Consider the following 114902-nt stretch of genomic DNA (forward strand, 5'->3'; position numbering starts at 1 on the left):
CGACCTCACGGCCGTGGTTCAGAAAGCCCTTCGGGTCAGCCATTGATCGCCGCCTCCATCATCTTCTCGTGCGTCTCGGACTCGGAGAGACCGGCTCGCTCGGCGGCGTCCTTGGCGGCGAGCACTGCCTTGTACGTGCTGGGGATGATCTTGCTGAAGCGGTCCACGGCCACGGACCACTCCGCGAGGAGCTTCTCGGCGACGGTCGAGCCGGTCTCCTCGGCGTGGCGGCGCACCACGTCGTGCAGCCACTGCTTGTCGGTGTCGTCGAGGGCCTCGATGGCGTCCACGTTGCCGACGTTGACGTTGTCGCGGTCGAGGTCGATGACGTACGCGATGCCACCGGACATGCCGGCCGCGAAGTTGCGCCCCGTCTCGCCCAGGATCACCGCGTGGCCGCCAGTCATGTACTCGCAGCCGTGGTCGCCCACGCCCTCGGACACGACCGTCGCGCCGGAGTTGCGCACGCAGAACCGCTCACCCGTGCGACCGCGCAGGAACATCTCGCCGCCGGTCGCGCCGTACGCGATGGTGTTGCCCGCGATCGTCGAGTACTCGGCGAGGTGGTCGGCGCCCCGGTCGGGACGGACGATCACCCGGCCGCCGGAGAGGCCCTTGCCGACGTAGTCGTTGGCGTCGCCCTCCAGGCGCAGGGTCACACCGCGCGGCAGGAAGGCGCCGAACGACTGGCCCGCCGAGCCCGTGAAGGTGATGTCGATCGTGTCGTCGGGCAGACCGGCCCCGCCGAACTTCTTCGTCACCTCGTGGCCGAGCATCGTGCCGACCGTGCGGTTGATGTTGCGGACCTTGACCTGGGCGCGCACCGGCTGGGCGTCCTTCGCGTCGGAAGCGGCCAGCGCGTCCGCCGCGAGCTTGATCAGCTCGTTGTCGAGCGCCTTCTCCAGGCCGTGGTCCTGCTCGATCAGCTGGTGGCGCACCGCGCCCTCGGGCAGCTCGGGCACGTGGAACAGCGGCTCCAGGTCCAGGCCCTGCGCCTTCCAGTGGTTCACCGCGCGGGTCACGTCGAGCGCCTCGGCGTGGCCGACGGCCTCCTCGATGGAGCGGAAGCCCAGCTCGGCGAGGATCTCGCGGACCTCTTCGGCGATGTACCGGAAGAAGTTCACGACGTACTCGGCCTTGCCGGTGTAGCGCTCGCGCAGGGTCGGGTTCTGCGTGGCGATGCCGACCGGGCAGGTGTCCAGGTGGCAGACGCGCATCATGACGCAGCCGGAGACGACGAGCGGCGCGGTCGCGAAACCGAACTCCTCGGCGCCGAGCAGTGCGGCGATGACGACGTCACGGCCGGTCTTCAGCTGGCCGTCGGTCTGCACGACGATGCGGTCGCGCAGGCCGTTGAGCAGCAGCGTCTGCTGGGTCTCGGCGAGACCGAGCTCCCAGGGGCCGCCCGCGTGCTTCAGCGAGGTCAGCGGGGAGGCGCCCGTACCGCCGTCGTGGCCGGAGATGAGCACCACGTCCGCGTGCGCCTTCGACACACCGGCCGCGACCGTGCCGACGCCGACCTCGGAGACCAGCTTCACGTGGATGCGGGCCTGCGGGTTGGCGTTCTTGAGGTCGTGGATCAGCTGGGCCAGGTCCTCGATGGAGTAGATGTCGTGGTGCGGCGGCGGGGAGATGAGGCCCACGCCCGGCGTCGAGTGCCGGGTCTTCGCCACCCACGGGTACACCTTGTGGCCGGGCAGCTGGCCGCCCTCGCCGGGCTTGGCGCCCTGGGCCATCTTGATCTGGATGTCGTCCGCGTTGACGAGGTACTCGCTCGTCACACCGAAGCGGCCGGACGCCACCTGCTTGATCGACGAACGGCGTGCCGGGTCGTACAGGCGCTCCGGGTCCTCGCCGCCCTCACCGGTGTTGGACTTGCCGCCCAGCTGGTTCATGGCGATGGCCAGCGTCTCGTGCGCCTCGCGCGAGATCGACCCGTACGACATGGCGCCGGTCGAGAAGCGCTTGACGATCTCGGAGGCCGGCTCGACCTCGTCGATGGAGATCGGCTGCCGGTCGGACTTGAACCCGAACAGGCCGCGCAGCGTCATCAGACGCTCGGACTGCTCGTTCACGCGCTCGGTGTACTTCTTGAAGATGTCGTAGCGGCCCGCGCGCGTGGAGTGCTGGAGGCGGAAGACCGTCTCCGGGTCGAACAGGTGCGGCTCGCCCTCGCGGCGCCACTGGTACTCGCCACCTATGTCCAGCGCGCGGTGCGCCGGGGCGATGCCGGAGGCCGGGTAGGCCTTGGCGTGGCGGGCGGCGACCTCCTTGGCGACGACGTCGATGCCGACACCGCCGATCTTGGTGGTCGTGCCGTTGAAGTACTTCTCCACGAAGGCGTCGTCGAGACCGACGGCCTCGAAGACCTGGGCACCGCGGTAGGAGGCCACGGTGGAGATGCCCATCTTGGACATGACCTTCAGGACGCCCTTGCCGAGCGCGTAGATCAGGTTGCGGATGGCCTGCTCGGGCTCGATGTCCGACAGGAACGTCCCCGCGCGGACGAGGTCCTCGACGGACTCCATCGCCAGGTACGGGTTCACTGCCGCGGCGCCGTAGCCGATGAGCAGGGCGACGTGGTGGACCTCGCGGACGTCACCGGCCTCGACCAGCAGGCCCACGTGGGTGCGCTGCTTGGTGCGGATGAGGTGGTGGTGGACGGCCGCGGTGAGCAGCAGCGACGGGATCGGGGCGTGCTCGGCGTCCGAGTGGCGGTCCGAGAGGACGATCAGGCGGGCACCGTTGTCGATGGCGGCGTCGGCCTCGGCGCAGATCTCCTCGATGCGCGCGGCGAGGGCGTCGCCGCCGCCGGAGACCCGGTACAGGCCGGAGAGGGTCGCGGCCTTCATCCCGGGCATGTCGCCGTCGGCGTTGATGTGGATGAGCTTGGCCAGCTCGTCGTTGTCGATCACCGGGAAGGGCAGGGTGACCGAACGGCAGGACGCGGCCGTGGGCTCCAGCAGGTTGCCCTGCGGGCCCAGCGAGGAGCGCAAGCTGGTGACGAGCTCCTCGCGGATGGCGTCCAGCGGCGGGTTGGTGACCTGCGCGAACAGCTGGGTGAAGTAGTCGAAGAGCAGCCGGGGGCGCTCGGACAGCGCGGCGATCGGCGAGTCCGTGCCCATGGAGCCGATGGGCTCGGCGCCGGCCTTGGCCATCGGCGCGAGGAGGACGCGCAGCTCCTCCTCGGTGTACCCGAAGGTCTGCTGGCGGCGGGTGACCGAGGCGTGGGTGTGCACGATGTGCTCGCGCTCGGGCAGGTCGGACAGCTCGATCTCGCCGGCCTCCAGCCACTCCGCGTACGGGTGCTCGGCGGCGAGCTCGGCCTTGATCTCGTCGTCCTCGATGATGCGGTGCTCGACGGTGTCGACGAGGAACATGCGGCCCGGCTGGAGGCGGCCCTTGCGGACGACCTTGGACGGGTCGATGTCGAGGACGCCGACCTCGGAGCCGAGGACGACGAGGCCGTCGTCGGTGACCCAGTAGCGGCCGGGGCGCAGACCGTTGCGGTCCAGCACGGCGCCGACCTGGGAGCCGTCGGTGAAGGTGACGCAGGCGGGGCCGTCCCAGGGCTCCATCATCGTGGAGTGGTACTGGTAGAAGGCGCGCCGGGCCGGGTCCATGGAGTCGTGGTTCTCCCACGCCTCCGGGATCATCATCAGCACGGAGTGCGGGAGCGAGCGGCCGCCGAGGTGGAGCAGTTCCAGGACCTCGTCGAAGGTCGCCGAGTCGGACGCGTCCGGCGTACAGATCGGGAAGATCCGCTCCAGCTTCTCCTGCGGGCCGAACAGGTCGGAGACCAGCTGGGACTCGCGGGCGCGCATCCAGTTGCGGTTGCCCATGACCGTGTTGATCTCGCCGTTGTGCGCGACGAAGCGGTACGGGTGGGCGAGCGGCCAGCTCGGGAAGGTGTTCGTGGAGAACCGGGAGTGCACGAGCGCGATCGCGGAGGCGAACCGGCGGTCGGACAGGTCCGGGAAGAAGGGTTCCAGCTGGCCGGTGGTCAGCATGCCCTTGTAGACGATGGTCCGCGCGGACAGCGACGGGAAGTACACGCCGGCCTCGCGCTCGGCGCGCTTGCGCAGCACGAAGGCCTTGCGGTCGAGGTCGATGCCCTTGCTCGCGCTGTCGGTCACGAAGACCTGACGGAAGGCGGGCATGGTCGAGCGGGCGGTGGCGCCCAGGAGCTCGGGGGCGACCGGCACCTCGCGCCAGCCGAGGACGGTCAGGCCCTCCTCGGCGGCGATGGTGTCGATGCGCGAGACGGCGTCCTGGGTCCCGTCCTCCGGGAGGAAGGCGATACCGACCGCGTACGCGCCGGCCTCGGGCAGCTCGAATCCGGCCACCTCGCGGAAGAAGGCGTCGGGGACCTGGGAGAGGATTCCGGCACCGTCGCCGGAGTCGGGCTCGGAGCCGGTGGCACCGCGGTGCTCCAGGTTCCGCAGGACCGTGAGGGCCTGTTCGACCAGGGTGTGGGACGCCTCGCCGGTGAGGGTCGCGACGAAGCCGACGCCGCACGCGTCACGCTCGTTGCGGGGGTCGTACATACCCTGCGCAGCAGGGCGAGCATCCATGAAGGACCAGTTCTGGCCATTCGCGGAATGCTGGGACGGCTGGCGCGGCGTACGCATCGGCTCTCCCGTCGTCGTCAGTGGCATATAGCAGGTGCCGAGGGACGACGCTGGCCCTCTGCGCAAAATTTCGTGCAGATTACATGATGGAGCACTTCTCGGGAACCGAGATAGTTCGTTCCGACATGCGGACGCCGCTGGCACGCGGCGCGGGTACCGCGCGCGGCGGCGAAGTCAGGGGGAGCCGGACGGACAGATCATTGTCCGCCGACCCGGGATGCGCAGGGGGCGAGGTCGCCCACCACGGGTGCGGAGCGGGCGTCGTTGCCCGCGGCGCTTACGGCTCATGCCCAGCGGTTAAGCATTCGAAACCGCGTAGTAACGATTACTTATGCGGTCCCTCGCATAGGTAGTCGCATACGGGCAGCCGACACATCATAGGGCCGCACCGAACAAACTGCCCAGGGCGTACGTCACACCCGCCGCGGCACCCCCGAGCGCGAGCTGCCGCAGCCCGCTGAACCACCAGGTCCGCGCCGTCACCCTGGCCACGACCGCACCGCATGCGAAGAGTCCGGCGAGCGCCAGCACGACGGCGGGCCACAGGGCCGTGGCGCCGAGCAGGTAGGGCAGCACGGGCAGCAGCGCACCCAGGGCGAAGGAGCCGAAGGACGAGACGGCGGCGACGGCCGGCGAGGGCAGGTCGCCGGGATCGATGCCCAGCTCCTCCCGGGCGTGGATCTCCAGGGCCCGCTCGGGATCGCGCGACAGCTGACCGGCGACCCGCCGGGCGAGCTCGGGCTCGACGCCGCGGCTGACGTAGAGCGCGGCAAGCTCCCGCTCCTCGTCCTCCGGGTGCTTCCTCAGCTCCCGCCGCTCGACATCGAGTTCGGCCTCGACGAGTTCGCGCTGCGAGGCGACGGAGGTGTACTCGCCCGCGGCCATGGAGAAGGCCCCCGCGGCGAGCCCCGCGAGCCCGGTGAGGACGATCGCCTGCGGACCGGCGGACCCGCCCGCGACACCGGTCAGGAGTGCCAGGTTGGACACGAGCCCGTCCATCGCCCCGAAGACGGCCGGACGCAGCCAGCCACCGTTCACGTCACGGTGCGTGTGGTTGTCCCGGTGCGCTGCGTGCAGCGTCGCTTCGGTCTCGATGATGGCCACGGTTCGGGTCCCCCTCGGGTGGTGCCGACTTACCTCAACACATCGAACGTACGCGCGGAAAATCGCTCCTGCCAGCAAGGAAGGCCGTACTTACCCGCACCATCCCACCATGCGACCCGGTGGTTTCGAACCGTCAGGCACCCCCGTCCGCTCATTCGTACAGGGTTCCGCACAGATGTCGACCGGGTGATTGGCGGGGATTCCGGAAGCCGGTGGGGCGCGCGGTGTCAAAGATCCGAAGAGCAGATCAACTACTCGCAGCTGAGCGGCGCCGGGGAAGCCCGGGCGCGTTCCCGCGTCGTTCGGTGCGCGCTCCCGGCGTGCCGGACGAGGGTCCTCGTGGCGGAGCTACGTGCGCCTTGGCCGGCAAGGCGCCGGGGCCCACGCCCGATCGGCACGCAGCCGCTTCGGGTGCGGGGGCGCGCACCGGACGGCGCCGGGACGTGCCCGATCACTTCGCCGGGGTCGCTCCGGCCCTCAGAGAGGCATCGTATGGCCGCCATCGCCTGCACTCCCCCGATCCCGGCGCCCGGGGACGCCGCCGACCTGCGCGAGCGGGCGCGCGGTGCGCTGCTCGGACTCGCCGTCGGGGACGCGCTGGGCGCACCCGCCGAGAACATGAAGCCGTCGGAGATCCGCGCGCGCTGGGGCCGGATCACGGGGTACGTGTCCGAGCACCCCTGCGGCACGGACGACACCGAGTACGCGATCTTCTCCGGGTTGCTGCTGGCCCGGCACGGGTCGGCACTCACGGTCGCGCACGTGGAGTCGGCCTGGCACCAGTGGATCGCCGACCGTGACGAGGGCCCGTTCCGAGGCGCGGGCTTCAGCGAGCGCGGCACGCTGGAGAACCTGCGCCGGGGCCTCGCGGCACCGATCTCGGCCCAGCACCGGCACGCCTGGAGCGACGGCCTGGCCATAAGGGCCGCGCCGTTCGGCGTCTTCGCGGCGGGCCGCCCGGCGGAAGCGGCCCGGCTGGTGGCCATCGACGGTTCGGTGAGCCACGACGGCGAGGGCATCTACGGCGGCCAGGCGGTCGCGGCGGGCGTGGCGGCCGCGATGGGGGGCGCCCCGACGATCGCCGTGGTCGCCTCGGCCCTGGCGGTCGTCCCCGACGACTCCTGGACCGCCCGGTCCCTGCGCCGGGCGGTCGCGGCCGCCCATCTCGGTGAACGCGCGGTCCGCTCGGCCGTGGTGATCGGCGGTTACCCCTGGACGGACCTGGCACCGGAGGCCGTCGCCCTGGCCTTCGGCGCGTACGCGGCGGCCGACGGCGACTTCACCGGTGCGGTGCTCACGGCCGTCAACATGGGCCGCGACGCCGACACGACGGCGGCCGTCGCGGGCGCCCTGGCCGGCGCCACCCGGGGCGCCTCGGCGATCCCCACGGCCTGGGCCGCGGCCATCGGCCCGGCCCGGGGCAGCTGCCTGCCCTCGATGGAGGGCCACCACGTCCTCGACGTCGCGGAGTTGCTGACCCCGGACGAGTCCCCCAAGTGGGCACCCGGCCTGGTGCCGGGGCTGGCGCCCGGTCTGGTGCCGGGGCCGGCGCCCGACGACGGCCCGGACCGGGACGCGTACGTACTGGCCGGGGACGAGAAGGAGGTACGTCCGTGACCGCACGTGAATCCCTCCTCGGACCCGCGGCCGCCGACGACGGGAACTTCCCACAGGGGCCACCCGCACCCGGCAACGAAAGCAGTACCGGTGGTGCGGGTGGGAACAACAACCCGGCCGAGGGCGAAGCCGAGGCCGGAACAACCCCGCACGCCCCGACACGCACCCGGATCGAGGGCCTCCTCCTGGGCCTGGCCGCGGGCGACGCCGCCGGCTGGCCGGCCGCACGGCACCGCGCCGCCCGTATGCCGGAGTGGACACGACGCCTCACCCGCGAACTGGACACCTTCGCCGAGCAGAACGCGACGACCACCCTGCCCGTACCCATCGCGCTCAACCAGCCCCCGGAGCCGCTCACGCTCGGCCCCTCCGACGACGCGGAGTGGGCGGTGTTCGCCGCGGAGGCCGTCCTGCGGGCCGGCGACTGCGGCGCCCTGGGCGACCTCAGCCGGGCGCGCCGGATGCGCGCGGCGATCGACCTGTCCTGGAACGCCGTCGCCAGCGAGGTCGCGGCCGCCGCCGAGCGGGCACCCGAGGTCGAGTCGGCCGTCCTGCCGCTGCGCGCCCGCATCTCCGTACGGGCGGGGCTCGGCAACCTCGCCGCCGGCCTGCGCCCGCCCGCCACGGGCCACGACAACCCGCACTACTTCGACGACGCCGCGTGCGTACGGGCCTGTGTGCTCGCCATCGCCCACACCGGCGACCCCCGACTCGCCGCCGAACTGGCCGAGTTCGACGCGCGCTACACCCAGGACGGCGACGGCGTGCACGGCGCCCGCGCCATGGGAGCCGCGCTGGCGCTCGCACTCGACGGCGCGAACGTGGACGCCTGTGTCGCGGCGGCGGTCGCCGAGCTCCCCGAGGAGACGGAGATCGGCCGCAACGCCCGGCACGCGCTGCGCCTGGCCCAGGACCACGCGGGCGAGGGAACCTTCGCTCTCGTCCCACTCCTTGAGCATCAGATCGTCGACCACGTCTACAGCTACGGCATCGCGGCCGCCGAGACCGTCCCCGTCGCCCTCGCGCTCGCCACCGCCGCCCGCGGCAGGATCGCCGAAGCCGTGCCCGCCGCGGCCTGCCTGTCCCGGGTCGCCGACTCCGCCCCCGCGCTCGTCGGCGCCCTGACCGGCGCGCTCGGCGGCGCCGCCACCGTCCCGGCCACCTGGCGGGACGCCTGCCGCACCCTTTCCGGCTGTGCGCTGCCCCGCCTCACCGGTACGGATCTCGTACACCTCGCCGAACTCCTCGCAGCCACGGAACTGGCCACCCCAGGTGAATGATTCGGACATGAACCGCACTTCAGGAACAACACGCACTCAGGACACTCCGGATGAACGGGAAGGGGGCCCGGCCTTGGACGAGCGCGTCACCGGCGCTCTGGTCGGCGCGGCCGTGGGCGACGCCCTCGGCGGCCCGGTCGAGGGCTACTCCCCCGAGCAGATCGCCGAACGCCACGGCGGCCGCGTGCACGGCGTCGTCGGCCCCTGGAACGGCGACGCGTGGCGCACCGCCCGGCCCATCGCCCCGTACCACAAGGGCGACGGGCACGTCACCGACGACACCCTCATGACCCACGCGCTGGTCCGCGTGTACGCCACGGTCCGCGACCACCTCGACGCGTACTCCGTCGCCGAGCACCTGGTCCCCGACCTGATGACGACCCCGCGCTGGATCCCGGAGCTGGAGGCGGACGCCCTCCCCCTCCAGCGGATCTTCCTCGCCGAGAAGTGGCTGGTGGCCCGCCTCCACTACGGCCATGTGGACCCGCGTGAGGCCGGCGTCGGCAACATCGTCAACTGCGGGGCGGCGATGTACATGGCGCCGGTCGGCCTGGTCAACGCGGCCGACCCGCGGGGCGCGTACGCCGAGGCGCTCGACGTGGCGGGCGCCCACCAGTCGTCGTACGGCAGGGAGGCGGCCGGGGTGTTCGCGGCGGCCGTCGCGGCGGCGTGCGCGCCGGGCGCGACCCCGGACTCGGTGGTCGCGGCCTGTCTGTCCCTGGCCAAGGACGGCACCCGCGCCGCGATCGAGGCGGTCTGCGAAGTGGCCTCCCGCCACACGGACTTCGAGTCGGCGCTCCGGCCGCTGCGTGAGGCGGTCGCGCCGTACGACACCGTCGGCCCCGACTACCGTTCCCCCTCGCTGGGTGCCCGCCGCCCCTCCCGGCTGCACGCCATCGAGGAACTCCCCGTCGCGCTGGGCATGCTGGTGGTGGCGCGCGGCGACTACCGGCACGCCGTGCTCGGCTCGGTGAACTACGGCCGCGACTGCGACTCCATCGCCACGATGTCCGGCGCCCTCGCGGGCGCGCTCGGCTCTCAGGTCCCCTCCGACTGGGCGAAGCAGGTCGCCGAGGCCAGCCGCCTCGACCTGCACGCCCCGGCGGCGGTCCTCGTGGAGGTGGCGCGCGAGGTCTTCGAACGGGACGTACGCCGCCGGAGGGCGCACGAGGAGGCCTTCACGACCCTGGCTCCGGCGGCCGGCCAGTGACCCCCGTGGCGGTGACCGCCCTGCGCCTGACCTGGGTGCAGCCAGAGGACCTCCTCGGTCACGAACTGCGTCAGGCCGCGCAGGACGGCCGCGAGCCGTCGGCGATCGCCGCGCGCTGGATCGCGGCGGGCGGCCCGCCGGCCCCGGACCGCGCGGGCGCGTCACCGGAGCCCGTGTCGCCGTACCTGCGGCTGCTCGCCGAGGACCTGCTGGACGAACTGGCCGATCTGCCCAGCGGGTTGCGGGACGCGGAGCCCACCGAGCTCGACGGCATCCGGGCCCTGTGCCCCGAGTGGCCGGCCGCCGGGGACCTCGACGTCCCGGTCGGCCACGCTGCCCGTCTGGAGGCCGCGTGGCTCGGCAGGGCGGCGGGCTGTCTCCTCGGCAAACCCGTGGAGAAACTCCCGCTGCACGCCATCCGCCGGCTCGCCCGGTGCACGGGCAACTGGCCGCTGAGCACCTGGTTCACCGCGCGCGGCGTGCCCGCCGACCTCGCCGCCGCCCACCCCTTCAACCGCCGCTCGGCCGCCACCTCGCTGGCCGAGAACATCGACGGCATGCCCGAGGACGACGACCTCAACTACCCGCTGCTGGGCCTGCTGTTGCTCGGGCGCCACGGTCCCGGCTTCACCACCGCCGACGTGGCCCGGCTCTGGCTCGACGAACTCCCCGCGGGCCGCACGTTCACCGCCGAACGCGTCGCCTACCGCAACCTCCTCACCGGCATCGAGCCCCCGCGCACGGCCCGCCACCGCAACCCGTTCCGCGAGTGGATCGGTGCGCTGATCCGCGCCGACGTCCACGGCTGGACGCATCCGGGCGACCCCGCGGCCGCGGCCGAACAGGCCCACCGGGACGCGGTCCTCACCCACACCGCGAACGGCGTGTACGCGGCCATGTTCGCCGCCGCCACCCTCGCCGAGGCCGCCACCGGCGCCCACGACGTCCACCACTGCCTGCGCACCGGGCTGCGGGTCGTCCCACCCGGCTCCCGCCTCGCCACGGCGGTCCGGCAGGCGATCCAACTGGCGCGGCAGCACGAGGACTTCGACGTGGTCGTGGACGCGCTCCACACCGCCCACGCCGACTACCACTGGGTCCACGCCGTCCCCAACACCGCGCTGCTGGCCGCCGCCCTCACCCACGCCGACGGCGACTTCACAGGCTCCGTCTGCCGTGCGGTGTCGGGCGGGTGGGACACCGACTCGAACGGCGCGACGGCCGGCAGCGTCGCGGGACTCCTCGCAGGCTCACCCGCCGCCCTGCCCGAACGCTGGACCCTCCCCCTCAAGAACCGGCTCGCCACCTCGGTGGCCGACTTCAACGGCATCGGCTTCGACGCCCTCGCCCAGCTCACCCTCCGGGAGACGACACCTCGATGCACGACGTGAACGCGACGCCCGCGCCGCTGTCCGGCCTGCGCGTCCTCGACCTCGCGACCCTGTTCGCCGGCCCGCTCGCCGCCACGATGCTCGGCGACTTCGGCGCCGAGGTCATCAAGGTCGAGCACCCGCGCAAACCGGACCCGTCCCGGGGCCACGGCCCCGCGAAGGACGGCGTGGGCCTGTGGTGGAAGCTCCTCGGCCGCAACAAGCGCACGATGACCCTGGACCTGTCCACCCCGGGCGGCCGGACGACCCTGCTGCGGCTCGCCGCCACCGCCGACGTGATCATCGAGAACTTCCGCCCGGGGACCCTGGAGAAATGGGGCCTGGGCTGGTCCGACCTCTCCGCCGCGAACCCCCGCCTGGTCCTCGCCCGGGTCACCGGCTTCGGCCAGTACGGCCCGTACGCGCGCCGCCCCGGCTTCGGCACCCTCGCGGAGGCGATGAGCGGCTTCGCCGCGATCACCGGCGAACCGGACGCCCCGCCGACGCTCCCGCCGTTCGGCCTGGCCGATTCCATCGCGGGCCTGACGACGGCGTACGCGGTGATGACGGCCCTCGCCGCTCGGGAGCGGACGGGCGAGGGCCAGGTCGTCGACATGGCGATCATCGAGCCGATCCTCACGGTGCTGGGCCCGCAGCCCCTCTGGTACGACCAGCTGGGCCACGTCCAGCCACGCACGGGCAACCGCACGCAGAACAACGCGCCCCGCAACACCTACCGCACGGCGGACGGCCGCTGGGTCGCCGTCTCGACGTCGGCCCAGTCCGTGGCGGAGCGGGTGATGCGGCTGGTGGGCCGCCCCGAACTGACCACCGAGCCCTGGTTCACGACGGGTGCCGGCCGGGCCCGCCACGCGGACGTCCTGGACTCCGCCGTGCAGGCATGGGTCTCCCGCCGCACCCGGGAGGAGGTCATCGCGGCCTTCGAGAAGGCGGAGGCGGCGGTGGCCCCCATCCAGGACGTACGGGACGTGATGCGGGACCCCCAGTACGAGGCGCTCGGCACCCTCACGACCGTCGACGACCCCGAGCTGGGCCCCCTCCGCATGCAGAACGTCCTCTTCCGCCTCTCCTCCACACCCGGCGCGATCCGCTGGGCCGGCCGGCCGCACGGCGCGGACACGGAGGCCGTCCTGACCGAGCTCGGCCTGACGGAAACGGAGCTGGCCGAGCTGCGCGCGGAGGGCGCCCTGTGACTCCCGCTCCTCGTGTGTTTCCCGTATCGGCGGAGGCCTTCCCCCTGACCTGGCTGTACGCCCCCGGGGACCGCCCGGAGGTGGTGGCGAAGGCACTTGTCTCCGGCGCGGACGTGGTCCTCGTCGACCTGGAGGACGCGGTGGCCCCCGACCGCAAGGAGTACGCGCGCGCGGCCACCGCCGAACTGCTCTCCGAGCCTCCGCCGGTCCCGGTGCACGTCCGGGTGAACGCCCTGAGCACCCCGACGGCGGCCGCTGACCTCACCGTCCTCGCGCCACTCGCCGGCCTCTCGGGCCTGCGCCTGCCCAAGGTGACGTCCCCCGCGGAGGTCGTCCGGGTGGCGGAGGAGGCCTCGCCCGCCGGAGGCGGAGCGGTCCCGCTGTACGCCCTCCTCGAAACCGCCCTGGGCGTGGAACAGGCCTACGCCGTCGCCACCGCCCATCCGGCGCTCAAGGGCATCGCCCTGGGCGAGGCGGACCTCCGGGCCGATCTCGGTGTGGGGGCCGACGCAGCCCTGGACTGGCCCCGTTCGCGGGTCGTCCTGGCCGCCCGTGCCGCGTCCCTCCCGCCTCCCGCCCAGTCGATCCACCCGGACACCAGGGATCTGGACGGCCTGGCCCGCTCCTGCGCCCACGGCCGCGCCCTCGGCTTCCTCGGGCGCGCCGCCATCCACCCCCGCCAGCTTCCCGTCATCGAACGGGCGTACCTTCCGACGGCGGAGGAGGTGGAGTCGGCGGTGGAGATCCTGGAGGCCGCCGCCAAGGCCTCCGGCGCCCAGGCCCTCCCCAACGGCTGCTTCATCGACCCCGCGATCGTGGCCACCGCCCAGCGCACGCTGTCGCTGGCCCACAGAACCGTGTAGGGGCAACGGTGCCTTCCCCGCCTCCGCCGCCCCTACCCGTTCCCGTCCCCTGGGGGCTGCGCCCCCGGACGGGCTGAACTTTCAGCCCCTTGGGGGAGTTTGAGGAGCGGGGGTCCGGGGGCCGGCCCCCGGAACCGGGGTCCGGGGCGGAGCCCCGAGCGGGGCCGAAGGGGCGGAGCCCCTGGGGACGGGACGGGTAGGGGCGGCGGGGGCGAGAAAAACATGAAGAGGGCGCCACGCCCACAGACGCCGCGCCCCCTCGAACCGTACCGCCGGGATCAGCCCTTCTTCGCCGACTCCGCCTCGGTCTCCTTCTCGGACTCGCTCTTCCCGGGTTCGCCGGCTTCGGCCTTCGCGGACTCCTCGCCGGACTCACCGGACTCGCCGGACTCACCGGACTCACCGGACTCGCCGGAAGGCTTCTCAGCCTCCGCCGCGTCACCGGCACCGTCACCGTCGGAACCGTCGGAGACCCCCGGCTCCACGATCTCCTCCCGCCCCGGCCGCTTCCGAGCCGAGAGGACGATGTACAGCACCGCGAGCAGGAAGACGAACATCGCGGTCCAGTTGTTGAGCCGCAGACCGAGAATGTGGTGGGCGTCATCGACGCGCATGTACTCGATCCAGAAGCGCCCGACGCAGTACGCCGCGACGTACAGCGCGAACGCTCGCCCGTGCCCCAGTTTGAAGCGCCGGTCGGCCCAGATGACCAGCAGCGCGACGCCGATGCACCACAGGGACTCGTACAGGAAGGTCGGGTGGTACGTGCCCGGCACCCGGCCGTCCGTCGAGGACGTGATCTTCAGGGCCCAGGGAAGGTCCGTGGGCCGCCCGTACAGCTCCTGGTTGAACCAGTTGCCCCAGCGCCCGATCGCCTGCGCGAACGCGATGCCGGGCGCGACGGCGTCGGCGTACGCGGGCAGCGGGATCCCGCGCCGACGGCAGCCGATCCACGCACCCACCGCTCCGAGCGCGATGGCGCCCCAGATGCCGAGACCGCCCTCCCACACCTTGAAGGCGTCCACCCAGTCACGGCCCTCGCTGAAGTACAGCTCGTAGTCCGTGATCACGTGGTACAGCCGCCCGCCGACGAGGCCGAACGGCACGGCCCAGACCGCGATGTCGGCCACCGTGCCGGCCCGCCCGCCGCGGGCGATCCAGCGTTTGTTGCCGAGCCAGACGGCCACGAAGACGCCGATGATGATGCAGAACGCGTAGCCGCGCAGCGGCACGGGGCCCAGGTACAGCACACCGCGCGACGGGCTCGGAATGAAGGCAAGCTCAACAAGGTCCATGGCAGGGTCGACGCTACCCTGCCGGACACGCACTGCGGCAACCCGCCCGGCTACGGCTCCATAACGCCACTGCCGTCACCCACCACCATCGCCGTCCCCCGCGGCGGACGGGCCTCACCCGCCGCTCTTCGCCTCCACCATCTGCTTCAGCTTCGCCGGAGTCATCGACCGGTCCTGGTAGATGTTCCTGCCGTCGAGGAGCACGGTCGGGGTGCCTGAGAAGCGGCCCTTCTGGAAGGCCTCGTTCGACTTCACGACCCAGCTGTTGTGCGTGCCGTCCGCGACACACCGGCGGAAGGCGGGCGTGTCCAGCCCGTCGACCTTCTTCGCCAGCTCGACCAGCCTGTCGTCCTCGGCGAAGGCGTCGTCCGTCTCGGGAGGCTGGTTCTGGTACAGCACGTCGTGGTACTTGGGGAATCTGCCCGTGTCCTGCGCGCACGCCGCGGCGTTGGCGGCCTTCCGTGAGCCGCTGCCGCCCATGTTCCCGTCGATCAGCGTCGCCAGGCGGTACTCGACCTTGAGCTTTCCGGCGTCCGTGAGCTCGTGGATCGTGGAGCGGTAGGCGTCCTCGAAGGACTTGCACGCCGGGCAGCGGAAGTCCTCCCACACGGTGAGGGTCGACTTCGCGCTGTCCTTGCCGACGGGGATCACCAGCCCGTCCTTGCCCTGCGCTCCCGAGGGCCCCACGACCGGGCCCGAGGCGTCCTGCCCGTCCTTGCCGGCGTTCGCGGCGACGACGCCGATCACCGCCGCCAGGCCCAGGACGCCCACCACGGAGGCGCCCACCACCAGTGCGCGGCGCCGCTTCTCCGCGGTCCTGTGCTTCTGTCGCTCCGCCGCCAGCTTCTCCCGGGCGGTGCGCTTTCCCTCACGGTTCTTCTCGCTCACGTCCGGCAGAACGAACCGGGGAGGCGTCGAGCGCCTCCCCGGCCCCAGGTCCACTCGTTCGAGTGAGCGGTTTGTCCGTTACTCGCCGCGCACACCCCGGGCGAGCTCGCCCGCCAGCGTCCGTACGGCTTCCAGGCCGGCGGCCTCGTCCGGCGCGTCCAGCATCCGCTTCACGAAGGCCGAGCCGACGATCACGCCGTCGGCGAAGCCGGCGACCTCGGCGGCCTGCGCCGCGTTGGAGACACCGAGCCCGACGCAGACGGGCAGCTCGGTGGTGGCCTTGGTGCGCTGGACCAGGTCCTGCGCCTGCGCGCCCACGGACTCACGCGTCCCGGTGACGCCCATCAGCGAGGCCGCGTAGACGAAGCCGGAGCCCGCCGCGGTGATCTCGGCGAGCCGGGCGTCCTTGCTGCTGGGCGCGACCACGAAGACCGTGGCGAGCCCGTGCTTCTCGGCGTGCTCCCTCCACAGGGCCGACTCCTGGACGGGGAGGTCGGGCAGGATGCACCCGGCCCCTCCGGCCTCCGCGAGCTCCGAGGTGAAGCGCTCCACGCCGTACCGGTCGATGGGGTTCCAGTACGTCATCACCAGCACCGGCTTGCCGGTCGCCTCGTACGCCTCGCGCACCGTGCGCATGACATCGGCGATCTTGACGCCGCCGCGCAGGGCGATGTCGTCGGCGGTCTGGATGACGGGCCCGTCGAGGACCGGGTCGCTGTGCGGCAGCCCGACCTCCACGACGTCGGCGCCGCCGTCGAAGACGGCCTTGATCGCGGCGATCCCGCCGTCGACGGTCGGGAACCCGGCCGGGAGGTACGCGATGAGGGCGGACCGTCCCTCGGCCCTGGCGGCCGCCAGGGTGTCACTCAACAGCTGGACGTTGCCGCTCACTTGGCGTCCCCCTCGATCTCGGCGGCGTCGCCGTCGGCGTCCGCGGCCACGGTGGCGTCGGTGTCGTACAGCCCGAAGTACCGGGCGGCCGTGTCCATGTCCTTGTCGCCGCGGCCGGACAGGTTGACGACGATCAGTCCGTCCCCGCCCAGCTCCCGGCCGACCTCCAGGGCGCCGGCGAGCGCGTGGGCGCTCTCGATGGCCGGGATGATCCCCTCGGTGCGCGACAGCAGGCGCAGCGCCTGCATCGCGGCGTCGTCGGTGACCGCTCGGTACTCGCCGCGGCCACTGTCCTTGAGGTAGGAGTGCTCCGGCCCGATGCCCGGGTAGTCGAGCCCCGCCGAGATGGAGTACGGCTCGGTGATCTGCCCTTCCTCGTCCTGCAGGACGTAGGACCGTGACCCGTGCAGGATGCCGGGTTCCCCCGCGGTCAGGGTCGCCGCGTGCTCGCCGGTCTCGACGCCGTGCCCGGCGGGCTCGCACCCGATGAGGCGTACGGAGGTGTCGGGGATGAAGGCGTGGAAGAGCCCGATGGCGTTGGAGCCGCCGCCCACGCAGGCGATGGCGGCGTCGGGGAGGCGACCGGCACGCTCCAGCAGCTGGCGCCGCGCCTCCACGCCGATGACCCGGTGGAAGTCACGCACCATGGCGGGGAAGGGGTGCGGCCCGGCGACGGTGCCGAACAGGTAGTGGGTGTGGTCGACGTTGGCGACCCAGTCCCGGAAGGCCTCGTTGATGGCGTCCTTGAGCGTCCTGCTGCCGGACTTCACGGCGATGACCTCGGCGCCGAGCATGCGCATGCGGGCCACGTTGAGGGCCTGGCGCTGGGTGTCGATCTCACCCATGTAGATGGTGCACTCGAGCCCGAACAGGGCACAGGCGGTCGCCGTCGCGACGCCGTGCTGTCCGGCACCGGTTTCGGCGATGACGCGGGTCTTGCCCATGCGCCTGGTGAGCAGGGCCTGGCCCAGCACGTTGTTGATCTTGTGGGAGCCGGTGTGGTTGAGGTCTTCCCGCTTCAGGAAGACACGGGCGCCCCCGGCGTGCTCGGCGAACCGCGGCACCTCGGTGAGCGCGCTCGGCCGCCCGGTGTAGTTCACGAGCAGGTCGTCGAGTTCGCGGGCGAACTCGGGGTCGTGCTTGGCCTTGTCGTACTCCACGGCGACCTCGTCCACGGCGGCGACCAGCGCCTCCGGGATGAACTTGCCGCCGAACGCGCCGAAGTAGCCCTCGGCGCTCGGAATCCGACCCTCGGGGTCGGGAATGAAGAACTCGCTGGACATGCGGTTACCTCGCTGGGGCCTGAGCCCCGGTTACAGGTCGGACATGGTCACGGTATCCACGTACGCACACGCTCCGTCGAGACCTCACCCTGGATCAGGACCGCCGGACTCGGGCCACGGGCCGGGCCCGGGCGGGGGTGACGGAGTGGGGGGGTGCGCCGGGGTTTTCCTCGCCCCCGCCGCCCCTACCCGTCCCATCCCTGGGGGCCACGCCCCCAGCCCCCGCCGCCCGCCTGGGGCAGCGCCCCGCCGACTGACACGAGCCCCACCTCGAACGCAGGTCCGGCCGTCAGGCACGAGCCCCCGCCTCGGACAGGGCCCCTGCCGACGGACACGGGCCCCGCCTCGAACAGGACCCCGCCACCGGACACGAGTCCCGCCTCGAACACGGGTCCGGCCGTCAGGCACGTGCCCCGCCTCGGACAAGAGCTCCTCGGACAGGGTCCCTGCCGGCGGACACGAGGCACGCTCGGTGTGAATCCGGCTCGGAGTCCGTCCGGTCGCGGTCGCGGACCGCGGGCCTCGTTCCGGCCGTCGCGGACGAGCCCGTCGCAACGGCGAGAAGGCCGACGACGTGGACCTACCGTGCCGAACCGGTCGGACCTGCCCGACTCCCGGGTCGGAGCCGCGACTCGGTGACGCCGGTCAGCCGCGCAGCGGCCTCACAGGGTGATGGTGCGTACGTGCCCGGGCCATCGCATGCCGTTGACCTGGCCGGGTTCGTCGCCGATGACGTAGCGGACCCGGCGGCCGTGGACGCGGCGCGCGGGGGCCCGGCAGCCGCGCGGCCGGCAGCCGCGGGCCAGGCGGGCGTAGGGGTCGGCCGGCCGCGCGCAGGCCAGGGCGACGGCGACGGTCGAGCGAAGGCTCGTCCCGTGTCGTCGGGCCGGCGCGCGGTGGGCGGTCATCGTGGGTGTCAGCCCCTGCCCTGCCGCAGCGCGGGGTGCGCGCCGGCGGCCACGAGGTCCGACACGGCCGTCTTCGGATCGCGGCCGGTCACCAGGGACTCGCCCACGAGCACGGCGTCGGCGCCCGCGTTGGCGTACGCGATGAGGTCGTGCGGGCCACGGACACCGGACTCGGCGATCTTGACGATCCCGTCCGGGATCTCCGGGGCGACCCGCTCGAACGTGGAGCGGTCGACCTGCAGGGTCTTCAGGTTGCGCGCGTTGACGCCGATCACCTTCGCGCCCGCGTCCACCGCCCGCTCGACCTCGTCCTCGTCGTGTACCTCGACGAGCGGCGTCAGCCCGATGGACACGGCACGCTCGATGAGGGACTCCAGGGCGGGCTGGTCGAGGGCCGCGACGATCAGCAGGGCCAGGTCGGCGCCGTACGCCCGTGCCTCCCACAGCTGGTACGAGGTGACGATGAAGTCCTTGCGCAGGACGGGGATGTCGACACGGGCCCGGACCGCCTCCAGGTCCGCCAGCGAGCCGCCGAAGCGGCGCTGCTCGGTGAGGACCGAGATGACCGCCGCGCCACCCGCCTCGTAGTCGGCGGCCAGGCCAGCCGGGTCGGCGATCGCGGCCAGCGCGCCCTTGGACGGGCTGGAGCGCTTGACCTCACAGATCACCTTCACGCCGTCACCGCCCAGCGCGGCCACGCCGTCCTTGGGCGCCGGAGCCTTCACCACGCGCTCCTTGAGCTCGTCGAGGCTGACGCGCGCCTGCCGCTCCGCGAGGTCGGCACGGACTCCGTCGATGATCTCGTCGAGCACACTCACGCGAGCGGCCCCCTTCCTGACGGTGGACGGTTGAAGCAGTTCGAGCAGTTCAAGCTGTTCGGGGTCACTGCGATGGTATCCGCAGGAGGGCGCAGGCCCCGCATCCGGTTGACGCGGGTCCCACTACCTGGACATTCGCCAAGTGATCAAGGATGCAGCCAGCCACCGAACGGCAGGTTCCGGACAACGGTGAACACCAGGACCAACGCACCCAGGGACCACATCGCCACCGGCGGCAGCTCGATCCGCGTCGGCCGCCCGCGCACCGCGCGAACCACCCAGACGACCCATCCCACCGCGAACGCCAGAAAGATCAGCACGGCCACCGCGTTGTCGGTGAGGGCCGTCCCCAGGTCCCCGCGCACGAACGCGTGGGCGGCGCGCAGTCCGCCGCAGCCCGGGCAGTACAGGCCGGTGAGGCGCAGCAGCGGACAGACCGGGTAGTGCCCGGGCTCGTTGGGGTCCACCGCTCCGACGTACGCGAAGGCACCGGCGACGGCCCCGAGGACCGAGACGGGCAGCGCCACACGCCCCAGCACGGAATCCGCGCCCGTGGGGGCACCGCTCGACGGGGTCACCCCGCGGCTCTCTGCGTTCACACCACGATTCTGCCCGGTGCGGCGGCCCGGCGTGCGGGAGGGGCGGATCCGGCGCCGCTGCCACCGGGTCCGCCCCTCCCGGAGCCTGACGAAACGCGCCGTTCGGGCCGTACGGGCTCAGCTCTCGGCGCTGACCGTCGCGGGCGCGGGCTCGGCTTTGGCGACGGGCTGCGTCGTGTTCGTCTTCCTCGGCTGGCCCAGACCCATGGAGCGCATGATGCCGCCGACGACACCGCCGAGGCACGCGAGCACCATGCCGGCCCAGAAGCCCAGCGGGTTGGCCATCACCATGAAGGCGCCCGCCACGCAGAAACCGATGATTGCGATGATGACACCGGTCCAGGCGGCCGGGGTGTGACCGTGGCTGCTGCCCGCCATGACTTGCTCCTCGTTGCTCTAAGCGATGCGTGTGTGAGTCGGACGCTCGCCGTCCATTGTCCCGTACGCGCGCGAACGCCCTGAGCGGGGGTATGTCCTCCCCCGGACCGCCCACGGAATCGCCAGGGTACGGGAGGAAGCGGAGGGGCTTACGCGCCCGTCGGGTCCTCGCCCCGGTCGAGTGCCTTCCACAGGTCCTCGGGCCGGTCGGGGTCCACGGGCTTCGCCTGGCGCTGCCGGGGCGTCCCGTCGCGCTCGTAGCGGCCGGACATCGCGGGCCACAGCTTCCCGTACCGCAGGGCCATCAGCCCGGCGAGCAGGATCAGTACACCGCCCGCGGCCGCGACATAAGGCCAGGCGGTGTGGCTGAGCGCGTCGACGGTGGCGGACGCGTCGCCGGAGGCCTGCGCGGCCTTCTCGTCGAGCGCCGAGCTGTCGGAGGCGCCCAGCACGGCCGTGACGACGGTGCCCGCGCCGGAGAGCGCGAGCAGCGCGGCGACCAGGACGCGTCCGGCCCTGCGGACGGCGAACACGGCGACGAGCGCGGCGAGGCCCACGACGGCGAGGGCGGCGGGCACGCCGGTGACCTCGCTGCCCTTGGCGGTCAGCGGGAAGTCGCCGCCCGCGACCGAGGCGGTGGCCTCCGACCAGCGCTGCCGGGAGGCGAGCAGCGTCACGGCCGCGCCGAGCGCGCCGAACAGCAGGGCGACGGCGAGACTGCGCCGCCCGGCACGGCCGCGTGCGGGTTCGGGACGGGGGTGAGGAGTTGCGGTCACGTACTCCACTATCGCCTGACCCCCGCCCGTACCGTCACGCGGGGTTCACGCCCGGCCGGCCGAGCCGGTTCGCGGTGTGCACCGCGCGCAGCACCGCCGCCGCCTTGTTGCGGCACTCGGTGTCCTCGGCCACGGGGTCCGAGTCGGCGACGATGCCGGCGCCCGCCTGCACGAAGGCGGTGCCGCCGCGCAGGAGGGCGGTGCGGATGGCGATGGCGGTGTCGGAGTCGCCGGCGAAGTCGAGGTAGCCGACGCAGCCGCCGTACAGGCCCCGGCGGGCCGGTTCCAGTTCGTCGATGATCTGCATGGCGCGCGGCTTGGGGGCGCCGGAGAGCGTGCCGGCCGGGAAGCAGGCCGTCAGCACGTCGAAGGCCGTACGGCCCTCGGCGACGCGCCCGGTGACGGTCGACACGATGTGCATCACGTGCGAGTACCGCTCGATGGACATGAAGTCGACGACCTCGACGGAGCCGGGTTCGCACACGCGGCCCAGGTCGTTGCGCCCGAGGTCGACGAGCATCAGGTGCTCGGCGCGCTCCTTGGGGTCGGCGAGCAGTTCGTCGGCGAGTGCCTGGTCCTCCTGCGGGGTGGCGCCCCGGTGCCGGGTGCCCGCGATGGGGTGCACCATCGCCTGTCCGTCCTCGACCTTGACCAGTGCCTCCGGGGAGGAGCCGACGACGTCGAAGCCGTCGAAGCGGAACAGGTACATGTACGGGGAGGGGTTGGTCGCCCGCAGCACCCGGTAGACGTCCAGGGCGCTTGCCGTGCAGGGCGTTTCGAAGCGCTGGGAGGGGACGACCTGGAAGGCCTCGCCGGCCCGGATGCGCTCCTTGACGTCCTCGACGGCCTCCTGGAAGTCGGGGCCGCCCCAGCGCGCGGTGTACTCGGGCAGCTCGGAGGCCGGGAGCTCGGCCGGGGGCTGCGAGAGGGGGCGGGAGAGGTCGGCCTGCATGGCGTCGAGGCGGGCGACCGCGTCCGCGTGGGCGTCGTCCACGCCCGTGTCCAGGTCGTTGTGGTTGATGGCGTTGGCGATGAGCAGCACCGTGCCGTCCCAGTGGTCGAGGACGGCGAGGTCGCTGGTGAGCAGCATGGTCAGCTCGGGGAGCTTCAGGTCGTCGTGCTCGCCGGGGCCGATCTTCTCCAGGCGGCGCACGATGTCGTAGCCGAGGTAGCCGACCATTCCACCGGTGAAGGGCGGCAGGCCCGCGGCGAGGTCACGGGGCGTGTGGAGGGTCTCGATGGTGGCGCGCAGGGCGGCGAGCGGGTCGCCGTCGACCGGGACGCCGACGGGCGGGGTGCCCAGCCAGTGCGCCTGGCCGTCGCGCGCGGTGAGGGTGGCGTGGCTGCGGACACCGACAAAGGAGTACCGGGACCATGAGCGGCCGTTCTCCGCGGACTCCAGCAGGAAGGTGCCGGGGCGCTCGGCGGCGAGCTTGCGGTACAGCGCGACGGGGGTGTCGCCGTCGGCGAGGAGCTTGCGGCTGACCGGGATGACGCGGCGGTCGGTGGCCAGCTTGCGGAACGTCTCGAGGTCCATGGCGGCTGACCTTACTGATCCAGTGGGGGTACGTCGGAATTGGCGCCGCCTTCGACGGCTCCCAGTACGTCCTCGTCGAAGCAGGTGCGGGCTCCGGTGTGGCAGGCGGCACCGACCTGGTCGACCTTGACCAGGACGGTGTCGGCGTCGCAGTCGAGGGCGACGGACTTCACGTACTGGAAGTGGCCGGAGGTGTCGCCCTTCACCCAGTACTCCCGGCGGCTGCGGGACCAGTACGTGCAGCGGCCCGTGGTGAGCGTGCGGTGCAGCGCCTCGTCGTCCATCCAGCCGAGCATGAGCACCTCCCCGGTGTCGTACTGCTGGGCGATGGCGGGGACGAGCCCGTCGGCGCTGCGCCTGAGGCGCGCGGCGATCCGGGGGTCGAGGCTGCCGGGCCCGCTGGGCCCGCTGGAGGACGGCGTGCTGGTCATGGGTGCCATTGTGCCGCGCGCCACCGGCACCCCGGTGGTTGTCCACGGGCCGGACCGGGTGCGGGGCCGCCCGCCGGGCCCGGCGACGCACCGGCCGGGCCTCCACTGGGCGGACCCGCGGCCCGGTCGTAGGCTTGCCGCATGTCGACCCATGCCAAGCGTGAACGACTTCTCCTCGCCGATCTGTTGGAGGCCTCGGGCCCGGACGCCCCGACCCTCTGCGACGACTGGAACACCCGTGATCTCGCCGCCCACGTGGTGGTGCGCGAGCGCCGCCCCGACGCCGCGGGCGGCATCCTCATCAAGCAGCTCGCGCCACGCCTGGACCGGGTGATGGCGGAGTTCACCGACAAGCCGTACGAGGAGCTGATCCAGCTCATCCGGACCGGCCCGCCGCGTTTCTCGCCCTTCTCCCTGAAGCAGATCGACGAGGCCTCGAACACCATCGAGTTCTACGTCCACACCGAGGACGTCCGCCGCGCCCAGCCCGACTGGACGCCGCGTGAGCTGGACGCGGTCTTCCAGGACGCCCTGTGGTCCCGTCTGGAGCGCACCGCGCGGCTGATGGGCCGCGGCTCCCCGACCGGCCTCGTGCTGCGCCGCCCGAACGGCCAGACGGCGGTCGCCCACCGGGGCACGCCGGTCGTCACGGCGACCGGCGAGCCGTCCGAGCTGCTGCTGTTCCTGTACGGGCGGCAGCAGGTGGCCGATGTCGAACTGGACGGCGAGAAGGACGCGATCGCGAAGCTGCACGAGACGAAGCAGCTGGGGATCTGAGTACGCCCAGGAGTAGGCCCCGGCCACCTGGTGGCCGGGGCCTGCCACGCCGGTGGTGTGGGTGTCACCGCACGGGGTGCCCCGCCTCCCGCAGCGTCTGCTTCACCTCGCCGATCCGCAGGTCGCCGAAGTGGAACACCGACGCCGCCAGCACCGCGTCCGCGCCCGCCTCGATGGCCGGCGGGAAGTCGGTGAGCCTGCCGGCGCCGCCGGATGCGATCACCGGGACGGTCACGTGTTTGCGGACCGCCGCGATCATCTCCAGGTCGTAGCCGTCCTTGGTGCCGTCCGCGTCCATCGAGTTGAGCAGGATCTCGCCCGCGCCGAGCTCGGCGGCCCGGTGAGCCCACTCGATGGCGTCGATTCCGGTGCCCTTGCGGCCGCCATGAGTGGTGACCTCGAAGGACCCGCTCTCCGTGCGGCGCGCGTCCACGGACAGCACCAGCACCTGCCGGCCGAAGCGCTCGGCGATCTCGCGGATCAGCTCCGGGCGGGCGATCGCGGCCGTGTTCACACCCACCTTGTCGGCGCCGGCGCGCAGCAGCTTGTCGACGTCCTCGGCCGTGCGCACGCCGCCGCCCACCGTGAGCGGGATGAAGACCTGCTCGGCGGTGCGGCGCACCACGTCGTACGTGGTCTCGCGGTTGCCGGAGGACGCGGTGATGTCCAGGAACGTCAGCTCGTCGGCGCCCTCGGCGTCGTACACCTTGGCCATCTCGACGGGGTCGCCCGCGTCGCGCAGGTTCTGGAAGTTGACGCCCTTGACGACCCGGCCGTTGTCCACGTCCAGGCAGGGGATGACTCGGACCGCCAGGGTCATGAAGCCACGGCTCCTTACTCGTGTCCTCTAAATGCTTCCAGTTCCACTTCGACCAGGATGCGCGGGTCGACGAAGCCCTCCACCACCAGCAGCGTGGACACCGGACGCACCGCGTCGAAGAGCTCCTTGTGGGCCCGTCCCACCTCGTCCACGTCCCGCTGGTGCGTCAGGTAGATCCTGGTCCGGATCACGGACTCGACACCGAGCCCGAACTCGCCGATCGCCTCGACCGCGCTGGTGAAGGCCACTTTGGCCTGCTCGTAGGGGTCGCCCTCCCCGTACAGCACTCTGCCCTTGAAGGCCGTCGTGCCCGCCACCAGGACGCGGTCGCCCGCCGCGACGGCACGTGCGAAACCGAAACTCTCTTCCCAGGGACTTCCGCTCTGCACGCGCCGCACGGCTTCGGACGTCATGTCGACACAGCCTCCAAGGCCTCTTCCAGGGTGAACGCCTTCGCGTAGAGCGCCTTCCCGACGATGGAGCCCTCGACACCGAGGGGCACCAACTCCGCGATGGCCCGCAGGTCGTCGACGGACGACACGCCGCCGGACGCCACCACCGGGCGGTCCGTCGCCGCGCACACGTTCTTCAGCAGCTCCAGGTTCGGGCCCTGCAGGGTGCCGTCCTTGGCGATGTCGGTGACGACGTAGCGGGCGCAGCCCTCCTTGTTGAGGCGCTCCAGCGTCTCGTAGAGGTCGCCGCCGTCGCGGGTCCAGCCGCGCCCCCGGAGCGTGGTGCCCCTGACGTCCAGACCGACCGCGATCCTGTCGCCGTGCTGGGCGATGACCTTGGCGACCCACTCGGGGGCCTCCAGCGCGGCCGTGCCCAGGTTGACGCGGGTGCAGCCGGTGGCCAGGGCGGCGGCGAGCGTGTCGTCGTCGCGGATGCCGCCGGACAGCTCCACCTTGATGTCCATGGCCCCCGCGACCTCGGCGATCAGCTCGCGGTTGTTCCCCGTGCCGAACGCGGCGTCCAGGTCGACCAGGTGCAGCCACTCGGCGCCCGACCGCTGCCAGGCGAGGGCTGCCTCCAGCGGGGAGCCGTACGAGGTCTCCGTGCCGGACTCGCCGTGCACGAGGCGGACGGCCTGGCCGTCACGGACGTCGACGGCGGGGAGGAGTTCGAGCTTGGCCATTGTCTACAGGGTTCCGATCCAGTTGGTGAGCAGCTGCGCTCCGGCGTCGCCGGACTTCTCGGGGTGGAACTGCGTGGCCCACAGGGCGCCGTTCTCCACGGCCGCCACGAAGGGCTTGCCGTGGGTGGACCAGGTGACCTTGGGGGCCTTCATGGCGGGGTTGTGCGTCTGGAGGTTCCAGTCGTGGACGGCGTAGGAGTGCACGAAGTAGAAACGCGCGTCGGCGTCCAGGCCGGCGAAGAGCTCGGAGTCGGCCGGGGCCTCGACGGTGTTCCAGCCCATGTGGGGCACGATGTCGGCCTGGAGCGGCTCGACCGAGCCGGGCCACTCGTCGAGGCCCTCGGTCTCCACGCCGTGCTCGATGCCGCGGGCGAAGAGGATCTGCATGCCGACGCAGATGCCCATCACGGGGCGGCCGCCGGACAGCCGGCGGTCGACGATCCAGTCGCCGCGCGCCTCGGTCAGGCCCTTCATGCAGGCGGCGAACGCGCCGACGCCGGGCACCAGCAGGCCGTCCGCGTTCATGGCCTTGTCGTAGTCGCGCGTTATCTCGACGTCGGCTCCCACGCGTGCGAGGGCACGCTCGGCGGAACGGACGTTGCCGAAGCCGTAGTCGAAGACGACCACGCTCTTTGCGGGGGCACTCAATTCCACACCTCCAGCCTCAGGACACCGGCGACGAGACACATCCCGGCGCCTATCGAGAGCAGCACGATGAGCCCCTTGGGCAACTTCTGCTTGACGAAGGAGTAGACGCCGCCGAGCAGGAAGAGCCCGACGACGATCAGGAGCGTCGAGAGGCTGTTCACAGCGCGCCCTTCGTGGACGGAAGGATGCCGGCGGCCCGCGGGTCGCGCTCGCTGGCATACCTCAGCGCCCGCGCCAGCGCCTTGAACTGGCACTCCACGATGTGGTGCGCGTTGCGCCCGTACGGTACGTGCACGTGCAGGGCGATCTGGGCCTGGGCGACGAAGGACTCCAGGATGTGCCGGGTCATCGTCGTGTCGTACTCGCCGATCATCGGCGCCATCTTCTCGGGCTCGGTGTGCACGAGGTACGGGCGGCCGGACAGGTCGACGGTCACCTGGGCGAGGGACTCGTCCAGCGGGACCGTGCAGTTGCCGAAGCGGTAGATGCCCACCTTGTCGCCGAGGGCCTGCTTGAAGGCGGCACCGAGTGCGAGGGCGGTGTCCTCGATGGTGTGGTGCGAGTCGATGTGCAGGTCGCCCTCGGTCTTCACGGTCAGGTCGAACAGACCGTGCCGGCCGAGTTGGTCGAGCATGTGGTCGTAGAAGCCGACCCCGGTGGAGATCTCCGTCCGGCCCGTACCGTCGAGATCGATCTCGACGAGGACGGACGTCTCCTTCGTGTTCCGCTCCACGCGCCCTACGCGGCTCATGCGCTCTGCTCCTTCGGGGGTGTGGGGCTGTCCCCCGCACCACTCAGTAGTTCACGTACCGCGTCCAGGAACGCGTCGTTCTCGGCCGGAGTTCCGGCGGTGACCCGCAGCCACCCCGGGACGCCGTTGTCCCGGACCAGGACGCCCCGGTCGAGGATCTTCTTCCAGGCGGTGTGGGAGTCGTCGAACCGGCCGAACTGCACGAAGTTGGCGTCCGACTCGGTCACCTCGTAGCCGGTCGCGCGCAGCTCGGTGACCAGCCGGTCCCGCTCGGACTTCAGCTGCTCGACGTACTTCAGCAGCGTGTCGGTGTGCTCCAGGGCGGCCAGGGCGGTGGCCTGGGTGACGGCCGACAGGTGGTAGGGCAGCCGTACGAGCTGGACGGCGTCCACGACGGCCGGGTGCGCGGCGAGGTAGCCGAGGCGCAGGCCCGCCGCGCCGAACGCCTTGGACATGGTCCGGGAGACCACGAGGTGCGGCCGGCCTTCGAGCAGCGGGAGCAGCGAGTCGCCGTGGCTGAACTCGATGTACGCCTCGTCGACCACGACCATGGAGGGCTGCGCCGCCTGCGCGGCCTCGTACAGGGCGAGCACGGTCTCGCGCGGGACGGCGTTGCCCGTGGGGTTGTTGGGGGTGGTGATGAAGACGACGTCCGGCCGGTGCTCGGCGATGGCCTTCTCGGCGGCGGCGACGTCGATGGTGAAGTCGTCGTTCCGGGGTCCGGAGATCCAGCCCGTGCCCGTGCCGCGGGCGATGAGCCCGTGCATGGAGTACGACGGCTCGAAGCCGATCGCGGTGCGCCCGGGTCCGCCGAAGGTCTGCAGCAGCTGCTGGATGACCTCGTTGGAGCCGTTGGCCGCCCAGACGTTCTCTAGGCCGACCGGGTGTCCGCCCGTCTTCGTCAGGTACCGGGCGAGCTCGGTGCGCAGCTCCACGGCGTCCCGGTCCGGGTAGCGGTTGAGGTTCCGGGCCGCCTCGCGCACCCGCTCGGTGATCCGCTCGACGAGCGGCTCGGGCAGCGGGTAGGGGTTCTCGTTCGTGTTCAGCCGTACGGGGACGTCCAGTTGGGGCGCGCCGTAGGGGGACTTGCCGCGCAGTTCGTCCCGTACGGGGAGATCGTCGATACGTACGTCGCTCACTTGCTCTCCGGCACCTTCCAGCCGAACCTCGCCTTGATCGCCGCGCCGTGCGCGGGCAGGTCCTCCGCCTCCGCGAGGGTCACCACGTGGTGCGCGACCTCGGCCAGCGCGTCCTTCGTGTAGTCGACGACGTGGATGCCGCGCAGGAAGGACTGGACGGACAGGCCGGAGGAGTGGCAGGCGCACCCGCCGGTGGGCAGCACGTGGTTGGAGCCCGCCGCGTAGTCGCCGAGCGACACCGGCGCCCAGGGGCCGATGAAGATGGCGCCCGCGTTGACGACCCGTTCGGCGACCGCCGCCGCGTCCGCGGTCTGGATCTCCAGGTGCTCGGCGCCGTAGGCGTTGACGACGCGGAGGCCCTCGTCGATGCCGTCGACGAGGACGATCGCGGACTGCCGGCCCGCGAGGGCGGGGCGGATCCGGTCCTCGACGTGCTTGGTGGCCTCGACCTGCGGCTGCAGCTCCTTCTCGACCGCGTCCGCGAGCTCCGCGGAGTCGGTGACGAGGACGGCGGCGGCCAGCGGGTCGTGCTCGGCCTGGCTGATCAGGTCGGCGGCGACGTGCACCGGGTCGGCGGTCTCGTCCGCGAGGACCGCGATCTCGGTGGGCCCGGCCTCGGAGTCGATGCCGATGAGGCCCGTGAAGTAGCGCTTGGCGGCGGCCACCCAGATGTTGCCGGGGCCGGTGACCATGTTGGCGGGCGGGCAGGACTCGGTGCCGTACGCGAACATCGCGACCGCGGTGGCGCCGCCGGCCGCGTACACCTCGTCCACGCCGAGCAGCGCGCAGGCCGCGAGGATCGTCGGGTGCGGGAGCCCGCCAAACTCCGCCTGGGCGGGCGAGGCGAGGGCGATGGAGCCGACGCCGGCCTCCTGCGCGGGCACCACGTTCATGATCACGGAGGACGGGTAGACGGACCGGCCGCCCGGCGCGTACAGCCCGACGCGCTCGACCGGCACCCATTTCTCGGTGACCGTGCCGCCTTGGACCACCTGGGTGGTGTGGCCGGCGCGGCGCTGCTCACGGTGGACGATGCGGGCGCGGCGGATGGACTCCTCCAGGGCCGCGCGCACGGCCGGGTCGAGCCGCTCCAGCGCGTCGCTCAGCGCCTCGGCCGGGACCCGTACGGACTGGAGGCGTACGCCGTCGAACTTCTCGGCGAAGTCGATCAGCGCCGCGTCGCCCCGATGATGCACGGCCTCAACGATCGGGCGCACCTTCTCCAGGGCGGCCGCGACGTCGAAGTCGGCTCGGGGCAGCAGGTCGCGCAGGGCGGGGCCCTTGGGGAGGGCGTCGCCGCGCAGATCGATTCGGGAGATCACGGGCCCAATTCTCTCAGACCCGGACCGGGCGCCGTCCTCCCGTATCAGTGGCTGATACACACCGATGGGGGAACCCGGAAGATCACCTTCACGTCTTGCGTTCGAGACGTCACCCAGCGGGCATGGGACGGGTGTGCGATACCCGCGGGTAGTTGAGGAGCGCGGGCAGGAGGGACGAAACAGTGACCGAAGGGGCCGGCATCCTGGACGGGAGCCCGCCGGACGATCTGACCGCCGCCGAGACGGGCATGTGGCAGGCCTTCCGCAACGGCAGCGTGTACGACCTGCGCGCCGGGGACACGGTGGTGGACGATCCGCACGGCGGCCATCCCTGGGGGCCGGAGCGGACCGTGCGGGCGCGGATCGTGTGCTGGCTGCTGCTGGACGGGCCGCCCGCCCTGGCCGGGCGCGTCTCGGCACTGAAGCTCGTGGGCGTCCAGATCGAGGACACCCTCGACCTCGCGGGCGGCACGGTCGCGCCGTACGTGGAGATGAAGGCCTGCCGCTTCGAGAAGGAGATACGGCTGCCGGAGGCGCGGTTCACCACGATCCGGCTGGTCGGCTGCTCGGTGCCCCGGCTGGAGGCGGCCCGTGTGCACACCGAGGGCGACCTGCATCTGCCGCGCTGCCGGTTCCACAACGGGGTGCGGCTGACCGACGCGCAGATAGGCACGGATCTGCTGCTCAACCAGGCCGTGGTCTACCGCGACCGGCGCGGCCACTCGATCACCGGCGACGGCATGGCCGTCGGGCAGGACCTGCAGGCCGAGATGCTGGAGTCGCACGGTGAGCTGAGCCTGCGCGGTGCCACCATCGGCGTGTCGCTGAGCCTGCGCGGCGCGCAACTGACCAACCAGTACACGCGCCTGGCGCTCAACGCCCCCCAGCTGACGGTCGGGCGCACCCTCTACATGACCCCGGCGGGCGTCGCCAATCCGCTCCTGATGAGCGGGACCACACCGGCGCGCGGCACCAGGGTGCAGCGGTTCTCCTGCGAGGGCGGGGTGCGCCTCGACGACGGGCGGTTCGGCGACGCGGTCGACCTGGAGGGGGCCCGCTTCACCTTCACCGACGAGCAGGAGCTGTCGCTGCGCCGCGTCCAGGTGCCGGAACTGCGCTTCCTCGGGGAGCGCCCGGAGCGCGGCAAGGTGGTCCTGTCGGGCGCGCGGATCGTCAACCTGATGGACAAGGCGGAGAGTTGGCCGCGGCCGGGCAACCTCCAGATGGGCGGCTTCCAGTACGAGAACCTCGTGCCGCGCGGTCCCTTCCCGCTGGAGAGACGCCTGGAGTGGGTGGCCGCCGCGACCGCCGAGTACAACCCCGAGCCGTACGAGCGGCTCGCCACGGTGCTGCGCGCCGGCGGGGAGGACGAGGACGCCCGCGAGGTACTGCTCGCCAAGCAGCGCCACCGTCGCGAGAACCTGCCACTCGCGGCCAAGTTGTGGGGGTACGTGCAGGACTGGACCGTCGCTTACGGGTACCGGCCGGGCCGGGCCGCCGTGTGGATGGCCGTGCTGTGGGCGGCCACATCGGTCGCCTTCTCGCACGCCGCCCATCCACCGATCAAGAACGGCGAGCACCCTCCGTGGAACGCCTCCCTGTTCGCCCTGGACCTGCTCCTGCCGGTCATCGACCTCGGACAGGCGGGCTACTGGCAGTTGCGCGGCGGCTGGCAGTGGCTGGCGGCGGTGGTGATCCTGCTGGGCTGGATCCTGGCGACGACGGTGGCCGCGGGGGCGACGCGACTGCTGAGCAGGAACTGACACAAAAGTTCCGCAAGGGGAACACAGGGCTCCAACAGCAGTCGAACAGGGCTTTTTACCGGACTTTGACCGTCGGGCGTACAACTAAAAGAGTGTTACATGTTCGCGCTGGCGCGGCTCCGACCAGCGGGTTTTCAATGGCGGCACCATGGCATTCCTGCGCGCCCTCATCCGCACGGCACGGATGATCCGGAACACCTCGCTCCTCGCCGTCGGCCTGCCCGCCGACGGCGAGGTGCTGCTGGACGCACCCGACGAACGGCTCGCGCCCGTCCTCGTGGCGGCGGGCCGGGGCGAGTACGCCCCGGCCGCCAAACTGCTCGCCACCACCCGTGAGGCGGCCGAGTGGGAGAACCGCGACCGGTACGCGATGCGTCTCGCGGCCTTCGCGCGCTCGCGCGACGGGTGGCTGGCCCGGTGGCAGCAGGACTCCCCGCACGACCCGGACGCCCTGCTGGTCAAGGCCGAACTCGCCGTGACCCGCGGCTGGGAGTCCCCCGCCCGCGCCGAACTCCTGCGCGACGTGGGCCCGTTGATCACCGCGGCCGCGGAGGGCGAGCCCCGCGATCCGGTGCCCTGGCGGATCGCGCTCGACCACGCGCGGGGCACCAACGTGGGCCACACCGGGTTCGAGCTGCTGTGGGCCGAGGCGGTCCGCCGCTCCCCACACCACTACGGCTGCCATGTCGCGGCCCTGCAGTACCTGTCGGCGTCCTGGTACGGCTCGCACCGGGAGTGCTTCGACTTCGCCGAGCAGGCCGCGCAGGACGCGCTCCCCGGCTCGCTGGTGCAGGCGCTGCCGGTGCGTGCCGCCTTCGCGTACCTCGCCGACGGCGGTGGGACCGGCGTGCGGCGCGAACGGCTGGACGCCGCCGCCGACGCGGCGATCGCGCTGTCGTCCGAGTACCCGGCCGCCGACCCCTGGCCGGCCGAGGTCCGCAACCTGCTGACGTACGTCCTGGTACGCCTGGAACGCTGGCAGGACGCCCTCGAACAACTCCGCATGATCGGCCCGTACGCCACCTCGTTCCCGTGGGACCGGGTCTCGGACGATCCGCTCGGCCAGTTCCTCGAACTGCGCGACGGGGTACGGCTGGAGGTGGCGTCCGGCATCCCGCTGCGGTCACGGTCCGCCGCCCGCCGGAGCCCGAGGAGTGACCACTCGGAACCCGCCCGCCCCGACGACCATTAGGCTCTTGCGTCGTGACCACCGTCCGGCTCCCGCTCTTTCCCCTGAACTCGGTGCTCTTCCCGGGGCTCGTGCTCCCGTTGAACATCTTCGAGGAGCGCTATCGCGCCATGATGCGCGAGCTGCTGAAGACCCCCGAGTCCGAACCCCGCCGGTTCGCCGTCGTCGCCATCCGCGACGGCCACGAGGTCGCGCCGAGCGCGCCCGGCATGCCCGACCAGACGGCGCTGCCCGAGCGCGGCCCGGCGGCGGGCTTCGGCGACGACCCGGGCCGCGCGTTCCACTCCGTGGGGTGCATCGCGGACGCCGCGACGATCCGGGAGCGGGACAACGGCACGTTCGAGGTCCTCGCGACCGGTACGACCCGTGTGCGGCTGCTCTCCGTGGAGTCGTCGGGCGCGTTCCTGACGGCCGAGCTCGAGGAGCTGCCGGAGGAACAGGGGGACGAGGCGGGAACCCTGGCGGAGGGCGTCCTGCGTGCCTTCCGGCAGTACCAGAAGCGCCTCGCGGGAGCGCGTGAGCGCTCGCTCTCGACGGGTACGGACCTCCCCGACGAACCGGCGGTGGTCTCCTACCTGGTGGCCGCCGCGATGATGCTCGACACCCCGTCCAAGCAGCGCCTCCTCCAGGCCCCGGACACCGCCTCGCGCCTGCGGGACGAGCTGCGGCTCCTGCGGTCGGAGACGGCCATCATCCGTAGTCTGCCGTCGTTGCCGGCGTCGGAGCTGACGCGCGGCCCGACGAGCCTGAACTGACGAGCGCCGGCCCGGACGAGTGCCGGCCTACCTGAAAGCACGGGACCTTGGCCAAGAAACCGAAGAAGAACCAGCAGCAGCCGGGGGGCACCCCCGCGACGGTGGCCCTGACGTCGGCGGGCGTGGACTTCACCGTCCACTCCTACGAGCACGACCCGTCCCACCCCTCCTACGGCGAGGAGGCGGCGGAGGCGATGGGCGTCTCCCCGGACCGCGTCTTCAAGACCCTGGTGGCGGACGTGGACGGCGCGCTGGTGGTCGCCGTGGTCCCGGTGGCCGGCTCCCTGGACCTGAAGGCGCTCGCGGCGGCGGTGGGCGGCAAGCGGGCGGCGATGGCGGACCCGGTGCTGGCGGAACGGACGACGGGGTACGTCCGCGGCGGCATCTCCCCGCTGGGCCAGCGCAAGAAGCTCCGTACGGTCCTGGACGCGTCGGCTGACGCCCACGAGACGGTCTGCGTCTCGGCGGGCCGGCGTGGCCTGGAGGTCGAACTGTCCCCCAAGGACCTCCTCACCCTCACGGAAGCGGTCTCGGCCCCGATCGCCCGAGCGTGACCCCTCACGGACTCCCCGCCTTTGGCCACGCCCCCGCCGCCCCTACCCGTCCCATCCCCGGGGCTCCGCCCCGGACCCCGCTCCTCAAACGCCGGAGGGGCTGAAATCCAGCCGTCCGGGGCATGGTTCTCACCCGTCCAAGGAGATGGTTTCTCGACCCGTCCAAGGAGATGGTTTCTCGACCCGTCCAAGGAGATGGTTTCTCGCCCGTCCGGGGGGATGATTCCTCATCCGTTCCGCGGCATGGTTTTCAGCCCGTCCGGCGTTTGAGGACGAGGCCGCAAGGCCGATACGGGGGTCCGGGGGCGCAGCCCCCGGGGTCGGGACGGGGAGGGGCGGCGGGGGCGAGAAACCACCCCCACCAACGAGCCACCCGCAACCACCACCCCTACGCCGGAGGCGCCCCGTACGGCCCCTCCCCCGAGCCCTGCTGATCAAATGGCTCAGGATCCCGAGGCCCGAACAGAGCCGTCAGCCCGAGATGGACCAGCAGCGCGGCCAGCGGCCACGCCAGCAACGCCCCCTTCGCACCGAGCTTCAACGGCGCCGAGAAGGTCACACCCTTGCCCACTTCCCTGGCATGCGCGGCGACATCCTGCTCAGGCCCGAGCCACACCCCGAGCCGCCACGCCAGCAGCCCGCCGAGCAGCCCCCCGACCGCCAGAGCGACGACCAGGGGCACACCCCCGCGCCGCCGCACGAGAAACACGACCAGCGCGCTCACGGCCCCGAACGCCAGCGCCAGCAGCGCGAAGGTGCCGTCCACCCCGGCGGCCTGCTCCCCCTCGGTGTCCCGCAGATACACCGCCTCACCGTCGGAGACCAACGGCACCCGCGGCGCCAGCCACCACCACAGCACCCCGAGCAGCACTCCCGCGAGCGCCACCCCCACCGTGATGATCGCGGCCTGACGCACTTCGGTCTTCATTCCGGGACCGTCCTGTTCACCGTCCTGTCCGTACGCGACGCCATGAGCGGCGGGTGCCACCCCGGGAACGGGCGAAGCCTGCCAGACGGGGCTGTGCGCGGAGTGGTCGTGCGACGGTTCATGCGGCGGCGGAGGCGGAGTAAGCGGTGCGGTCACCCTGACATCGTGCCAGGTACACCTGTGCGACGCGTCACCGGACGGCCGCCCGGCGGTACGCCCAGGTCGCGACGGCCAGCGAGGCCACGCCGACCCCGGCGCACACCGCCAGGTCACCGAGCACGAACGCCCAGTCGGGGTCGCTCCCGAAGGTCCGCGCGAACGCCTCCACACCGTACGTCGACGGCAGCAGATCACGCGCGAACCGCACCACACCCGGCAGTCGGTCCGGCGGCAGGACCCCGAGCAGCAACGCCGCTGACATCCCCAACTGCCCGAGCAGCGTGGCCAGTTCCGGCCGCGGCGCCAGCAGCCCCAGCGCCGCCCCGAGGCCGGCGAGCGCGGCCCCCGCGAGCGGGATCACCGCGGCGAGCACCCACAGGTTCCCCATCGGCAGCCCGAACAGCACACAGCCGAAGACCGCGGTCACCACCGTCCCCGGCACGGTGAAGGACGCGTACGCCCCCGCCGCTCCCAGCACGACGGCGGCCGGCGGCACCGGCAGCGTCGCGTAGTGGTCCAGCCCGCCGCTCGCCCGCAGCTGCCCGAAGTACTGGGCGAGCAGGTTCAGCGCGACGAAGGCGACCACCAGTACGGACGATCCGGCGACGACGGCCTGAGCCTCGGTCCCGCCGTCCACGACGCCCCGCATCAGGATCATGATCCCGATCGACTGGAAGGTCGCCACGAACAGCAGCGGGATCCGCGCGACGCGCGCCCGCGAGAGCTGCGCCCGGTACACGGCTCCGAGCGACGGCCACAGCCGAGCCCGTGGCCCGAGCGCGGCCGGGGCCCCGGCACGCTCCTCCACGGCCAGGGCACCGCCCGGCAGAACCTCCGCGGGTACGACACTCACGTCGAACTGCTCCTCTTCGCTCCGGCTGCCGCCCAGTCCCGTACGGCCGCGGCCGCGGTTGCGTTCACGCCTTCACCAGTCCCTGCGTGTTGCCGCCCAGCGCCAGGTAGACGTCCTCCAGGCTGGGCGTGGCGAGCGTGAAGTCGTCCAGGGCCACGAAGGCCGCGCCGCCGGTGACCGTCGCGACCACCGCGCGGGCCTCCTCGGGCGCGAGCCGCAGCGTCCAGCGGCGCCCGGACTCCAGGGCCCGGGACCGTAGCGCGGCGACCTCGGGGACGTCCAGAGGGGCCCGCTCGCGCCACACCAGCTCGACGCGCACCTCGCCCGCGACCTTCTCCTTCAGTCCGGCCGGGGTGTCGCAGGCGATGACCCGCCCCTGGTCGAGGACGGCGACCCGGTCGAGCACGGTCTCGGCCTCGATGACGTTGTGGGTGACGAGCAGGACGGTGGTGCCGTGTTCCGCCCGGCGCCGGTCGACGGCGGCCCACACGGCGCGCCGGGCGACCGGGTCCATGCCGGTGGTGGGCTCGTCCAGCACGAGCAGGGGCCGTTCCCCGACGAGTACGGCCGCGAAGCAGGCGAGCCGGCGCTGGCCGCCCGAGAGTTTCCTGATCGGCCGCGAGGCGAGGGCCGTGAGCCCCAGTTCCTCCAGCACCGCGTCCCGCTCGTCCCTGGCCCGCCGTACGTCCAGCCCGCGCAGCCGGCCGGTGGTCTCCGCGGCGAGCGACACGGTCAGGTCGTCCAGCGCGGTCGACTCCTGCCCGAGGTAGGCGAGGATCCGCGCGGCCCGCTCGGGGTGCCGCACGATGTCGTGGCCGAGGATTTCGACCGTGCCGTCGTCCGGTCGCATCAGGCCGGTGAGCTGCCGGACCAGCGTCGACTTCCCGGCGCCGTTCGGCCCGAGCAGCCCGAAGATCTCCCCGCGCCGCACCTCGAGCCGGACGGCGTCGTTGGCCCGCACGGCAGGCGTCCCCGGCGCGCCGCGCCGTCCGCGCACCGCCGGATACGTCTTCGTCAGCCCCCGCACCGCGCACACGACATCCCCGCCGTCTCGGCTCCCGGGTTCCGTGCGCGTACTCACGAGGAACGAGCCTACGGGGTCCGCGCCCGCGCTCCTCGCCCGGGGCGCCCGACGCGCACATATCCGGCACCCCGCCCGGGCTCGCCTTCCCCTTTCGGGCTCGTCCCGCGCCTCGATCTCACCCCCGCCTCATCAGCTTCAAGGCCACACCAGGCCCCAGGTCACCCGTCGCCGTCTGTGCGCTGCCGCTGTAGGGCGCGCGGGCGGCGGGCGGCGCCGGCTGTCAGGGGGCCATGAGGCGGTCCGAGCCCCGCGAGGGGAGGGCTCGGACCGCCCCTTCCCCCCGGGCATTCACCCCAGCACCGCGGGCTCGCCCAGCGCCCGAAGGCGCCTGTGAGACCCGCCCACCCCTGCTCCGCCGCGGCGGCGTCAGCCACAACGGCGCGGCCCGGCTGCGCCGAACGGCCTCATCCGGCCTTGGCCTGGGCCTGCCCCACGGCCCCCGCAAGCCCCGGGATCACCACGCGTGCCCCGTTCACTCCCCGGCAGGGGCCTGCGCCGCGGCTGTCCGTACGTCGATCTCCCGCCAGAACCCGGCCCGGATGGCATACCGGTCGTGCTCGTCGATCTGGTCGTCCTTGTGGGCGAGCAGCCCGAACCGCGCGGCGTAGCGCAGCAGCTCCCCGTCCACGCGGTGCGGGATCCGCGGATACATCCCGGACAGCTTCTGCAGGTGCGCCTGCTCCGTCAGCCGGGACATCCAGCGCCGCGCGAACACCTGTCCCACCTCGTACGGATCGCCGCCGACCGTGGTGATGTCCTCCTCCCGGTCGGCCCAGCGCTGCTCGGCCGTGGTGAGCTGGGCCAGCGTCGGCATGGACGCGGCCTCCGCCGGCTCGGCGACGACCCCGGGCCGATCCACCCAGCCCTTGTCGGAGGACCAGCGCAGCGTGGCGTTGGCGGGGTGCTGCGCGTTCTGCGCTCCGGCTGCCCGCATGGTCGCCAGGTCCTTCGGCGTCGGCACCCCCTTGGAGGCGGCGGCAGAGGCCCGCTCCTCCGTCCCGTTGTGCGACACGGCGGCCGCCGGTGCGTGCTCCGCCTCCTCGGTGGTGCGCTCGGACGCGGTGAGCGCCGACTCCGGCAAGGGAGCCGACAGGATCGCGGCGATCTCGGGCCGCGGCACGGGCGGTGGCGCGCACACCCCGCCGAGTTCCTTCGCCCGGACGGCCTTCGTGATCCACGCCCGGTCTAGCACGCGCCGCTCGTCGGCCTCGGCCACCAGGTCCTCGGACTGGTTGTAGTCGCCGTCCGCGGCCTGAACTGCCCACAGATGCACGGCGACCCCGTGCTCCTTGGCCGCCATCATGCCCGGCAGCAGGTCGCCGTCCCCGGTCACGAGCACCACGTCCGAGCAGGCCCGGTTGCGTGCCAGCTCGGTGAGTTCGGCGTGCATGGCGGCGTCGACGCCCTTCTGCGCCCACCGCCCGTCGCTCCGGGTCAGGGCACCGAGCCGTACGGTGACGCGTGGCATCACGCGCAGTCTGCGGTGCTCGGGCTGCGGTACGCGGTCGGGGGCGCCGTCGAACCAGTAGATGCGCAGCAGTGGCCGCTCCGTGTCGGCCTCGGCGCGTTCGCGCAGTGCCTGGATGAGGGCGGCGTGGTCGACGGTGATGCGGGAGCGGGAGGGTTCCCCGGCGAGGAGGCTGGCGGCAGCCCCGAGCAGATACCCGGCGTCCACCAGGACGATGCAGCGGTCCACGCGATCCACCCTCTTTCCGGGAGGTTTGCTTCGGGCTTCCTTCGAGTCTGCCCGACCGCGCGGAGGTTAACGGCCGGAACTGGATCATCGGCGTGGCGCATCGGCGCGAAGTCCGTGGACAGAGCTTGTCACGCACGGTGATTCTCCGAAATGCGCGACGTGTCCCGCTATGTGAATCTGGTCGCGGCCCTGGCCCCTAGATCCCCCACAGGAGGCAGAGCACCATGGCCAAGAACAAGAACCGTAAGCAGGACGCCCAGCAGAACCGCCGCCCGCAGGCCGAGCAGGCCGAGGAGAGGGCGCAGCGGAGCTCGATGGAGACGCAGTCGCCGATGTCGCAGCCCCAGGGCAGCCCCGCCGACGTCGCCCGTAAGAAGCAGAAGAGCTTCGGCCACAACTGAGGCCCGGCCGTCGGCTGTTGAGACTCAGACACACCACGAGGGGCGCATCCCTTTTCGGATGCGCCCCTCGCGCACGTCAGTACGCCGGCCTCAACCCGCGGTGCACGGCCTCAGCCCGCGAGGCATGACGGCCCCAACAGCACCTTCAGATCACCGAAGAGGGCCGGGTCCGGCTTCACCCGGTGGCGGTCGAGCCGCAACACCGTCGTCTTCGTCGGCCCCTGGAGCTTGATCCGCACCTCGCTGTCGCCCTTGTGGTGGCTGAGGATCTCACCGAGGCGGCTGACCATGGGCGGGGTGACCCGCGTGGCCGGGATGGTGAGGATCACGGGCGCGTTGGTGCCCGCGTTCGACAGGTCGGGGACCTGGAGTTCCATCGCGACCAGCCGGGGCACGTCCTCACGCTTGTCGAGCCGGCCCTTGACGAACACCACGGCGTCCTCGACGAGTTGGGTCGACACCAGCTGGTACGTCGCCGGGAAGAACATGCACTCGATGGAACCCGCCAGGTCCTCCACGGTGGCGATCGCCCACGCGTTGCCCTGCTTGGTCATCTTGCGCTGGAGGCCCGAGATGATCCCGCCGATGGTGACGACCGCGCCGTCCGCGTGCTCGCCGCCGGTGAGCTGGGAGATGCCCGCGTCGGCCTTGTCGGACAGCACGTGCTCCAGGCCGAACAGCGGGTGGTCGGACACGTACAGACCGAGCATCTCCCGCTCCTGGGCGAGCAGATAGGTCTTGTCCCACTCGTCGTCGGTGAACTGCACGTCGAGTCCGAAGCCGGGCTCGCTGGACTCCTCCTCGCCCATGCCGCCGAAGAGGTCGAACTGGCCCTCGGCCTCCTTGCGCTTGACCGCGACCACGTTGTCGATCATCGGCTCGAACTGGGCGGTCAGGCCCTTGCGGGTGTGCCCCAGGGTGTCGAACGCGCCCGCCTTGATCAGCGATTCGGTGGTCCGCTTGTTGCAGGCGGTCGCGTCGACCTTGTCGAGGTAGTCGGGGAAGGAGGCGTACTTCCCCTTGGCCTTGCGGGCCCGGATGATCGACTCGACCACGTTCGTGCCGACGTTGCGCACGGCCTCCAGGCCGAAGAGGATCACGTCGTCACCTTGGGCGGCGAAGTTGTGCACCGACTCGTTGACGTTCGGCGGCAGCACCTTGATGCGCATGCGCCGGCACTCGTTCAGATAGACCGCCGACTTGTCCTTGTCGTCCTTCACCGAGGTGAGGAGTGCGGCCATGTACTCGGCCGGGTAGTTCGCCTTCAGGTAGGCGGTCCAGTAGGAGACCAGTCCGTACGCGGCGGAGTGTGCCTTGTTGAACGCGTAACCGGCGAAGGGCACCAGCACGTCCCACAGGGCCTGGATCGCCTCGTCGCTGTAGCCGTTCTTGCGGGCGCCGGCCTGGAAGATGGTGAAGTTCTTCGCCAGTTCCTCGGGCTTCTTCTTGCCCATCACACGGCGGAGGATGTCGGCCTCGCCGAGCGAGTACCCGGCGATGATCTGGGCGGCCTTCTGCACCTGCTCCTGGTAGACGATCAGGCCGTAGGTGACGTCCAGGACCTCCCTGAGGGGCTCTTCGAGCTCCTTGTGGATGGGCGTGATCTCCTGCTGGCCGTTCTTGCGCAGGGCGTAGTTCGTGTGGGAGTTCATGCCCATCGGGCCCGGGCGGTACAGGGCCGACACGGCGGAGATGTCTTCGAAGTTGTCGGGCTTCATCAGGCGCAGCAGGGAGCGCATGGGCCCGCCGTCGAACTGGAAGACGCCGAGCGTGTCGCCGCGCTGGAGCAGTTCGAAGGTCGTGGGGTCGTCGAGCGGCAGGCTCAGGAGGTCGATGTCGACGCCCCTGTTGGACTTCACCATCTTCACGGCGTCGTCCATGATCGTCAGGTTGCGCAGGCCGAGGAAGTCCATCTTCAGCAGGCCGAGCGACTCACAGCTCGGGTAGTCCCACTGCGTGATGGTCACGCCGTCGGTGTGCCTGACCCACACGGGCACGTGGTCGGTGATGGTCTCGCTGGACATGATCACGCCGGCCGCGTGCACGCCCATCTGCCGGACCAGGCCCTCGACACCCTTGGCGGTGTCGATGACCTTCTTCACGTCCGGCTCGTTCTCGTACATCCCGCGCACCTCGCCCGCCTCCGAGTAGCGCGGGTGCTCCGGGTTGGTGATGCCGTCGAGGTTGATGCCCTTGCCGAGGACGTCGGCGGGCATGGCCTTGGTGATCCGGTCACCCATCGCGTACGGGTAGCCCAGCACGCGCGCGGAGTCCTTGATCGCGTTCTTGGCCTTGATGGTGCCGTACGTGCCGATCATGGCGACCTTGTCGGCGCCGTACTTCTCCGTCACGTACCGGATGACCTCGACGCGCCGGCGCTCGTCGAAGTCGATGTCGACGTCGGGCATCGAGATGCGCTCGGGGTTGAGGAACCGCTCGAAGATCAGGCCGTGCGGGATGGGGTCGAGGTCGGTGATGCCGAGCGCGTAGGCGACGATCGAGCCGGCCGCGGAGCCTCGTCCGGGGCCGACCGCGATGCCCTGCTTCTTGGCCCACATGATGAAGTCGGCGACGACGAGGAAGTAGCCCGGGAAGCCCATCGAGATGATGGTGTCCATCTCGTACTCGACCTGCTTCATGCGGTCGTCCGGGATGCCGTCCGGGAAGCGGCGGTGCATACCGCGCATGGTCTCCTCGCGGAACCAGCTGACCTCGGTGTAGCCCTCCGGGATGTCGAACTTGGGCATGAGGTCGCGCTTCTCGAACATCCCGGTGGTGTCGACCATCTCGGCGATCAGCCGGGTGTTGTCACAGCCCTCACGCCAGACGTCCGACGACACCAAGGAGTACATCTCCTCGGTCGACTTCAGGTAGTAGCCGCCTCCGTCCAGCTTGAAGCGGTTCGGGTCGGAGAGGTTCTTGCCGGTCTGGATGCACAGCAGCGCGTCGTGCGCCGCCGCCTCGTGCGCGTACGTGTAGTGCGAGTCGTTCGTCACCAGCGGCGGGATGCCGAGCTTCCTGCCGACCTCCAGCAGGTCCTCACGGACCCGGCGCTCGAGTTCGAGGTCGTGCTCCATCAGCTCCAGGAAGAAGCGGTCCTTGCCGAAGATGTCCTGGTAGTCGGCGGCCGCCTTCAGCGCCTCGTCGAACTGCCCGAGGCGCAGCCGGGTCTGGACCTCACCGGAGGGACAGCCCGTGGAGGCCACGATTCCCTCGGACCACTGGGCGATGGACTCCTTGTCCATCCGGGGCCACTTCGTCAGCCATCCCTCGGCGTACGCGTCCGAGGACAGCCGGAAGAGGTTGTGCAGCCCGGTCTTGTCCGTGGCCCACATGGTCAGGTGGGTGTACGAGCCGCTCGCCGAGACGTCGTCCTTCTTCTGGTGCGGCTGCCCCCACAGGACCTTGCGCTTGTTGCGCCGGGACTCGGGGGCGACATACGCCTCGATCCCGATGATCGGCGTGACCCCGGCCTTCTGCGCGGAGTGGAAGAAGTCGTACGCCCCGTGGAGGTTGCCGTGGTCGGACATGGCGATGTGCGTCATGCCCATCTCGTTGCAGGCGTTGAACATGTCCTTCAGCCGCGCGGCACCGTCCAGCAGCGAGTACTGGGTGTGGACGTGCAGGTGCGTGAACGGCGGCTTTGACACGGCTTCGGCCTCCAGGGAGAAGTTCGGTCGACGGGGGCCCGACAGGCTGCGGACAGTCTGGGGGACAGCGTCGAAGTCTATGCCTCGGCGCTGACACTCGGAGAGCTCTCCCCCGTACCTTCATCCGTGAGTCGCGGGCACTCCCGCGTACGGTCGGACGTTGAAAAGAAACAGGGGACTGTTCCCCTCAGAAGGCACACCAGTCACCCATGTCACGCACCACCACCTGCACCAGGAGGCACCCAGCGATGTCGGTTCCGCAGCTCAGCGCCGAGCAACGCGGCGAGCAGATCCTCGCCGTCTTCGACACCGCCTTCGGCGAGCTCCTGGCCGCCGACCCGGCTGCCTTCCGTGTGAAGTTCCGGAAGATGGCCGCGTCCGCCTTCGCCTTCTACCGGGGCACGGCGTGCCTCTTCTACCACGACCTCGACCAGGAGAAGCGGGGCGGCCCCTTCCTGGACGACCGCACCTCGCGCGTGTGGATCCACGGCGACCTGCACGCGGAGAACTTCGGCACGTACATGGACGCCACGGGCCGTCTGATCTTCAACGTGAACGACTTCGACGAGGCGTACGTCGGCCCCTTCACCTGGGACCTGAAGCGCTTCGCGGCCTCCGTGGCCCTGATCGGGTACGCGAAGGCGCTCAGCGACGAGCAGATCACCGATCTGGTGCACGTGTACGCGGGCGCGTACCGCGAGCGGATCCACGCCATCGCCACCGGTGCCAAGAGCGACGAGGTGCCGCCCTTCACGCTGGACACCGCCCAGGGCCCGCTGCTGGACGCGCTGCGTGACGCCCGGTCGCTGACCCGCTTCTCGCTGCTGGACTCGATGACGGAGATCCGTGACTTCGAGCGCCGCTTCGCGCCCGGCGGCGGCTCCATCGAGCTGGACGCGGCCACCCGCTACAAGGTCCTGGCGGCCTTCGACGGCTACCTGGAGACGCTCCCGGAGTCGTCGCTGGCCCGCCCCGACTCGTACCGCGTGAAGGACGTCGTGGGCCGTCGCGGCATCGGCATCGGCTCCGCGGGCCTGCCCTCGTACAACATCCTCCTGGAGGGCGCCACCGACGCCCTGGAGAACGATGTGGTGATCTACATCAAGCAGGCCCAGACCCCGGCCGTCTCCCGCCACATCACGGACGCGGCCATCCGTGACTACTTCCAGCACGAGGGCCACCGCACGGTGATCTCGCAGCGGGCCCTCCAGGCGCACGCCGACCCGTGGCTGGGCTGGACCGAGCTGGACGGCGCGGGCCAGCTGGTCGCCGAGGTCTCGCCGTACGCGGTGGACCTGGACTGGGGCGACATCGACGACCCGGAGGAGATCGCGGCGGTCGTCGGCGACCTCGGCCGGGCGACGGCCACCATGCACGCGGCGGCGGACGACCTGTCCGGCCAGTCCCTGGTGCCGTTCTCCACGGAGCGCGCCATCGACGCGGCGATCGCGGCCGACGAGGACGGCTTCGCCCCGCTGCTGGTGGACTTCGCGCACGAGTACGGGGCACGCGCGCGTGCGGACCACCAGATCTTCGTGGACCTGTTCCGCAACGGCCGGATCCCCGGCCTGTAGGACCTGACACCCACAGGGACTCTTTAGGGGTCCCTTACGCGAGTCCGTGGGAGACTCTGCACGCTATGGACATGTCCGGGACCCACCTCAGAGCCGTACGCGCGGCGCTGTTCACGGCACTCGTCGTGACGCTCAGCACCGCGTCGCACGTGCTGCTGTCGCGGGTCCCGCTGCCCCTGACCACGGTGGCAGCCCTCGCCGGTGCCGTCTTCGTCGTCGCGTACGCGCTGGCGGGCCGCGAGCGCGGCTTCGGCAGGATCGCGGCGCTGCTGGTCCCCCTGGAGCTGGCCGCCGACACGGTGTTCACGGCGGGCCAGCACGCCTGTTACGGCCGGGCCGGCGGGCCCGTCGCGGGCCCGCTGCGCCAGGTCGGCCTGGACGTCCTGTGCGGCAGTGGCAGCGTGGGCGGCCCGCTGACCCGGGTCACGGACGACTCCGGCCGGGCGGCCTCCCTCCTCGCCGACGCGGACCCGGCCGCCGCCTGGCTGCTGCTCGCCGCCCACGTCGGCGTCGGGCTCCTCGCGGCCGCCTGGCTGCGGCGTGGCGAGCGGGCGCTGGCCCAGTTGCTGGGCGCGGCTGTCGCGGCCGGCTTCCGGCCGCTGCTGGTGGCCGTGGCGGCGGTGACGGTACGGCTCGTTCCGGCCGGGCACCGGATGATGATGCCGCGCTCCGTGATCCGTACGGCCACCGCGCGCACCCTGGTGTACGCGCACTCCCTGGGACGGCGTGGACCGCCGTGCTCGGTCGCTTTCGCCTGAGCGACAGCACTGTCGTCTGAGCGACAGCACCTGAGCACCAGTAGTCCCCCACACGTATCCCGCGTACGACGTGTGCGCGTCCCACATGGAGATCACCAACATGAGCAAGAGGAACAGCCAGGAGGCGAAGAGGGCGGCCCGTGAGCGCCTGCGCCAGGAGCGCGAGCGCCAGGCCAAGCGTGCCAAGGTCAGGCGGCAGCTGATCGTCGCCGGGTCGATGGTCGCGGTCCTCGCGATAGCGGGCGGCGTCGGGTACGCCGTCGTGCAGAACAGCAAGCCCACGGGGTGGGAGAAGGCCGCCGACGCGAAGGTGGTCGCCCCCGCCAACACCTCGGGCAAGAACGGCACGACCGTCGTGATCGGCGACTCCGCGTCCAAGAACACGGTCCACCTCTACGAGGACCCGCGCTGCCCGGCCTGCGCCCAGTTCGAGCAGACCGTCGGCGAGACGGTCAACAAGGGCATGAAGGACGGCACCTACAAGCTCTCCTTCACCCTCGGCACCTTCCTGGACGGCAACCTCGGCGGCGACGGCTCCAAGAACGCGCTCAGCGCGCTCGGCGCCGCGCTGAACGTCAGCACCGACGCGTTCCTGGAGTACAAGGCCGCGCTGTACTCGGCCAAGTACCACCCGGAGGAATCGACCGACGAGTTCTCCAAGGACAGCTACCTGATCAAGGTCGCCAACACGGTCGACGCGCTGAAGAACAACAAGACGTTCCAGAACGCCGTCGAGAAGGGCACCTACGACGCCTGGGCGATGAAGATGAGCAAGTCCTTCGACGACGACGGCGTCAAGTCGACGCCGACCATCAAGATCAACGACAAGACCGTCGACAATCCGTCCTCGGTCGCCCAGTGGGAGACGGCCCTCAAGGACGCGGGCGTCACCAAGTAACCCCCGCCCGGGGCGGGCCGGCCGACGCACGGCCGGGCCCACGGCCGAAGTGCGGGCGAACTCCTCACAGTTCGCCCGCACTTCATGTCCTCCGTCTTACGGAGAGCCCTTACCGGTCAGTAATCTGACCGGCCGTGACCAGTCGCATCAGATCCCACACCAGCACCGGCTCTCCCTCACCGCGCCGCCGTACGGTCGTCAAGGCCGCCGCGGCAGGCGCCGTCCTCGCGGCCCCGCTGGCCGCCGCGGCGCCCGCCCGGGCCGCCCAGGCGCCCGCCTTCCTGCACGGAGTCGCCTCCGGCGATCCGCTCCCCGACGGCGTCCTGCTGTGGACCCGGGTGACGCCCGTACCAGAGGCGGTCCCCGGCTCCGGTCTCGGTGCCGACATCGAAGTGAGCTGGACCGTCGCCCTGGACAAGGCCTTCACGAACATCGTCGCCAAGGGCCGGGCGACCGCCACCGCCGCCTCCGACCACACGGTGAAGGCGGACATCCGCGGCCTCTCCCCCGCCACCGACTACTGGTTCCGCTTCTCCGCCGGCGGGACCGACTCCCCCGCCGCCCGCACGCGCACCGCCCCGGCCGCCGACGCCGCCGTGGCCTCCCTGCGCTTCGGCGTGGTCTCCTGCGCCAACTGGGAGGGCGGCTACTTCGCCTCGTACCGCCACCTGGCCACGCGCGGCGACCTGGACGCGTGGCTGCACCTGGGCGACTACATCTACGAGTACGGCACCGGCGAGTACGGCACGCGCGACACCGTCGTACGCCCGCACGCGCCGGCGCACGAGATCCTTGACCTCGCCGACTACCGCACCCGGCACGGCCGCTACAAGACCGACCCGGATCTGCAAGCTCTGCATGCGGCGGCCCCGGTCATAGCCATCTGGGACGACCACGAGATGGCCAACGACGCCTGGTCGGGCGGTGCGGAGAACCACACCGAGGGCGCGGAGGGCACCTGGGCCGCCCGCCAGTCCGCGGCCAAGCAGGCGTACTTCGAGTGGATGCCCGTACGCCCGGCGATCGCCGGCACCACCTACCGCCGCCTGCGCTTCGGCAAGCTGGCCGACCTCTCCCTGCTCGACCTGCGCTCGTTCCGCTCCCAGCAGGTCTCGGTCGGGAACGGCGAGGTCGACGACCCGGACCGTACGATCACCGGCCGCGCCCAACTCAACTGGCTGAAGGCGGGGTTGAAAGCCTCGGACACGACCTGGCGACTGGTCGGCAACTCGGTGATGATCGCGCCGTTCGCCATCGGGTCACTCACCGCCGAGCTCCTGAAGCCGCTCGCCGAGCTGCTCGGGCTGCCCAGGGAGGGCCTCGCACTCGTCCCCGACCAGTGGGACGGCTACACCGACGACCGCCGTGAACTCCTCGCCCATCTGCGGGACAACGCGATCCGCAACACGGTCTTCCTCACCGGCGACATCCACATGGCGTGGGCCAACGACGTGCCGCTGAACGCCGGTACGTACCCGCTGTCGGCCTCGGCCGCCACGGAGTTCGTGGTCACCTCGGTCACCTCCGACAACCTCGACGACATCCTCAAGGTCCCCGAGGGCACCGTCTCCGCCGTGGCCGCCCCGGTGATCCGCGCCGCCAACCGGCACGTCCACTGGGTCGACACCGACCGGCACGGCTACGGCGTGCTGGACATCACCGCCGAGCGCGCGCAGATGGACTACTACGTGCTCTCCGACCGCACGAAGGCCACCGCCACCTCGTCCTGGGCCCGCTCGTACCGCACGCGCAGCGGCACGCAGAAGGTGGAGCGCACATACGACCCGGTGTGACGGTCGGAGAGCCGCACGGTCACAGGGTTTCGAGGAAGCCGAGCGCCACCTTCCAGGTGGCCTCGGCGGCCTCCGCGTCGTAATCGGGCAGGTCCGGGTCGGTGTAGAGGTGCCCCGCTCCCCGGTACCGGAAGACCTCGACGTCCGCGCCGATCGCACGCATCCGCAGGTACCAGGTGGTCAGCCAGTCGTCCGGCTCGAAGGGATCGGGCTCGGCGACGTGCAGCTGGACGGGCAGTTCGTCCACCGAGGCGTTCTCCGCGATGTCCGACGTGCCGTGCAGGAGCAGCAGCCCGCGGGCCTTCTCGTCGCCGAGCGCCAGCGTCTGCGCGGTCGCGGCGCCGAACGAGAAACCGGCGTAGACGAGCCCGCGTTCCGAGTAGGGCGCGGCGGCCAGGACGGCCCGCTTGAGCAGCTCGTCCTTCCCGATCCCGTCCTTGAAGGCCATGCCCTCCTCGACCGTGTCGAACGTCCGTCCCTCGAAGAGGTCCGGTGTCCACACCTCGTGTCCGGCGGCGCGCAGCCGGTCCGCCGCGTCCCGCACCGCGGGTCTGAGGCCATGGGTCGAGTGGAAGAGCATGATGTCCATGCGTTCATGGTGCCAGCCGGGTGCGACAGTGCGCGGCCACGGCGGTGCGGAGCGGGACCCGGCGGTGACCGTGGCGGTGGCCGTACCCACGATGGGGGAGAAGTCACATGTTCATGACCCCGCGGAGCCGGTTACGTTCGGAGGCATGGAGAACGTACTGCGTCCGCTGGTCGTCGTCGGCAGCTCGGTCGTGCTCGCCCTGCTCGTCGGGTGGGCCGTGGACCGCCTGCTGTGCAAGGCCGACGAGCGGCACAGCGACACGCCCCTGTGGGGTCTGCTCCGCCGCGGCCGCGTCCCCTTCCAGCTCGTGCTGTGCACGGCCGCGTTGAGAGGCTCCTACGACCAGGTGCACGTCCTCGCGGACCACCGGACGGCCATCGGCCGGGTCCTGACGCTGGTTCTCATCGGTTCGGCCGCGTGGCTGGTGATCCGCATCGCGGCCGCGATAGTCGAGACCACGTACACCCGTTACGCGAGCAGGCACCGCGACCCCGCCCGGATCCGCCGGGTGCGGACGCAGGTGACGCTGATCATGCGGGTGGTCTCCGCGATCGTCGGCGTGGTGGCGGTCGCGGCGATGCTGCTGACGTTCCCGGCGATGCGCGCGGCCGGTGCCTCCCTGCTGGCCTCGGCCGGCATCCTGGGCATCGTCGCCGGCGTCGCCGCGCAGTCCACGCTCAGCAACCTCTTCGCGGGGCTCCAGATCGCCTTCGGCGACATGGTGCGGCTCGGCGACGTGGTCGTCGTGGAGGGCGAGTGGGGCACGGTCGAAGAGATCACGCTGACGTTCCTGACGGTGCGCACGTGGGACGAGCGCAGCTTCACGATGCCCGTGTCCTACTTCACGTCGAAGCCGTTCGAGAACTGGTCCCGGGGCGGTGCCCAGATGACCGGCACCATCTTCTTCCACGTCGACCACTCCGCCCCGATGCCCGCGATGCGCGAGAAGCTCCGTGACATCCTGCGCGAGTGCCCGGCCTGGGACGGCCGCGCCTACAACCTGAACGTCACCGACTCGACCCCCACCACCATGGAGGTGCGAGCGCTGGTGACGGCCAAGGACCCGGACGACCTGTGGACGGTGCGCGTCGAGGTCCGCGAACAGCTGATCGGCTGGCTCGCCCAGGAGCACCCCTACGCCCTCCCGCGCGTCAACACGGCCGACGCGGTGCTGGCCCCGAGCCGTCTCGACGGCCGCCTCGACGGGCGGGCGGACGGCGTGCCTCACCGCGTGACACGGGGGCGCGCCCACGAAGCACCGCGCACGGGGCCGGGCCGGGGCTGAGTGCGAGGGGCTCCACGCCTTCGCGGCAGCCCTCGGGCATGGCTCAGTGGCCGCGTTCGGCGCCGCCGTTGACCTGGATGATCTGCGCGGTGATGTGCCCGGCGGCGTGCGAGGCGAGCCAGTGCAGTGTACTCGCGACGTCGCCCGGGGTCCCCGCCCGTCCGGTCGAGGTCTCCGCGATGAGCCGCGCCCTGCGCTCCTCGTCCATCCCCCCGCCGAAGAACTCGGTGTCCTCGACGTAGCCGGGTGCCACCACGTTGACGGTGATGCCGCGCGGCCCCAACTGCCGTGCCAGGTCGAAGGCATAGGGGTGCAGCGCGGCCTTTGACCCGGCGTACGCCCCGCTGCCCGAGCCGCGGTAGGCGGCGATGGAGCTCAGGAACAGCACACGGCCGCCGGGGTCGGCCAGCCGGTCCTTCAGCGCCTCCGTGAGCAGGACCGCGGTCAGGGTGTTGAGCCCGAAGTTGAGGGTCCAGTTGTGCAGGACGACGTCGAGAGGCTCGTCGCTGTCCACCTTGGGCTCCAGGCTCCCGGAGCCTCCGGCGCTGTGGATCAGCACGTCCACGGTCCCGAACTCCGCGGCCACGAACCGCTCCACCCCGCGTACGCCGCTGGGCTTGCTGAGGTCGGCCGCGTACGTCAGCGCCCCGGGCACCCCGGCCTGCTCGAGCGCCTCGCCGCGCCGTCCGACCAGCAGCACCCGGTCCCCGTCCGCGGCGAAGGCCCGCGCCGCCGCGAGGCCGATGCCTGTTCCGCCACCACTGATCACCACGTTACGAGCCATGAGCTGATCGTAACGTTTCCGCACAAAAAGAGCGGCAGCCCCCCAAAGGGGCGGCAGGTGGGAAACCCCTTCCCCAGGCACCCGTCCTGGCACCCGTCCTAAAGAGGGCGCCGCATAGCGCGGTGCGGTATCCCCGCGTCGGGAAACTCGGCCCCGTACGCCACGTACCCCAACCGCTCGTAGAACCCGAGCGCATGCGTCTGCGCGTGCAGATCCACCGCCGCCAGCCCACGCGCGCGGGCCGCGTCCTCGATGGCCCGCACGAGGGCCGCCCCGACGCCCAGCCCGCGCGCCTCGCGCGTCACGGCCAGCCGTCCGAGCGAGCCCACGGTGAGGTCGCCGTCGGTCTTCGCCGCGGCGGCCTGCCCGTACAGCAGCCGTCCCGTGCCGAGCGGCACCCCGTCGTCCCGCACGGCCAGTACGTGCACCGCGCCGGCGTCGTACGTGTCGTACTCGATGTCCTGAGGGACACCCTGTTCGACGACGAAGACCTCCTTGCGCACCGCGAAGCAGGCCTCACGGTCCGCGGGGTCCTCGGCGACCCGTACCGCGTACGACGTCCCGTACGACGGGCTCATGCGTACGTCTCCTCGTGGACCTGGTCCAGCGCCTTCTGCAGGTCCTCGGGGTAGTCGCTCTCGAACTCGGCCCAGCGTCCGTCACCGGGGTGCTCGAAGCCCAGCCGCACCGCGTGCAGCCACTGCCGGGTCAGTCCGAGCCGCTTGGCGAGCGTCGGGTCGGCGCCGTACGTCAGGTCGCCCACGCAGGGGTGCCGGTGGGCCGCCATGTGGACGCGGATCTGGTGGGTGCGCCCGGTCTCCAGCTTGATGTCGAGCAGGGAGGCGGCGCGGAACGCCTCGACGAGGTCGTAGTGCGTGACGGACGGCTTGCCGTCGGCCGTGACCGCCCACTTGTAGTCGTGGTTCGGGTGCCGGCCGATGGGCGCGTCGATCGTGCCGCTCGTCGGGTCGGGGTGGCCCTGGACCAGCGCGTGGTAGCGCTTGTCGACCGTGCGCTCCTTGAACTGGCGCTTCAGGAACGTGTACGCGTACTCCGACTTGGCGACCACCATGAGGCCCGACGTGCCCACGTCGAGGCGGTGCACGATGCCCTGGCGCTCCGCGGCGCCCGACGTCGAGATCCGGTACCCCGCGGCGGCGAGCCCGCCGATGACCGTGGGGCCGCTCCAGCCGGGGCTCGGGTGTGCTGCGACCCCGACCGGCTTGACGATCACGACCACGTCATCGTCGTCGTGCACGATCTCCATGCCCTCGACCGGCTCGGCGACGATCTGCACCGGCGCGGGCGCCTGCGGCATCTCGACCTCCAGCCAGGACCCGCCGCGCACCCGCTCACTCTTGCCGACCACCGCGCCGTCGACCATCACCTTGCCCGCCGCGGCCAGCTCGGCGGCCTTGGTACGGGAGAACCCGAACATGCGGGAGATGGCGGCGTCGACGCGCTCGCCCTCCAGTCCGTCGGGTACGGGCAGGGTACGGATCTCGGGAATCGTGCTCACCCGGTCGAGTATGCCGGACGGGTCCGACACGGCGGACCCGGCCCTGTGGACAACTCCCTTGCGGCCGCTCGCCGCTCGGGCTTTCTTGCTGCTCAGTCCTTGTGGACGGTCCCGTCGGGGTCCAGTCCCCGGAAGGACAGCAGCACGATCAGGATGCCACCGCAGACGATCGCGGAGTCGGCGAGGTTGAAGACGGCGAAGCCCTTGGGGGCGATGAAGTCCACCACCGCTCCCTCGAAGACGCCGGGCGAGCGGAAGATCCGGTCGGTGAGGTTGCCCAGCGCGCCACCGAGCAGCAGCCCGAGCGCGACGGCCCAGGGCAGGCTGTAGAGCTTGCGCGCGAGTCGGATGATCACCACGATCACGGCCACCGCGATCACGGTGAAGATGATGGTGAAGGCCTCACCGAAGCCGAAGGCCGCCCCGGCGTTGCGGATCGCCTCGAACTTCAGCCACTCCCCGATGATCTCGATCGGCTCGTGATGCTCCAGCTTGGCGACCACGATCATCTTGCTGACCAGGTCGAGGGCGTAGGCGAACGCGGCGACGGCGAACAGCACGGCGATCCGGCGCCTGCCCCTGGGCCGCTCGACAGCGTCCGCCGCCCCCTCCGCGCCCGCCGACGGCCCGCCCGGGGCCCCCGCCTCCCCGGAGTCGGACCGCTCGCTCGAAGCCGCCTGCCCGGCGGACTGCTCCGGCTCGGCTCCCGCCGCCTCCGGGATGTCCGGCGTACCGATGATGCGCTCCGCCTCTGCCACGTGAGTCCCTCGACCTAGGTTCCTGACTGAGGACGAGAGTACGTCACCGCCTGCGGGACCACGTGCTCAGTCGGCACTCAGGAACGGCGTTCCTGCTTCTGCTTGCACTCGACGCACAGGGTGGCCCGCGGGAAGGCCTGCATGCGCGCCTTGCCGATGGGGTTGCCGCAGCTCTCGCAGAGCCCGTACGTGCCCGCGTCGAGCCGCTCCAGGGCGCGCTCGGTCTGGTCGAGCATCTCGCGCGCGTTGTGGGCCAGCGCCATCTCGTGCTCGCGTGTGATGTTCTTGGTACCGGTGTCGGCCTGGTCGTCGCCGGCGCCGTCCCCGGAGTCCCGCATCAGGCCCGCGAGGGCGCGCTCGGAGTTGTCGAGCTCGGTGCGCAGCCGCATCGCCTCGGACTGCAGTTCCGCACGGGCCTCGTCGACCTCCTCCGGGGTCCAGGGGTCCTCACCGGGGCGTACCGCGAGTTCGCCGGGTTCCGCCGCCGCGATCCGTGCCTTGGGCACGGCCGTGGGCTTCTTCGCCGCCGTGGCAGTGCCAGGAGTCTTCTTCGCAACCACTGTCGTGGCTCCCGTCGTCTTCGCGGCCTGGGCCGCACCCGCCTTCTTGGCCGTGCTCTTCTTGGCCGCGCCGTTCACGGAGGTGTCCTTCGCGGTGCCTCCCGTGGCTGCGGCGCCCTTCTTGGCGGCGGGCCTCTTCGCGGTGGCCTTCTTCGCCGCCTTCCTGCCGACCGCCTTCCCACGCACCGGTGTGCCGGCCCCTTCCTCCTCACCAGCCTCCTGCGAAACAGCCGCCGTCGAAGACGCCACTTTCTTGGCGCCCGCTCTCCCGGTCCCCGCTCTCCCGGTCCCCGCTCTCCCGGTCCCCGCTTTCCCTGCCCTCGCCTTGGCAGTCCCCGGTTTCCCGGCCGCCGCCCCGACGGCCACCTCCTTCGCGGCCCCTGCCTCCACGGTGCCCGTCTCGGCGGCTCCCGTCCTGTCGGCGACCGCCCCGGATGCCCCCTCCTCCACAGCGGTCTTCCCGCCCCCTGCCCCGACGGCCCTCCTCTTCGCGCCGGACGTCCTCACAGAGGCTCTCTTCCCAGCCCCCGCCCCGGCGGTAACCGCCCCACCGGCCTCCCCCTCCGCAGTGGCCTTCCCGCCCCCCGCCTCCACGACGGCCGTCTTCCCGGCCCCCGCCCCGGCGGCCCGCTTCTTCGCGCCGGACGTCTTCACAGAGGCTCTCTTCCCAGCCCCCGCCCCGGCGGCGGCCGTCCTGGAGGTTGCCGTCCTCACGGTGGCCCTCTTCGCGGCGCCCTCTTCCCTGGCCGCTTCCTTCGCGGTGCCGGTCTGCGCCGCCGCACCCGCCGCCCGGGCGGCTGCCTTCGCCGGGCCGGCCGTCCGCGCGCCGGCCTTCGTCTCGCCCGTCTTCCTGGAGACCCTCTTCGTGGCGCCCGCCTTCTTCCCGGCCGCTGTCGCCGCGCCCGCCCTGGCGGCGCCCGTCCTCGCGGTGCCCGCCTTCCTCGCGGCCGATTTCGCTCCGGCCTCCTTGACGGCGGCCGAGCCCACGGCATCCGAACCCACGGCGGCGCCCGCCGTACCGGTACCCGCCCGCGTCACCGCTCGTATCGTCTTCACCGGCCTGGCCGCACGCACGCCGGGGGCCCTCCGCGTGCTCTTCTTGCCGCCCAGGCCCTTGGCCACCGCACCGCCGGAGGCATCGGCGGCCGAGGAGCTCCCGGACGCCGACTGCTGTACGGCGGTCTTCTTCGCCACCATGGCCGCGGCCCCTTCACATATTGTGATCTCGCTCGCGAATCGTGCTGGGACGATAAATCGACTCGAGTCCCGCGGCAACGGGGCACACCGCCCGATTCGCCCGCCCCGCGGATGCCCCGCGGCGAGCCTGCATGCGTTGTGCCCAGCTCCCCGCCAGGTAATCCGCCGGACCGGACGTACCAGGATCCGGACGCCGGACCGGTGCCATTCGGGTCAGCCCGCGACCGCGCACGGTCACCGTCCCAGGCGCCCGCACGGCGTCGGAAATCCGGTCGGCCGCTGTCCCCGAGGCGCCGTACACTGGGCGGAGCGAAAAGCGTGGATGGGGACGAGTAGCGCCGTACGCAGCCATGAGCGACCCGGGGACGGTGGAAGCCCGGGGGCGAGCGCGACGTGAAGATCACCCCGGAGCCGCCGGAAGAAAGCCGACGCGAGAAGCCGGGCAGGACAGCAGCCAGGTCACCCGCGGCGGCGAGTAGAACCGGCTTCGCGACCTCAATGAGGGGGCTCGTCGGTGCGTACGAGGCACCGGTGGGCCAAGGAGGGTGGTACCGCGGGAGCGCGCCGCACACGGCGTCCGGAGAATGAAGGCTCTCGTCCCTCCGACGGAAGGCAGAAAGTCCGTTGGAGGAAGCTCGCTGATGACAGCGCCGACGTACCGCCAGGTGCCCGCCCAGGTCGACCTGCCCGCGCTCGAGCACGCGGTGCTCGACTTCTGGCGCGAGCAGAAGATCTTCGCCAAGAGCCTGGAACAGTCCGAGGGCCGCCCCGAGTGGGTGTTCTACGAGGGCCCGCCCACCGCGAACGGCATGCCGGGCGCCCACCACATCGAGGCCCGCGTCTTCAAGGACGTCTTCCCCCGCTTCCGCACCATGCGCGGCTACCACGTGGCCCGCAAGGCCGGCTGGGACTGCCACGGCCTGCCGGTGGAGCTGGCCGTCGAGAAGGAGCTCGGCTTCAGCGGCAAGCAGGACATCGAGGCGTACGGCATCGCCGAGTTCAACGCCAAGTGCCGCGAGTCCGTGACCCGCCACACCGACGCCTTCGAAGAGCTCACCACCCGCATGGGCTACTGGACCGACCTGAACGACCCGTACCGCACGATGGACCCCGAGTACATCGAATCGGTCTGGTGGTCGCTCAAGGAGGTCTTCAACAAGGGCCTGCTGGTCCAGGACCACCGCGTCGCCCCCTGGTGTCCGCGCTGCGGCACGGGCCTGTCGGACCACGAGCTGGCGCAGGGCTACGAGACGGTCGTCGACCCCTCGGTGTACGTCCGTTTCCCGCTCACCTCCGGTCCGCTCGCGGGCGAGGCCGCGCTCCTGGTGTGGACGACCACGCCGTGGACGCTGGTGTCCAACACCGCGGTCGCCGCGCACCCCGAGGTCACGTATGCCGTCGCGACCAACGGCGAGGAGAAGCTCGTCGTCGCCGAGCCGCTCGTCGCCAAGGCCCTCGGCGAGGGCTGGGAGACCACCGGTCAGACCTTCACGGGTGCCGAAATGGAGCGCTGGTCGTATCAACGTCCATTCGAGCTCGTGGAGTTCCCGGCCGACGTCGAGACGCACTACGTCGTGGGCGCCGAGTACGTCACGACCGAGGACGGCACGGGCCTGGTCCACCAGTCCCCCGCCTTCGGTGAGGACGACCTCAGGGTCTGCCGCGCGTACGGCCTGCCGGTGGTGAACCCGGTCCGCCCGGACGGCACGTTCGAGGAGGACGTCCCCCTGGTCGGCGGTGTCTTCTTCAAGAAGGCGGACGAAAAGCTCACCGAGGACCTCCAGCAACGCGGTCTGCTCTTCAAGCACATCCCGTACGAGCACAGCTACCCGCACTGCTGGCGCTGCCACACCGCGCTCCTCTACTACGCGCAGCCCTCCTGGTACATCCGCACCACGGCCGCCAAGGACCGCCTCCTCCAGGAGAACGAGAAGACCAACTGGTTCCCGGACTCGGTCAAGCACGGCCGCTACGGGGACTGGCTCAACAACAACATCGACTGGGCCCTGTCCCGCAACCGCTACTGGGGCACCCCGCTGCCGATCTGGCGCTGCGAGGACGACCACCTCACCTGCGTCGGCTCCCTCGCCGAGCTGACCGAGCTGACCGGCACCGACCAGTCGGGCCTCGACCCGCACCGCCCGTACATCGACGAGGTCACCTTCGCGTGCCCCCAGGAGGGCTGCGGGAACACGGCCACGCGCGTACCGGAGGTCATCGACGCCTGGTACGACTCGGGCTCGATGCCGTTCGCGCAGTGGGGCTACCCGTACAAGAACAAGGAGCTGTTCGAGGCCCGCTACCCGGCGCAGTTCATCTGCGAGGCCATCGACCAGACCCGCGGCTGGTTCTACACGCTGATGGCGGTGGGCACGCTGGTCTTCGACAAGTCGTCCTACGAGAACGTGGTCTGCCTCGGCCACATCCTCGCCGAGGACGGCCGCAAGATGTCCAAGCACCTGGGCAACATCCTGCAGCCGATCCCGCTCATGGACCAGCACGGCGCCGACGCGGTCCGCTGGTTCATGGCGGCCGGCGGCTCCCCGTGGGCGGCCCGCCGCGTGGGCCACGGCACGATCCAGGAAGTCGTCCGCAAGACGCTCCTCACCTACTGGAACACCGTCGCGTTCCAGGCCCTGTACGCGCGCACGTCGAACTGGGCGCCGAGCGAGGCGGACCCGGCCCCGGCCGACCGCCCGGTCCTGGACCGCTGGCTGCTGTCCGAGCTCCACGCCCTCACCGACCAGGTGACGCAGGCCCTCGACACGTACGACACCCAGCGCGCCGGCAAGCTCCTGTCGGCGTTCGTCGACGACCTGTCCAACTGGTACGTACGCCGCTCGCGCCGCCGCTTCTGGCAGGGCGACAAGGCGGCGCTGCGCACCCTGCACGAGGTCGTCGAGACGGTCACGAAGCTGATGGCCCCGCTGACCCCGTTCATCACCGAGCGGGTCTGGCAGGACCTGGTCGTGCCGGTTGCCCCGGGCGCCCCGGAGTCGGTGCACCTGGCCTCCTGGCCGGAGGCGGACCTCTCCGCCATCGACCCGGAGCTGTCGAAGCAGATGGTGCTGGTGCGCCGCCTCGTGGAGCTGGGCCGTGCCACGCGCGCGGAGTCGGGCGTCAAGACGCGTCAGCCGCTGTCGCGCGCGCTGGTGGCGGCGGCCGGCTTCGAGTCGCTGAACCCCGAGCTGCACGCGCAGATCACGGAGGAGCTGAACGTGAGCTCCCTCGCGTCGCTGAGCGAGGTCGGGGGCTCACTGGTGGACACCACGGCGAAGGCGAACTTCCGCGCGCTGGGCAAGCGCTTCGGCAAGCGGGTCCAGGACGTCGCCAAGGCCGTCGCGAACGCCGACGCCGCCGCCCTGTCCCTGGCCCTGCGCGAGGGCACGGCCTCGGTCGAGGTCGACGGCGAGACGATCACCCTGTCCCCGGACGAGGTGATCATCACGGAGACCCCGCGCGAGGGCTGGTCCGTGGCGTCCGACTCGGGCGCTACGGTCGCCCTTGACCTGGAGATCACCGAGGAACTGCGACGCGCGGGCCTCGCCCGTGACGCGATCCGCCTGATCCAGGAGGCCCGCAAGAACAGCGGCCTCGACGTGGCCGACCGGATCGCGCTGCGGTGGACCTCCGGTGACGCCGCTGTCACCGAGGCCCTGTCCGAGCACTCCGGGCTGATCTCCGACGAGGTCCTCGCCACGGACTTCGCCTCCGGCGGGGCGGACGACTCGTACGGCGAGCCGTTCACGGACGAGGGACTCTCGCTGACGTTCCGTCTCCGTAAGGCTTAAGTGATTCGCCGGGAGCGCCGTTCGTCGAAAGGTGGTTCGGCGGCTGCGTGCCCGTTGTAGCTGGCCGCGCAGTTCCCCGCGCCCCTTACAGGGGCGCGGCCCCAACCATGAGGGCCCGGGTTCCTGTCACGGAACCCGGGCCGCTTCACGTGCCGCACCCTCTCCCCCAGCCCCCCTCATTCCGGACACGTCGCACGAAAAAGCGAGACCCCCGGAAATCCGGGGGTCTCGCCTTGAACGCTGCCGACGCCTGAGGCGTACTAAAGGCCGGTCAGTTGTCGTCCTCGTCGATCAGGAAGCCACGCATGGGCGAGGGCGCCTGACCCATGGGCGACGGGCCCTGGGGACGGACCGGAGCCATCGGCTGGGTCATGGCCGGGGACATCTGCTGCTGGCCGCCGTAGGAGGGCGCGGACGGGGAGGGGCCACCGCCCATGCCGCCGCTGCCCATGCCACCGCCCATCGTCTGGTTGCCTCCGTACGACGGGGCGCTCGCGCCGGCCGGTGCCATGGAAGGCGCCGGGGACGGCGGCAGGGAGGCCGCGGCCGGAGTGCGCGGCGGAGCCAGCGAGTCGTCCGCCTGGGTCTCCAGCTGACGCAGCTGCGACTCCAGGTACGACTTCAGCCGCGTGCGGTACTCGCGCTCGAAGCCGCGCAGGTCCTCGACCTTGCGCTCCAGCGTGGCGCGGGCGGACTCCAGGGAGCCCATCGCGACACGGTGCTTCTCCTGCGCGTCCCGCTCCAGGGCGTCGGCCTTGGCACGGGCGTCGCGCTCCAGACCCTCGGCACGGCTGCGCGCCTCACCGACGATCTTGTTGGCCTCGGAGCGGGCCTCGGCGATCGCCTGGTCGGCGGTCTGCTGGGCCAGCGAGAGCACACGCGCTGCGCTGTCGCCGCCGGGGCCCTGACCGGGCAGGCCGGGGCCGCCCATCGGGCCACCAGGGCCGCCCATGGGGCCGCCCATCGGGCCACCCATCTGCTGCTGCATCGGGCCACCCTGGCCCATCGGACCCTGACCCATCGGCCCCTGACCCATCGGGCCGGGACCCTGCTGACCCTGACCGCCCGGGCCCGCGGGCAGCTGCGGGGCACCGCTCGGCAGCTGGGGCGGACCACCCATGGGGCCACCCATCTGCTGCTGCGGCGGGCCCGATATCCCAGCGGGTACGGGAGCGCCGGGACCGCGCATGCCCTGCTGCTGGTCCTGGGGACCACCGGGGCCCTCCGGGGGCTTGCGCATGTTCTGCTGGTTCTGCGCGGCGGCACGCGTCGCGGCGGCCAGCTTGGCGCGCAGGTCCTCGTTCTCGCGGAGCAGGCGGGTCAGTTCGGCTTCGACCTCGTCGAGGAAGGCATCGACCTCGTCCTCGTCATAGCCTTCTCGGAGGCGGACGGTCGTGAACTGCTTGTTCCGCACGTCCTCGGGGGTCAACGGCATCTCTTCACCTCAACGTAGTCATCGGCAGTCGGCAAGACCGTATCGTCCACATTCACCTCGCGAGATTCGTCACGACGGAGATCAGGATGTAGACGATGATCATCAGTACGAAGAAGGACAGGTCAAGCGCCACGCCCCCGAGACGCAGCGGCGGGATGAACCGCCGCAGAAGCTTGAGCGGTGGATCTGTGACAGTGTAGGTGGCCTCCAGAACGACCACCATCGCCTTGCCGGGTTGCCATGAGCGGGCGAACTGGAACACATAGTCCATGACCAACCGGAAGATCAGCACGATGAGGAAACACATCAGCGCGACATAGAGCACCTGCCAAACCACGCTCATGATCCGTGCTTCCCTCTCCCCTGTTCCCGTGCTTCGTTCCGGTCGTGCGTCTCAGCTCTGGTTGAAGAACCCGCCCTCTGCGATGCGGGCCTTGTCCTCCGCCGTGACATCGACGTTAGCAGGCGACAACAGGAACACCTTCTGCGTCACCCTCTCGATGCTTCCGTGAAGACCAAACACCAAACCTGCCGCAAAGTCGACAAGTCGCTTCGCGTCCGTGTCATCCATCTCAGTCAGATTCATGATCACCGGGGTGCCCTCACGGAAGTGTTCCCCGATGGTACGGGCCTCGTTGTAGGTCCGCGGGTGCAACGTGGTGATCCGGTAAGGCTCTCGTTCGGACACGACCTTGGGCATGATCACCGGTGCGTTCTTCTCCAGACTCTGGCGTTCTTGTGTGATGGATGCCACGGGCGCGATCCGGGCGGGTCGCGGCGATTCGGCGGGGAGCGCGGCGGAATGCGCCGCCGGCTCACGCTGCACGGAAGGCTGCACGACTCTTACCGATTCGTCCCGTTGGGGCTGATGTGACTGATGAGACGGATCATGCCGCCTGCGGTCACGCTCGGGCTCCGGATCGAGCTCGGGCTCGAAGTCGTCATCGGGGTCAAAACCACGGCCGTCGTACCCATCGTCCTCCACGAGGCCGAGGTAGACCGCCATCTTGCGCATCGCGCCGGCCATGCTCTGAGTCCTCCGCTCTGTGGTGGATCGACCGACTCCTTGCCAAGTGCCCGCGATCCACGAGGTCGTTATGCCCGCTATCAGCGGGAATGACCATATATTCTGCTGTGGTCCGACTTCTTGGCGACGTTACCCGAGCCTGGGGCGGACTCCGAGTACCGCAGTGCCGACGCGTACATGTGTCGCTCCGGCCGCCACGGCCTGTTCGAGGTCCGCACTCATGCCTGCCGAGACCATGTTCGCAGCCGGATGAGCCCGGCGCAGTACGGTCGACAAATCCATCAACCGCTCGAACGCCGCCTGTTGACGACCCGCGTACGGCCCGGTGAGCGGCGCGACGGTCATCAGACCGTCCAGCCGCAGCCCCGGGGAACCCGCGACGAGGTCGCCCAACTCCTCGATTCCGCCAGGCCCCACACCTCCCCGCTCCCCGCGGCCGCTCTCGTCCGCGTCGAGCGCGACCTGGATGAGACATCCCACCTCACGCCCGGCCCGTACGGCCTCCTTCGACAGAGTTGTGACGAGCTTGGGACGATCGACGGACTGCACAAGATCCGCGTAACGCACCACAGAACGGACTTTGTTGGTCTGCAACTGGCCCACAAAATGCCACGTAAGCGGCAGATCGGAACATTCCGCGGCCTTGGGCGCCGCGTCCTGGTCCTTGTTCTCGGCGACGTGCCGCACGCCAAGCTCCGACAGTGCACGGACATCGTCGGCGGGGTAGGTCTTGGTGACCACGATCAGGGTCACTTCCTCGCGCTTGCGCCCGGCCGCCGCGCACGCCGCCGCGATGCGGTCCTCCACTTTCGCCAGGTTCACGGCGAGTTGAGCTCTACGGTCCGTCATGCCCATCAGTCCAGCCAGACATATCCCGCGAGTCGCCCCGTGGTGCGGTCGCGGCGGTACGAGAAGTGATCGCGCGACTCCAGCGTGCACACGGGCGACTGCTCCCGGTCGCGCACTCCGAGTCGCTCGAGCTGGGCGTGCACTCCGGCGCTCACATCCACCGCCGGCGTGCCCCAACTCGTTTCGGCGTACGCCGCCGGCTCGACGGCGGACACCTCGGCGCGCATCGCCTCGGGTACCTCGTAGCAACGACCGCAGACGGCGGGCCCGGTGCGGGCGACGATCCGGGACGGCTCGGCACCGAGTTCCACCATGGCGCGCACCGCGGCGGGAACGACCCCCGCGATCATGCCGGGCCGTCCCGCGTGGGCGGCGGCGGCGACCCCCGCGACGGGGTCGGCGAGCAGCACGGGGGTGCAGTCTGCGGTGAGTACGGCGAGGGCGAGTCCGCGCCGGGTGGTGACGACCGCGTCGACGCTCGGCACGTCCGACGAGCCCCAGGGCCCGTCGACCACCGCCACGTCCGGTCCGTGCACCTGGTTCATCCAGACGACCTCGGCCGGGTCGAGGCCCAGCGACTTGGCGGCCAGCTCCCGGTTGGCCCGCACGGCCTCGGGGTCGTCACCGACCGCCCCACCGAGATTGAGCTCCTCGTACGGAGCGGCGCTCACCCCACCCCACCGGTCGGTGAAGGCGAAGTGCGCGCCACTCGCCGAGGTCGCGGCGTCACGCCGTGCTATCACTTGAGGAAGTCCGGCACGTCCAGCTCCTCGGCCCCGCTGTCCGTGTAGGACCGGGACGGCGGGACCGGCGGGGAGACCGACAGGTCCTTGGCCGGCTCCGGCTTGGCCTCCGGCTCCTCCTTCGGCTTGACGCTGCCGAGCGAGCCGAAGGACGGACGGCTCTCGGAGGGGCGGGCGGGCGCGGGCTCCTCGCGCTTGGAGGACGAGCCCAGGATGTTCTCCCGCTTGGCCGGGGGCTGGCCGCCGTCGAAGCCGGCCGCGATCACCGTGACCCGCACCTCGTCGCCGAGGGCGTCGTCGATGACCGCGCCGAAGATGATGTTGGCCTCCGGGTGCGCGGCCTCACTGACCAGCTGGGCGGCCTCGTTGATCTCGAACAGACCGAGGTCGGAGCCGCCGGAGATGGACAGCAGCACGCCCCGGGCGCCGTCGATGGAGGCCTCCAGGAGCGGCGAGGAGATCGCCATCTCGGCCGCGGCCACCGCGCGGTCGTCGCCGCGGGCCGAGCCGATGCCCATGAGGGCCGAACCGGCCTCGGACATGACGGACTTGACGTCGGCGAAGTCGAGGTTGATCAGGCCGGGCGTGGTGATGAGGTCCGTGATGCCCTGGACACCGGAGAGCAGGACCTGGTCGGCCGACTTGAAGGCGTCGAGGACCGAGACCTGGCGGTCCGAGATGGACAGCAGCCGGTCGTTCGGGATGACGATGAGGGTGTCGACCTCTTCGCGGAGCTCGGCGATGCCGTCCTCGGCCTGGTTGGCGCGGCGCCGGCCCTCGAAGGTGAACGGGCGGGTGACCACGCCGATGGTGAGGGCGCCGAGCGACCGGGCGATGTTGGCCACGACGGGCGCGCCGCCGGTGCCGGTGCCGCCGCCCTCGCCCGCCGTCACGAAGACCATGTCGGCCCCCTTGAGGACCTCCTCGATCTCCTCGCGGTGGTCCTCGGCGGCCTTGCGGCCCACGGCCGGGTTGGCTCCGGCGCCGAGTCCGCGGGTGAGTTCACGGCCGACGTCGAGCTTGACGTCGGCGTCGCTCATCAACAGCGCCTGGGCGTCGGTGTTGATCGCGATGAACTCGACACCCTTGAGACCGACCTCGATCATTCGGTTGATGGCATTGACACCACCGCCGCCGACACCGATGACCTTGATGACTGCGAGGTAGTTCTGCGGTGCTGCCACGTCGAAGGCCTCTCGCCTCGATTTACGGGTCGTCACTTCGCGGTTGCCCGCGAGGCGACGACGGATGCCGATGGGGACGGTCCGTATCGCCGACCCGAACCCTAACCCTGAAGTTTAGGGTTACCAGTGTGCCTGTTCCCTTGACTCTTCCGAACAGGACACTAAGTCGACAAGTGGCGCCCGTTCAACGAACACGCCGAACCTCCCGTTTTTCTTTTCACCCTATGTGATCAGCCGTAGCGGTGCCCAACCAGGGTGCTGGCCTGCGCTGATGTGCGTCAACTCCCTGATGACGCCGGGGCCGTGGGAACGCTCACGTCGAAGTGCCGTGCGCCGGGGGCGGCTTTCATGAGGGCGATGAGCGTTCGGGCCTTCGCGCGACCCTCCTCGCCACTGCCCCACGCCACCGTGCGGCCGTCGGTCAACTCCAGCGAGATGGAGTCGTAGGAACGGACCTTGACGATCCGGGTGTCCCGCGCGATCGCGGCCGGAATGTCCCCGGCGACGCGCACCGCGGACCGCATCAGGCGGTCGGTGCCGAAACGGCGCGGGGCCACGGTACGGGCGAGCTCCATTTCGAGAATCGGCACGCCCTTCGGAGGCTCCGAAACCGTCGCGAATCGCACGCCTTTGGCGTCCACTTCGGCATACTTGCCCCTATTTCCGCGGTTTTCGACAACAAGAACCGGAGTGCGTTCGACCACTTTCAGGTCGATTCCGTGGGGCCAGTCACGAACGACCTCAACCGAGTCAATTCTGGGCAGTTTCCGACGCAGTCGCGCCTCAATCGCATCGGTGTCGACGGAAATCAGGGGTGCTCCGAGCGGCACGTCGGCGGTCTCGTCCACCTGCGCACCGGTCAGGACCCGCGTACCCGAGACGGACACGCGCTCCACGCGCAGCCACCCGGAGCCGTAGAGCACCCACATGGTGGCCGCGCCGAGCAACACCAGCACGAGAGAAAGGATGATGAGCCTACGAGCGCCGGGGAGCCTCCAGACAGGAGACGGGCCGGACCGGAGGTCGTCCTCTGCGCCACGCTCGGCGGTCGTCGGTCCGGCCACGCTTCCCTGCCTTCTCTCACATGTGCCTAGCGGTGACGCGAGGCGATCGCCTCGTACACCATGCCGACGAGCAGTTCGTCGGCGTCCCGGCGACCGAACTCGCTGGCGGCGCGGGACATCTCGAACAGCCGGTGCGGGTCGGCGAGCACGGGCAGGACGTTCTGCTGCACCCACTGGGGCGTGAGTTCCGCGTCGTCGACCAGCAGTCCGCCGCCGGCCTTGACCACCGGCTGGGCGTTCAGCCGCTGTTCGCCGTTGCCGATGGGCAGCGGGACGTAAGCGGCCGGGAGTCCGACGGCGGAGAGTTCGGCGACGGTCATCGCGCCGGCGCGGCAGAGCATCATGTCGGCCGCGGCGTACGCGAGGTCCATCCGGTCCAGGTACGGTACCGGGATGTACGGGGGCATTCCCGGCATCTGGTGCACCTGCGGCAGTTCGTTCTTCGGGCCGACCGCGTGCAGGATCTGGATGCCGGCCTGCTGGAGGTACGGCGCGACCTGCTGGACCACCTCGTTGAGGCGGCGGGCGCCCTGCGAGCCTCCGGAGACGAGCAGCGTCGGCAGGGCCGGGTCGAGCCCGAAGGCGGCGCGGGCCTCGGGACGGACCCGGGCGCGGTCCAGGGTGGCGATGGAGCGGCGCAGCGGGATGCCGATGTAGCGGGAGTTCCGCAGCTTGCTGTCCGGGGTGGAGACGGCGACCTGGGCCGCGTACCGCGAACCGATCTTGTTGGCCAGGCCCGGCCGGGCGTTGGCCTCGTGGATGACGATCGGCACGCCGAGGCGCTTGGCGGCGAGGTAGCCGGGCAGGGCGACGTAACCGCCGAAGCCGACGACGACGTCCGCCTTGGTGCGCTCCAGGATCTGCTCGGTGGCCTTGATCGTGCCGCGCAGCCGCCCGGGGACGGTGATCAGCTCGGGCGTGGGCTTGCGTGGCAGGGGCACGGCGGGGATCAGCGCGAGTTCGTAGCCGCGCTCGGGCACCAGTCGGGTCTCGAGACCGCGCTCCGTGCCCAGGGCCGTGATCCCGACGGTCGGGTCCTGCCTGCGCAGCGCGTCCGCGAGGGCGAGCGCGGGCTCGATGTGGCCGGCGGTTCCGCCACCGGCGAGGACGACATGCACCGAAATTCACCGCTCTCCGGACGAACGCGCCACCCGGGCACGCCGTCGCATCGTGTTCCATCTCCGAGGCCCCTGAGGGCCTCCAGCCCGCTTTCTACCAAAGCGAGGTTGCCGCATCGCAAGCGCCGCCCGCGCAGCGGGCTCGTCGCGCGCGAAGGCGATCAGCAACCCGATGGCGAACATGGTCGGCAGCAGGGCGGATCCCCCGTAGGAGAACAGCGGGAGCGGGACTCCGGCGATCGGCAGCAGACCGAGCACCGCACCGACGTTGATCACCGCCTGAGCGGTGATCCAGGTCGTCACGCCTCCCGCGGCATACCTCACGAAGGGGTCCTCCGTGCGTCCGGCCACGCGGATACCCGCATAGCCTAGAGCCGCGAAGAGGGCGAGTACCGACAGCGTCCCCGCGAGGCCCAGTTCCTCACCGGTGACGGCGAAGATGAAGTCGGTGTGTGCTTCCGGTAGTTGGCCCCATTTCTCCACACTGGCGCCAAGACCGGAACCGAAGAGTCCGCCGCCCGCGAGCGCGTAGAGGCCGTGTACGGCCTGCCAGCACTGGTCGGCGTCGGTGGAGCCGAGACAGGTCAGCCGGGCCATGCGGTTGGGGCTGGTCTTGATGAGGAGCACGCCGATCAGCGCGGCCACGGACAGCACGCCCACGAACAGCCGGGTGGGCGCCCCCGCGATCCACAGCAGGCCGAACAGGATGGCCGTGAGGATGATCGCGGTCCCCATGTCGCCGCCCAGCATGATCAGCCCGAGCAGCATGAACGTCACCGGAACGAGCGGCACCAGCATGTGCTTCCACTGGGTCAGCAGCCGCTTGTCCTGTTTGCGCGCGAGCAGGTCGGCACCCCACAGCACCAGCGCCAGCTTGCCGAACTCGCTGGGCTGGATCTGGAAGGAGCCGCCGAGCGAGATCCAGTTCTGGTTGCCGTTGACCGCCATCCCTATCCCGGGGATCTGGACGAGGATCATCAGGAAGACCGAGCCGGCCAGGATCGGGTAGGCCAGCGCCCGGTGCAGCTTCACCGGCATCCGCGCGGCCAGGGCCATCAGGCCGGCGCCGATCGCGGCGGCCAGGAACTGCTTGCGGAAGAAGTACGACCCCGGCAACGACAGCTGCAGCGCGGTGATCTGCGAGGCGGAGTACACCATCACCAGGCCCAGCACGGTGATCAGCAGGCTGCCGCCCAGGATCAGGTAGTACGCGGTGAGCGGCCGGTCCCAGGCCCGCCGGGCACGTGTGTACAGCCGCCGCACGGGGTTGTCGCGCGGAGGGCGGGGGACGGGGGGCCGGCGAGTGACGCGCTGCAGCGGAGGACGGCCGGTACGGCTACTGACCATCAGCGACCCCCATCGCCGTACCGTCGGCGGGCGGCCGCCGGCGAAACTCCCGCCACATCCGTGTCACGCGTACCCTCCCAAGTCCACCCGGCGCCGCCGCCAGGCAGGGCGACTCGGGTCAGCCGTCGGCGGACGCGAGTTCGCGCACCGCCTCCGCGAACGCGTCCCCGCGCTTGTTGTAGTTGACGAACATGTCCATGGAGGCACAGGCCGGAGCGAGCAGCACGGTGTCACCCGCGGAAGCGAGCCGCTGGGCCTCCCGGACGGCCGCGAGCATCGCCCCAGTGTCGGTCCGGTCGAGGTCCACGACGGGCACCTCGGGCGCGTGTCGCGCCAGCGCTTCCCGGATCAGGCCCCGGTCGGCACCGATCAGCACGACACCGCGAAGTCGCTCTGCCGACTTGGCGACCAGTTCGTCGAAGGTCGCGCCCTTGGCGAGCCCGCCCGCGATCCACACGATCGACCCGTACGCCGCCAACGAGGCTTCCGCCGCATGCGTGTTGGTGGCCTTGGAGTCGTCCACGTACGCGACCCCGTCCACGTCCGCCACGTGCTCGATGCGGTGGGCGTCCGGCCGGAAGGCCCGCAGACCGTCCCGTACGGCCTTGGGGGGCACCCCGAAGGCGCGGGCGAGGGCCGCGGCGGCGAGGGCGTTGGCGATGTTGTGCGGGGCGGGCGGGTTCACGTCCGCGACCTCTGCGAGCTCCTGGGCGTTCTTCTGCCGGTTCTCGACGAAGGCGCGGTCGACGAGGAGGCCCTCCACAACGCCGAGTTGGGACGGCCCGGGCGCGCCCAGCGTGAAGCCGATGGCCCGGCAGCCCTCCTCCACGTCCGCCTCGCGCACCAGGTCCTCGGTGGCCTTGTCGGCGGCGTTGTAGACGCAGGCGACGCGATTGCCCTCGTAGATACGGCCCTTGTCGGCGGCGTACGCCTCCATGGAGCCGTGCCAGTCGAGGTGGTCGGGGGCGAGGTTGAGGACGGCGGCGGAGTGGGCGCGCAGGGAGGGCGCCCAGTGGAGCTGGTAGCTCGACAGCTCGACCGCCAGGACGTCGTACGGCTCGTCGCCCAGCACGATGTCGATGATCGGGGTGCCGATGTTGCCCACGGCGGCCGTGCGCAGGCCGGCGGCGCGCAGGATCGACGCGAGCATCTGGGTGGTGGTCGTCTTGCCGTTGGTGCCCGTGACGCCGAGCCAGGCAGCAGCGTCCGGGCCGCGCAGCCGCCAGGCGATCTCCACGTCGCCGACGACGTCCACGCCCGCCTCGGCGGCCGCGGCGAACAGCGGCGAAGTGGGCTTCCAGCCGGGCGAGGTGACGACCAGCTCGGTGCCCTCGGGCAGGGTGTCGCCGTCCCCGAGCCGTACCCGGACGCCTTCGAGGGAGCTTTCGAGGGCGGCGGCCTTGTCGCGCAGCGCCGGGGAGTCGCCGCCGTCCACCACGACGACGGACGCGCCGAGGCCGGCCAGGGCGCGGGCGGCGCTGATGCCGCTCACGCCGAGGCCGGCGACGGTGATGTGCATGCCCTGCCAGGAGGTCACTTGTCCGCTGCCCATCCCGCATAGAAGATGCCAAGTCCGACAATCACACAGATGCCCTGGATGATCCAGAAGCGGACCACGACAAGGACTTCGGACCACCCCTTGAGTTCGAAGTGGTGCTGGAGCGGGGCCATCCGGAAGACGCGCTTGCCGGTGAGTCGGAACGAGCCGACCTGGATGACGACCGACATGGTGATGAGGACGAACAGGCCGCCGAGGAGCGCCAGCAGCAGCTCGGTGCGGGAGCAGATCGCGAGACCGGCGAGCGCGCCGCCGAGGGCCAGCGAACCGGTGTCACCCATGAAGATCTTGGCGGGTGAGGTGTTCCACCACAGGAAGCCCAGACAGGAACCCATGAGCGCGGCGGCGACGACGGCGAGATCGAGAGGATCTCGTACCTCGTAACAGGCGTCCGGATTGATCAGCGTCGCCGCGTTGGCGCAGGACTCCTGGAACTGCCAGACGCCAATGAACGTGTACGCGCCGAAGACCAGCACGGAGGCGCCGGTGGCCAGACCGTCCAGACCGTCGGTCAGGTTCACGCCGTTCGACATGGCGAGGATCATGAACAGCGCCCAGACCACGAACAGCACCGGGCCGATGGACCAGCCGAAGTCCTGCACGAAGGAGAGATAGGTGGAGGCCGGGGTGTTGCCGCGGTTGTCCGGGAACTGCAGGGCGAGCACCGCGAAGCCGATGCCGCCGATCAGCTGGCCGGCCATCTTCGCCTTGGCCCTGAGGCCCAGCGACCGCCGCTTGACGATCTTGATGTAGTCGTCGAGGAAGCCGACGAGGCCCATGCCCGCCATCAGGCCGAGCACCAGCACACCCGAGTAGGTCGGCGCCGCGTCGACGTCCTCGTCCACGTAGCCCGTGATCACCTTGGCCAGGAAGTAGGCCGCGATCGTCGCCAGGATGAAGGCGATGCCGCCCATGGTGGGCGTGCCCCGCTTGCTGGCGTGCTCACGCGGACCGTCGTCGCGGATGTACTGGCCGTAGCCCTTGCGCGCGAGCAGCTTGATCAGCAGCGGAGTGCCGACCAGGGTCAGGAACAGACCGATGACTCCCGCGAACAGGATCTGCTTCATCATCGGGCGGCAACCTCACCCTCGACGCCGCCGTCCAGCAACGCCTGCGCCACGCTCTCGAGCCCGACCGACCGGGACGCCTTCACGAGTACGACGTCTCCCGGGCGCAACTCGCTGCGCAACAGGTCGACCGCCGCCTGTGCGTCGGACACGTGCACCGACTCCTCACCCCACGAACCCTCGTTATATGCGCCCAGTTGCAGCCAGGACGCTTCCCTGCCCCCGACCGCGACGAGCTTGCCGACATTGAGCCGGACGGCGAGCCGTCCGACCGCGTCGTGCTCGGCGAGCGCCTCGTCCCCGAGCTCGGCCATCTTGCCGAGCACCGCCCACGTGCGGCGCCCTTTGCCCATGGCCGCCAGCGCCCTGAGGGCGGCCCGCATGGACTCGGGGTTCGCGTTGTAGGCGTCGTTGACGACCGTCACGCCGTCCGGACGCTCGGTGACCTCCATACGCCAGCGGGAGAGGGAGCCCGCCTCGGAGAGCGCGGTGGCGATCTCTTCCGCGGACATGCCCAGCTCATGGGCGACGGCGGCCGCGGCGAGCGCGTTCGACACGTGGTGCTCACCGTACAGGCGCATGGTCACATCGCTTGCACCGGAGGGTGTGTGAAGGCTGAAGGCGGGCTGTCCGGTGTCCGTGAGCCGTACGTTCTCGGCCCGTACGTCCGCTTCGCCGGACTCTCCGAAGAGGATCACCCTGGCCTTCGTACGGGACGCCATGGCGCGTACGTAGGGGTCGTCGGCGTTCAGGATCGCGGCGCCCTCTTCGGGCAGGGCCTCGACGAGCTCCCCCTTGGCCTGGGCGATCTGCTCGCGGCCGCCGAACTCGCCGATGTGGGCGGACCCGACGTTGAGTACGAGCCCGATCTTCGGCGGTGTCAGGCCGGTGAGGTACCGGATGTGGCCGATTCCGCGCGCCCCCATCTCCAGGACGAGGAACTTCGTCTCCTCGGTGGCGCTGAGCGCGGTGAGGGGCAGCCCGATCTCGTTGTTGAGCGATCCGGGCGTCCACACGGTCGGCGCCTTGCGCTGGAGCACCTGCGCGATGAGGTCCTTGGTGCTGGTCTTGCCCGCCGAGCCGGTGAGGGCCACGAGGGTCGTGCCGAGCTTGTGGACGACGTGGCGCGCGAGGGCGCCGAGGGCCGTCTGGACGTCCTCGACGACGATCGCGGGGACACCGACGGGACGGGACGCCAGGACGGCGGCGGCACCCGCCTCGACGACTTGCCGGGCGAAGTCGTGGCCGTCCACGCGCTCGCCGACGAAGGCGACGAACAGGCTGCCGGGCCCCGCCTCGCGGGAGTCCCGGACGACGGGTCCGGTGACCAGCGCCGACGGGTCCGGTATGTCGTGCGTCTGCCCGCCGACGACTTCTGCGATCTCGGCGAGGGAGAGGGCGATCACAAGTTCATCCCTGGGTCTTCTGGATAGCTTCGCGAAGCACCTGGCGGTCGTCGAAGGGACGCACCACCCCGGCGATGTCCTGGCCCTGCTCGTGGCCCTTGCCCGCGACCAGCACGGTGTCCCCGGGCCGCGCGCGGGCCACCGCGGCGGCGATCGCGGCGGCCCGGTCCTCGAAGACCTGGACCTCGCCGCGCTCGTGCGCGGGCACGGACGCCGCGCCTTCGAGCATGGTCGCGAGGATCGCGAGGGGGTCCTCGGAGCGGGGGTTGTCGGAGGTCAGTACGGCGGTGTCGGCGAGCCGGGCCGCGGCGGCCCCCATGGGACCGCGCTTGGTCGTGTCCCGGTCGCCGCCGCAGCCGAGCACGATGTGCAGCTTGCCCTCGGTGACCTTGCGCAGCGCCTTGAGGACCGATTCGACGGCGTCCGTCTTGTGGGCGTAGTCGACGACCGCGAGGTACGGCTGGCCGGCGTCCACACGCTCCAGGCGGCCCGGAACGCCCGGCACGGCGGCGACGCCGTCGGCGGCGGTCTGCGGGTCGAGGCCGGCGGCCGCCAGGGCGACGATCGCCGCGAGGGTGTTGGCGACGTTGAAGGGGCCCGGTAGCGGCGACCTCGCGGCGATCCGCTCGTCCTTCGGGCCGATCACGGTGAACGTCGAGTCCATCGGGCCGACGGTGACGTCCTCGGCGCGCCAGTCGGCGTCCGGGTGGCCCTCGGCGGAGAACGTGACGACGGGGACGCCCGCCTCCTTGACCAGACGGCGGCCGTACTCGTCGTCGAGGTTGACGACACCGAGTTTGCTGCGTTTCGGCGTGAACAGCTGTGCCTTGGCCCCGAAGTAGTCCTCCATATCGGAGTGGAACTCCATGTGTTCGGGGCTGAGGTTGGTGAAGACGCCGATGTCGAAGACGCAGCCGTCGACCCGGCCGAGGACCAGCGCGTGGCTGGAGACCTCCATGGTGACCGCTTCGACGCCGCGCTCGCGCATGACCGCGAACAGGGCCTGCAGATCGGTGGCTTCCGGGGTGGTCCGCTCGGACTTGATGCGCTCGTCACCGATGCGCATCTCGACGGTGCCGATCAGCCCCGTGCTGCGGACGGACTTCAGTCCGCCCTCGACCAGGTACGCGGTCGTGGTCTTGCCGGAGGTCCCCGTGATGCCGATCTGGAGCAGGTCGTTCCCCGGGTGGCCGTAGATCGTGGCCGCCAGCTCGCCCATACGGCCGCGCGGGTCGTCGACGACCAGGACCGGCAGGCCCGTGGCGGCGGCCCGTTCGGCTCCCGTCGGGTCGGTCAGCACGGCGACGGCGCCGAGGCCGGCCGCCTGGGTGACGAAGTCGGCGCCGTGCAGGCGGGCGCCGGGCAGGGCGGCGTACAGGTCGCCGGGGCGTACGGCGCGCGAGTCGTGGGTGATGCCCGTGACCTCGGCGGCGCCCTCCGGCGGCTCGGCACCCAGCTGGTCGGCGAGCTCCGCGAGGGGTGTGGCGGATACCCGCGTCGGCCGCGGCGGCCCCGGATAGGTCACGGGAGCGCTCTGGGTGGTCTGGGACTGATCAGCGTGTGGCACGGCGGTGAGCGTACCGGGCTCACCCCCGCCGGAGCGAAGTGAGGGCGTGGGCGGGGCCTGACGTGGGGCCTGGCCCCCGGGGCCGGGAGTGATCATCGTCACGAGCTGTTTCCTGGTCGGTCTTTCCAGTGCTGCCGAGTGTGCGGTGGCGCCGGTCAGGGTGTGAAGGCGACGGGCAGGTTCGCGGCCTTCGCCCCGGTGGGCGGGATCTGGAGGGTCTTCAGGGCGAACTCCATGACCTCCTTGTAGACGGGTCCGCAGATCTGGCCGCCGAAGTAGCTGCCCTTGGTGGCGTTCTGGATCGCGCAGTAGACGGTGATCCGCGGCTTGTCGGCGGGTGCGAAGCCGGCGAACGACGACGTGTAGCCGCGGTACCTTCCCGTGGCCGGATCCACGCGGTTGGCCGTACCCGTCTTGCCCGCGACCCGGTAGCCGGGGATGCGCGCGGCGGTGCCGGTGCCCTCCTCGTCGTCCACGACGGACTCCAGCATCCGGGCGAGGGTCGTCGCCGTCTTCTCGCTCACGACCCGTGTCTTCCTGGGCTTGGGAGCGGGCGTGAAGCGTCCGTCGGGACCCTTGCTGCCGCGGACGAGCGTGGGGTCGATCCGTACGCCGCCGTTGGCGATCGTGGAGTAGACGGACGCGGCCTGCATCGCGTTGATGGACATGCCCTGGCCGAAAGGGATCGTGTACTGCTGGGAGGTCGACCAGGTGTCCGGCGGCGCGAGGATGCCCTTCGTCTCGCCGGGGAAGCCGAGTCCGCTGTAGCTGCCGAGGCCGAACTTCCGCAGGTACGAGTAGAGGACCTGGTTCGCCTGCTTCTGCGTCTTTCCGAGCTGGCCGGTGGCCAGGATGGTGCCGATGTTGCTGGACTTGGCGAGCACGCCGTTGAGCGTGAGGTACCAGGTCGGGTGGTCGACGTCGTCCTTGAAGAGGCGGTCGCCCCGGTGCAGCCGGTTGGGCACGGTGACGTGGGTCAGCGGGGTGGCGGCGTTCTCCTCCAGGACAGCGGCCATGGACATGACCTTGGCGGTGGAGCCGGGCTCGTAGGCGTCCTGGAGGGCCGCGTTGCCCAGGGCGTCGCCGTTGGCCTTCGACAGGTCGTTGGGGTCGAAGCCGGGCGAGTTGGCCATGGCCAGGATCTCGCCGGTCCGGGTGTCCTGCACTATCACGTAGCCGCGGTCCGCCTTGGACTCCTTCACCTGGTCGGTGATGGCGTTCTGCGCGGCCCACTGGATGTCGCGGTTGATGGTGAGCTCGACGTCCGAGCCCGGCACGGCGGGTGTCTCGGTGGCGCTCACGGTGGGCACCTGGCGGCCGCCGGACTGGGCGTAGCGGATCTTGCCGTCCTTGCCGGTGAGCTCCTTGTCCAGCTGCGCCTCCACGCCTCCGGCGCCCTTGCCCTCGGAGTCGACCCAGCCCAGTATCCCGGCGGCCAGGTCGCCGTTGGGGTACACGCGCTTGCTGCTGGGGTCCTGGAAGACGCCCGCCAGGACGTTGACGGTGTCGGGGTCCTTGGCGGCCTGTTTCGTGAGCGCCGTCTTCAGGTCCTTGATCTGCTTCCAGACCTCCGGCAGTTGGCGGCGCGCGAGGAGCACGTACTGGGTGTTCTTCGTCCGGAGCTTCCTGGCGATCGTCTCCTGGTCCTCGCCGAGGATCGGCGCGAGGAGCGCGGCGGCCTGCTCGGGAGCGTCGGCGATCTTCGTCTGTTCGCGGGTGAACATCGTCGGGTCGGCCGTGATGTCGTTGGCGTCGACGCTGATCGCCAGGGCCACACCGTCGCGGTCGGTGATCTCGCCGCGCTCGGCCGCCAGGACGTGGCCCACGTACCGGTCCTGCTCGGCCCGTGCGGTGTACTCGTCGGCGTCGACCGCCTGTACCTGGAGCAGCCTCACGACGAAGGCGATCATCACCAGGGTCAGGGCGAGGCTCACCATGCGCAGCCGCGGCCGGGGGCTGCCGAGCCGGAGGGGCTTGGGCGCGCCTGGCCGGGCCGCGCTCGGGCGGCGGGCCGGGCGGGCGCCGGGCCGCGGGCGGGCGCCGGGGGCGGAGCGGCGCTGGTTGCCCGGGCGTACGGGCCTGGCGGGTCCGGGTACGCGGCGGCGCGGCGGTTGCCTGCCCATGTCGTCGACCACTTCCGTCACCTGCCGGGGTTCGTCGGGGCCTGCGTGGACTGGGGGGACGGGGTGGGCGCGAGAGCGGGGTCAGGCACGGAGGCGGGCGTGGGTGTGGGGGTGGGCGTCGGGCTCGCGGTCGCCCGGGGGCCGAGCAGGGGGATCGCCGGAGCCTGAAGGGCGGCCGGGCTGGGGACGCCCCTGATGGTGCCGTCGGGGTTCAGGAAGACGGGGTCGCCGCCGGGGACCATGCCCAGTTCACGGGCGCGGCGCTGGAGCGCGTCGGGAGCCGAGTAGGAGTCCACGTCCCGCTGGAGCGCCTGTTCCTCGTCGGTGAGGTTCTTCGTGTCGTCCTTGAGGTCGCCGAGCTTGAAGGCCCCCTCGCTGAGCGCGGAGTTCAGCATGAGCAGACCGATGAGGCCGCCGCCCAGGAGGACCACGACGAGGAGGACGAACGGGGTGCGGGCCGCCTGGCCCGGTTCCGTGGGGAAGAGCCGTGCGAGCCGGGCGGCCCGTCCCCTCAGTTCGGGTTTCCTACTCACACGCCCTCCTCACGGGTTCCGGCCGTCCGGGGCGGCACCCTGTCCCCTGCGCACGCGCTCTGTCGCGTGTCCGGCCGTGCCGCCCATGTGCCCCTCCTCCTGGTACGACTCACTCACCGTCCTCACGGATGCGTTCCGCTCCCCGCAGCCGCGCGGGGGCGGCCCGGCGGTTCTGAGTGACCTCTTCCTCGGTGGGAAGTTCGGCACCGCGGGTGAGCAGCTTGAGCCGGGGCTGGTAGCGCTCGGGGACGACGGGGAGCCCGGCGGGCGCGGTGGAGGTGGCACCGGCCGCGAACACCTGCTTGACCAGCCGGTCCTCGAGCGAGTGGTACGACAGGACGGCGATCCGGCCGCCGACGGCGAGGGCCTTCACGGCCGCGGGGATCGCCCTCTCCAGGACGGTGAGTTCGCCGTTGACCTCGATGCGCAGCGCCTGGAAGGTGCGTTTGGCGGGGTTGCCGCCGGTGCGCTTGGCGGCCTGCGGCAGGGCGTCACGGATCAGTTCGACGAGCCGCGCGCTGTTGCTGAACGGCTCCTTGTCCCGCTCGCGCACGATCGCGGCGACGATTCGCTTGGCCTGCTTCTCCTCGCCGTACGCCCGCAGGATCCGCACCAGTTCGCCGGGCGGGTAGGTGTTGAGCACCTCGGCCGCGCTCATGCCGGCCGTCTGGTCCATGCGCATGTCGAGCGGGGCGTCCTGCGCGTACGCGAACCCGCGGTCGGCCTCGTCGAGCTGCATGGAGGAGACGCCCAGGTCGAACAGGACGCCCTGGACACGGGGGATGCCCAGGCGGGCGAGCACGTCGGGGAGTTCGTCATAGACGGCGTGCACCAGAGTGGCGCGTTCACCGAAGGGCGCCAGTCGCTCGCCGGACAGGCGCAGCGCCTCCTTGTCGCGGTCGAGGGCGACGAGCCGGACCTCGGGGAACCGTGTGAGCAGCGCCTCGCTGTGGCCGCCGAGACCGAGGGTGCAGTCGACCACGACGGCGCCGGGCTCCGTGAGGGCCGGGGCCAGCATGTCCAGGCACCGCTGGAGCATGACGGGAACGTGGCGGCTGTTGGTCAAGGGGCCCTCTCAGGTCCGGCGCGGCCGTACGCACCGCCGGGTCCCCGCCCTCCCCCGGCCGACGCCGGGGTCGCCCCCACTGGTGGGGAGGCCCGACGGCGCCGGAGGCGTCAGCCGACCGGAAGCGGGAGGAGGCCGAGCCGTACGTACGCGCCGCGCACGCGGGGAGAAACCGGAAAATCGCCGGATCTCCTGGGATGTCAGTCGAGCAGGGGGAACCTCGCCTCCCGCTCCGCGTCACTTTAGTCCACGGTTTCCCGCGGTCAATCAACCGGCCTGCGCGTCGCGACAGGCCTCCTGTTCGAAGTGACGATCAGGGGGCGATCACCCGGACGGACGCAGTCGCGCGCCCCTGTGGGTTACCTCACAACAAGCCTCGATGACGTTCTTTGTCGTGCCTCACAGAAGGCCCGCGGCGGTCGTGACCAGTACCGTCATGGGTATGACGACTTCCGCATCGCTTCCCGCAGGGCCCGAAGACGCCATAACCGGCGGCACCGTCACCGACCGCCTCGTCGAGGCGAACGAGCGGTACGCCTCGGCGTTCACCGACCCCGGTATGGACGCCCGTCCCGTTCTCCACGTCGCCGTCGTGGCCTGCATGGACGCCCGGCTCGACCTGCACGCGGCGCTCGGTCTGGAGCTGGGCGACTGCCACACGATCCGCAACGCGGGCGGGGTGGTCACCGACGACGTGATCCGCTCCCTCACCATCAGCCAGCGCAAGCTCGGCACCCGCAGCATCGTCCTCATCCACCACACCGGCTGCGGCCTGGAGACCCTCACCGAGGACTTCCGCAACGAGCTGGAGCTGGAGGTCGGCCAGCGCCCGGCGTGGGCGGTGGAGTCCTTCCGCGACGTCGACCAGGACGTACGCCAGTCGATGCAGCGCGTGCGCACCTCGCCCTTCCTGCTGCACACCGACGATGTCCGCGGATTCGTCTTCGACGTGCGCACGGGCCTGCTGCGCGAGGTCGACCCCGCCTGAACCGTGTCGAACAGACCCGCGTGACCGTCCCACCCGGTACCGGCTACCTGTCAATTTCCCTACATCCTGGTGGCCAAAAGACCGCAAGCCATTACATATCGCGGCCAGTTATCCACAGGCGAGTGACACGAATCGGTAACGGCAGCAAGAATGCGGGTGTGGCGTCACGCGGAACTTTTCCCGCGTGGTGCCCGTGTTCGGGGTGGGCCGGTCCGCATCGCAGAGCGTCGGCCCGGAGTAAGAACGGGCCGAGGAGGGCCGGGTGACGACCTATGACGATCGAGCGAGCCTCACTGATCTGACCAGCACTGTGGAGCGTGTCCGCAGTTCGGTCGAGGAAGTGATCGAGGGCAAGCCTGAGGTCGTACGGCTTTCGCTGACAGTACTGCTCGCCGAGGGGCATCTTCTGATCGAGGACGTCCCCGGCGTGGGCAAGACCATGCTCGCCAAGGCACTGGCGCGGTCCATCGACTGCTCGGTGCGGCGTATCCAGTTCACGCCCGACCTGCTGCCGTCGGACATCACGGGTGTGTCCATCTGGGACCAGCAGCGCAAGGACTTCGAGTTCAAACCGGGTGCGATCTTCGCGCAGATCGTGATCGGCGACGAGATCAACCGCGCCTCGCCGAAGACTCAGTCCGCGCTCCTGGAGTCCATGGAGGAGCGCCAGGTCACGATCGACGGCAAGACCTACGAACTGCCGAGCCCCTTCATGGTGGTGGCGACGCAGAACCCGGTGGAGATGGAGGGCACCTACCCGCTGCCCGAGGCCCAGCGCGACCGTTTCATGGCCCGGGTCTCCGTCGGCTATCCCAGCGCGGAGGCCGAGTTGCAGATGCTCGACGTCCACGGCGGGGTGTCACCGCTGGAGGACCTGCAGCCGGTGGCGCACGCGCACGAGATCCTGAAGCTGATCGAGGCCGTCCGGGGCGTGCACGTCGCCGAAACGGTCCGGCGGTACGCGGTGGACCTGGTGGGCGCCACGCGCACCCACCCCGACCTCAGACTGGGCGCCTCGCCGCGTGCCACGCTGCACCTGCTGCGCGCGGCCAAGGCGGCCGCGGCGCTCAGCGGCCGGGAGTACGCGCTGCCGGACGACGTGCAGGCACTCGCCGTCGCCGTCCTGGCCCACCGTCTGCTGCCCACCGCCCAGGCCCAGCTGAACCGCCGCACGGCGGAGCAGGTCGTCCAGGAGATCCTGCAGCGCACGCCCGTCCCGTCCGCGCCGCCGCCGCAGGGCGGCTTCGGCATGGGCCGCGGCGTGCCCGCCTATCCCCAGCAGCCGCCGCGGAGGCTTGGATGACCACCGCGGCGCAGGCGCCCGCCCCGGAGCAGGAAAAGGGCGGCCTGCGCACGGCGCTCGCCGGCCTCACCACCCGCGGGCGCTCCTTCCTGGCCGCCGGGATCGCGGCAGCCGTCTGCGCATACGTCCTCGGGCAGAGTGATCTTCTCCGGGTCGGCCTGCTGCTGTCCGTGCTGCCGCTGGTCTGCGCGACCGTGCTGTACCGCACCCGCTACCGGGTCGCGGGCAGCCGGCGCCTCTCCCCCGGGCGGGTGCCCGCCGGGTCCGAGGCGCGCGTCCATCTGCGGATGGACAACGTCTCGCGGTTGCCCACGGGTCTGCTGATGCTCCAGGACCGGGTGCCGTACGTCCTCGGCCCGCGCCCCCGGTTCGTCCTGGACCGGGTGGAGGCGGGCGGCCGCCGCGAGGTGTCGTACCGCGTGCGGTCCGACCTGCGCGGCCGCTATCCGCTGGGGCCGCTGCAGCTGCGCCTGTCCGACCCGTTCGGGATGTGCGAACTGACGCGCTCCTTCTCCACGTACGACACGCTGACGGTCGTCCCGCGCGTGGAGCCCCTGCCGCCGGTACGGCTCAGCGGTGAGGCGAAGGGGTACGGCGACGGGCGGCAGCGCTCACTGGCGCTGGCCGGCGAGGACGACGTGATCCCGCGCGGGTACCGGCACGGCGACGACCTGCGCCGCGTGCACTGGCGTTCGACCGCCCGGTACGGCGAGCTGATGGTGCGCCGCGAGGAGCAGCCGCAGCGCGCCCGCTGCACGGTGCTGCTCGACACCCGTGGCCTCGCCTACGAGGGCGCGGGCCCGGACTCGGCCTTCGAGTGGGCGGTGTCCGGCACGGCCTCGGTGCTGGTGCACATGCTGGAACGGGGCTTCTCCGTCCGGCTGTTGACGGATACGGGCGACTCGGTGCCCGGCGAGGGTGCCGACGGGTTCGCGGGCGGGAGCCAGGAGTCGGCCGACGCCGCGGGGCTGATGATGGACACGCTCGCGGTGATCGACCACTCCGACGGCATGGGACTCTCGCCGGCGTACGACGTGCTGCGCGGCGGGAACGAGGGGCTGTTGGTGGCCTTCCTCGGCGACCTCGACGAGGAGCAGGCGGCCGTGGTCGGCAAGATGCGCCAGCGCAGCGGAGGGGCGGTCGCCTTCCTGCTGGACAGCGGCACGTGGGGGCGCGAGCCGGCCGACCTGCCCGCTCCGGGAGAGGCGAACGGGAGCGAGGAGATGCTGCGGATGCTCCGCGAGGCGGGCTGGACGGCGCTGAGCGTGCCGCGGGGTGCCGCCCTGGAAGGCCTGTGGCGCCAGGCGGACCAGCAGCGTACGGGTGTGACCGCGGGCAGCGGTTTCGGCGGGGAGGGACAGTCATGAGCGGTCGGGCGAGGCTGGCGCTGTGCGCCTGGGCCGCCACCCTGATGTCGGCGTTCGCGCTGCTGCCGCTGGTCGAGCAGACCTCCTGGATCCTGCAGGCGGCTTTCCTGCTCGGTGTGCAGACCGTGGTGGGGGCGCTGACCCGGCGGGTGCCGCTGGCCCGGCCGCTGACCGTGGCGGCGCAGGCGCTGGTGACGCTGCTGCTGCTCACGCTGGTCTTCGCCCGGCAGCAGGCCCTCGCGGGGTTCGTCCCCGGCCCGGAGGCGTTCCAGCACTTCGGGACGCTGCTGCAGACGGGCGCGGAGGACGTCGGGAAGTACACGACCCCGGCGCCGCTGACCGACGGCATCAGGCTGATGATGGTCGGCGGTGTCCTGGTGATCGGACTCGCGGTGGACATGCTCGCGGTGACCTTCCGCAGCGCCGCCCCGGCCGGTCTGCCGCTGCTCGCGCTGTACTCGGTCGCCGCGGGGCTGTCCGACGACCTGGAGTGGCTGTCGTTCCTGGTCGCGGCCGCCGGCTATCTCGTGCTGCTCCTCGCCGAGGGGCGTGAGCGGCTGTCGCAGTGGGGCCGGGTGTTCGCCGGGGCGCCCCGCGGGCCGGGGGCGGACTCCGCGACCGGTGCGGTGGCCCCGGTCCGGACCGGGCGGCGCATCGGCATGGTCGCGCTGGGCATCGCGCTGGTGGTGCCGCTCGGCATGCCTTCGCTGGACGGCGGGCTGCTGGACACCGCGGGCGCCGGCGTGGGCGCGGGTCCCGGGGGCGGCGGCACGATCTCGGCGGTGAACCCGCTGGTGTCGCTGCGCGACAGCCTGAACGTGGACCAGGACCGCCAGGTCATGTCCTATCGCACCAACACCGACAACACCCAGGACCTGTATCTGCGGATCGTGTCCCTGGACGAGTTCGACGGCACGGCCTGGAAGCCCTCCCAGCGGCGCATCGAGGACGTCCCCGGCAGGCTCCCGACGCCGAGCGGGCTCGGGCCCGATGTCAAGCGGACCGAGATCGAGACCCGGATAGCGGCGGCGAGGGACTACGGCCAGGACTGGCTGCCGATGCCGTATCCGGCGACCAGCGTGGACATCGACGGCGACTGGCGGTACGAGCCGGTGGGGCGCACGCTCGTCGGCGACCACGGCCAGAACACCCGGGGCCTGCAGTACACCGTCAGGAGCCTGATCGTGCAGCCGACCGCGGAGCAGCTGGCCTCGGCGCCGGAGCCGCCGCCGGCCCTGAGGCGCGAGTTCACCAAGCTGCCGGACTCGCTGCCGTCGGTGGTGGCCAGGACCGCTCGTCAGGTGACCGCCGGCTCGGCGAACAACTACGAGCGGGCGGTCAAGCTTCAGGACTGGTTCTCGGTGAGCGGCGGATTCACCTACGACACCCAGGTTCAGGTGGGCAGCGGCTCGTCCGCGATAGCGCGGTTCCTCCGGGACAAGGAGGGCTTCTGCGTCCACTTCTCCTTCGCGATGGCGTCGATGGCCCGTTCGCTGGGCATACCGGCGCGGGTCGCGGTGGGCTTCACGCCGGGTTCCCCGCAGGCCGACGGATCGATGGCGGTGGGGCTGCGGGACGCGCACGCCTGGCCGGAGCTGTACTTCGAGGGCGTGGGCTGGACCCGCTTCGAGCCGACCCCGAACCGCGGCAGCACGCCGTCGTACACGCAGCCGGAGGTGCCGGGCGGCACCGGGCTCCCGGACGTGGCCAGGCCCACGCAGTCCGCGTCCACGGCGCCGTCCTCCGAGCCGTCGGCGAGCGAGAGCTGCACGGGGCAGGGACAGCAGCTCCAGGCGTGCGAGAGCGAGTCCCCGGCGGCCGCGGCGGGGTCGGACGACGACCCCGGGCGGTTCCTCCTGGTCCTGGGGATCGTCCTCGGCGTGCTCGCGGTGCTGGCGCTGCCGCTGCTGCCGATGATGTGGCGGCTGCGGGTCCGGGCCCGACGGCTCGGCGCCCACGGCCGTACTCCGGAGGGGGTGGCGGCTCATGCGCTGGCGGTCTGGGAAGAGGTGACCGACACGGCGTGGGACTTCGGGATCGCGCCGGACGAGTCCCAGACGCCCCGCAAGGCCGCCGCGCGGATCGTGCGGCTCGGGCATCTCGACGAGGAGGCCACGGCGGCGGTGCACCGGCTGGCGGCGGCGGTGGAGCAGGTGCTCTACGCTCCGCATCCGCGCCCGGTGGCGGGTCTCGCGGAGGACGCCCGGCGGATCGAGGACTCACTGCGGGCCCACGTCAGCCGCTCCACTCGGCTGCGCGCACTGCTGGCCCCGCGTTCGACCGTCCGGGTCGTCTGGGCGGCCTCGGCCCGCTGGACGGCGCTCACGGCCGAGCTCTCGGCCCGCCGCCCGACGCTGCGGCGCCCGTCGAACCAGAACAGCTGAGAGAACGGCCGGAAGAGGACGGCTGTGGGCCGGAGCACCACCTCCCGGCGCACCTGACAGCGCCGCCCACCAGGGTCACCTGGCGGGCGGCGCTCTGCTGTGTGGTGGCGCGCCGGTGTGTGGCCGGCGCGTTCGTGGTGGGGATGTCCGTGGTAGGAGACGCTCGCTGGTGGGAGACGCTCGTAGTGCCGTGTGTGCCCAGGCAGCTCAAGGGCGCGGGGCCGTGGGTGGGCGTGCAGGAGGGGTGACCGCCTCGTGGCGGTCACCCCTCGGACACGTCTGTGGTTGTGGGCAGAGCAGCGGAGCCTAATGGCCCTGTTCGTCGCGGCGGCGCTGCCAGCGCTGTTCGATGCGGTCCATCATGGAGCGGCGCTGTCGTGGCTGCCGACGGGCGCCGGGAGCGCCGGACGGCTGCTCACCGGGCTTCGGGGCCTTGCGCCAACCGGTGACGGCGAGCACTGCGCAGCCCAGCATGACGAGGAATCCCACCACGCTGACCCAGATCTGCTGTGCGACCATTCCGGCCATGAGGAGCGCGATACCCACCAGGAAGCCCGCGACCGCCTGGTAAACCCGTCGTCGGGTGTACGTACGCAGCCCGCTTCCCTCAAGCGCTGTCGCGAACTTGGGATCTTCGGCATACAGCGCTCGCTCCATCTGCTCGAGCATTCGCTGCTCGTGCTCCGAGAGCGGCACGGAGTCCTCCTCATTGTGCGGTCGCCGGGGCGACCCGGGGGGTCCTCTTCAGGATAGGCAGGGAATCGCCCCCGTGAAACCCGCCCCTTAACGCCAATTCGCCAACCGGAATCCGCCATGGCACTCCGATTCGCTGAGGCGTACATGCCCCAGCGAGCGGCCCGTCATGCCGGACGGTCTCCCTCGATCATACGGCTCCAACCGCCGGATCGGGGGGCCTGTGGCGTACTCCATCCGCCGCCGAGCCCCTGATCAGGCACACAGGCCCGGGAGGCAGCTCAGGCCTCGGCAGCCCCTCTGGTCTCGCCGAGCACATGAAGTTGCGTGGCCACGGAGTGGAACGCGGGCAGCTCGGCCGCCGCGGCCTCCAGGTTGAGCAACGCGTCCAGAGCGCCCGGCTCTGTGTCCACGAGCACACCGGGGACGAGGTCGGCGAAGACCCGCACCCCGTGCACCGCGGCGACCCTGAGACCCGCGCCCTCGACGAGGCCGGTCAGCTGCTCGGCGGTGAAGCGGTGCGGGACGGGGTCGCTCTCACCCCAGCGCCCGTTCGGGTCGTCGAGCGCCTGCCTGGCCTCCTTGAAGTGGCCGGCGAGGGCACGGGCGAGCACCGCTCCGCCCAGACCCGCGGCGAGCAGGCTGAGGACGCCGTCGGAGCGCAGCGCGGCGACCGCGTTGCCGATGCCCTCGGCGGGGTCGTCCACGTACTCCAGGACGCCGTGGCACAGCACCACGTCGTAACCGCCGCGCTCGACGACGTCGAACAGGCCGTGCGCGTCTCCCTGGACGCCTCGTACACGGTCGGCGACGCCGGCCTCGGCGGCGCGGCGCTCCAGCGCGAACAGCGCGTTGGGGCTGGGGTCGACGACGGTGACGCGGTGGCCGAGGCGGGCCACGGGCACCGCGAAGTTGCCGCTGCCGCCTCCGGTGTCCAGTACGTCGAGGCCGCCGTGCGCATCGCGCCCCGTGGCCTTGGCCCGCCGGTCGAGGGCGTCCTTCAGGACGTCCCAGACCACGGCGGTCCGCAGAGAGGCGCGGGGACGGGAGGGGTCGGAGCGCAGCGACGTCGTCTGGGGGTGGGGACGGTGGTGGGAGACGGGTGGGCGCATCGGGTCCGACACGGCAGTTGACTCCTCGGCGCGGCACCGCCTGCTGTGGGGCGGAGCGATGGGCTTGCCTCCGCCCGGGCGCGGTGGCCATGGCGGAGAGGTGCGGGTGGTCCCACCCTATTGCCTCCCGCGCCCTGCCCGGCCGTGTGCCCTGGGCGGCCGTGTGCCCTGGGCGGCGGCTCAGCCCGCGTCCGGCACGCCGGAGGTGTCGTTCGGTCCGTCCCACCCGTCCTGCCGGGCCTGCCCGTCCTGTCGGGCCTGCCTGTCCTGCCGGGGCTGCGGCAGGACGGGCTGCAGGACCAGCATGCGTTCGACGAGGCGCAGGAACATCGCCACGTCCCGTATCAGGTCGTCCGCGTCGCGCGCGCTCGCCGCGCCTCGGATACCGGCCTCGGCGCGGGCGCGGCGGGCGGCTCCGGAGGCGAACAGCGCGCTCCACTCGGCGAGTTCGGGCGCGATCTCGGGGAGCACCTCCCATGCGCTCCGGATCTTGGCGCGGCGCCGCGCGGTGGGCTCCGGGCGACCCCTGGCGGCGAGCACGGCGGCGGCGGTGCGCAGGGCGGCCAGGTGGGCCGTGGCGTACCGCTCGTTGGGGGCTTCCAGCACCGCCGCCTCGTCCAGTCCGGCGCGGGCCTGGGCGAGCAGGTCGAGGGCTGCGGGCGGGGCCGTCGCCCGGCGGAGCACGGGGTGCACGTCGCTCGCCGGGCCGGTCAGTGAGGGGGCAGGGCCGGTGGCGCGGCGCCGGCGGGCGGCGGCTGCGTGGTAGCTGGCCATGACGAACCTCCTGTCGTCTCTGTGTGACGGCACTGTGGCCGTATGTGCCCATCGTGAGGTATGCCACTGACAATCCGTTGTGACCTGGGGTTTTGCTTCGAGCGCGGGTTCGAGCTAGTTTTTGCACTGACCAGTCAGTTCAAAGGCCGGGGACCGTGACCGGACCTCCGGCCCAGGGGCAGAGCAGCGAGGGGACATGCACGAACCTCAAGTGCGTCACGAAGCCGCGGGGGTCGCCCTGGGGGCGGTGGATCTCGGGCTCGAAGGGCCGCGCGGCTGGGCGTTCCGCGGCGTCGGATTCGACGCGGAGCCCGGGTCGCTCGTCGCGATCGAGGGCCCGTCCGGGTCCGGCCGCACCTGTCTGCTGCTGGCCCTCACCGGCCGGATGAAGCCCGGCGAGGGGTACGCCACGGTCGGCCCGCACCGGCTGCCGGGGCGGATGCCGGCGGTACGCCGGATCAGCGCGCTCGCCCACGTTCCGGGTGTCACCGACCTGGACCCGGCCCTGACCGTCGGCGAGCACCTGCGCGAAGGGGTGCTGCTGCGGCGGAGGTTCGGAGGTTCCGTGCGTGGTTCCCTGCGGGAACTCGCGCGTCCGCGGGCCGAGCGCGCGGCCGACGCGAAGCGCCACGTCGACGACGCGCTGGCCGCCGCCCAACTCGACCTCGGGACACTGCCGAAGGGCGTCTGGACCCCCGTACGCGATCTGGAACGGCTTCAGGTGCTGCGCCTGTCGGTTGCTCTGGCGCTGATCGGCCGGCCCCGGCTCCTCGGCGTGGACGACACCGACCTGAAGCTCCCGGACGCCGAACGAGCCGAGGCTTGGGCCCTGTTGAGGTCGATCGCCGAGTCCGGGACCACCGTGGTGGCGGTGTGCAGCGAGGCACCCGAAGGCGCCGTGGTGGTGTCCACGCGACGCGACGGCGGCCAGGAGCGGCACGGCGGCAAGGAACGGCACGACGACAAGGAGACGGCCGATGCGCTCGCCGAAGCTGGCCGCGCTTGAGCTCAGGCGGTTCGGCAGGGGGAGGCTCCCGCGCGCGGCGCTGGTCTCGCTCCTGTTGCTGCCGCTGCTGTACGGCGCCCTGTACCTGTGGTCCTTCTGGGACCCGTACGGACGCCTCGACCGCGTCCCCGTGGCGCTGGTGAACGACGACAAGGGGGCGACCGTCGACGGGAGGACGCTCACCGCGGGCGACGACATCGCCGAGAGACTGCTCGACAGCGACGTCTTCGACTGGCGCGAGGTGAGCGCCGAGGAGGCCCGTGAGGGCGTCGAGGACGGGACGTACTACCTGTCGCTGACCATGCCGTCGGACTTCAGCGAGCGGATCGCGTCCAGCTCCGGCGACTCCCCCGAGACGGGCGCCCTTCAGGTGCGTACGAACGACGCGAACAACTACATCGTCGGGCAGATCTCCCGGACGGTGTTCTCGGAGGTGCGCACGGCCGCGTCCACGAAGGCGTCGCGGTCCTTCCTGGACCGGATCTTCGTCTCGTTCTCCGGCATCCATGCCAAGACGGTGCAGGCCGCGAAGGGCGCCGACGACCTCAACGGCGGCATCGGGAAGGCCGAGAAGGGCTCCGAGGACCTCGCGGACGGGCTGACGAGCGCCAAGGAGGGCAGCGGCTCGCTGTCGAGCGGCCTGAGAAAGCTGAACAGCGGTGCGGGCGCCCTGGAAGAGGGCTCCCGGCAGGTCGCCGACGGTACGCAGGCGCTCGCCGAGAAGGTCGGCGGCGCCGCGGACCAGGTCCGGCCCTTCCTGGAGGACAACGGTGCGGCGATCGCCGGCACCGCCACGCTGGTGGCCGATTCGGCCGGTGCCATCCGTGACCACCTCGGCGCCTTCGTGAAGACGGCCCCGGTCGCGGAGAGCGGCACCCGCACGGCGTCCGAGACCCTGAACGGCGTCTACGAGAGGCGGTGCGAGAAGCAACTCGTGTCCGATCCGGCGTGCGGCGATCTGAAGAAGGCCAGGGACGCGGCCGCCGACGCGGCACGGCTCGCCGCGGACGTGAACACGGTGGTGCGGGACTACGACGGCGACATGGAGGCCCTCGACAAGGACCTGGCGACCCTTCAGCGACAGGCCAGGGCCCTCGCCGAGGCGGCACCGCACCTCTCCGAGAACCTCGACGACGCCGTCTCCAAGGTGAACGCCCTCAACGAGGGCGCCGCGAAGGTCGCCAAGGGCGCGCGGACGCTGCGCGCCGGCCTCGGCACGGCGCAGACCGGCGCGGCGGAACTCGACAGGGGTGTGGGCGAGTTGTCGTCCGGCGCGAACGCCCTTGAGGGAGGCATGTACAAGCTGGCCGACGGCTCCGGGAAACTCGTCGGCGGCCTGCACGACGGAGCCGAGCAGGTCCCCGACTACGACAAGCAGGACCGCGACCAGCGCACCGAAGTGATGGCCGACCCGGTGCGGCTGGCCTCCGAGGACCTGCACAAGGCGCCCAACTACGGCACGGGATTCGCCCCGTACTTCATCCCTCTCTCCCTCTGGGTGGGCGCGATGGTGGCGTACATGCTGATCCCGCCGCTCAACCGGCGCGCGCTCGCCGTGGGCGCCTCGGCCTGGCGGATCGCGCTGGCGGGCTGGCTGCCGGTGGCCGCGCTGGGAGTGCTGCAGACGGTCGCGCTCATGGCGGTCCTCCACTGGGCCGTCGGCCTGGAGCCGGCGCGGGCGGCCGGGACGGTGGGCTTCCTGTTCCTGGTGACGGCGTGCTTCGCGGCGATCGTGCAGTGGCTGAACGCGCGCTTCGGCGCGGCGGGCCGGATCCTCGTCCTGGCCGCCCTGATGCTGCAGTTGACGTCGGCGGGCGGCACGTATCCCGTGCAGACCAGCCCGGACTTCTTCAACGCGATCCACCCCTTCCTGCCGATGAGTCACGTCGTGGACGCCCTCAGGAGGCTCATCACCGGTGGCGGCCTCACTCCGGTCTGGCAGGCGTGCGCCGTCCTCGTGGCCTACATCGCCGGCGCCCTCGCGCTGACGGCCGTGTCGGCCCGCCGGCGGCAGGTGTGGACCCTCGACCGGTTGCGTCCGGAGCTGAGTCTGTGACCGCGGGGGCGCCGGCTGCTGTGAGAATCAGTGGCATGGAAAGCAGCACCGCCGCGGGAGGCGGAAGCAGCCGTCGTGAGGCCACCCGGCAGAAGCTCTACGAGGCGGCCGTCACGCTGATCGCGGAACAGGGGTTCTCCGCCACCACGGTGGACGAGATCGCGGAGCGGGCCGGGGTCGCGAAGGGCACGGTCTACTACAACTTCGCCAGCAAGTCGGTCCTCTTCGAGGAGTTGCTGCGGCACGGGGTGGGGCTTCTGACCGCCTCCCTGCGCGAGGCGGCGGAGCGGACGGCGAAGGAAGGCGGGGGTACGGTCGACGCCCTCGACGCGATGATCCGGGCGGGACTCGTCTTCATCGAGCGCTATCCGGCGTTCACGCAGTTGTACGTGGCCGAGCTGTGGCGCACCAACCGGGCCTGGCAGTCCACGCTGATGGTCGTCCGGCAGCAGGCGGTCGCGGTCGTCGAGGGTGTGCTGCGTGAGGGTGTGGAGCGCGGTGAGCTGAGCGACGAGATCGACGTTCCGCTGACCGCGGCGGCCTTGGTGGGCATGGTGCTGGTGGCCGCGCTGGACTGGCAGTCGTTCCAGCCGGAGCGGTCGCTGGACGAGGTCCACGCGGCGTTGTCCCGGCTGCTTCAGGGGCGGGTGAGCGGGGCGCGGTAGTTGCCGGCGGGGGCGTGGCCGGGGCGCGTGCGGCCGGCTGGTGACGGCGGAAGCGCCGGTTCGTTGTGGCCGCGTCCCCCGCGGGCCACAACGAACCGGCGCTTCGCCGTGCTCCCCCGTTCCCCCGTTCCCCCGTTCCCCCGTGTTCCCTCGCGTTCCCCCGTACGGTCTCCCCCGGGTCCCCCCGTGCCTCGCTCCCGCCGATTCGTGGTGACGCATCGGCGGAAGGAGCGGCCAAGGGCGCGTGCGGTTCCGCCGCCCCGTGTCGGCGGTGCCGGGCGCGCGCCCCTTTCCGTGTCTCCACTCTCTCGTTCGCGCAGGTCGGGACCCATCCGCGCGGGTACTCATCTCCGCGGCTAGGTACGGATACTCAGTCCTCCGTGCTCATCCCCAGGGCGTGCCGTTGCCGACTGGTTACGATCGCGTCCGCGTCCGTACTCTGGCCCGCCGGGGTGCATGGGTCTCGCCCCCGCCGCCCCTACCCATTCCCGTCCCCTGGGGGCTGCGCCCCCAGACCCCCGCTTGTCGGCCTGACGGCCTCGTCCTCAAACGCCGGACGGGCTGGATGCCTGGCCTCGGCTGAAAACCCAAGCCCCGGCCGGGAAATCTCCAGCACGTCCTCACCCGCTCCAGCACCGCCCGCACGCTCCAGCCCGGCCGGCACCATCCAACCCCGCCAGCACCATCCAACCGTCCAACCCCACCCCACAATCAAGCCCCGTCGGCACCATCAAGCGCCGCCCGCACCACCCAACCCGCCCGCATATCCAGCCCCTCCGGCGTTTGAGGAGCCGGGGTCCGGGGGCTGGCCCCCGAATCGGGGTCCGGGGCGGGGCCCCGAAAGGACAGGGGTCCAGGGGCAGCCCCACAACCGGGTCCCGGGCACAACCCCGAAAGGACAGGGGTCCAAGGGGCGACCCCACAACCGGGTCCCAGGCACAACCCCGAAAGGACAGGGGTCCAAGGGGCGACCCCACAACCGGGTCCCAGGCACAACCCCGAAAGGACAGGGGTCCAAGGGCAGCCCCACAACCGGGTCCGGGCACAACCCCCTTGGCCGGGGTCGAAGGGGCAGCGCCCCTGGGGATGGGACGGGTGGGGGCGGCGGGGGCGATAAAGTCGCCCGCATGGGACGGATCGCGGTGATCGGCGCCGGCATGGGCGCCATGGCGGCAGCCGCCCGGCTGGCCGTCGCGGGGCACCGGGTGACGGTGTACGAGCGCACGGACACGTACGGCGGCACGGTGGCCCGGTTCGAGCGGGACGGCTTCGCCTTCGACACCGGCCCGGGCTTGCTGCCGCTCCCCGCCGTCTACCGCGACCTGTTCCTCAAGACGGGCAAGCAGCCCCTGGAAGAGTGCGTGGAGCTGGTCCAGGTGGACCCGGCGTCACGGCACGTGTTCCCCGACGGCACGGACGTCGCGCTGCCCAACGCCTCACGCGCCGGCACGGTCGAGGCCCTGAACACGGCGCTCGGGTCGGGTGCGGGCGACCGCTGGGGCGACTTCCTGGTGCGGGCACGCGAGGCCTGGGACCGGACGCGCCGTCCGCTCCTGGAAGAGCCGCTCAGGCCCAGCTGGCAGGTACTCGCCGAGCGCGAGCCGTACCCCGCCGTGCCCCACAAGCGCCTGCTGCGCACCCGCCGGGCGAGCACCCTGGACGAGATCGCCGCCTGGGAGCTGCGCGACCCCAGGCTCACCGCTCTGCTGGACGGTCACGCGCTCGCGTACGGCCTGGACCCGCGGACCACCCCGGCGAGCGCCTCCGTGCTGCCGTACATGGAGCACGCCTTCGGCACGTGGTACGTGCGGGGCGGGATGCGGGAGCTGGCGCGCGCGGTGTACGAGCGGTGCCTGGCGCGCCGGGTGGAGTTCGTCTTCGGCGCCGAGGTCACGGGGATCGTCGAGAAGGACGGGCGGGCGGCCGGGCTGGAGCTCGCTGGGGGCACCTCCCAGGCTTTCGGCTCTGGGGGAGGGGCGGTCGTCGAGGCGGACCACGTGGTCGCGGGTGTGGATCCCGCGCGGCTGGCGGGCCTCACCGAACACGTGCTGTGGGCCGAAGGGGACGTACGCCCCGAGGCCGCCCTCGACCGGGTGTCTTCCCGTCCCGGGCGGTTCACCGTGCTGCTGGCCCTGCGCGGGCGGCGCGAGACCGGTGCCGCGCACCGCACGGTCGTGCACACCCCGGACCGCACGGCCGAGTTGGACCGGATCGGCCGTCCCGCCGGACGTGACGATACGGTGGCGCCCGCGCGTCCCACAGTGACCGTACTGCGCCCGGACGACCCGGCCCTGCGCCCGGACGACGAGCACGAGTCCGTCGTCCTGTCAGCGACGGCAGCGGCGGCGGCAGTGGCGGGAGAGACGGCCGAGCGGTTCGCGGATCTTCTCGTCACCGCCGCCGAAGCCGCCGTGCCCGGGCTGCGGGAGCGTCTGCTGTGGCGCGAGGTGCGCGGCGCCGAGGGCGGTGCCGTACCCGCGCCCGCGCTCGCGGCGGCCGATGGCCGCTTCCTGCACCCGGCCAACACGACCCGCTTCCCCGGGCTTTACCTGGTCGGCGGCTGGGCGCACCCCGGCGGCGGTCTGCCGCATGATGGCATGTCGGGTGCCCTCGTCGCGGGCCTGATCGTGGAGGGGGAGGACTTCCGGGGCTCTCAGTGAGCCCGGGTTCCCAGCTCAGTGAGGGAGCCGGGCCTCAGAAACGGTACTGCTGCTCGCCGTAACCGTTCCCGTTGCCGTCGCCATGGCCGTTGCCCTGGTACGGGTACTGCTGCTCCGGGGGGAGCTCCCCGCTCAACGGGTCGTCGGTGGAGCGCTGTTGCGGGACCCAGACGCCGCCGGGCGGGGTCTCGCCGTAGCCGCCGGTGGCGTACTGGTCCTGTCCGTAGCCCTGCTGGCCGTACGTCTGCTGGCCGCCGTAGGTGTTGTCGTAGGAGGCGCCGCCGTAGGACTGCGTGCCGGCGTACGGGTCGGAGTAGGCGGCGTACTGCTGCTGCGCCGGGTCGTAGCCGTAGTGCTGCTGGTCGTAACCGGAGTAGCCGTCGTACCCGAAGGCCTGGTCCTGGGAAGGGGCGGCGGTCGCGTAGGACGGGTCGGCGGTGGCGGCGTAGGCGGCGTCGCTGTAGACGCCGTAGGTGCCGGTCTCGTCGGGCAGGGGCTGCGGCGAGTAGACAGCGGTGGTCCCGGCCGGGGATTCGTGCCGATCGGGGCGGGCGAAGACGTTGTCGTCGGCGTCGAAGTCGTCGTCCTGGCGGTACGTTCCGGCACCGGGCGCGTCGGCCGCCTGGAGGTCGGAGACCTCCAGGGTCGGCTCCTGGCGCTCCGGCTCGCCGCGGCGGCGCTTGCTGCCGCGGCCGCTCTCGTCCGGGCGTTTGACGGCCCAGCCGGCCGCGAAGCCGCGCCGGAAGGACAGCGTGACGTAGGTCTGCCCGACCGCGAAGGCGGCGGCGCCGAGGCCGATGACGATCACGGAGGGGATCAGGACACCGAGGACGACACCGAGGAACCCGGCGAAGGCGAGCAGCCGCCAGCGCAGCCGCGCCTTGTACTGCAGCAGCACCTCGCCCAGCAGCCACAGCGCGACGACGCCGAACGCGATGTAGAGGACCGTCCAGCCCATGTACGCCCCTCTCCTGCGGCCGTGGCCGCCTCACCCTTAGTCGTACGCGGCTCAGGTCTTGGTCCCGCGATGGCAGGTCCTAGTCCTGCGGTGGATGGTGCAGACCAAGATTCTCGTAGATTTCCAGTGTCGCGGTCGAGTTGTTGAGCGTGATGAAGTGCAGTCCGGGGACTCCCTCGTCCAGCAGCCTCGCGCAGAACTCCGTCGCGAACTCAATGCCAATGGAGCGTACAGCGGCCGGATCGTCTTTGGCTGTGAGGATCCGCTCTTTCAGGGCAGGTGGGAACGAAGCGTTACTGAGCTGGGGCAACCGTTCCAGCATCTTCACACTCGTGACCGGCATCACCTCGGGGATCACCGGGGTCGTGCAGCCGGCCGCGGCGACACGGTCACGCAACCGCAGATACGACTCCGGGTGGAAGAACATCTGCGTGATCGCGTAGTCGGCGCCGGCCCGGCACTTGTCGACGAAGTGGCTGACGTCGGCGTCCCAGTTCGCGGAGCGCGGGTGCATCTCGGGGAAGGCCGCGACGCCCACGCAGAAGTCGCCCGACTCCTTGATGAGCCGGACGAGCTCCGCCGCGTACGTCAGGCCGTGCGGGTGCGGCACCCACTCGCCCATGGGGTCGCCCGGCGGGTCGCCGCGGACCGCGAGCATGTTGCGGATTCCGGCGTCGGCGTACTGGCCGATGATGTTGCGCAGCTCCGCTATGGAGTGGTTGACGGCGGTGAGGTGGGCGACCGGGGTCAGCGTGGTGTCGGAGGCGATCCGCTCGGTCGCCTTCACGGTGCCGGAGCGGGTGGAGCCGCCGGCACCGTACGTCACGGAGACGAAGCTGGGGGCCACCGCCTCTACCCTGCGGAGGGCGTTCCACAGGTTTCGCTCGCCCTTCTCGGTCTTGGGAGCCCAGAACTCGAAGGAGTACGTCGTCCTGCCGTCGGCGAGCATGTCACGCACGGTAGTCGCGCGATCAGTCCTGGTGGAGGCGGTTCCTAGGGCCATACGGGCAGGTTAGCCAGGCTGGGCCGGTCCCCCAACCAGAGGGCGGCTTTTGGCCTGTTTTGCCGCGCCGCTGTCCAGTCCTCGGACACCGGCTACGCCGCGCGCAGCCGCTTCGCGAACTGAGCGGCCGCCGCTCCGGGGTCGTCGGCCTCGGTGATCGCGCGGACGACCACGACCCGGCGGGCGCCCGCGTCGAGGACCTCGTCGAGGTTGCCGAGGTCGATGCCGCCGATGGCGAACCAGGGGCGGTCGGTGCCGAGGGCGGCGGTGTACCGGACCAGGTCGAGGCCGGGGGCGGGGCGGCCCGGTTTGGTGGGGGTGGGCCAGCAGGGGCCGGTGCAGAAGTAGTCCACGCCGTCCTGGACGGCGGCCGCGGCGGCCTCCGCCTCGGCGTGCGTGGAGCGGCCGATGAGGACGTCGTCGCCGAGGATGGTGCGGGCCGCCGGGACCGGCAGGTCACCCTGGCCCAGGTGCAGCACGTCGGAGCGGACGGCGTGGGCGACGTCCGCCCGGTCGTTCACGGCGAGGAGCCTGCCGTGGCGCCGGCAGGCGTCGGCGAACACCTGGAGGTGTTCCAGCTCCTCGGCGGCCTCCATGCCCTTGTCGCGCAATTGCACGATGTCGACCCCGCCGGCCAGGACCGTGTCCAGGAACTCCGGCAGGTCGCCCTGGCGCTTGCGGGCGTCCGTGCACAGGTAGACGCGGGCGTCGGCGAGCTGTCGGCGGGCTGTGTCGGGCATGAGTGAGGCTCCCCCGTGGTCGGTGGCGTACCGCGTACGGCCGCGCTTCGGTGGCGTGCGGGCCACTGCCGGGCCGGGGCCCGGGGCGGTGGCCCGCACACCGGACGTGAACGTCGGTTGTGGGCTGGGACGGCGGGCGTCAGACGGCGAGCGCCTGGGCGCGGCGCTTTACCTCCGTGCCGCGATTCTCCCTCAGGGCCTGGGCCGGGGTCCCCGGCAGGCTCGGGTCGGGGGTGAAGAGCCACTCCAGCATCTCTTCCACCGTGAAACCGTCGTCCCTCAGGAGCGTCAGGGTGCCGGTCAGGCCCTTGACGACCTTGTCCCCGTCGATGAAGTCGGCGGGGACGTACAGCGCGCGGTTCTCGCCCCGGCGCACGGCGATGAGCTGGCCCTCCTTGACCAGCTGCCGCACACGGGTCACCTCGACGCCGAGCATGTCGGCGATCTCGGGGAGGTTGAGCCACGCGGGGACGAGAGCATCGATCTTTGCGTCAATCTCGGTCACGGCATCAAGACTGCCATCCCGGACTGACAGCCGGTAGCCGAGCCGCCTCCGGCGCAGGTCAGGGGTGTGCCGACCGGGGGGATCGGCTACGCCGTCGCGCTCTTCAGCGGGCGTGACGGGTCCGCCAGCAGCTCCGGGTCCATGGGCGTGCCCGCCTCGATCAGCCGCCGTCCCTGCGCCAGGTCCCGGGGCCGGCCCACCGCGAGGAGGGCGACCAGGCGTCCCTCACGCAGCCAGCACACCGACCAGGCGGCACCCGCGGCGTCGCCCCGCCACACGGTCATGTCGGCCGCGGCGTGGTGGCCGGCGTACTGCACGAAGCGGCCGAACTGTTCCGACCAGAAGTACGGCACCGGGTCGTACGGCGCCGGGGTCTCGCCGATGATGTTGGCGGCCACCGTGCGGGGGCCCTGGAGGGCGTTGTCCCAGTGGTGGACCAGGAGACGTTCGCCGTACCGCCCCGAGGGGAAGGACGCGCAGTCACCGACGGCGTAGACGTCCGGCGCGGAGGTGCGCAGGTGGTCGTCGGCCACCACCTCGCCGTACGCGCCGAGCTCGATGCCCGAGTCCCTCAGCCACACCGTCGCCGGGCGGGCCCCGATGCCCACGACCACGGCGCCCGCCGGCACGCGCGAGCCGTCGTCCAGGATCACCGTCCCGTCCTCGACGCGGTCCACGCGCGCGTGCGTGCGCAGGACCGCCCCGCTGTCCGCGTACCAGGCGGCCATGGGGGCCGCCACCTCGGCGGGGAGGGTTCCGGCGAGCGGGCGGTCGGCGGCCTCGACGACCGTCACCGCACAGCCCGCCTCACGCGCGGCCGTGGCGAACTCCGCCCCGATCCAGCCGGCCCCCACGACCACGATGTCGTGCTGCCGGGCCAGGACGGGCCGCAGCCGCTCGGCGTCGTCCAGGGTGCGCAGCAGGTGCACTCCGGGCACGCCCTCGGCGCCCGGCAGCCGGACGGGTTCCGCGCCGGTCGCGAGGACGAGGACGTCGTACGGGACGGGGCCGGTCGCCGTTTCCAGTTCGTGGTCCCGGGGGCGCACGCCCAGCACCTCGCGGCCGAGCTGGAGCTCGATGCCGAGTGCCTCGAAGTCGACGTCGAAGGCGGATCCCTCGGCCTTGCCGAGCAGGACGGCCTTGGACAGCGGCGGCCGGTCGTAGGGCTGGTGGGGCTCCGCGCCGATCAGGGTGACAGGGCCCGTGAAGCCCTTCTCGCGCAGCACGACCGCGGTCTGCACCCCGGCCATGCCGGCGCCCACGACGACGACCCGTCGCCGCGTCCCTCGTGCCTCCGTCTGCTCGCTCACCTGATCACCATAGACACCTGACGAACTGTCAGTCAGCGGTCGGGCTCAGTGAGCTGTTCCACAACGCTCGTTCCGCTGCCCGGCTGCGACTCCCACTCCCAGCTCTCCTCCAGGCGCACACGTCCGTCGGGGAGCTCGGCCACGAGGGACACACAGTGCCCTGACGACGTCGTGCCGTCCCGCTTCAGCTGCACGTACCGGAAGTCCAGCCGGTCGCCGTCACGGGTACCCACCAGGTGGCCGCGTACGACATCGCCGCCCGCGTACTCGGCCCAGATCTCGCCGTCCTTCTCGTGGTACGTGAACCGGGTGCGGGTGCCGACCTGACCTGGGGCCTGGCCCGCGACGGGGGCGAGGACGAGACCGTCGAGAGATCTACAGAGCGGGGCGGAGCCCCTCGTTCGAGGGTGGTGGTGGGAGACGGGCGGGCGGGCCATGGGCTGAGGCTCCCTTACTGAGGCGAACGGCACGGGCTAGGGTGGCCAGCGTAAGCACTCGCGGGAGCCCGGACGCACCGGGCTGAGAGGGAGGCTGGCGGCCTCCGACCGTACGAACCTGATCCGGGTCATGCCGGCGAAGGGAGGGGCTGGACGCCCATGTCGCGTACACGTACAGCAGACGTCCTCGTCGTCGGGGGCGGCATCATCGGGCTCGTGACGGCGTGGAGGGCCGCGCAACGCGGGTTCGCCACAGCCGTCGTGGACCCCGAGCCGGGCGGTGGAGCCGCGCGCGTGGCGGCCGGGATGCTCGCCGCGGTGACCGAACTGCACTACGGGGAGCAGACGCTGCTCGGCCTCAACCTGGCGTCCGCGCGCCGCTATCCGGACTTCGCGGCCGAGCTGACGCAGGCCACGGGCCTGGACCTCGGATACCGCCAGTGCGGCACGCTGGCGGTGGCGCTCGACGCCGACGACCGCGCCCACCTGCGTGAACTGCACGCGCTGCAACAGCGGTCGGGGCTGGACTCCCAGTGGCTGAGCGGACGGGACTGCCGCCGTCTCGAACCGATGCTCGCGCCGGGCGTGCGCGGCGGGCTGCGGGTGGACGGCGACCACCAGATCGACCCGAGACGGCTCGCCGGGGCTCTCGTCGCGGCCTGCGAGCGTGCCGGGGTGGTCTTCCACCGGACGTGGGCCGAGAGGCTCCGTGTCGTCCGGGAGCGGGCCGCGGGGATCAGGACGGCCGACGGCACCGACCTGGCCGCCGGGCAGGTCGTCCTCGCCGCGGGGAGCCTGAGCGGGCGGCTGGCGGGCGTCCCGGACGACGTCCTGCCGCCCGTACGGCCCGTGAAGGGGCAGGTACTGCGGCTGGCCGTGCCGAAGCGGTACGCCCCTTTCCTGAACCGGACCGTGCGTGCCGTGGTCCGCGGCAGCCACGTCTACCTGGTGCCCCGCGAGAACGGCGAACTGGTCGTCGGCGCGACCAGCGAGGAACTCGGCTGGGACACCACGGTCACCGCGGGCGGGGTGTACGAACTGCTCCGCGACGCCCACGAGCTGGTCCCCGGCATCACCGAACTCCCGCTCACCGAGACACGCGCGGGACTGCGCCCCGGCTCTCCCGACAACGCGCCCCTGCTCGGCCCGACCGAGTGCGACGGGCTCCTGCTCGCGACCGGCCACTACCGCAACGGCGTCCTCCTCACACCGGTCACCGGTGACGTCATGGCGCATGCACTCACTACGGGCGAACTCCCCGAGGAGGCGCGCGACTTCACCCCCAGGCGCTTCGCCGCCGCCTCTCTCACGGAGCAGCCCGCATGAACACCGTGGACATCCTCGTCAATGGAGAGCGGCGGCAGATCGCCGCGGGCACCGCTCTCGCCACTCTCGTGGAAACCCTCACCGCGGCCCCGTCGGGCGTCGCCGCCGCGCTCAACGAAACCGTTGTCCCGCGCGCGCGGTGGGCGTCCACTCCCCTCTCCGAGGGGGACCGCGTCGAAGTCCTCACCGCCGTCCAAGGAGGCTGACCCATGGCCGACGACCCCTTCGTCCTCGGCGGTACGACGTACTCGTCCCGTCTCATCATGGGCACGGGCGGAGCGCCCAGCCTCGACGTCCTGGAGCGAGCGCTCGTGGCGTCCGGCACGGAACTGACGACGGTCGCGATGCGCCGCGTGAACCCGAAGGCGCACGGCTCGGTGCTGTCCGTGCTGAAGAAGCTGGGCATCCGGGTACTGCCCAACACCGCGGGGTGTTTCACCGCGGGCGAGGCCGTGCTGACCGCCCGCCTCGCGCGCGAGGCGCTCGGCACGGACCTGGTGAAGCTGGAGGTCATCGCCGACGAGCGCACGCTGCTGCCCGACCCGATCGAGCTGCTGGACGCCGCCGAGACCCTGGTCGACGACGGTTTCACGGTGCTGCCGTACACCAACGACGACCCCGTGCTGGCGCGGAAGCTCCAGGACGCGGGCTGTGCCGCGATCATGCCGCTGGGCTCACCGATCGGCTCCGGGCTCGGCATCCGCAACCCGCACAACTTCCAGCTGATCGTGGAGCACGCGCGCGTGCCGGTGATCCTGGACGCGGGAGCGGGCACCGCGTCCGACGCCGCGCTCGCCATGGAACTGGGGTGTGCCGGTGTGATGCTCGCGTCGGCCGTGACCCGGGCGCAGGAGCCCGTGCTCATGGCCGAGGGGATGCGGCACGCGGTGGAGGCGGGCCGGCTCGCGTACCGGGCGGGACGCATTCCGCGGCGCCACTTCGCCGAGGCCTCGTCGCCGACGGAGGGACGGGCGGCCCTCGACCCGGAGAGGCCCGCGTTCTGAGGGTTCGGTTCGGGGCCGGGGCCGGGGCCCGAAGCCCCGAGGCGGTGCGAGGGGTGCGCGTCGCCGGGGCGTCAAGGTGCCCCATGCGCCCCCGCTGACGTCGCGCGACAGTCACAGGTCTGCTGCATTCCGCCCCCGGCGCCCCGTGGCCGACGGAGCTGACAGTGGCGGCCCCTACACTCGCCTGCGTGGACACGACCCTTCAGGACCCGCTTGTCGGCCAGGTGCTCGACGGCCGCTACCGGATCGACGCGCGGATCGCGGTCGGCGGGATGGCCACGGTCTACCGGGCCCTGGACACCCGCCTCGACCGCGTGCTCGCGCTCAAGGTGATGCATCCGACCCTGGCCGCCGACGGCACGTTCGTCGAGCGCTTCATCCGCGAGGCCAAGTCGGTGGCGCGGCTCTCCCACCCGAACGTGGTGGGTGTCTTCGACCAGGGGACGGACGGTTCGTACGTCTACCTGGCGATGGAGTACGTCGCCGGATGCACCCTGCGTGACGTGCTGCGCGAGCGCGGGGCCCTGCAGCCCCGGGCCGCGCTCGACATCCTGGAGCCGGTGCTCGCCGCGCTGGGTGCCGCGCACCGGGCGGGGTTCGTGCACCGCGACATGAAGCCGGAGAACGTCCTGATAGGGGACGACGGCCGGGTCAAGGTGGCGGACTTCGGTCTCGTGCGGGCCGTGGACACGGTGACGAACACCACGGGGCAGGTCCTCGGCACCGTCTCCTACCTCGCCCCGGAGCAGCTGGAGAACGGCACGGCCGACACCCGTGTCGACGTGTACGCGTGCGGGGTCGTCCTCTACGAGATGCTCACCGGGGGCAAGCCGCACTCCGGGGACTCCCCCGCGCAGGTGCTCTACCAGGCGCTCAACGCGGATGTGCCGCCGCCCTCGGCGTCGGTGCCCGGACTGCCGTACGAGCTGGACGAGTTGGTGGCCTCCGCGACCGCCCGCAACCCCGATCTGCGCCCGTACGACGCGGTGGCGCTGCTCGCGCAGACCCGGGACGCGCGGGCCGGGCTGAGCGACGAGCAGCTGGACGCGGTGCCGCCGCAGGCCGTCTTCGCGGACCACCCGGGCTCCGAGCACCGGACGAGCGTGATCCCGCGCTCGCTGTCGGGGCAGCGGCCGTTGCCGGTGAACGAGGACGAGGGGGTGGACCGGACGAGCCGGTTCGAGAGCCCTCCGGTCGCGTCCCGGCGGCGCGGCGGCGGTGTCGCCCGGCGCGGGCCGCTCGCGATCGTCGTGGCCGTCCTGCTCGTGCTCGGTGCCGGTACCGGTGTCTGGTACATCAACTCGGGCCAGTTCACCAAGGTTCCGGCGGTGCTGACGCAGACCGAGGCCCAGGCCACGAAGCGGATCGAAGCCGCCGGGCTCGAGGTGCGGACCACGTACGCGTTCCACGACACCATCAAGCGTGGCCTGGTGATCAGTACCGATCCGAAGCCGAGCGCCCGGATCCGGGACAACGACACGGTGACGCTGACCGTGTCCAGGGGCCCCGAGATGGTGAAGGTGCCCGACCTGCAGGGCATGCGGCTGAGCGAGGCGAGGTCCCGGCTGAAGGAGCAGGGCCTCGAACCCGGCCAGGTCACACGGTCGTTCAGCGAGGAGGTCCCCTCCGGCTCGGTGATCAGTACGGAGCCGGGGGCCGGCACCGAGCGCCGCTCCGGGTCGGCCGTCGCGCTGACCGTCAGCAAGGGCGCGCCGGTGGAGGTGCCGGAGGTCACGGGCGCGTCGGCCCAGGACGCCAGGGCGGAGCTGGAGGGCGCGGGCCTGAAGGTGAGGATCGCCGCGGAGCGGGTCAACTCCGAGTTCCAGCGGGGGCTGGTCGCCCAGCAGTCGCCGGGCGCGGGCGAGGAGGCCGCCCAGGGCGACACGATCACCCTGACGATCTCCAAGGGTCCCGAGATGGTCGAGGTCCCGGACGTCGTGGGCGACAGCGTGGGCGAGGCCAAGCAGAAGCTGGAGGCGGCCGGTTTCCAGGTCAGGGAGGACCGGGGGCTCCTCGGGCTCTTCGGTGACGAGGTGAGGAAGCAGTCGGTCAAGGGCGGGAAGACGGCGCCCAAGGGGTCGACGATCACGATCCAGATCCGCTGACGGGTCCCTCCGGGGGTTGGCGGGGCTTCCGGGGGTGGGCCGGGGGTTGTTTCGCCCCCGCCGCCCCTACCCGTCCCATCACCGGGGGGCTCCGCCCCCGGACCCCCCAGGGGTTTTTGATCAGTGCGGGTCGGGTGTGGCTGGTCGCGCAGTTCCCCGCGCCCCTTACGGGGGCGCGGGACCCCGCTCTCCAGCCACATGACACCCTGAGAAGGTGACCGGCAAGTACCTTCGCAATCCCGTGGGAAGCCACGTTCCCGTGGCCGGTGGGCTGCACTCCGTGGGCCTGACCTACGCGCACGACCTCAAGGCGGAGACCGTACAGGTCTTCGTGGCGAACCCCCGCGGGTGGGCGACCCCGCCAGGAAACCCGAGGCAGGACGAGGCGTTCCGCGAGACGTGCGACGCCGAGTCGATACCCGTGTACGTCCACGCCCCCTACCTGATCAACTTCGGCTCGCACACCGAGGCCACGGTCGAGAAGTCGGTGGAATCGCTGCGCCACTCACTGCGCAGAGGCCGCGAGATCGGCGCCCTCGGCGTGGTCGTCCACACCGGAAGCGCGACCGGTGGCCGTGACCGCTCCGAGGCGCTCAAGCAGGTCCGCGAACACATGCTGCCGCTGCTCGACGAACTGACCCACGACGACGACCCGCACCTCCTGCTGGAGTCCACCGCGGGGCAGGGCTCCTCACTCTGCTCGCGCACCTGGGACTTCGCGCCGTACTTCGAGGCACTCGACGCCCATCCGAAGCTGGGGGTCTGCCTGGACACCTGCCACGTCTTCGCCGCGGGCCACGACCTGACCGGGCCCGACGGGATGCGCCAGACCCTCGACCTGCTGGTGGACACCGTCGGCGAGGGCCGGCTCAAGCTGATCCACGCGAACGACTCCAAGGACGTCGTCGGCGCCCACAAGGACCGTCACGAGAACATCGGCTCCGGACACATCGGCGAGGACCCGTTCCGCGCGCTCATGACCCACCCCGCCACGGAGGGCGTCCCGCTGATCATCGAGACACCCGGCGGCAAGGTGGGTCACGCGACGGACGTGGAGCGGCTGAAGAAGCTCCGGGAGGGCTGACGGCCTCCGTACGGGTCAGCCCGCCGCCAGGGGGTACGCGGCCAGCGCCAGCCCCGCCCCCAGGAGCGCCATCGACCATCGCAGCCAGCGGTACTTCGCCGCCAGGATGGCGCTGACGTCCTGAAACTGTGTCAGCAGCCAGCGCACCCGGTCCTGTCCGGCCTCCGCGACGGAGGCACACAGCGCGTCGAGGTCAGGAGCGGTGACCCCGTCGGCGTAGAACGTCGGGCCGGGTGTCACCCGCCTGGTTCCGGTCCGGGGCGCGATCACCGCGAACAGCAGCAGTGTTCCGGCCGCCCAGAGCACCCCGCCGGCCACGAGGAGCGCGAGACCGGCACCGGTGACGCCGTCCACCGCGCGGCCGTCGCCGAGCACCAGCGCGGGCGCGGCCACGGCCCCCGTGAGCAGCACGGACGCCTTCACGTCCGCCCTGCCCAGGTCCTCCCGCACGGTGACCAGCAGCCGTTCGGCGACGTAGTGCGCGGCGGTGTCCGACTGCGCCGCGGATTCCGGCAGGCTCATTCCCGCCCCCCTGGCCCGGCCGGGTCGTCCTTGGTGAAGCCCACGGGCACGTCGTCCTCCGGCTCGGCGGCCGGCGGGAGCGGCGGCGCGTCGGTGTGTGCCGCCGGGGGAAGCGGCGGGACGGGCGGTATGGGCGGGGCCGGCAGCGAGGTCGGGGCGGGCGGCAGCCCGTTCTGGAAGACGCCGGTGGAGACCGTGCGGGCGTAGTCGATGAGTGCCTGCACCTGGTCGTCGATCTGGTGGCGCTGGACCATGCCCTGGTTGATCAGGTTGGTCAGGTAGTCCAGGGCGCCCTTCCGCTGGTCCCTCGCCTGCTGCTGGAGCTCGGCCAGGATCTCGTGCGCCCGGCTGGGATCCTGGGCCAGGAGGTGGGCGTACTGACCCGTCTCGCCCGCGCTGATCAGCTCACGGGCGGCCGCGATGTTCGCGTCGATCCGGGCCTTGTGGGCGGCGTCGATGGCCTGCTGGACCTCGCTGCCCTTCTCCACCGCGACCATCTGGGCCTGGTGGTCGGCGGCGGCCTGGCCCAGGTCGATGCGGATGAACACCTGGGTGGCGAGGCCCAGATCGGCCCCGAAGTCGCTCCAGCGGCCGCTGGCCAGCTCGGCCTGGATCGCCTCGTCCGCCTGCTGGGCCGAGTCCAGGCTGTGCCGCCTGCTGACCCCGCGCAACCGGGCCTCCAGCGGCGGGCGGAGCATCCGCTCCACGTCCACCACCCGCTTCTCCGCCGCCAAGTGGAAGTCCCGTACCTCCCAGTTGACGTCGGCCCCCGCCTTGAACCTCGCCCGGTCGCCGAACGTGGGCAGCTCCAGCTGGAAGGACACCTGGTGCTGTCCACGCGCGACCCAGCAGACCGAGGTGGGCTTGCCCATCAACGGCTTGTTGTGGTGCTCCGCCCCGCGGACCGTGACGACGCTGTGCCCGCCGTTGCGGTAGTAGAGCACCGACGCCACCTGGCTGTGGCGGTGCCGGTACGGGCCTTGGGGCGTGAACTCCGTGACGAAGGGCCCTCTGAGGTCGTGCGGGAGGACGAACTCCCCCTGCCAGTTCTGGGGCTGCCACTGCTGCTGGCCCCACATGTGGTGCGTCATCGCGTACCCGCTCCCTGGACCGCGCCCCTCAAGCGGCGGACCTGCTGGTCGTTCAGTGGATGGTCTGGATCTTCGGACAGTTCGTTGATCAGTGACAGCAGCCGGTCCCGGTCGTCCTGCCGGTGCACGAGCCGCGGCAGGAACCGTTCCAGGTACTCCTCCCAGGGCCGGCCGGCGCTTCCGCGCAGCCAGTCCGACAGCGCCTCCCGGGCCGCCTCGTAGGAGCGCGGCGTCTGCAGCGCCGTCCACAGGAGCCCGGCGAGCTCTGCCGCGAGGGCGGGGCGCACGGCGGCGATGGCCAGCATGAGGGGCCAGTCACCGTGGCCTTCGAGGTCCGGGTGCTGGTTCCACAGGTCGACCACGGAGACGGAGGCGAGGAACACGGTGCTCTGCAGGCCGAGGTCCTGCTGGAGCCGCCGCTCGTCGGACAGCCAGGCTCGCATCCGCTGGAAGGTCAGGGGGTCGCAGTGGGCCCCGGCGAAGTGGGCGACCTGGACGGCCGCGTCGGCGCGCAGCCTGCCCTCGTTCCAGACGCCGATTTCGCCCAGCAGGTCCAGTGTCTCCCGGACCGTGGGAGTCGCCCGGCCCCGGCCGAGCACGGCGCCGGCCGTCCAGCGCAGGTGCTCGTCGCCCTGGCGCGCCCAGTGGCCGACCAGCGACCCGATGGCGGTGCCCACCTCGGGAGAGGTGAGGGCCATGTCGAGGACGGTGGCGGCGAAGAGACGGCGGCGCACCTGGGCGGACTGGGCCATGGGCCGGACGAGTTCCTGCACGGTGTGCGAGCAGTCGAGCTCGCACAGCGCCCCGGCGGCCATGGCAGCACGCACCCAGACCTCGGGGCGGGAGTCCTCCAGGAGCCCGGCCAGCCAGCGCAGCACGGGGCCGCGCACGTTGTTCCGGTACCGCCACACATGGCCGAGGACGGCCGGGGCGAGCGCCTTGCCGCCGAACCGTACGGTGCGCACCGGCACGTCCTCGGTCCCGACCTGTTCCACGCCGGGCTCCTCCACCGCGCGGGCGGACGCGAGCCAGGCGCCCACGCCGTCGCTGAACAGGGGGCGGCCCGGTGTGGACTCCGGGTCGACGGTGACGGTGAGCTCCCAGGCGAGCACCTCCGCGGCCTCGGCGACCGTGCTGAGCGAGGCCCCGCCCAGCACCGCCACGGCGATCCGGTACGCCGCGTCGCGCAGGCGCTGTGGGCTGTCCGACCGCAGGCCTCCGGCGAACCACTCGTCGGCCTGCGCCCTGGCGAAGCCGCGGCAGCCGTCGAGGAGTTGCGCGCGCGTCAGGTCGCCCCGCGCGTGCCGGGCCAGGAGACCGGCGAACCGGGCCGCCTCCGCGGGGCGCAGGTCGTCCAGGCCCTTGGCCTCCACCACCGCCGGGTCGTCGGCCAGGGCGAGCGCCTGCCGGTACAGGTCGGCGGGTTCCTCTTCGAGTTCTTCGGCCAGGTGCCCCTCCAGTACGGCGGCGGCCGCCGCCGGCTGGTGGGAGCGGTGATAGCGGCCGCCCCGGGACAGTTCGTCACCGGGCTCGGGGGTGGCCAGCAGGACGGCGTACGCCTGCTGTTTCCTCAGCAGTTCGCAGAGCCGGTCGAGGCCGGTCTCGTCCGGCAGTTCGGCGGTCGTCGGCTTCAGCGCGTACCCGTGGCCCTCGCTGATCTGGCCGTCCTCGAGCCGCCCGAGGTCGGCGTGGGGGTCGAGCCGGGAGACCTGGCCGCGGGTCAGGTCGTCCAGCAGGGACAGCGCGGTGTACTCCCGGCCTGTCCCGGGTTGTCCGCACAGCACGAGGAGCCGCCCGGACCGCAGATGTTCCTTCAGCTCGCGATACCCCTCCGGCTCCTGGAAGACCCGGCGCAGGCCGCGCAGTTCGTCCTCGGGCACCGGGCCCGCGAGCAGGCGCGTCCCCTGCCGGCCGAACACGTTGAGGGTCCCGATGCTGCCGGAGCTGATGAGGGTGCCGTCCCCCTGCTGCGAGGCGAGGTTCGGACCCGCCGACCGGTAGACCCGGGAAGCCGCCGCGGCGGCTCCGGGCAGCCCCTCCTCGGCGAGCGGGTCGGCGGCGGAGCCTCCGATGACGTCCGCCTGCGCCGGTTCGGGACCGGCCGCCGCGTCGTGGTGCGGCGACTGGTCCGGTCGTGCGCCCGGCTGTGGCCTGTCGTTGCCTGGCTGTCCCGGGCGGCCGCCGGCGGCTGGCTTGGGGGGCGCGCCCGCGGGTGCGGCGTTCGGCGCGTTCACCGTTCACCGCCGGCGGGCGGGGTGGGCGGGTGCTGGTTGATGCCGCCGATCCACCCGGCTTGGATGAAGGTGCCCGTGCCCCCCTGGTTGTTCTGCACGTTGCTGACGCCTGGCCGCTCCGGCCGGGCCGTCGTGCCGGGGTCCGGCGTCCGGGGCGCCGGCCTTTCCGTGCCCGGCTGCGGCAGCGGCGGTTCCGGCAGTCCGGGGACCATGAACCAGGCGGTCCGGCGGCCTTCCTTGAGTTCCACCTCGTGACTGCGGTAGTGCTGCGGTTCCACCCAGCGGCCCCCGGGTCGTACGACCTCGTCGTACAGCCGGTCGGAGACCGCCACGACCAGCGGCGAGCCCGGTGCCGCCGCGAGCACCGCCTTCGCCGTGTCGCAGTCGCCCAGCCGGCAGGCCAGGTCGACCGCCCGCCCCGAGCGGCCGTGGGCGTCGGCCGTGACCGGGCCGATGTGCATGCCCGCCCGCAGCCGGAGCGGGACCTTGAGCCCGGCGTTGCACTCGCGGAGGTTCTGGTGGAGGTACTCCAGCCACTCGCCCACCACCCGCCGGGGCGGGACGGTGGACGTCAGGATGCTGAGGATGCCGTCTCCACGGTCCTCCTGGTAGAGGCGCGGCGGTCTGATGCCGGCCTGTTCGAAGGCCTGGCCCGACACGTCGTACAGCCTGCGCCGCATCTCCGGTTTCTCCGAGTCGGACAGCAGGCCCGATCCCTGAGTGTCCAGATTGACGATGAAGCCGTACTCGGCTTCCCCCTGCATCGCTCTCTCCTTCCTGCCGCCCCGCACAGCCCTGCCGCCGCTGACCGCGGCCTCTTCCGATGCTTCCGGGACAGGTGGGTCACCGCTGTAGCCGTTTACACAGCGCGGGTGAACAGCACGGGACTTCCGTTGTTTCCGCCGCCCTCCGGGGGGTGTTTCACCACGCCCCCTGGGGGTCCTTGTCCTGGTTCTCTCCGCTCGCCAGCAGGCGCAGCGGTTCGAGATCGGCGACGACGAGGGTGCCGGGACCGGTGCGGACGAGGCCCTGCTCGCGCAGGAGGCGCAGCGCCTTGGCCACGGCCTCGCGGGTGGATCCCACGGAGGCGGCGAGTTCGTGCTGGGCCAGGGGCAGCCGGATGGTCACCCCCTCGTTCCCCGCCGTGCCGGTGCGGTCCGCGAGTTCGACCAGCCGTTCGGACAGGCGCCGCAGCACCGTCATGGAGGCCAGGGCCCGGCGCTCGTGGTCCGCGCTGCGCAGTCGTTCGGTGAGCTGGCTCACCACCAGCGCGTGGGCGTGCGGCCGGGCCGCGAGATAGCGGCGGAACCGTTCGCCGGGGACGACCAGCCCGGTCACGGGGCCGAGGGAGCTCACCGAAGCGCTGCGTGGGCGGCCGTCGAGGGCTGCCATGTCACCCACGACCTCACCGGCCTGCCGCAGGCCCAGGATCAGCCGGCCGCCGCGTTCGGTCGCCGTCCACACCGTGCACCAGCCGGACAGGATGACCACCGCGAACGTCGTGCGTTCGCCTTCGGCCAGCATCGTGGCCTGGGGCGGGTACGGGTGCCGGGTGCCGATACCTGCCAGCGCCTCGCGATCCGCCGGCCCCAGTCCCCCCATGAAGGTATGGCGCTCTCCGAACAGCCCCACCGTCGTCCCCCGACCGCTTTCCCCCGACCGACTACCGCAAGCGGAATTACCGCGGGCCTCACAGACGTGCCTTCGCACGTCGCCGCCCGCCAGGCAAGGTTCCAAGAGTAGCGCCCTGCGTACACCGAGGCACCGCCCGTTACCGGAATGCGACCGCGCTCCCAAGGATCGCCACGGAAACGTCACGGCACCTGAGACCGCGTCACGCGACCCTGTTGAGGAATACCCCCAGGGGGTATACGGTTTCCCGTGCGACGACAGGAACCGCCACTCTGCATTGGGGGCCACCATGGAGCACGGCGCACACGCGCACCACACCCATGAGGAACACGCGCACGAGGGACACGTGCACGAGGGACACACCCACGGGGAACACGCGCACACCCCCGGCGCCACCACCTGGGGCACCGCCGCCAAGGCCACCCTCCACTGCCTCACCGGCTGCGCCATCGGCGAGATCCTCGGCATGGTGATCGGCACGGCGCTGGCCTGGCACAACGCGCCGACGATGATCCTCGCCATCGCCCTGGCCTTCTTCTTCGGCTACTCGTTCACGCTGTACGCCGTCACGAGGGCGGGCCTGCCCCTGAAGGCCGCGATCGGTGTCGCGCTCGCCGCGGACACCGTCTCCATCGCCGTGATGGAGCTGGTCGACAACGGCGTGCTCCTGCTGGTCCCGGGCGCGATGGACGCCCACCTCTCCGACGCCTTCTTCTGGTGGGCGCTCGCCCTGGCCTTCGCGATCGCGTTCCTGGTGACGACACCGGTCAACAAGTGGATGATCGGCCGGGGCAAGGGCCACGCGGTGGTGCACCAGTACCACCACTGACGCCAGAAAGAACGCCAGGCGTCACCGGATGCCAGGAATCAGAGCTCGGGGCCGTCCCCGGGCTCTTCCTGGTACGAGTAGCGCTGCTCCCGCCAGGGATCGCCGAGGTTGTGGTAGCCGCGCTCCTCCCAGAAGCCGCGCCGGTCGGCGGTCATGTACTCCACGCCGCGGACCCACTTGGGGCCCTTCCAGGCGTACAGGTGGGGCACGACGAGCCGCAGCGGGAAGCCGTGCTCCGCGGTGAGCAGCTCACCGTCCTTGTGGGTGGCGAAGATCGTGCGCTCGGAGGCGAAGTCGTCGAGCCGGAGGTTGGAGCTGTAGCCGTACTCCGCCCACACCATGACATGGGTGACGGAGGGCGCGGGCGGCGCGATCCGAAGGATCGTACGGGCGGGAACCCCGCCCCATTCGGCGCCCAGCATGCTGTACTTCGTGACGCAGTGCAGATCGGCCACGACCGTGGCGTGGGGCAGGGCCGTGAACTCCTCGTGCGTCCAGGAGCGCTTCTCACTGTCGGCGGTGGCACCGAAGACGCGGAAGTCCCAGCGTTCGGAGCGGAACTTGGGTACGGGTCCGTAGTGCGTGACCGGCCAGCCGCGCTGCAGTCGCTGGCCCGGCGGAAGCTGCGGCTGCTCCGCGCCCGCCGACGCGCGGTCTCCGGATGCGCGAGACGAGCGATCTCCAGATTCGCGTTCCACCGGCTGGCCCATGACTCCATCCTGACAGACCCCGAGCGGCGGAGATGACCCACCCCACCTCGACTCGGACAAATTGGACTAAGTGTGCCCTTACTTACTAAGCGTGCACTTACTGGACGGGGCCCGGACCTCGGTGGAATCATGCGGCGCACCTGCCAGTCCCCCCGCTTGGAAGGAGCCTCTGCGATGCAGGGCGACCCCGAGGTCATCGAATTCCTCAACGAGCAGCTGACCGCCGAGCTCACCGCGATCAACCAGTACTTCCTGCACGCGAAGATGCAGGAGAACTTCGGCTGGACCAAGCTCGCGAAGTACACGCGCGCCGAGTCGTTCGACGAGATGAAGCACGCGGAGGTGCTCACCGACCGGATCCTGTTCCTTGAGGGCCTGCCGAACTACCAGCGGCTGTTCCACGTGCGGGTCGGGCAGACGGTCACCGAGATGTTCCAGGCCGACCGGCAGATCGAGGTCGAGGCGATCGACCGGCTCAGGCGCGGCATCGAGGTGATGCGCAACAAGGGTGACGTGACGTCCGCGAACATCTTCGAGTCGATCCTCGCGGACGAGGAGCACCACATCGACTACCTCGACACCCAGCTGGAACTGGTGGAGAAGCTCGGCGAGGCGCTCTACATCGCCCAGCTGATCGAGCAGCCGGAGAGCTAGGCGGATTCGTCGGAGCTAGGCGGCTTCCTTGAGCCCGTCGAGCCCGTCGACCCCTTCGAGCTCCGACAGTACCGGCCGGCCCGCGTCGGCCAGGTCCCGGCGGGGGCACGACCCCCGGCCGAGGATCGCCTGAATACGGCGTACGCACGAACCGCAGTCGGTACCGGCCTTGCACGCGGACGCGATCTGCCGGGGGGTGCAGGCACCGTCCTCCGCGTGCCGCTTGACCTGCTGCTCGGTGACGCCGAAGCAACTGCAGACGTACACGCGGTTCACCTCCCGCCGGGATGGGTCAACGGTCGCCCTCCCGCTTGATCGGTGAGGCTAACCTAACCTTACCCGTCCCGTCGGGGCCGCAAAAGTGGAGTGGGGCGCGGATCGTATGTGATCCGCGCCCCACTTCATGGCTGAAAACAACCGGTAACAGGTGAACCCGTCACTGGTCCCTGTACATCTCGGCGACGAGGAACGCCAGGTCGAGCGACTGGCTGCGGTTGAGCCGGGGGTCGCAGGCCGTCTCGTAGCGCTGGTGCAGGTCGTCGACGAAGATCTCGTCGCCGCCGCCCACGCACTCGGTGACGTCGTCACCGGTCAGCTCCACGTGGATGCCGCCAGGATGGGTACCGAGGCTCTTGTGGACCTCGAAGAAGCCCTTGACCTCGTCGAGCACGTCGTCGAAGCGGCGGGTCTTGTGACCGGAGGCCGCCTCGAAGGTGTTGCCGTGCATCGGATCGGTCACCCAGGCCACGGTCGCGCCCGAGGCGGTGACCTTTTCGACCAGCTCGGGCAGCTTGTCGCGGACCTTGTCGGCGCCCATGCGGACGATGAAGGTCAGCCGGCCCGGCTCGCGCTCGGGGTCGAGACGCTCGATGTACTGCAGCGCCTCCTCGGCCGTCGTGCTCGGGCCGAGCTTGATGCCGATCGGGTTGCGGATCTTCGAGGCGAACTCGATGTGCGCGTGGTCCAGCTGCCGGGTGCGCTCGCCGATCCACACCATGTGCGCCGACACGTCGTACAGGTGGCCCGTACGCGAGTCGACCCTGGTCAGCGCCGACTCGTAGTCGAGCAGCAGCGCCTCGTGGGAGGAGAAGAACTCGACGGTCTTGAACTCCTCCGGGTCGGCCCCGCAGGCGTGCATGAAGTTGAGCGCGTTGTCGATCTCGCGCGCGAGCTGCTCGTAGCGCTGCCCGGACGGGGACGACTTCACGAAGTCCTGGTTCCAGGCGTGCACCTGGCGCAGGTCGGCGTAGCCGCCCGTGGTGAAGGCGCGCACCAGGTTCAGCGTCGAGGCGGACGCGTGGTACATCCGCTTCAGGCGCTCGGGGTCCGGGACGCGCGCGGCCTCGGTGAAGTCGAAGCCGTTGACGGAGTCGCCCCGGTAGGTCGGGAGCGTCACGCCGTCGCGGGTCTCGGTCGGCTTGGAGCGCGGCTTGGAGTACTGCCCCGCGATCCGGCCGACCTTCACGACCGGCACGGAGGCCGCGTAGGTGAGCACCGCGCCCATCTGGAGCAGCGTCTTGAGCTTGTTGCGGATGTGGTCGGCGGACACCGCGTCGAAGGCCTCGGCGCAGTCGCCGCCCTGGAGCAGGAACGCCTCGCCCTTGGCGACGGCTCCCATCCGGGCGCGCAGCTGGTCGCACTCGCCCGCGAAGACGAGCGGCGGATACGACTCGAGGTCCGCGATCACTGCGCGCAGAGCCTCGGTGTCGGGGTACTCGGGCTGCTGCGCCGCGGGCAGGTCTCGCCAGGTGTTGCCAGCGCTCGCGCTGGACTTAGCGTTCACGGTCACGACGCCCACATTACGGGGTTGTGTCCGGCGTCCATCCCCATGCCCATCAAGTGAGACGAACCCCGCTCGATCGGGGCGCTCGGTCGAAGCGCTCGGCCGCCCGGTCGAAGCGGCGGGTTCCGGCCGTGCGGGGCACGGCGCATGGGGTACGGTGTGGCGCATGTTCGCGCACTCGACCCAGAACCAGAACTGGTGGTGGACCGCTCATCCGGCGGCCCACTGACTGCGCGTACGCACCACTTCGCGAAGGCCGCCCGAGGGGCGGCCTTCGGCGTTTCGGCACCAGGGTCGTTCCTCTCCCGCAGATCCCACTGATCTCCCTCAGCGCTGAGAGCGCTGAGAGCACCGAGAGAAGGAACCGGACCCATGAACCTGCCCGACCTGCTGGCCGATCCCCGTCCCTTCGCCCTGCTGCGCCGCCGCACCCCGGGCCGCGACCACGGCGTGGTGGAACTCCTCCTCGGCCCGGTATCCACCTGCGAGCGGCTGGCCGACCTCCCGGACGAGGGCCTGGCGCTCATCCCCTTCCGCCAGATCCGCGAGCGCGGCTTCGACGTCCGCGACGACGGCACACCCCTGTCGGTGCTGACTCCCGAGGAGCGGTACGGGATCCCGCTCGCCGACGTACTGGAGGGCCTGCCCACGCACGACGTACGGGTCGAGGGCGGCGGCTTCGACGTGGCGGACGAGGAGTACGCCGGGATCGTCGGGCGGGTGCTGCGCGAGGAGATCGGCCAGGGCGAGGGCGCGAACTTCGTGATCCGGCGGACGTACGAGGGCGAGATCCCGGGGTTCGGGCGCGCCGACGCCCTGGCGCTCTTCCGGCGGCTGCTGGAGGGTGAGCGGGGTGCCTACTGGACGTTCGTGGTGCACACCGGTGAGCGCACGCTGGTGGGGGCGAGCCCGGAGGTGCACGTCCGCATGTCCGGCGGGACGGTCGTGATGAACCCGATCAGCGGGACGTACCGCTACCCGGCCGAGGGCCCGACGCCGGAGCACCTGCTGGACTTCCTCGCCGACGGCAAGGAGATCGAGGAACTCTCCATGGTCGTCGACGAGGAACTCAAGATGATGTGCACGGTCGGCGACATGGGCGGGGTGGTGATCGGGCCGCGGCTGAAGGAGATGGCCCATCTCGCCCACACCGAGTACGAGTTGCGGGGGCGGTCGTCCCTTGACGTACGGGACGTGCTGCGGGAGACGATGTTCGCGGCCACCGTCACGGGATCGCCCGTGCAGAACGCGTGCCGGGTCATCGAGCGGCACGAGACGGGCGGGCGCGGCTACTACGCGGGCGCGCTGGCACTGGTGGGCCGGGACGCGGGTGGGACGCAGACGCTGGACTCGCCGATCCTCATCCGGACCGCCGACATCGACGCGGCGGGGCGTCTGCGGGTGCCGGTGGGTGCCACGCTCGTCCGGGGCTCCGACCCTCGCAGCGAGGTCGCCGAGACGCACGCGAAGGCGGCGGGTGTGCTGGCCGCGCTGGGTGTACGTTCCGGCCGCCCCTCTCAGGAGCGGGTGCGGCCGCGGCTGTCGGACGATCCCCGGGTGCGGGCGGCGCTCGACGGCCGGCGGGCCTCGCTGGCGCCGTTCTGGCTGCGGATGCAGGAGCGGTCCGACGTGCTCGCGGGCCACGCCCTCGTCGTGGACGGCGAGGACACGTTCACCGCGATGCTCGGGCATGTGCTGCGGTCGTCCGGGCTGGAGGTGACGGTGCGGCGGTACGACGAGCCGGGGCTGCGGGAGGCGGTGCTCGCGCACGAGGGGCCTGTCGTGCTGGGGCCCGGGCCGGGGGACCCGTCCGACACGGGCGACCCCAAGATGCGGTTCCTGCGGGGGCTGACGGCGGATGTCGTGCGGGGGCACCGGCACGGTGTTCTCGGTGTCTGCCTCGGTCATGAGCTGATCGCGGCGGAGTTGGGGCTGGAGATCGTGCGGAAGGCGGTGCCGTACCAGGGGGCCCAGACGGAGATCGATCTGTTCGGGAGGGTGGAGACGGTCGGTTTCTACAACAGCTTCGTGGCGTACTGCGATGACGAGTCGGCGGAGGAGCTGGGGGCGCACGGGGTGGAGGTGAGCCGTGCCGCGAACGGTGAGGTGCATGCGGTGCGGGGGCCCGGGTTCGCCGGGGTTCAGTTTCATCCGGAGTCGGTGTTGACGCTGAACGGTGCGGTGGTGGTAAGGGAGTTGATCGCCCCCGCCGCCCTTACCCGTCCCACCCCTGAGGGCTCCGCCCCCAAACCCCCGCTGTCGGCCTGACGGCCTCGTCCGCGAACGCCGGACGGGCTGAGAGACTCAGCCCGTCCGGTGTTCGAGAAGCCGGGGCCCCCGAGAGCCGCCCCGCCCCCCCCCGAAACGGGTCCGGGGCGAAGCCCCGAAGAACGGCCCCCGGGGCCGCATCCCCGTACTCGGGACCAACGGGTAACAGGAGCGCAGACCCGGGTTCGGAGCCGGGCGCAGACCCGGAGGCGGAGCCGGACACACGCCCAGCTCCGGAGCCAGACCCGCTCGGGCTCGGAGCCGGACCCAGAGTCGAACACAGGATCGAGCTCGGAGCCGGACGCAGGCCCGGGCTCGCGGCCGGACGCAGGCCCGGAGGCGGAGCCGGACACACGCCCAGCTCCGGAGCCAGACCCGCTCGGGCTCGGAGCCGGACACAGGATCGAGCTCGGAGCCGGACGCAGGCCCCGTCTCCGAGTCGGGCGCAGACCCGGAGGCGGGGTTGGGCGCAGACCCGGAGGCGGGGCCGGGCGTAGGCCCGAGGCGGGGTTGGGCGTAGGCCCGAGGCGGGGCCGGGCGTAGGTGCGGCTTCCTGGGGGTGCGGGGGCGTAGAGCTCTTGGCGGGGCTGGAGGGGCGGAGCCCTTGGGGAGGGGGCGGGGAAGAGTCTGCGGGTCGGCTCCGGGGTCAGCCGAAGAAGACGCCTACCTCCTCGTACAGCTTCGGGTCGACCGTCTTCAGCTTGGCCGTGGCCTCGGCGATGGGTACACGGACGATGTCGGTACCGCGCAGGGCGACCATCTTGCCGAAGTCCCCGTCACGGACGGCCTCGATGGCGTGCAGCCCGAAACGGGTGGCGAGCCAGCGGTCGAAGGCGCTCGGCGTGCCGCCTCGCTGGACATGCCCGAGGACTGTCGTGCGGGCCTCCTTGCCGGTGCGCTTCTCGACCTCCTTGGCCAGCCACTCACCGACGCCGGAGAGACGGACGTGACCGAAGGAGTCGAGGGACTCGTCCTTCAGGACCATGTCACCGTCCTTGGGCATGGCTCCCTCCGCCACGACCACGATCGGCGCGTACGACGCCCGGAAGCGCGAGGTCACCCAGGCACAGACCTGGTCGACGTCGAACCGCTGCTCGGGGATGAGGATGACGTTCGCGCCGCCCGCCAGGCCCGAGTGGAGCGCGATCCAGCCGGCGTGACGACCCATCACCTCCACCACCAGGACCCTCATGTGCGACTCGGCGGTGGTGTGGAGACGGTCGATCGCCTCCGTGGCGATGCCGACCGCCGTGTCGAAACCGAAGGTGTAGTCCGTGGCCGAGAGGTCGTTGTCGATCGTCTTCGGGACGCCGACCACCGGGACGCCGTACTCGTCCGTGAGGCGCGCGGCCACCCCCAGGGTGTCCTCGCCGCCGATCGCGACGAGCG

The 114902-nt window shown here is 71.6% G+C and carries 102 protein-coding genes and 1 riboswitch (2 of these 103 only partly in view); of the genes, 35 read left to right on the forward strand and 67 right to left on the reverse strand.

Going from position 1 to position 114902, the window contains the following annotated elements:
• From ACZ49J_RS11920 to ACZ49J_RS11930, 3 genes are all read right to left on the reverse strand, one after another.
• Positions 1-43, reverse strand: the 5' end (the start) of a protein-coding gene (locus ACZ49J_RS11920; protein ID WP_467451380.1) for a glutamate synthase subunit beta. It extends 1418 nt beyond the left edge of the window; 43 of the gene's 1461 nt are visible here — the first part of the coding sequence; the start codon lies at positions 41-43; its stop codon lies off the left edge, out of view.
• Positions 36-4631: a glutamate synthase large subunit gene (gene gltB / locus ACZ49J_RS11925; RefSeq protein WP_467451381.1), complete on the reverse strand. Its 4596-nt coding sequence runs from the start codon at positions 4629-4631 to the stop codon at positions 36-38. The genes ACZ49J_RS11920 and gltB overlap by 8 nt, the downstream gene beginning before the upstream one ends.
• 375 nt (positions 4632-5006) lie before the next feature.
• Positions 5007-5735 (reverse strand): VIT1/CCC1 transporter family protein, encoded by a 729-nt coding sequence (locus tag ACZ49J_RS11930; protein WP_467451382.1) that lies wholly within the window; start codon positions 5733-5735, stop codon positions 5007-5009.
• A 492-nt stretch (positions 5736-6227) separates the two neighbouring features.
• Here ACZ49J_RS11930 and ACZ49J_RS11935 point away from each other — a divergent pair, with 492 nt between their 5' ends.
• From ACZ49J_RS11935 to ACZ49J_RS11960, 6 genes are read left to right on the forward strand one after another with little or no spacing between them, the layout of a single operon-like run.
• Positions 6228-7352, forward strand: coding sequence for an ADP-ribosylglycohydrolase family protein (locus ACZ49J_RS11935; RefSeq protein WP_467451383.1), 1125 nt, complete (start codon positions 6228-6230; stop codon positions 7350-7352).
• Entirely contained in the window at positions 7349-8632 is a 1284-nt protein-coding gene (locus ACZ49J_RS11940) for an ADP-ribosylglycohydrolase family protein (protein WP_467451384.1), read from the forward strand. Before ACZ49J_RS11935 ends, ACZ49J_RS11940 begins: the two co-directional genes overlap by 4 nt.
• Positions 8633-8639: 7 nt before the next feature.
• On the forward strand, positions 8640-9842 hold the full coding sequence (locus tag ACZ49J_RS11945; RefSeq protein WP_467451385.1) for an ADP-ribosylglycohydrolase family protein: 1203 nt from the start codon (positions 8640-8642) through the stop codon (positions 9840-9842).
• Positions 9843-9853: 11 nt separating this feature from the next.
• A complete protein-coding gene (locus tag ACZ49J_RS11950; protein WP_467451569.1) occupies positions 9854-11233 on the forward strand; it encodes an ADP-ribosylglycohydrolase family protein in 1380 nt (459 codons plus the stop codon).
• The gene (locus tag ACZ49J_RS11955) at positions 11221-12426 is read left to right on the forward strand and encodes a CaiB/BaiF CoA transferase family protein (RefSeq protein WP_467451386.1); all 1206 of its coding nucleotides are present in this window, start codon (positions 11221-11223) and stop codon (positions 12424-12426) included. The genes ACZ49J_RS11950 and ACZ49J_RS11955 overlap by 13 nt, the downstream gene beginning before the upstream one ends.
• Positions 12427-12440: 14 nt before the next feature.
• Complete coding sequence (locus tag ACZ49J_RS11960) at positions 12441-13289, forward strand: HpcH/HpaI aldolase/citrate lyase family protein (protein ID WP_467451387.1); 849 nt, start codon at positions 12441-12443, stop codon at positions 13287-13289.
• Positions 13290-13567: 278 nt separating this feature from the next.
• Here ACZ49J_RS11960 and lgt read toward each other — a convergent pair whose 3' ends face one another.
• From lgt to hisI, 11 genes are all read right to left on the reverse strand, one after another.
• Entirely contained in the window at positions 13568-14584 is a 1017-nt protein-coding gene (lgt, locus tag ACZ49J_RS11965) for a prolipoprotein diacylglyceryl transferase (RefSeq protein WP_467451388.1), read from the reverse strand.
• Positions 14585-14698: 114 nt separating this feature from the next.
• A complete protein-coding gene (locus ACZ49J_RS11970; protein WP_467451389.1) occupies positions 14699-15472 on the reverse strand; it encodes a DsbA family protein in 774 nt (257 codons plus the stop codon).
• 78 nt (positions 15473-15550) lie between these two features.
• A complete protein-coding gene (trpA, locus tag ACZ49J_RS11975) occupies positions 15551-16363 on the reverse strand; it encodes a tryptophan synthase subunit alpha (protein ID WP_467451390.1) in 813 nt (270 codons plus the stop codon).
• Positions 16360-17646 carry a tryptophan synthase subunit beta gene (trpB, locus tag ACZ49J_RS11980; RefSeq protein WP_467451391.1) on the reverse strand — a complete coding sequence of 429 codons (1287 nt, stop codon included), beginning with the start codon at positions 17644-17646 and terminating at the stop codon, positions 16360-16362. Before trpB ends, trpA begins: the two co-directional genes overlap by 4 nt.
• A 662-nt stretch (positions 17647-18308) precedes the next feature.
• Positions 18309-18554, reverse strand: a complete 246-nt coding sequence (gene trpM, locus ACZ49J_RS11985) for a tryptophan biosynthesis modulator TrpM (RefSeq protein ID WP_467451392.1) — start codon at positions 18552-18554, stop codon at positions 18309-18311.
• 8 nt (positions 18555-18562) lie between these two features.
• Positions 18563-19372, reverse strand: coding sequence for an indole-3-glycerol phosphate synthase TrpC (trpC, locus tag ACZ49J_RS11990; RefSeq protein WP_467451393.1), 810 nt, complete (start codon positions 19370-19372; stop codon positions 18563-18565).
• Positions 19373-19518: 146 nt separating this feature from the next.
• On the reverse strand, positions 19519-19971 hold the full coding sequence (locus ACZ49J_RS11995; RefSeq protein WP_467451394.1) for a DUF2752 domain-containing protein: 453 nt from the start codon (positions 19969-19971) through the stop codon (positions 19519-19521).
• Positions 19972-20088: 117 nt separating this feature from the next.
• Complete coding sequence (locus tag ACZ49J_RS12000) at positions 20089-20349, reverse strand: HGxxPAAW family protein (RefSeq protein WP_467451395.1); 261 nt, start codon at positions 20347-20349, stop codon at positions 20089-20091.
• Positions 20350-20498: 149 nt separating this feature from the next.
• Positions 20499-21134 carry a TIGR02234 family membrane protein gene (locus ACZ49J_RS12005; protein WP_467451396.1) on the reverse strand — a complete coding sequence of 212 codons (636 nt, stop codon included), beginning with the start codon at positions 21132-21134 and terminating at the stop codon, positions 20499-20501.
• Between the two features lie 25 nt (positions 21135-21159).
• A complete protein-coding gene (locus ACZ49J_RS12010; protein ID WP_467451397.1) occupies positions 21160-22662 on the reverse strand; it encodes an anthranilate synthase component I in 1503 nt (500 codons plus the stop codon).
• An 11-nt stretch (positions 22663-22673) separates the two neighbouring features.
• Positions 22674-23093, reverse strand: coding sequence for a phosphoribosyl-AMP cyclohydrolase (hisI, locus tag ACZ49J_RS12015; protein WP_467451398.1), 420 nt, complete (start codon positions 23091-23093; stop codon positions 22674-22676).
• A 141-nt stretch (positions 23094-23234) separates the two neighbouring features.
• Here hisI and ACZ49J_RS12020 point away from each other — a divergent pair, with 141 nt between their 5' ends.
• Positions 23235-23870, forward strand: coding sequence for a TIGR03085 family metal-binding protein (locus ACZ49J_RS12020; RefSeq protein ID WP_467451399.1), 636 nt, complete (start codon positions 23235-23237; stop codon positions 23868-23870).
• A 64-nt stretch (positions 23871-23934) separates the two neighbouring features.
• Here the strand turns inward: ACZ49J_RS12020 and hisF are convergent, their stop codons facing one another.
• From hisF to hisD, 8 genes are read right to left on the reverse strand one after another with little or no spacing between them, the layout of a single operon-like run.
• Positions 23935-24690, reverse strand: coding sequence for an imidazole glycerol phosphate synthase subunit HisF (gene hisF / locus ACZ49J_RS12025; protein WP_467451400.1), 756 nt, complete (start codon positions 24688-24690; stop codon positions 23935-23937).
• 14 nt (positions 24691-24704) lie between these two features.
• Complete coding sequence (locus ACZ49J_RS12030) at positions 24705-25103, reverse strand: RidA family protein (protein WP_467451401.1); 399 nt, start codon at positions 25101-25103, stop codon at positions 24705-24707.
• Positions 25100-25825: a bifunctional 1-(5-phosphoribosyl)-5-((5-phosphoribosylamino)methylideneamino)imidazole-4-carboxamide isomerase/phosphoribosylanthranilate isomerase PriA gene (gene priA / locus ACZ49J_RS12035; RefSeq protein ID WP_467451402.1), complete on the reverse strand. Its 726-nt coding sequence runs from the start codon at positions 25823-25825 to the stop codon at positions 25100-25102. The genes ACZ49J_RS12030 and priA overlap by 4 nt, the downstream gene beginning before the upstream one ends.
• 3 nt (positions 25826-25828) lie before the next feature.
• Complete coding sequence (hisH, locus tag ACZ49J_RS12040; RefSeq protein WP_467451403.1) at positions 25829-26473, reverse strand: imidazole glycerol phosphate synthase subunit HisH; 645 nt, start codon at positions 26471-26473, stop codon at positions 25829-25831.
• Positions 26470-26634 (reverse strand): hypothetical protein, encoded by a 165-nt coding sequence (locus ACZ49J_RS12045; RefSeq protein ID WP_467451404.1) that lies wholly within the window; start codon positions 26632-26634, stop codon positions 26470-26472. Before ACZ49J_RS12045 ends, hisH begins: the two co-directional genes overlap by 4 nt.
• A complete protein-coding gene (hisB, locus tag ACZ49J_RS12050; protein WP_467451405.1) occupies positions 26631-27224 on the reverse strand; it encodes an imidazoleglycerol-phosphate dehydratase HisB in 594 nt (197 codons plus the stop codon). The genes ACZ49J_RS12045 and hisB overlap by 4 nt, the downstream gene beginning before the upstream one ends.
• Complete coding sequence (locus tag ACZ49J_RS12055; RefSeq protein WP_467451406.1) at positions 27221-28363, reverse strand: histidinol-phosphate transaminase; 1143 nt, start codon at positions 28361-28363, stop codon at positions 27221-27223. Before ACZ49J_RS12055 ends, hisB begins: the two co-directional genes overlap by 4 nt.
• Positions 28360-29685, reverse strand: coding sequence for a histidinol dehydrogenase (hisD, locus tag ACZ49J_RS12060; RefSeq protein ID WP_467451407.1), 1326 nt, complete (start codon positions 29683-29685; stop codon positions 28360-28362). The genes ACZ49J_RS12055 and hisD overlap by 4 nt, the downstream gene beginning before the upstream one ends.
• Before the next feature lie 182 nt (positions 29686-29867).
• On the opposite strand from hisD, the gene ACZ49J_RS12065 reads away from it, so the two are divergent.
• The 4 genes from ACZ49J_RS12065 (at position 29868) to ybaK (ending at position 33946) form a co-directional block, all read left to right on the forward strand.
• The gene (locus tag ACZ49J_RS12065) at positions 29868-31448 is read left to right on the forward strand and encodes an oxidoreductase (RefSeq protein ID WP_467451408.1); all 1581 of its coding nucleotides are present in this window, start codon (positions 29868-29870) and stop codon (positions 31446-31448) included.
• A gap of 148 nt (positions 31449-31596) precedes the next feature.
• Positions 31597-32640 carry a hypothetical protein gene (locus ACZ49J_RS12070; protein WP_467451409.1) on the forward strand — a complete coding sequence of 348 codons (1044 nt, stop codon included), beginning with the start codon at positions 31597-31599 and terminating at the stop codon, positions 32638-32640.
• 11 nt (positions 32641-32651) lie between these two features.
• A complete protein-coding gene (locus tag ACZ49J_RS12075) occupies positions 32652-33392 on the forward strand; it encodes an LON peptidase substrate-binding domain-containing protein (RefSeq protein WP_467451410.1) in 741 nt (246 codons plus the stop codon).
• Positions 33393-33439: 47 nt separating this feature from the next.
• A complete protein-coding gene (ybaK, locus tag ACZ49J_RS12080) occupies positions 33440-33946 on the forward strand; it encodes a Cys-tRNA(Pro) deacylase (protein WP_467451411.1) in 507 nt (168 codons plus the stop codon).
• 388 nt (positions 33947-34334) lie between these two features.
• On the opposite strand, the gene ACZ49J_RS12085 is transcribed toward ybaK, so the two are convergent.
• The 4 genes from ACZ49J_RS12085 to ACZ49J_RS12100 form a co-directional block, all read right to left on the reverse strand.
• Positions 34335-35030 (reverse strand): AAA family ATPase, encoded by a 696-nt coding sequence (locus tag ACZ49J_RS12085; RefSeq protein ID WP_467451412.1) that lies wholly within the window; start codon positions 35028-35030, stop codon positions 34335-34337.
• A 34-nt stretch (positions 35031-35064) separates the two neighbouring features.
• Positions 35065-35886: an ABC transporter permease gene (locus ACZ49J_RS12090; protein ID WP_467451413.1), complete on the reverse strand. Its 822-nt coding sequence runs from the start codon at positions 35884-35886 to the stop codon at positions 35065-35067.
• Between the two features lie 64 nt (positions 35887-35950).
• Positions 35951-36967: an ABC transporter ATP-binding protein gene (locus ACZ49J_RS12095; protein WP_467451414.1), complete on the reverse strand. Its 1017-nt coding sequence runs from the start codon at positions 36965-36967 to the stop codon at positions 35951-35953.
• A 475-nt stretch (positions 36968-37442) separates the two neighbouring features.
• A complete protein-coding gene (locus tag ACZ49J_RS12100; protein WP_467451415.1) occupies positions 37443-38666 on the reverse strand; it encodes an NYN domain-containing protein in 1224 nt (407 codons plus the stop codon).
• Between the two features lie 224 nt (positions 38667-38890).
• Here ACZ49J_RS12100 and ACZ49J_RS12105 point away from each other — a divergent pair, with 224 nt between their 5' ends.
• Positions 38891-39067: a hypothetical protein gene (locus ACZ49J_RS12105; protein ID WP_467451416.1), complete on the forward strand. Its 177-nt coding sequence runs from the start codon at positions 38891-38893 to the stop codon at positions 39065-39067.
• Positions 39068-39177: 110 nt separating this feature from the next.
• On the opposite strand, the gene dnaE is transcribed toward ACZ49J_RS12105, so the two are convergent.
• Positions 39178-42717: a DNA polymerase III subunit alpha gene (dnaE, locus tag ACZ49J_RS12110; RefSeq protein WP_467451417.1), complete on the reverse strand. Its 3540-nt coding sequence runs from the start codon at positions 42715-42717 to the stop codon at positions 39178-39180.
• A 248-nt stretch (positions 42718-42965) separates the two neighbouring features.
• Between dnaE and ACZ49J_RS12115 the strand changes: the two genes are divergently transcribed.
• The 4 genes from ACZ49J_RS12115 to ACZ49J_RS12130 all read left to right on the forward strand — a co-directional run bounded on the left by ACZ49J_RS12115 (position 42966) and on the right by ACZ49J_RS12130 (position 47740).
• A complete protein-coding gene (locus ACZ49J_RS12115; RefSeq protein WP_467451418.1) occupies positions 42966-44291 on the forward strand; it encodes a DUF2252 domain-containing protein in 1326 nt (441 codons plus the stop codon).
• 65 nt (positions 44292-44356) lie between these two features.
• Positions 44357-45049, forward strand: coding sequence for a hypothetical protein (locus tag ACZ49J_RS12120; protein WP_467451419.1), 693 nt, complete (start codon positions 44357-44359; stop codon positions 45047-45049).
• 100 nt (positions 45050-45149) lie between these two features.
• On the forward strand, positions 45150-45947 hold the full coding sequence (locus ACZ49J_RS12125; protein WP_467451420.1) for a DsbA family protein: 798 nt from the start codon (positions 45150-45152) through the stop codon (positions 45945-45947).
• A 134-nt stretch (positions 45948-46081) separates the two neighbouring features.
• On the forward strand, positions 46082-47740 hold the full coding sequence (locus tag ACZ49J_RS12130; protein WP_467451421.1) for an alkaline phosphatase D family protein: 1659 nt from the start codon (positions 46082-46084) through the stop codon (positions 47738-47740).
• Positions 47741-47759: 19 nt separating this feature from the next.
• Here the strand turns inward: ACZ49J_RS12130 and ACZ49J_RS12135 are convergent, their stop codons facing one another.
• A complete protein-coding gene (locus ACZ49J_RS12135) occupies positions 47760-48329 on the reverse strand; it encodes a dienelactone hydrolase family protein (protein ID WP_467451422.1) in 570 nt (189 codons plus the stop codon).
• A gap of 145 nt (positions 48330-48474) precedes the next feature.
• On the opposite strand from ACZ49J_RS12135, the gene ACZ49J_RS12140 reads away from it, so the two are divergent.
• Positions 48475-49614, forward strand: coding sequence for a mechanosensitive ion channel family protein (locus ACZ49J_RS12140; RefSeq protein ID WP_467451423.1), 1140 nt, complete (start codon positions 48475-48477; stop codon positions 49612-49614).
• A gap of 43 nt (positions 49615-49657) precedes the next feature.
• Here ACZ49J_RS12140 and ACZ49J_RS12145 read toward each other — a convergent pair whose 3' ends face one another.
• The 5 genes from ACZ49J_RS12145 to ACZ49J_RS12165 form a co-directional block, all read right to left on the reverse strand.
• Positions 49658-50398, reverse strand: coding sequence for an SDR family NAD(P)-dependent oxidoreductase (locus ACZ49J_RS12145; protein WP_467451424.1), 741 nt, complete (start codon positions 50396-50398; stop codon positions 49658-49660).
• 98 nt (positions 50399-50496) lie between these two features.
• Complete coding sequence (locus ACZ49J_RS12150; RefSeq protein WP_467451425.1) at positions 50497-50976, reverse strand: GNAT family N-acetyltransferase; 480 nt, start codon at positions 50974-50976, stop codon at positions 50497-50499.
• Complete coding sequence (locus ACZ49J_RS12155; protein WP_467451426.1) at positions 50973-51917, reverse strand: RluA family pseudouridine synthase; 945 nt, start codon at positions 51915-51917, stop codon at positions 50973-50975. The genes ACZ49J_RS12150 and ACZ49J_RS12155 overlap by 4 nt, the downstream gene beginning before the upstream one ends.
• Positions 51918-52009: 92 nt before the next feature.
• Positions 52010-52675, reverse strand: coding sequence for a signal peptidase II (lspA, locus tag ACZ49J_RS12160; protein ID WP_467451427.1), 666 nt, complete (start codon positions 52673-52675; stop codon positions 52010-52012).
• Between the two features lie 77 nt (positions 52676-52752).
• Positions 52753-54432 (reverse strand): TraR/DksA family transcriptional regulator, encoded by a 1680-nt coding sequence (locus tag ACZ49J_RS12165; RefSeq protein WP_467451428.1) that lies wholly within the window; start codon positions 54430-54432, stop codon positions 52753-52755.
• Positions 54433-55073: 641 nt separating this feature from the next.
• On the opposite strand from ACZ49J_RS12165, the gene ileS reads away from it, so the two are divergent.
• A complete protein-coding gene (ileS, locus tag ACZ49J_RS12170; protein ID WP_467451429.1) occupies positions 55074-58223 on the forward strand; it encodes an isoleucine--tRNA ligase in 3150 nt (1049 codons plus the stop codon).
• Positions 58224-58494: 271 nt separating this feature from the next.
• On the opposite strand, the gene ACZ49J_RS12175 is transcribed toward ileS, so the two are convergent.
• The 16 genes from ACZ49J_RS12175 to rsmH all read right to left on the reverse strand — a co-directional run bounded on the left by ACZ49J_RS12175 (position 58495) and on the right by rsmH (position 76310).
• On the reverse strand, positions 58495-59658 hold the full coding sequence (locus tag ACZ49J_RS12175; protein ID WP_467451430.1) for a DivIVA domain-containing protein: 1164 nt from the start codon (positions 59656-59658) through the stop codon (positions 58495-58497).
• 52 nt (positions 59659-59710) lie between these two features.
• Positions 59711-60001, reverse strand: coding sequence for a YggT family protein (locus tag ACZ49J_RS12180; protein WP_152777675.1), 291 nt, complete (start codon positions 59999-60001; stop codon positions 59711-59713).
• 51 nt (positions 60002-60052) lie between these two features.
• On the reverse strand, positions 60053-60685 hold the full coding sequence (locus ACZ49J_RS12185; RefSeq protein WP_467451431.1) for a cell division protein SepF: 633 nt from the start codon (positions 60683-60685) through the stop codon (positions 60053-60055).
• A gap of 129 nt (positions 60686-60814) precedes the next feature.
• A complete protein-coding gene (locus ACZ49J_RS12190; protein ID WP_467451432.1) occupies positions 60815-61540 on the reverse strand; it encodes a YggS family pyridoxal phosphate-dependent enzyme in 726 nt (241 codons plus the stop codon).
• Positions 61540-62277: a peptidoglycan editing factor PgeF gene (pgeF, locus tag ACZ49J_RS12195; protein ID WP_467451433.1), complete on the reverse strand. Its 738-nt coding sequence runs from the start codon at positions 62275-62277 to the stop codon at positions 61540-61542. The genes ACZ49J_RS12190 and pgeF overlap by 1 nt, the downstream gene beginning before the upstream one ends.
• On the reverse strand, positions 62274-63461 hold the full coding sequence (gene ftsZ / locus ACZ49J_RS12200) for a cell division protein FtsZ (RefSeq protein ID WP_467451434.1): 1188 nt from the start codon (positions 63459-63461) through the stop codon (positions 62274-62276). The genes pgeF and ftsZ overlap by 4 nt, the downstream gene beginning before the upstream one ends.
• Before the next feature lie 278 nt (positions 63462-63739).
• The gene (locus ACZ49J_RS12205) at positions 63740-64525 is read right to left on the reverse strand and encodes a cell division protein FtsQ/DivIB (RefSeq protein ID WP_467451435.1); all 786 of its coding nucleotides are present in this window, start codon (positions 64523-64525) and stop codon (positions 63740-63742) included.
• 26 nt (positions 64526-64551) lie between these two features.
• Positions 64552-65643, reverse strand: a complete 1092-nt coding sequence (murG, locus tag ACZ49J_RS12210) for an undecaprenyldiphospho-muramoylpentapeptide beta-N-acetylglucosaminyltransferase (RefSeq protein WP_467451436.1) — start codon at positions 65641-65643, stop codon at positions 64552-64554.
• A 6-nt stretch (positions 65644-65649) separates the two neighbouring features.
• Complete coding sequence (gene ftsW, locus ACZ49J_RS12215) at positions 65650-66990, reverse strand: putative lipid II flippase FtsW (protein WP_467451437.1); 1341 nt, start codon at positions 66988-66990, stop codon at positions 65650-65652.
• A 118-nt stretch (positions 66991-67108) separates the two neighbouring features.
• Complete coding sequence (murD, locus tag ACZ49J_RS12220) at positions 67109-68542, reverse strand: UDP-N-acetylmuramoyl-L-alanine--D-glutamate ligase (RefSeq protein WP_467451438.1); 1434 nt, start codon at positions 68540-68542, stop codon at positions 67109-67111.
• Complete coding sequence (mraY, locus tag ACZ49J_RS12225; protein WP_467451570.1) at positions 68524-69615, reverse strand: phospho-N-acetylmuramoyl-pentapeptide-transferase; 1092 nt, start codon at positions 69613-69615, stop codon at positions 68524-68526. Before mraY ends, murD begins: the two co-directional genes overlap by 19 nt.
• Positions 69615-71021 (reverse strand): UDP-N-acetylmuramoyl-tripeptide--D-alanyl-D-alanine ligase, encoded by a 1407-nt coding sequence (locus tag ACZ49J_RS12230; protein ID WP_467451439.1) that lies wholly within the window; start codon positions 71019-71021, stop codon positions 69615-69617. Before ACZ49J_RS12230 ends, mraY begins: the two co-directional genes overlap by 1 nt.
• Before the next feature lie 4 nt (positions 71022-71025).
• The gene (locus tag ACZ49J_RS12235) at positions 71026-72546 is read right to left on the reverse strand and encodes a UDP-N-acetylmuramoyl-L-alanyl-D-glutamate--2,6-diaminopimelate ligase (RefSeq protein ID WP_467451571.1); all 1521 of its coding nucleotides are present in this window, start codon (positions 72544-72546) and stop codon (positions 71026-71028) included.
• 197 nt (positions 72547-72743) lie between these two features.
• Positions 72744-74711: a peptidoglycan D,D-transpeptidase FtsI family protein gene (locus ACZ49J_RS12240; protein ID WP_467451572.1), complete on the reverse strand. Its 1968-nt coding sequence runs from the start codon at positions 74709-74711 to the stop codon at positions 72744-72746.
• Between the two features lie 17 nt (positions 74712-74728).
• Complete coding sequence (ftsL, locus tag ACZ49J_RS12245; RefSeq protein WP_467451440.1) at positions 74729-75244, reverse strand: cell division protein FtsL; 516 nt, start codon at positions 75242-75244, stop codon at positions 74729-74731.
• A gap of 109 nt (positions 75245-75353) precedes the next feature.
• Positions 75354-76310, reverse strand: coding sequence for a 16S rRNA (cytosine(1402)-N(4))-methyltransferase RsmH (rsmH, locus tag ACZ49J_RS12250; RefSeq protein WP_467451441.1), 957 nt, complete (start codon positions 76308-76310; stop codon positions 75354-75356).
• Between the two features lie 442 nt (positions 76311-76752).
• Here rsmH and ACZ49J_RS12255 point away from each other — a divergent pair, with 442 nt between their 5' ends.
• From ACZ49J_RS12255 to ACZ49J_RS12270, 4 genes are all read left to right on the forward strand, one after another.
• On the forward strand, positions 76753-77298 hold the full coding sequence (locus ACZ49J_RS12255) for a beta-class carbonic anhydrase (protein ID WP_467451442.1): 546 nt from the start codon (positions 76753-76755) through the stop codon (positions 77296-77298).
• Between the two features lie 262 nt (positions 77299-77560).
• Positions 77561-78601, forward strand: coding sequence for an AAA family ATPase (locus ACZ49J_RS12260; RefSeq protein WP_467451443.1), 1041 nt, complete (start codon positions 77561-77563; stop codon positions 78599-78601).
• Complete coding sequence (locus tag ACZ49J_RS12265; protein ID WP_467451444.1) at positions 78598-79968, forward strand: DUF58 domain-containing protein; 1371 nt, start codon at positions 78598-78600, stop codon at positions 79966-79968. Before ACZ49J_RS12260 ends, ACZ49J_RS12265 begins: the two co-directional genes overlap by 4 nt.
• A complete protein-coding gene (locus tag ACZ49J_RS12270; protein WP_467451445.1) occupies positions 79965-82352 on the forward strand; it encodes a transglutaminase TgpA family protein in 2388 nt (795 codons plus the stop codon). Before ACZ49J_RS12265 ends, ACZ49J_RS12270 begins: the two co-directional genes overlap by 4 nt.
• 306 nt (positions 82353-82658) lie before the next feature.
• Here ACZ49J_RS12270 and ACZ49J_RS12275 read toward each other — a convergent pair whose 3' ends face one another.
• The 3 genes from ACZ49J_RS12275 to ACZ49J_RS12285 all read right to left on the reverse strand — a co-directional run bounded on the left by ACZ49J_RS12275 (position 82659) and on the right by ACZ49J_RS12285 (position 84931).
• Positions 82659-83048: a DUF3040 domain-containing protein gene (locus ACZ49J_RS12275; protein WP_467451446.1), complete on the reverse strand. Its 390-nt coding sequence runs from the start codon at positions 83046-83048 to the stop codon at positions 82659-82661.
• Between the two features lie 278 nt (positions 83049-83326).
• A complete protein-coding gene (locus ACZ49J_RS12280; RefSeq protein ID WP_467451447.1) occupies positions 83327-84169 on the reverse strand; it encodes a class I SAM-dependent methyltransferase in 843 nt (280 codons plus the stop codon).
• A 168-nt stretch (positions 84170-84337) separates the two neighbouring features.
• Positions 84338-84931: an SAV_6107 family HEPN domain-containing protein gene (locus tag ACZ49J_RS12285; protein ID WP_467451448.1), complete on the reverse strand. Its 594-nt coding sequence runs from the start codon at positions 84929-84931 to the stop codon at positions 84338-84340.
• Between the two features lie 196 nt (positions 84932-85127).
• Between ACZ49J_RS12285 and ACZ49J_RS12290 the strand changes: the two genes are divergently transcribed.
• The 4 genes from ACZ49J_RS12290 to ACZ49J_RS12305 all read left to right on the forward strand — a co-directional run bounded on the left by ACZ49J_RS12290 (position 85128) and on the right by ACZ49J_RS12305 (position 91318).
• Complete coding sequence (locus tag ACZ49J_RS12290; protein ID WP_467451449.1) at positions 85128-85937, forward strand: ATP-binding cassette domain-containing protein; 810 nt, start codon at positions 85128-85130, stop codon at positions 85935-85937.
• Positions 85909-87993 carry a YhgE/Pip family protein gene (locus ACZ49J_RS12295; RefSeq protein ID WP_467451450.1) on the forward strand — a complete coding sequence of 695 codons (2085 nt, stop codon included), beginning with the start codon at positions 85909-85911 and terminating at the stop codon, positions 87991-87993. Before ACZ49J_RS12290 ends, ACZ49J_RS12295 begins: the two co-directional genes overlap by 29 nt.
• A 35-nt stretch (positions 87994-88028) precedes the next feature.
• Positions 88029-88658 carry a TetR/AcrR family transcriptional regulator gene (locus ACZ49J_RS12300; protein WP_467451451.1) on the forward strand — a complete coding sequence of 210 codons (630 nt, stop codon included), beginning with the start codon at positions 88029-88031 and terminating at the stop codon, positions 88656-88658.
• 1127 nt (positions 88659-89785) lie between these two features.
• Positions 89786-91318: a phytoene desaturase family protein gene (locus ACZ49J_RS12305; protein ID WP_467451452.1), complete on the forward strand. Its 1533-nt coding sequence runs from the start codon at positions 89786-89788 to the stop codon at positions 91316-91318.
• A gap of 34 nt (positions 91319-91352) precedes the next feature.
• Here the strand turns inward: ACZ49J_RS12305 and ACZ49J_RS12310 are convergent, their stop codons facing one another.
• From ACZ49J_RS12310 to ACZ49J_RS12335, 6 genes are all read right to left on the reverse strand, one after another.
• Entirely contained in the window at positions 91353-92276 is a 924-nt protein-coding gene (locus tag ACZ49J_RS12310; RefSeq protein ID WP_467451453.1) for an SCO2102 family sporulation regulator, read from the reverse strand.
• Between the two features lie 79 nt (positions 92277-92355).
• Positions 92356-93279, reverse strand: a complete 924-nt coding sequence (metF, locus tag ACZ49J_RS12315) for a methylenetetrahydrofolate reductase [NAD(P)H] (protein WP_467451454.1) — start codon at positions 93277-93279, stop codon at positions 92356-92358.
• A gap of 92 nt (positions 93280-93371) precedes the next feature.
• On the reverse strand, positions 93372-94019 hold the full coding sequence (gene thiE, locus ACZ49J_RS12320; RefSeq protein ID WP_467451455.1) for a thiamine phosphate synthase: 648 nt from the start codon (positions 94017-94019) through the stop codon (positions 93372-93374).
• Between the two features lie 139 nt (positions 94020-94158).
• Positions 94159-94524 carry an Rv2175c family DNA-binding protein gene (locus tag ACZ49J_RS12325; RefSeq protein WP_467451456.1) on the reverse strand — a complete coding sequence of 122 codons (366 nt, stop codon included), beginning with the start codon at positions 94522-94524 and terminating at the stop codon, positions 94159-94161.
• Between the two features lie 86 nt (positions 94525-94610).
• On the reverse strand, positions 94611-95834 hold the full coding sequence (locus ACZ49J_RS12330) for an NAD(P)/FAD-dependent oxidoreductase (protein ID WP_467451457.1): 1224 nt from the start codon (positions 95832-95834) through the stop codon (positions 94611-94613).
• Positions 95835-95866: 32 nt separating this feature from the next.
• Positions 95867-96271, reverse strand: coding sequence for an avidin-fold protein (locus ACZ49J_RS12335; RefSeq protein WP_467451458.1), 405 nt, complete (start codon positions 96269-96271; stop codon positions 95867-95869).
• Positions 96272-96321: 50 nt separating this feature from the next.
• Positions 96322-96433, forward strand: a riboswitch (TPP riboswitch).
• Here ACZ49J_RS12335 and thiO point away from each other — a divergent pair.
• The 5 genes from thiO (at position 96431) to ACZ49J_RS12360 (ending at position 101790) form a co-directional block, all read left to right on the forward strand.
• Positions 96431-97597, forward strand: coding sequence for a glycine oxidase ThiO (gene thiO, locus ACZ49J_RS12340; protein ID WP_467451459.1), 1167 nt, complete (start codon positions 96431-96433; stop codon positions 97595-97597). Its footprint overlaps the riboswitch before it by 3 nt.
• Positions 97594-97803, forward strand: a complete 210-nt coding sequence (gene thiS, locus ACZ49J_RS12345) for a sulfur carrier protein ThiS (protein ID WP_467451460.1) — start codon at positions 97594-97596, stop codon at positions 97801-97803. The genes thiO and thiS overlap by 4 nt, the downstream gene beginning before the upstream one ends.
• A gap of 3 nt (positions 97804-97806) precedes the next feature.
• Positions 97807-98601 (forward strand): thiazole synthase, encoded by a 795-nt coding sequence (locus tag ACZ49J_RS12350; RefSeq protein WP_467451461.1) that lies wholly within the window; start codon positions 97807-97809, stop codon positions 98599-98601.
• Positions 98602-98789: 188 nt separating this feature from the next.
• The gene (pknB, locus tag ACZ49J_RS12355; RefSeq protein WP_467451462.1) at positions 98790-100706 is read left to right on the forward strand and encodes a Stk1 family PASTA domain-containing Ser/Thr kinase; all 1917 of its coding nucleotides are present in this window, start codon (positions 98790-98792) and stop codon (positions 100704-100706) included.
• 214 nt (positions 100707-100920) lie between these two features.
• Positions 100921-101790 (forward strand): deoxyribonuclease IV, encoded by an 870-nt coding sequence (locus tag ACZ49J_RS12360; RefSeq protein WP_467451463.1) that lies wholly within the window; start codon positions 100921-100923, stop codon positions 101788-101790.
• 15 nt (positions 101791-101805) lie between these two features.
• On the opposite strand, the gene ACZ49J_RS12365 is transcribed toward ACZ49J_RS12360, so the two are convergent.
• From ACZ49J_RS12365 to ACZ49J_RS12385, 5 genes are all read right to left on the reverse strand, one after another.
• Entirely contained in the window at positions 101806-102312 is a 507-nt protein-coding gene (locus ACZ49J_RS12365) for a Pycsar system effector family protein (RefSeq protein ID WP_467451464.1), read from the reverse strand.
• Positions 102309-103403, reverse strand: coding sequence for a hypothetical protein (locus ACZ49J_RS12370; RefSeq protein ID WP_467451465.1), 1095 nt, complete (start codon positions 103401-103403; stop codon positions 102309-102311). Before ACZ49J_RS12370 ends, ACZ49J_RS12365 begins: the two co-directional genes overlap by 4 nt.
• Positions 103400-105637, reverse strand: coding sequence for a hypothetical protein (locus ACZ49J_RS12375; protein ID WP_467451466.1), 2238 nt, complete (start codon positions 105635-105637; stop codon positions 103400-103402). The genes ACZ49J_RS12370 and ACZ49J_RS12375 overlap by 4 nt, the downstream gene beginning before the upstream one ends.
• Positions 105634-106401 (reverse strand): nucleotidyl cyclase domain-containing protein, encoded by a 768-nt coding sequence (locus ACZ49J_RS12380; RefSeq protein ID WP_467451467.1) that lies wholly within the window; start codon positions 106399-106401, stop codon positions 105634-105636. Before ACZ49J_RS12380 ends, ACZ49J_RS12375 begins: the two co-directional genes overlap by 4 nt.
• Positions 106402-106558: 157 nt before the next feature.
• The gene (locus ACZ49J_RS12385; RefSeq protein ID WP_467451468.1) at positions 106559-107239 is read right to left on the reverse strand and encodes a Crp/Fnr family transcriptional regulator; all 681 of its coding nucleotides are present in this window, start codon (positions 107237-107239) and stop codon (positions 106559-106561) included.
• 319 nt (positions 107240-107558) lie between these two features.
• On the opposite strand from ACZ49J_RS12385, the gene ACZ49J_RS12390 reads away from it, so the two are divergent.
• Complete coding sequence (locus ACZ49J_RS12390) at positions 107559-108098, forward strand: DUF4396 domain-containing protein (protein WP_467451469.1); 540 nt, start codon at positions 107559-107561, stop codon at positions 108096-108098.
• A gap of 38 nt (positions 108099-108136) precedes the next feature.
• Here ACZ49J_RS12390 and ACZ49J_RS12395 read toward each other — a convergent pair whose 3' ends face one another.
• Complete coding sequence (locus ACZ49J_RS12395) at positions 108137-108808, reverse strand: sulfite oxidase-like oxidoreductase (protein WP_467451470.1); 672 nt, start codon at positions 108806-108808, stop codon at positions 108137-108139.
• A gap of 174 nt (positions 108809-108982) precedes the next feature.
• On the opposite strand from ACZ49J_RS12395, the gene bfr reads away from it, so the two are divergent.
• Positions 108983-109462: a bacterioferritin gene (gene bfr / locus ACZ49J_RS12400; protein WP_467451471.1), complete on the forward strand. Its 480-nt coding sequence runs from the start codon at positions 108983-108985 to the stop codon at positions 109460-109462.
• Between the two features lie 15 nt (positions 109463-109477).
• Here the strand turns inward: bfr and ACZ49J_RS12405 are convergent, their stop codons facing one another.
• Entirely contained in the window at positions 109478-109738 is a 261-nt protein-coding gene (locus tag ACZ49J_RS12405) for a (2Fe-2S)-binding protein (protein ID WP_467451472.1), read from the reverse strand.
• Between the two features lie 160 nt (positions 109739-109898).
• On the reverse strand, positions 109899-111251 hold the full coding sequence (locus ACZ49J_RS12410; protein ID WP_467451473.1) for a class II 3-deoxy-7-phosphoheptulonate synthase: 1353 nt from the start codon (positions 111249-111251) through the stop codon (positions 109899-109901).
• Between the two features lie 160 nt (positions 111252-111411).
• On the opposite strand from ACZ49J_RS12410, the gene ACZ49J_RS12415 reads away from it, so the two are divergent.
• Positions 111412-111474 carry a trp operon leader peptide gene (locus tag ACZ49J_RS12415; protein ID WP_152788727.1) on the forward strand — a complete coding sequence of 21 codons (63 nt, stop codon included), beginning with the start codon at positions 111412-111414 and terminating at the stop codon, positions 111472-111474.
• 143 nt (positions 111475-111617) lie between these two features.
• Positions 111618-113513 carry an anthranilate synthase family protein gene (locus tag ACZ49J_RS12420; RefSeq protein WP_467451474.1) on the forward strand — a complete coding sequence of 632 codons (1896 nt, stop codon included), beginning with the start codon at positions 111618-111620 and terminating at the stop codon, positions 113511-113513.
• Between the two features lie 646 nt (positions 113514-114159).
• Here the strand turns inward: ACZ49J_RS12420 and ACZ49J_RS12425 are convergent.
• On the reverse strand, positions 114160-114902 hold the 3' portion of the coding sequence (locus tag ACZ49J_RS12425; protein WP_467451475.1) for a 6-phosphofructokinase. It continues 286 nt past the right edge of the window; 743 of the gene's 1029 nt are visible here — the last part of the coding sequence; the start codon falls outside the window, past its right edge; the stop codon is at positions 114160-114162.

The sequence above is a fragment of the Streptomyces sp. NPDC030840 genome (genome assembly GCF_055572015.1).

What these genes read in the sequence shown, in the direction of transcription:
- gltB (WP_467451381.1), bottom strand. Translation starts at nt 4,631, where the DNA reads ATGCGTACGCCGCGCCAGCCGTCCCAGCATTCCGCGAATGGCCAGAAC.
- ACZ49J_RS11935 (WP_467451383.1), top strand. Translation starts at nt 6,228, where the DNA reads ATGGCCGCCATCGCCTGCACTCCCCCGATCCCGGCGCCCGGGGACGCC.
- ACZ49J_RS11945 (WP_467451385.1), top strand. Translation starts at nt 8,640, where the DNA reads ATGAACCGCACTTCAGGAACAACACGCACTCAGGACACTCCGGATGAA.
- ACZ49J_RS11955 (WP_467451386.1), top strand. Translation starts at nt 11,221, where the DNA reads ATGCACGACGTGAACGCGACGCCCGCGCCGCTGTCCGGCCTGCGCGTC.
- lgt (WP_467451388.1), bottom strand. Translation starts at nt 14,584, where the DNA reads ATGGACCTTGTTGAGCTTGCCTTCATTCCGAGCCCGTCGCGCGGTGTG.
- trpB (WP_467451391.1), bottom strand. Translation starts at nt 17,646, where the DNA reads ATGTCCAGCGAGTTCTTCATTCCCGACCCCGAGGGTCGGATTCCGAGC.
- trpM (WP_467451392.1), bottom strand. Translation starts at nt 18,554, where the DNA reads ATGACCGCCCACCGCGCGCCGGCCCGACGACACGGGACGAGCCTTCGC.
- ACZ49J_RS12000 (WP_467451395.1), bottom strand. Translation starts at nt 20,349, where the DNA reads ATGGCGGGCAGCAGCCACGGTCACACCCCGGCCGCCTGGACCGGTGTC.
- ACZ49J_RS12010 (WP_467451397.1), bottom strand. Translation starts at nt 22,662, where the DNA reads ATGGACCTCGAGACGTTCCGCAAGCTGGCCACCGACCGCCGCGTCATC.
- hisI (WP_467451398.1), bottom strand. Translation starts at nt 23,093, where the DNA reads ATGACCAGCACGCCGTCCTCCAGCGGGCCCAGCGGGCCCGGCAGCCTC.
- ACZ49J_RS12020 (WP_467451399.1), top strand. Translation starts at nt 23,235, where the DNA reads ATGTCGACCCATGCCAAGCGTGAACGACTTCTCCTCGCCGATCTGTTG.
- hisF (WP_467451400.1), bottom strand. Translation starts at nt 24,690, where the DNA reads ATGACCCTGGCGGTCCGAGTCATCCCCTGCCTGGACGTGGACAACGGC.
- ACZ49J_RS12030 (WP_467451401.1), bottom strand. Translation starts at nt 25,103, where the DNA reads ATGACGTCCGAAGCCGTGCGGCGCGTGCAGAGCGGAAGTCCCTGGGAA.
- priA (WP_467451402.1), bottom strand. Translation starts at nt 25,825, where the DNA reads ATGGCCAAGCTCGAACTCCTCCCCGCCGTCGACGTCCGTGACGGCCAG.
- hisB (WP_467451405.1), bottom strand. Translation starts at nt 27,224, where the DNA reads ATGAGCCGCGTAGGGCGCGTGGAGCGGAACACGAAGGAGACGTCCGTC.
- ACZ49J_RS12070 (WP_467451409.1), top strand. Translation starts at nt 31,597, where the DNA reads ATGGCATTCCTGCGCGCCCTCATCCGCACGGCACGGATGATCCGGAAC.
- ACZ49J_RS12105 (WP_467451416.1), top strand. Translation starts at nt 38,891, where the DNA reads ATGGCCAAGAACAAGAACCGTAAGCAGGACGCCCAGCAGAACCGCCGC.
- ACZ49J_RS12115 (WP_467451418.1), top strand. Translation starts at nt 42,966, where the DNA reads ATGTCGGTTCCGCAGCTCAGCGCCGAGCAACGCGGCGAGCAGATCCTC.
- ACZ49J_RS12120 (WP_467451419.1), top strand. Translation starts at nt 44,357, where the DNA reads ATGGACATGTCCGGGACCCACCTCAGAGCCGTACGCGCGGCGCTGTTC.
- ACZ49J_RS12125 (WP_467451420.1), top strand. Translation starts at nt 45,150, where the DNA reads ATGAGCAAGAGGAACAGCCAGGAGGCGAAGAGGGCGGCCCGTGAGCGC.
- ACZ49J_RS12135 (WP_467451422.1), bottom strand. Translation starts at nt 48,329, where the DNA reads ATGGACATCATGCTCTTCCACTCGACCCATGGCCTCAGACCCGCGGTG.
- ACZ49J_RS12140 (WP_467451423.1), top strand. Translation starts at nt 48,475, where the DNA reads ATGGAGAACGTACTGCGTCCGCTGGTCGTCGTCGGCAGCTCGGTCGTG.
- ACZ49J_RS12145 (WP_467451424.1), bottom strand. Translation starts at nt 50,398, where the DNA reads ATGGCTCGTAACGTGGTGATCAGTGGTGGCGGAACAGGCATCGGCCTC.
- ACZ49J_RS12150 (WP_467451425.1), bottom strand. Translation starts at nt 50,976, where the DNA reads ATGAGCCCGTCGTACGGGACGTCGTACGCGGTACGGGTCGCCGAGGAC.
- ACZ49J_RS12165 (WP_467451428.1), bottom strand. Translation starts at nt 54,432, where the DNA reads ATGGTGGCGAAGAAGACCGCCGTACAGCAGTCGGCGTCCGGGAGCTCC.
- ileS (WP_467451429.1), top strand. Translation starts at nt 55,074, where the DNA reads ATGACAGCGCCGACGTACCGCCAGGTGCCCGCCCAGGTCGACCTGCCC.
- ACZ49J_RS12175 (WP_467451430.1), bottom strand. Translation starts at nt 59,658, where the DNA reads ATGCCGTTGACCCCCGAGGACGTGCGGAACAAGCAGTTCACGACCGTC.
- ACZ49J_RS12180 (WP_152777675.1), bottom strand. Translation starts at nt 60,001, where the DNA reads ATGAGCGTGGTTTGGCAGGTGCTCTATGTCGCGCTGATGTGTTTCCTC.
- ACZ49J_RS12185 (WP_467451431.1), bottom strand. Translation starts at nt 60,685, where the DNA reads ATGGCCGGCGCGATGCGCAAGATGGCGGTCTACCTCGGCCTCGTGGAG.
- ACZ49J_RS12190 (WP_467451432.1), bottom strand. Translation starts at nt 61,540, where the DNA reads ATGGGCATGACGGACCGTAGAGCTCAACTCGCCGTGAACCTGGCGAAA.
- ftsW (WP_467451437.1), bottom strand. Translation starts at nt 66,990, where the DNA reads ATGGTCAGTAGCCGTACCGGCCGTCCTCCGCTGCAGCGCGTCACTCGC.
- murD (WP_467451438.1), bottom strand. Translation starts at nt 68,542, where the DNA reads ATGGGCAGCGGACAAGTGACCTCCTGGCAGGGCATGCACATCACCGTC.
- mraY (WP_467451570.1), bottom strand. Translation starts at nt 69,615, where the DNA reads ATGAAGCAGATCCTGTTCGCGGGAGTCATCGGTCTGTTCCTGACCCTG.
- ACZ49J_RS12240 (WP_467451572.1), bottom strand. Translation starts at nt 74,711, where the DNA reads ATGGGCAGGCAACCGCCGCGCCGCCGCGTACCCGGACCCGCCAGGCCC.
- ACZ49J_RS12255 (WP_467451442.1), top strand. Translation starts at nt 76,753, where the DNA reads ATGACGACTTCCGCATCGCTTCCCGCAGGGCCCGAAGACGCCATAACC.
- ACZ49J_RS12265 (WP_467451444.1), top strand. Translation starts at nt 78,598, where the DNA reads ATGACCACCGCGGCGCAGGCGCCCGCCCCGGAGCAGGAAAAGGGCGGC.
- ACZ49J_RS12270 (WP_467451445.1), top strand. Translation starts at nt 79,965, where the DNA reads ATGAGCGGTCGGGCGAGGCTGGCGCTGTGCGCCTGGGCCGCCACCCTG.
- ACZ49J_RS12285 (WP_467451448.1), bottom strand. Translation starts at nt 84,931, where the DNA reads ATGGCCAGCTACCACGCAGCCGCCGCCCGCCGGCGCCGCGCCACCGGC.
- ACZ49J_RS12290 (WP_467451449.1), top strand. Translation starts at nt 85,128, where the DNA reads ATGCACGAACCTCAAGTGCGTCACGAAGCCGCGGGGGTCGCCCTGGGG.
- ACZ49J_RS12295 (WP_467451450.1), top strand. Translation starts at nt 85,909, where the DNA reads ATGCGCTCGCCGAAGCTGGCCGCGCTTGAGCTCAGGCGGTTCGGCAGG.
- ACZ49J_RS12300 (WP_467451451.1), top strand. Translation starts at nt 88,029, where the DNA reads ATGGAAAGCAGCACCGCCGCGGGAGGCGGAAGCAGCCGTCGTGAGGCC.
- ACZ49J_RS12305 (WP_467451452.1), top strand. Translation starts at nt 89,786, where the DNA reads ATGGGACGGATCGCGGTGATCGGCGCCGGCATGGGCGCCATGGCGGCA.
- ACZ49J_RS12310 (WP_467451453.1), bottom strand. Translation starts at nt 92,276, where the DNA reads ATGGGCTGGACGGTCCTCTACATCGCGTTCGGCGTCGTCGCGCTGTGG.
- metF (WP_467451454.1), bottom strand. Translation starts at nt 93,279, where the DNA reads ATGGCCCTAGGAACCGCCTCCACCAGGACTGATCGCGCGACTACCGTG.
- thiE (WP_467451455.1), bottom strand. Translation starts at nt 94,019, where the DNA reads ATGCCCGACACAGCCCGCCGACAGCTCGCCGACGCCCGCGTCTACCTG.
- ACZ49J_RS12335 (WP_467451458.1), bottom strand. Translation starts at nt 96,271, where the DNA reads ATGGCCCGCCCGCCCGTCTCCCACCACCACCCTCGAACGAGGGGCTCC.
- thiO (WP_467451459.1), top strand. Translation starts at nt 96,431, where the DNA reads ATGTCGCGTACACGTACAGCAGACGTCCTCGTCGTCGGGGGCGGCATC.
- thiS (WP_467451460.1), top strand. Translation starts at nt 97,594, where the DNA reads ATGAACACCGTGGACATCCTCGTCAATGGAGAGCGGCGGCAGATCGCC.
- ACZ49J_RS12350 (WP_467451461.1), top strand. Translation starts at nt 97,807, where the DNA reads ATGGCCGACGACCCCTTCGTCCTCGGCGGTACGACGTACTCGTCCCGT.
- ACZ49J_RS12365 (WP_467451464.1), bottom strand. Translation starts at nt 102,312, where the DNA reads ATGAGCCTGCCGGAATCCGCGGCGCAGTCGGACACCGCCGCGCACTAC.
- ACZ49J_RS12370 (WP_467451465.1), bottom strand. Translation starts at nt 103,403, where the DNA reads ATGACGCACCACATGTGGGGCCAGCAGCAGTGGCAGCCCCAGAACTGG.
- ACZ49J_RS12380 (WP_467451467.1), bottom strand. Translation starts at nt 106,401, where the DNA reads ATGCAGGGGGAAGCCGAGTACGGCTTCATCGTCAATCTGGACACTCAG.
- ACZ49J_RS12385 (WP_467451468.1), bottom strand. Translation starts at nt 107,239, where the DNA reads ATGGGGGGACTGGGGCCGGCGGATCGCGAGGCGCTGGCAGGTATCGGC.
- ACZ49J_RS12390 (WP_467451469.1), top strand. Translation starts at nt 107,559, where the DNA reads ATGGAGCACGGCGCACACGCGCACCACACCCATGAGGAACACGCGCAC.
- ACZ49J_RS12395 (WP_467451470.1), bottom strand. Translation starts at nt 108,808, where the DNA reads ATGGGCCAGCCGGTGGAACGCGAATCTGGAGATCGCTCGTCTCGCGCA.
- bfr (WP_467451471.1), top strand. Translation starts at nt 108,983, where the DNA reads ATGCAGGGCGACCCCGAGGTCATCGAATTCCTCAACGAGCAGCTGACC.
- ACZ49J_RS12420 (WP_467451474.1), top strand. Translation starts at nt 111,618, where the DNA reads ATGAACCTGCCCGACCTGCTGGCCGATCCCCGTCCCTTCGCCCTGCTG.